Consider the following 91,130-nt stretch of genomic DNA (forward strand, 5'->3'; position numbering starts at 1 on the left):
GCTATGGATTCCTCGCCGAGCAGGCGCGCTTCGGCGCGGCCTGCGAAGCGGCGGGGCTGACTTTTGTCGGGCCAACGCCGACCCAGCTCGCGCTGTTCGGCAACAAGCTCGCGGCCCACGATCTCGCGCGCCAGTGCAAGGTGCCGACCTTGCCTGCCTCCAGTGCGCTGGCGTCGGCGCCGGCCTTGGCGGATTTCCGCGCCGGCCAGGGCGCCGCGGTGGCGGTGGTGATCAAGGCCGCCGCCGGCGGCGGCGGGCGCGGCATGCGCGTGGTGGCGCCGGGCGCCGACGGCGCGGCGCTGTGGGCGGCCTGCACCTCCGAGGCGCTGGCGGCTTTCGGTGACGGCAGCGTCTACGCCGAGCGCTATATCGCCAACGCGCGTCACATCGAAGTGCAGGTGCTGGGCGACGGCCGTGGCGCCGTGACCCACCTGTGGGAACGCGACTGCTCGACCCAGCGCCGTCATCAGAAGCTGATCGAGATTGCCCCGGCGCCGCATCTCGACGCCGAGACCCGCGATGCGCTGCTCGACGCCGCGCTGCGCATGGCGCGCCACGCCAACTATCGTGGCCTCGGCACCTTCGAATTCCTGCTCGACGCCGACAACGGCGAGTGGTTCTTCATCGAGGCCAATGCGCGCCTGCAGGTCGAGCACACGGTGACGGAAGAAGTGCTGGGCCTCGATCTCGTGGCGCTGCAATTGCGCATTGCCAATGGCGCGAGCCTGGCCGAGCTCGGCATGGATCAGCCACCCGCCGCGCCGCGCGGTTACGCGGTGCAACTGCGCATCAACGCCGAAGTGCTCGGTGACGACGGCACGCCGCGTCCGGCCAGCGGCCGCATCACGCGCTTCGAAGCGGCCACCGGCCCTGGCATACGCGTCGACAGCGCCGCGCGCCGCGGCTACGCGCCGAGCCCGGCCTTCGATTCATTGCTGGCCAAGCTCATCGTGCACACTGGCGGCGACTTCAGCCAGCTGCTGGCGCGCGCGCGCCGTGCCGCCTCTGAATTCGTGATTGAAGGCATCGCCACCAACCTGCCGCTGCTGCAGGCGGTGCTGGCCGAGCCGGCGCTCGCCAGCGGCGCGCTCAACACCACCTACGTCGAACAGCACGGCGCGGCGCTGATGCGCGCGGCCAGTGCCTTTGAACGTGACGAAGGCGAGGTGACGGAAGTGGCGGGCGCCGCGCGCAGCGCGGTGACGGCGCCGCCGGGCTCGACGCTGGTGGTGGCGCCGATGCGTGCCAGCGTCATCAGCATCGACGTGGCGCCCGGTGCGACGGTCAGGCGCGGCCAGCAACTCGCGGTGTTGGAAGCGATGAAGATGCATCACGTGGTGGCGGCCAGCGCCAGCGGCACCATCACCGGCATCGTGGTGGGCGTCGGCGACGTGCTCGACGAAGGCGAAGCGCTGGCGTTTCTCGCCATCGATGCCCATGCCGACGATCGCGAGGAAGTGACGCAGGACATCGATCTCGATGCCACGCGCGGCGACCTCGAGGAAGTGCGCGCCGCGCACGCCTTGACGCTCGACGCCGCGCGCCCCGAGGCGGTGGCCAAGCGCCGCAAGCTCGATGCGCGCACCGCGCGCGAGAACGTTGCCGACCTGTGCGACCCCGACAGCTTCATCGAGTACGGTGCACTCGCCATCGCCGCGCAGCGTCGCCGTCGCAGCGTCGAGGATCTCATGAAGAACACGCCGGCCGACGGCATGATTGCCGGCTTCGGCACCGTCAATGCCGCGCTGTTCGGCGCCGACCACACGCGCTGCGCGGTGATGGCCTACGACTACACGGTGCTGGCCGGCACCCAGGGCCATCACAACCACAAGAAGAAAGACCGCCTGTTCGAGATCGCGGCGGAGTGGAAGACGCCCATCGTGTTCTTCACCGAGGGCGGTGGTGGCCGGCCCGGCGATGTCGACACCGACGAGCTGTGCATGAGCTGGCTGGATCTGAAAACCTTCGCGACCTGGCCCAAGCTGTCGGGCGTGGCGCCGCGCATCGCTGTCAACGCCGGCCGCTGTTACGCCGGCAACGCCGTGATCTTCGGCTGCGCCGACGTCACCATCGCCACCGCCAATTCGAACATCGGCCTGGCCGGCCCGGCCATGATCGAAGGCGGTGGCCTGGGTAAGTTCAAGCCCGAGGACATCGGTCCCATCGACGTGCAGACCGCCAATGGCGTGGTCGACATCGCCTGCGCCGATGAACGCGAAGCGACCGCCGCCGCGCGCCAGCTGCTGGGCTATTTCCAGGGTGTGTCACCGCAGTGGACGGCGGTCGATCAGCGTCGCCTGCGGCATTTGATCCCGGAGAATCGACTGCGCGTGTACGACGTGCGCACCGTCATCCACGCACTGGCCGACGAAGGCTCGGTGCTGGAGCTCAGGCCGCATTACGGCGTTGGTCTTTTGACCTGTTTCATTCGCATCGAAGGCCAGCCGTTCGGCCTCATCGCCAACGATCCGCGCCATCTCGGCGGCGCCATCGACGGTGACGGCGGCGAGAAGGGCGGGCGCTTCCTGCAGCTGTGCGATGCCTACAACGTGCCGGTGATCTCGCTGTGCGACACGCCCGGCTTCATGGTCGGCCCGGACAGCGAGAAGACCGCCGCGGTGCGGCGCGGCTCGCGTCTCATCATCGCCAGCGCCAACCTGCGCGTGCCCTTGTTCTGCATCGTGTTGCGCAAGGGCTATGGTCTCGGCGCACAGGCGATGTGCGGCGGCAGCACCCACCAGTCCTTCTTCACCATCGCCTGGCCGACCGCCGAGATGGGCCCCATGGGCCTCGAAGGCGCGGTGGAACTCGGCTTCCGCAAAGAACTCGAGGCGACGCCCGATGCCGCCAGCCGCAAGGCGCTGTTCGATGAACTCGTGGCGCACATGTACACCAAGGGCAAGGGGGTGTCGGTCGCGTCGGTGTGCGAGATCGACGCGGTTATCGATCCCGCCGAGTCGCGCGCCTGGCTGCTGCGCGGCCTGCGCGCCGCCGGCCGGGAACGACGCGAGCCGCGACGCTTCGTGGATGTGTGGTAGGTCGAAGACCGACCGGACAGGAATTTGTGGGTCAGGCTTCAGCCTGACATTCGCCCGTTCCGACCCTGCGCCTCGTCAGGCTGAAGCCTGACCCACAAAACACATGAGCGCCGATCACAACGACAGGCGCTTGAATACGCGCTCCGGTATGGCACGGATGATCATCATGATCATGCGCCAGAACCACGGCAGGTAGACGACATCGCGTTGCGCATCGATGGCCTCGACGATGCCGGCGGCGATGGTGTCGGGCTGCGCCCATAGCGGGCCTTTCTTGAACGCCGCCGTCATCGGCGTATCGACGAAGCCCGGTTTGATGGTCAGCACCGTCACGCCGTGTTTGTACAGGCGATTGCGCAAGCCCGACAGGAACACTTCCAGCGCGGCCTTGCTCGCGCCATACACGTAATTGCTCTGGCGACCGCGATCGCCCGCCACCGAACCTATCACCGCAATCGCGCCGCGGCCGGCGGCCTGCATGACATTGGCGAGCACGGTCAACAGCGCGAGCATCGACAGAGTGTTGATCTCGAACGCGCCGCGCAGCGCGGCAAGATCGTGTTCACAGGCGTCTTGATCGGGCAGCACGCCGTGCGCGAGCAGGGCGACGTCGAGACCCTCCAGCGCCGCGCGCGCGCCCTCGACCAGCGCCGTAGGGTCGAAGTCCTGCGCGAAGTCGCAGTGCGCCGTGTGCACCGATGTGGCGCCGCGAATTTCCAGGTCGCGCGCCAACGTCGCCAGCCGTTCGGCATCGCGCGCCACCAGGTACAGGTGCGCTCCGCGCGCGGCATAGCGCCGCGCCGCGGCTTGCGCGATCGCCGAGGTGGCGCCGATGAGCAGCACTTTGGTCATGGCTTCAGAGCCCCAGTCTTTGTGATTGCAGTGAAGCGAAGCGACCCAGCGCGCCGTAGCGTTCGCGGATCTCCTGGAAGCGTTGCCACTGCGGGTAGCCGTGGCGGAAGGTGGCGGTCGACATGGCGGCGTCCTTGGCCAGGTACAGGCGACCACCGTGGGCGACGACGATGGCATCGAGACGCGCGCACAGCGCAAGCGCCGCGTCGCTGCGCGCGAAGTCCATGGTCAAGGTCAGGCCGCTGCGTGGAAACGACAACAGGTTGTCGTTGCCGGCGCCGAAGCCCTTCAGCACCGCGAGCGGCGATACCAGGCCGCTGGCGGTCACGCATTGCAACAGTTCGCGCAGCGCCACGCGCGCGCTGTCCGGTGGCAGTACGCATTGATGCTGCAGGAAGCCGCGCCGGCCGTAGAGCCGGTTCCAGTCGCCGAGCGCATCGAGCGGAAAGAAGTAGCGCGCGTAGTGCACGCGATGGCTGGCGGTGTTGCGCGCGCCGCGCGCGTGGTAGAGCGCATTGAAGGCGCGCGTGAGCGGCCTGCCGAGCAGGCCGGCGGGCATGTCCAGCGGCACCGACAGCGCGCGGCGCGTGTCCGGCGCAAGCTCGCCGTCGCGCGCGTGTTCGCCCAGCATCACGATGCCGCGCCCGCGTCGCGCGCCGCCTTGATTGACGTCCAGCCACGCCACCACGTAGGTGCTGCCTTCATGCTGTTCGAGTAGCGCCAGGGTGGTGTCGAGATCGGGCGTCGCCAGCAGGCGTTGGTCGATATGGCTGCTGCTGACGGCACGCAGGCGCAGACGCGCGGCGAGGATGATGCCGGTCAGACCCATGCCGCCGGCGCTGGCGTGGAACAGGTCGGCGTGGCTGTCGCGTGAACAGCGCAGCACCGAACCATCGGCAAGCATCACGCTGATCTCGTCGACGAACTGGCTGAAGCTGCCGTCATGATGATGATTCTTGCCATGCACGTCGGCGGCGATGGCGCCACCCAGGGTCACGTAACCCGTACCCGGCAGCACCGGCAGGAACCAGCCGCGTGGCACCACCACCGCGAGGATGTCGGCGAGCGTGACCCCGGCGCTGCATTCGAGCGTGCCTGCCGCGCTGTCGAAGGCGATGAAGTGATCGAGGCGCGTCATCAGCACGCTGCGGGCTGCGAGGCTGGCATCGCCATAGCTGCGACCCATGCCGCGTGCGATGAGGGGCGCCTGCACGCTTTGCAGCAAGCGCGCCACCGCCGTGCGCGTGGCCGGCGCATGCACCGAGCTTTCGATGGAGGGGTAGCGTCCCCATCCGCTGACCGGCTTGGATATCATCATGACGATTGGCGAGCGTGCTGCACACGGTTCCTGGCTTTTGCCGCTGGCCGCGACGACGGTACGTGCGGCGCGGCTATAATAGCGGCCTGCCGCGCCATGCATGCATGTCACCGCGCCTGGACGGGCGCGGCGGAGGATGGCGCACCCCAGCCAAGGACCCGAGCCATGAGCCCAGTGGACAGCCCCGTCGCGACGCCAGCCGGCGGCGTCAATCGTCGCCTCGTTGTGCTGGCGGTGGGGGTGGTGGCCATCGCCTGCGTGGCGCGCGCCATGCAGCTTGCGTGGCTGTCCGACGACGGCTTCATTTCGTTTCGCTACGCGCAGAACCTCGCTGAAGGTCGCGGCCTGGTCTACAACGCCGGCGAGTACGTCGAAGGCTATACCAATCTCCTGTGGACCTTGGCCCTGGCGGCCTGCATGCGCCTCGGCGCCGGGCCCGAGATCATGTCCCACGTGCTCGGCATCGCCTGCTGGCTGGCGCAGGTGGCGCTGCTGGCCTGGTGGTCGTGGCGCCGCGCCGCCATCGAGGGCACGCGCTACCTGCCGCTTGCCGCGGCGCTGACCCTGGTGCTGGAAGATCAGCAGCGCTGGGCGACCGGCGGCCTCGAAACCAGCATGTTCGGGCTGTTCTCGAGCTGGGGCCTGTTGCTGCTGGCGGTCGAGGTGCCGGACCGGCGTCGCCAGTTGCTGGCGGCGCTGCTGCTGGGACTCGCCACGCTCACGCGGCCGGATGGCGTGCTGTTCTGCGCGCTCGGCGTGGCCTACGCGTTCGTCGCCAGGCCCGGCGCAAGCGTGGCGCAACGCTGCGCCGACAGTGCGACCGTGGCCGTGCCGCTGGCGCTGATCGGCGCCGCTCTCGTCGCGTTCAAGCTGAGTTACTACGGCGATATCTTTCCCACCGCCTTCTACGCCAAGTCGGCGCTCGACGAATATTCCAGCCAGGGCCTGTATTACGTTGGCCTGTTCGTCGAGCGCAACTGGTTCATGCTGCCGTTCCTCGCGCTCGTGCTGTGGCCGGCGCGGCGCGGCTTGCGGCGCCTGTGGTCGCCGGTGTACGGCCTGCTGCTGGTGGCCTTCGTCATGTTCACTTTCTACGTCATCCACAGCGGCGGCGATTTCATGTACGCGCGGCGCCTGATGCCGGCCTTGCCCTTCCTGTGGCTGCTGTTCGAAGCGCTGCTGAACGGCATCGAGCGACAGGCCGTGGCGCTCGCGCTGTTTCTCGCGACGCTGGTGGCGAGCGCCTTGCCGAGCAACCCGTTTGGCGACACACCGCGGACGCTGTTGCGCGGCATCGCCGCCGAGTGGACCTTCTACCCGCGGGACTACGTCGCGTTCTGCCGCAACCGCGGCGAGTTCCTGCATCGCGTGCTGGGCCAGCGCCCGGTGCGCGCGGTCTACAGCAATTCGCTGGCGATGCTCGCCTACTACAGCCGCCTGCCTTACCTCGTCGAGTATTCCGGCCTCACGCAGTACTCGGTGGCGAAGAAGCAGGTCGGCGAACGCGGGCGCGTCGGTCACGAAAAGGCGGTCGACAAGGCGTGGATGACGGCGCACGGCGTAGAGATGTATTTGTTCATGGACAAGGAGCCGCTGGTCAAGAACGGCGCGCGCCGCTACGACTATGCGCGGCTCGGCGGACGCCTGACCGCGCTAATCTGGATCTACCGCGACGAAGTGGTGGATGCGTTTCGTGACCAGCCGGACGTCGATTTCGTGCCCATCGAAGCGGTGATGCCGGGCATCGAAGCGAGTCTCGCCCGGCAGCCCTATGCGCAGGCGCGCGCCACGCTCGACCTGTTCGAATCCTATTACCTCGATCACGCGGCGCCGAAATGGGCCGATACGGCCGCGCGCATGCGGCGCATCGTCGCCGACAAGGCCGGCGCGCAACCATGACGGACTCGCGCCGTGCCGGCGCACAAGGGACAAGCGTGCCATGAACGATACGCCCAACGTGACCGCCCGCTCGCCGCTGGCCGCCATCTTCGCGCTGCTGCGCCCGCGCGAATGGACCAAGAACATCTTCGTGTTGGCGCCGCTGGTGTTCGCCGGGGCATTCAGTCATCGCGTCGCGCTGTACCACGCCGGCCTCGCCTTCCTGCTGTTCTGCGTGGCGGCGTCGGCGGTGTACATCGTCAACGATCTGCATGACGTGGCCGAGGATCGCGCCCATCCCGTCAAGCGTCGCAAGCGGCCCCTGGCCGCCGGTGAATTGAGCCCGCGCGCGGCGTTGCTGCTGTTGCTGGCGTTGTACGGCGTGCTGGCCGTCGGTTACTGGCTGATGCCGCGCGCCGGCATGATCGTGATTGGCTACGTGCTGCTCAACATCGCCCACACCTACTTGCTCAAGCTGCAGCCGGTCATCGACATCTTTTCCATCGCCATCGGCTTCATGCTGCGCGTGTATGCCGGCGCCGAGGCGATCGCGGTGCCGGTGTCGTCGTGGATGTTCGTCACCACCTTGTGCCTGGCGCTGTACCTCGCTTCGATCAAACGCCGCCAGGAATTGAACTGGGCGGGCGGCACGGGGCGTGCGGTGCTGGCGCACTACACCGCGCCGCTGCTGGATCGCTTCGCGCAGACCGCCGCCACCGGCGCCCTGATCTTCTACAGCCTGTTCGTGATGTCGACGCGCCCGGAACTGGTGGCCACCATTCCGTTCGTGCTGTTCGGCCTGTTCCGCTATCAATGGCTGGTGGAGGTACGCGAACTCGGCGAGTCGCCGGCCGATGCGCTGCTCGGCGACTGGCAGCTGATTCTGACGGTGCTGTTCTGGCTGGGGATGTGCGCCTACGCGGTCGGTCATCGCCTGACCTGAGCGCGGGCGCGCGCCCAGGCTTCATACACGGGGCCGCGCTGGTGTATGGTCGCCCCTCTGTCACACCCTGCTTCACAGCTTCAGGAAGGCCTCGATGAAATACTGCCCGCAATGTGGAAAACCGTTGATGCGTCTGCCGCTCGGCGGACGCGAACGTCCGGCCTGCCCCGATGCGCGCTGCGGCTTCGTGCACTGGAACAATCCCATTCCGGTGGTGGCCGCCATCGTCGAGCATGACGACCACGTGGCGCTGGTGCGCAATGTCGGCTGGCCCGAGCATTGGTACGGCTTGGTGACGGGCTTCCTGGAATCGGGCGAGATGCCCGAGGAAGCAGTGCTGCGCGAGGTGCAGGAAGAACTGGGACTGACCGCCGAGTTGAAATCCTACATCGGCATGTACGAGTTCTACCGCAGCAACCAGCTTTTGATCTGTTACCACGTCAGCGTGCCGAGCAAGGACGTCAAGCTCGACCGTCACGAAATAGCCGACAGCAAATGGGTGCACGTCGAGGAAGTCAAACCGTGGACCGCCGGCACCGGCAAGGCGCTGCGCGACTGGCTGCGCCAGCGCGGTATCGAACGTGAACTGGTGGACTTCGACCGCGTGCGTTATTGAACGAACCCGCGCAGGTGCGAATGAATTCGCCCCTATGGCTTGCGCGGCGGCACCGGGTCGATACCGGAGCCACCCCAGGGATGACAGCGCGCGAGGCGCGCCAGTGCCAGGCGGCCGCCACGCAGCACGCCGTGCACCGTGACGGCCTCGGCGGCATATTCGGAGCAGCTCGGCAGATAGCGGCAGCGCGGGCCTAGCAGCGGCGACAGCGCGACCTGGTAGGCCCGGATCAGCAGCAGCACGGCACGCACGGACCAGCGCCGTGTCGCGCCATCACCCTCAGGCGTGTTGGGCATCCGTGGATTCGTAGCCCGGCTTGGCGAAGCGCTGACCGCAGTAATAGCAGTCGACGTGGCGACGCCCTTCGAAAGGCAGGTAGACCTTGGGATGACCGAGGGCGCCGCCCCCTCCATCGCAGCCGATCTCCTCGGCATTGTCATCGACGATCTTTATTTCGCGGGGCCGGGTAGTCACGAATGCACGGAGCCTCAAGGACCGGTGGAAAGATAGTACCGCTTCGAGCGGCGCCGATTCGTATTCTATAGTATCTGTCAGCCGCGCATGGAAGCCATGCCCGGCACCGGCCATGGCTGCCGGCACAATACATTCCGGAGGTCGAATCATGGCGAAGGTCTCGATGAATTCAGCGGTCAACATGAGCGCTGACGAAGTTTGGAAAATGATCGGACAGTTCAATGCGCTGCCGGACTGGCACCCGGCGGTGTCGAGCAGCAAGCTCGAGGACGGCGGCCGGGTGCGGCGCCTGTCGCTGCTGGGCGGCGCGGAAATCGTCGAGCGCCTGGAGAAGATCGACGACAACGACCGCTTGTATCGCTACAGCATCGTCAGCGGCCCGCTGCCGGTCGCCAATTACACCGCCACCATCCGCGTCAAGGACGACGGCAAGGGCAAGGCCACCATCGAATGGTCGAGCGAATTCGACCCGGCCGGCGCCACCGAGAGCGATGCCACCAGCGCCATCCAGGACGTCTACAAGATGGGTCTCGACAACCTGCGCAAAATGTTTGGCGGCTGAGGCCGCTAACGCGGGATTGTCCTTTCCTGACGAGTGAATGCCTGTGAACGATCTTCGATATTCCAGTGACCATGTGTGGGTGCGCCTCGACGACGACGGCGTGGCGACGGTGGGTGTGACCGATTACGCCCAGGCCGAACTGGGCGACGTGATCGCCGTCGAGGCCCCCGAGGTCGAACGCGATATCGTCGTCAACGAAGAGATTGGCATGCTCGAGGCCGACGACGGCAACTTCGAACTGAAGGCGCCGACCAGCGGCAGCGTGGTCGAAGTCAACGAAGCGGTGCTGGAAAAGCCGGAACTCATCAACGAATCGCCGTTCGACGATGGCTGGCTGTTCCGCATGAGCGTCGACGACGAAGAGGCGCTGGATGACCTCATGGACGAGGAAGACTACGCCGACTACCTCGACTCGCTCGGCTGAGGCGGCGGCGCGACGGACGGCTGCCAGTCCTGCAGGTGGCGGGCGATATTGTCGCCCACCCACATCTGCGGCCTCGACGGTTCCTTTAATTCGCGTTTCTCGCGCGCGGCAATCGCGGCGGCAGCCTGCTCGAAGGCCGTCACGAAATTGGTGGTGTGCATGAGCGCGTCGGCGAAGTAGGCCTGGCCGAAATAGGTCCAGTCGCGCTCGGCGCCGCAGCCGAAAGACGAGCGATCACGCGCCGAGGCGGTGATGACGATGCTGTCCGGCGATTTCAAGCCTTCGATGAATCCGCCGGAATAGCACGCGGAAATGATGATCACCCGGTAGCGGATGCCGGCCTGGTCGAAACTCGCGCGAATGTCCTCGGCGTAGAGGTCATTGAGGCCGAGCGGGCCGAATTCCACCGCCAGCGATGAATCCTCGTAGCCGTGGGAGGTGAGGAACAGCACCGCCACGTCGTCATCGACATCCATGATGCGGCCGAGGCCGGCCGCCACGCGCGCGAGATTGTGACGGTTGGCGAGCGGGTAGCTGTCGACGGTGCGGCGGTGGTTGATGAGGGTGAGCGTGCGGCCCGCGAGACCGAGCCGTCGCACCACGATATCGCGCACCGCCAGCACTTCGCGCATGAACACGTCCTGCTCGGCATAGGCCGCCATGCCGACGAAATACAGGTCGGTGGTGAAGGGCGTCTGCGGCCGCATCTCGACCAGCGCCGCGTCGAGCATGTGCTGCTGCTGGTAGTAGACCGATTCGACATCCACGCCCGGCTCGTCGCTTTCAGCCCGGTAGAAGATCGGAGAGTCCGGCAGCCATTGATGCATGGCTGCCAGCAGCGCGCCGTAACACAGCACCGCCAAGGCGCGGCGCCAGCGCGGGCTGTGCAGCGGCGGCAGCGCGAGCGCACGCCACAGCAGCGTGCAGTACCACAGCAGCAGGCTGCCGTAGAAAACCAGGGTGTAGGGCGTGTCGACGTCGAGCGCGAAGGCCTTGGCGAGATACTCGATGGCGCGACCCAGCGCCCACACCGGCAGGCCGGCGCTGCAGGTGACCACCACCAGGTAGCTCATGCCGCCGCGGCCGATGCACAGCCACGCCGCCACGGCCAGCGCCGCCAGCCACAGGTACATGCGCGTCGCTTCGGCCATCGCGCCCCAGATCCAGAATGTCGCGCCGTCACCGGCGGCCAGCCATTCGACCGCCAGCGTCGCGCACCATGCCAACAGCATCATCAGCAGCGCCTGGCCGAGGCTGGCGTCGAAGGCATCGGCGTCGGGCGTATGGCCGCGCGCCACGCGCGCGCCGGCGATGATGTTGCGCGCGAGGGCGGTCAGCACACCATGGCGCAGCGGGGCGGACTCGCGCGCGGAGGAAAGATCGCTCATGCGGATGAAAGGGAACCTCGATGAAGGGCACACGTCGCGGCGGGCCGTCGCGCATGCCGATGTCGTGCAGGCGCGCGGGAGCGCGCGCTGCCTGCCGCGCATTGCCCGGCAATTTGTGGAATCATGCGCGCTCACCTCGACTCACGGAATTGCACCATGTTGACCGCCGAAGGTAAACGCAGTCTGCGCGCCCAAGCGCACCATTTGAAACCGGTGGTACTGATTGGCCAGCACGGCGTGACCGACGCCGTGATCGCCGAGATCGGCATCGCGCTCGATGCCCACGAGTTGATCAAAATTCGCTTTCGCGGTGCCGAGCGCGATGCGCGCGAGGCGGACATCGCACGCATCTGCGAACAGCTCGGCGCCGACTTCGTGTCCAGCATCGGCGGCACAGCGGTGCTGTTCCGCCATCGACCCGAGCCCAAACCCAAGGCCAAGGCGCGCGCCAAGAAGCCGGCGAAACCGTTCGCGCGCCGGCGCGGTGGTCAATCGCAGCAGGGGGCGTGATCGCGATGAACTGTGATCTCGTGGTGCTCGGCTCCGGGCCGGGCGGCTACTCGGCGGCTTTCCGCGCCGCCGACTTAGGCCTGAACGTGGTGCTGGTGGAACGCGAGGCGAGTCTCGGCGGCGTGTGCCTCAATGTCGGCTGCATTCCGTCCAAGGCCTTGCTGCATGCGGCCAAGGTCATCGCCGATGCCCGCGACATGGCGGTCCACGGCGTGCATTTCGGCGAACCGCGCATCGAACTCGACGCCTTGCGCAATTGGAAAGGCAAGGTGGTCGGGCAGTTGACCAAGGGTCTCGAGGGTCTCGCCAAGCAGCGCAAGGTGCAGGTGCTGCGCGGTACCGGCAGCTTCGCCTCGCCGCACACCCTGAAAGTCACGGGCGCCGACGGCGACACCGTGGTCGAATTCAAACAGGCCATCATCGCCGCCGGCTCCGAGCCGGTGCGTTTGCCGGGCCTGCCGGACGACCCGCGCGTCATCGATTCGACCGGCGCGCTGGCGCTGGCCGACATCCCGGCGCGCCTGCTGGTGATCGGTGGCGGCATCATCGGCCTCGAGATGGCGACCGTGTACATGGAGCTCGGCGCCGACGTGACGGTGGTCGAACTGACAGCGGATCTCATGGCGGGCGCTGATCGCGACCTGGTCAAACCGCTGGAGAAGCGCTTGAAAGGGGGGCTCGCCGCGATCATGACCGCGACCAAGGTGGTGAAGGTCGAAGCGGCCGAAAAAGCGCTGACGGTGCATTTCGAAGGCAAGGGCGCGCCGTCGACGGCGGACTTCGAACGCGTGCTGGTGGCGGTCGGTCGGCGCCCCAACGGCGACCGCATCGGCGCCGACGCGGCCGGTGTGGCGGTCGATGCGCGCGGCTTCATCGCTGTCGACAAGCAGATGCGCACCAACGTGCCGCACATCTTCGCCATCGGCGATATCGTCGGGCAGCCCATGCTCGCGCACAAGGCGGTGCACGAGGGCAAGGTGGCGGCCGAGGTGGCGGCCGGCCACAAGGCGGCCTTCGATGCGCGCGTCATTCCGTCCGTGGCCTATACCGACCCCGAAGTCGCGTGGGTCGGCGTCACCGAAACCGAGGCCAAGGCGCGCGGGCAGGCGATAGAGAAGGGCGCCTTCCCGTGGGCCGCGAGCGGTCGCGCGCTGTCGCTGGGCCGCAGCGAAGGCATGACCAAGCTCATCATCGACCCCGACGACGGCCGCGTGATCGGCGCGGGCATCGTCGGGCCGGGCGCCGGCGACCTCATCGCCGAGGTCGCACTCGCCATCGAGATGGGCTGCGACGCCGAGGACATCGGCCTGACCATCCACGCCCACCCAACCCTGTCGGAAACCGTGGCGATGGCGGCCGAGATGTGGAGCGGCACCATCACCGATCTCTACGTGCCGAAGAAGCGCTGAACGATGCCCGGCGGCGCGTGGCTTGACAGCCCCGTGCCCCCTCCTTAGAGTTCGTGGCAACTTGCTGCGTCGCAACAAAATCCTTGCCGACGGGTTTTTGTGCTTCCATTGCAGCGATGAGTACGCACGCGGGGAGCCCCATCATGACTGCCAATTCACCGTTCGCCGATCTGCCGAGCCCACTCGATCTCGCCGAAGCGGTCGGCAATATCAGCGCCCAGTCCCAGGCGATGCTGCAGAAATTCTTCGAGGGCCACAGCCAGAAGGAATTGGTCGACATCGACCCGGCCGGCATCCTGCCGGCATTCGCGGCCTTCACCGAGAGCCTGACGCGCGATCCTTCGCGCCTGCTCGAAGCGCAGTTCAATGCCTGGAACACCTACATGCAGATCTGGCAGTCGACGGCCCAGCGCATGTTCGGCCTGGAAGCCGAGACCGTGGTGGCGACGCCCAAGGAGGACAAGCGTTTCAAGTCCGAGGACTGGGAAAAGAATCCGCTGTTCGATTACATCAAGCAGACCTATCTCGCCACCGCCGGCCTCATGCAGGGCCTGGTGGCGGGCGCCGAAGGCATGGATGACAAGACCGCCAGGAAACTCGAGTTCTACACCAAGCAATACCTGGACGCGATCGCGCCGACCAACTTTGCCTTGACCAATCCGCAGGTGCTGCACGCGACGGTCGAGACCGGCGGGCGCAACCTGCTCGACGGTTTGAAGAACTTCCTGGCCGACATCGATCCCAAGGACGGCAAGCTCAAGACCCGCATGGTCGATTCGAGCGCCTTCGAACTCGGCAGGAACGTCGCCATCTCCCCCGGCAAGATAGTCTTCCAGAACGAGCTCATGCAGCTCATTCAATACAGCCCCAGCACCGCCGAGGTCTATCGTCGGCCGCTGCTGATCATTCCGCCGTGGATCAACAAGTACTACATCCTCGATCTGCAGCCGAAGAATTCCTTCATCAAGTGGGCGGTGGACCAGGGCCTGACGGTGTTCGTGATCTCGTGGGTCAATCCCGACGAAAGCCTGGCCGAGATGGATTTCGACGACTACGTGCGCCAGGGGCCGATGGCGGCGCTCGACGCCATCGAGGCGGCGACCGGCGAACGGTCGGTCAACGTGATCGGTTATTGCCTGGGCGGCACCTTGCTCGGCGCCACGCTGGCGCTCATGCAGGCGCGCGGCGACGAGCGCATCAACGCCGCGACCTTCTTCACCGCCATGCTGGACTTCGCCGAACCGGGCGATCTCGGCGTGTTCATCGACGAGGGCCAGCTCAAGGGCATCGAGCAGACCATGCAGGAAAAGGGCTATCTCGACGGCGCCGAGATGGCCACCACCTTCAACATGCTGCGCGCGAACGATCTCATCTGGTCATTCGTGGTGAACAACTACCTGCTCGGCAAACAGCCGATGGCGTTCGACCTCCTGTACTGGAATTCGGACTCGACGCGCATGCCGGCGAAGATGCACAGCACCTATTTGCGCAAGATGTACCTCGAGAACCAGTTCTGCAAACCGCAGGGCATGACGGTCGATGGCACGCCGATAGACCTGCGACAGGTGCGCATTCCCACCTGCTTCGTGTCGGCGGTGGAAGATCACATCGCGCCGTGGAAATCGACCTATGCCGGCGCGCGCCTGTTCCAGGGGCCGGTGAAATTCATACTCGGCAAGGCCGGCCACGTGGCCGGCATCATCAATCCGCCCGGGCCGCGCCAGTACGGCTATTTCACCGGGCCCACGCCCAGTGAAATGACCGCCGACGAATGGCTGACCAAGGCCGAGGCGCATGACGCCTCGTGGTGGAATGAATGGACGCAGTGGGTGACGAACCTCGCCGGCGAGAAAGTGCCTGCACGCGTGCCGGGCGCCGGCAAACTCAGCGTCATCGAAGACGCGCCGGGCAGTTACGTCGCGCGTCGTCTTGCGACCTGAAGAGGGTTCTGTCTCAGGCGTTGGGCATCAGGATGGCGATGAACTCCGACACCTCGGTGTCGACCTGTTGCATCAATTCCTCGATGGTTTGCTCGGTGGTGCCGGTCAGGGCCACGGCGGTCGCGTCGTAGTCCGGTACTGGTTCGCTGTCGGCGTCTTGCCATACGGCCGCGCGCGCGGTGGTCGCGGCGATGTGCATCACGGCCGCGAACGGCTGATCGGCGCTCGCCACGTTGTTGATGACATGGGTATGCAGCGCCACCGGTTGCACCAGCGCCGGCGGCAGGTTCCATTGGCGCAGCAGTTCCGCGCCGACATCGGCATAGTCGAAGCCCAGCGTTTCCTGCTGCACCAGGCAATAGGGCCGCTCCGTCGCGCGCGCGGTCACCACGCATTCCGTATAGGCCTGCGGCAGCTGGTGCGCGATGATCAGGTTGCCGATGTTGTGCATGAGGCCGGCGATGAACAGACGCTGCGGCGCCGGCAGTGAACAGCTCACCGCCAGGTGCCGCGCGCAGACCGCGGTGTAGACGCTCATGCGCCAGAAATCGAAGATGTCGAACAATTCGTTCTTGAGCCGCGTCAGCGAGCCGACCGCCGAAGTCGCCAGCGCGATGTCGTGGATCTGCGAAAGACCGAGCACGCGCACCGCGTGATCGATCGAATCCACGCGTGACGCGAGCGCCAGGTAGGCGCTGTTGGCAAGGCGCAGCACGCGGCCGGTAAGGGCCGGGTCGCTGGTCACCACTTCACTGATGGCCCGCAGCGAGGCGCCGGGGTCATCGACGATTTCACGGATACGTACGTAAGCCTGTGGCAGGGGCACGAGGTCGAGCATGCCGTCGACCAGGGTCGCTACCGGTGACATCGTCTGCGCTTGTAAGGATGTAGCCATGAGGCGGCTATCGGCAGCGATTATGCGGGCTTGAATGCCACCCCGGGGGTGGCGCGACGGGAATGTGAGCGATGCCGCAGTCCGGCGCGCGGCCGGGCGGTTGCCGGCCCGCGGCAATGCGTGTGAAATGCGGTACAGATATCAGCGGCCCCGGCCGCCGCATCGTGAGCCGCCATGACCGAGGAACGTTCTCGCCTAGCCATGCCATCGGCCGCACTGGCGCGTCTGCGCCAGGCGGCGCTGGACGGCGACCTGGAGGCCTGCTGCCAGCTGGGGCGCTGTTTCGCCCATGGCTGGGGTGGCCCGCGCGACGAGCGCGAAGCCTTCACCTGGTTCCTGCGCGCCGCGCGCGGCGGCCACGACGAAGCAGCGCTACGCGCTGCTCGCCTGCTGCTCAAGCGGGTCGATGCGCGCGAGCATGAAGCGGACGTGCGTTACGCCCTGCAGCGCGCCGCCCATGGTGGTCACGCCGAAGCCCAGGCCTTGCTTGGCTGGTGTTACCAGCGTGGACGCCTCGTGGAGGTCGAGGATCGGGCGGTAGCCATCGAGTGGTTGCATCGCGCGGCCTTGGCGGGCAGCGCCAGCGGCCGTTACTTCCTCGCCCTCAATCTGCAACGCGGCCTCGGCATCGGTCGCGATGAACGCGCCGCCGCCGTGCTCCTGGAACTGGCCGCCGAGCAGGGCGACGTGCGCGCGCAACTCGCTTTCGGTCGCGCACTCAGCGAAGGACGGGGCGTGGCGCGCGATTGCGGTGCCGCGCTGGCCTGGTATCGCGCGGCGGCGACGCGCGGTCATGCACGGGCGCAGTACAGCCTCGCCCTACTGTTGGCCGGCGGCGCGGCGCCCGAGCAGGATGACGAAGAGGCGGCGTGCTGGATGCTGGCTGCGGCTCGCCAAGGCCTGCCCAGGGCCCAGTACATGCTCGCTTCCATGTTCGAGCGCGGTCTTGGTATCGCGCAGGATCTCGTCAGCGCGCAGCACTGGCTGGAACAGGCGGCGCGCCAGGGTCATGTCAAATCGCAGTGGCGTTTATATCGTTGGCTGAAGCGTGCCGGCCACGGCGCGGCCGCGCTACGTTGGCTGGAGGCGGCCGCCGAAGGCGGCGACCCGCACGCGCAATACAAGCTCGCACGGCATCATCTGAAGCTCGGCGCCGAGACTTCGAAGCTGCGCGCCTTCGTGCTGTTCGGACGTGCAGCCAAGGACGGCCATGCGCGGGCGGCCTATTGCCTGGGCGTTTGCCATTATCGAGGCGTAGGTACGCGGCCCGATCCGCTGGAAGCGTATCGCTGTTTCAAGCGTGCCGCGCAACTCGGTTCGCCGGCGGCGCTGACCGCCCTTCAATCCCTGTCCGGCCGGCTCGGGCCCGATCCCTTGACCCACGCCAGCGGACCGGCGAACTGAGGAGATATCGACCGCGCGATGCCCGTCGTCGTCTTGTTAAGGTGCGCGTTCGAAAATCATTGCCTGGAGCACCGTGCGTTCGAAGTCACGTGCAACGAAGAGTTGTTGCCCGGCGATGACCCAATGCGAAAGATGGCGATGAACGCTCCCCCGACCGGCCAACATCCGCTACAATCGGCGCCCCGGTCGCCAGCGACGGCTTCAGGAAGGCAGTGGCGGAGTGGTCGAATGCGGCTGACTCGACCACTTCGATAGTGAAGTGGGACGCACAGTGCGCCCCGCAGGGGTGAGCCCGCCACAAGGCGGGCGAATCCAATCAGTTGTCCAGCAGCGCGACGCGCTGCCGGTCACTGAAAGCAACCAGTCACGGAGAGGTGGCAGAGTGGTCGAATGCGGCTGACTCGACCACTTCACGATAGTGAAGTGGGACGCACGGAGTGCGCCCCGCAGGGGTGAGCCCGCCACGAGGCGGGCGAATCCAATCAGTTGTCCAGCAGCGCGACGCGCTGCCGGTCACTGAAAGCAACCAGTCACGGAGAGGTGGCAGAGTGGTCGAATGCGGCTGACTCGAAATCAGTTGTACGTTTGCGCGTACCGGGGGTTCGAATCCCTCCCTCTCCGCCAATTCCTTCAGACTCCTGATCCGTCCACCCCAAGAGTGACGCATTTCGCGTGCGCGCTGCTGGCCGGTCGCCCCTCGCTCGTGACAATCTGACCTAGGTTGCCAACGCGTGACCAGGCTACATCAACAGGGAGGTTCATCATGACCACGCCATTCTTCCGTGCTCTCGCCATCGTCACCGCGCTCGCCGCGCCGCTCGCCCATGGCGCCAACCTGCTCAGCAATGCGGGCTTCGAAGAGGGGCTCAATGACTGGCAGACCAGCGGCAGCGCCGCGCTTCGGAGCGCGAATCCGGCGGCTTTCGAGGGCGAGTCCTATGTATTCGGCAGCGCCACGCCGTTGTTCGCGGTGAGCCAGGTGGTGGACCTCGTGGCGGGTGGCCTGGTGAACCCGACCGATATCGACAGCGGTGCTCTCAAGCTCGTGTTCGGCGGCTACCAGGCGGGCTTCAGCGGACAGACCGACGCCGGGCAAATCACCGTGACCTTGCTCGATGTCGGTCTCAACCAGTTGAATGCGGTGTCATTGCCGTCGTTCTTCTCCAACGGCATCTGGGTGGAACAGCGCGGCGAGACCTTCCTCTTACCCGGCACGCGCAACGTGCGCTTCGACTTCATCGGCACGCGCAAACAGGGCTCGAATAACGACGCTTATCTGGACGCCGCCTTCCTCGAGGTGACGCCGGCGCCGGTGCCCTTGCCGGCGAGCCTGCCGCTGCTGGCGGCGGCCGTGGGCGGGCTCCTGTGGCGTCGCCGCGCGCGCTGAGTTCGCGCACCCACGCACCTGAGATTGAGTCACCTGTCAGGCGTCCTCATGGCGAGGGCGCCTGACGGTCTGCCGATTACACCACCAGGTCCGAAGCGCCGAGACTCGTGACGCCGGTCAGGTTGATGACGAACTCGACGGTGTTGAAGTCGAGGTCGGTATTACCCGACAACACGCCGTTTTCGAACTTGAGCTGACCGGCCGCGGTGAATGCCGAGACCAAGGTGGTGCTGAACGCCTCGTCACCGATGGTGGTGGTGTCGGCGTCAATCCCCGAGAGGTCCAGCAGATCGCCGGTGGTGAAGTCCGTGACGGTGTCGGTGGCCGCGACGTCGGTACCGAGGTCGGTCAGCGCATCGAAGTCGAATCTGTCATTGCTGGCGCCACCGGTCAGGAGATCGATGCCTTCGCCGCCGCGCAGGATGTCGCCGCCGCCGCCGCCCGACAGGGTGTCCGCGCCGTCGCCGCCGATCAGCAGGTCATTGTTGTCGCCGCCGACGAGTGTGTCGGCGCCGCCGGCACCGCTCAAGGTGTCGGCCCCCGCGCCGCCGTTCAGGACGTTGGCGTTGTCGTTGCCCGTCAGGTTGTCGGCGAACGCCGAGCCGGTGAGATTCTCGACGTTGAGCAAGGTGTCCGTGCGCGAGCCGCCGGTCACCTGCGCGGTGCTGATGGCGAGGCTGACGGTCACGCCTTGGGTGCCGCTCACGCCGGAGGCATAGCTCACGGTATCGGTGCCGTCACCGCCATTCAGCACGTTGTTGCCGACGCCCGCGATGAGGAGATTGCTCTGCGCGTTGCCGGTGAGGCTGGCGGAGGTGGTCAACATGATCTGGCCGCGCTCGACGAAGTTACCCAGCGTGTGCGCCGTGGCGAAGCTTTTGACCAGGTCGGTGCCGCCGCCGAGGAGCTCCCGTTCGATGTCGGTCGCGTCGCGCACGATATAGGTGTCGTTGCCCGCGCCGCCAATCATGAGGTCGCGGCCCGAGCCGCCGTCCATGAAGTCGTTGCCGTTGCCTGCGGTCATGGTGTCATTGCCGGCCAGGCCGTACATGCGGTCGTGGCCGCCGGTGCCCTTCATGGAATTGTTAGAGGCGTTGCCGAGTATGGCGGTACCGGCGAACATCACCACGCTTGCGCCGGTGTGGCCGACATTGCTGACATTGCCGGCCTTGTCCGTTGAACGGATGAGGATATCGTTGGCTTCGTAGGCGCCTTCGGCCAACTTGAAGCGGAAGGCGCTGGAACCGGTGGTCTTGCCGCGCGTCCAGTGCGCGCCCTTGTCGGTGCTGAACTCCCAGGTGGCGCCGGCTTCAATGCCGCCCACCGACACCACGCCGGTCTTGTTGTGAATGGTGCCGGTGGTGGTTTCCACCGCCGATTTGATCACCACGTTCTTGAGTGGCACGTCGCTCATGCCGGCGCGATCGCCGGTGGCGACCTTGCCAATCTTGTCGATCACCGACATGCCCGACACGACCTTGCCGAACACCGCGTAGCCGTCGTTGCTGGCGCTGTGGTTGAGTTCGGAATTGCCGACCAGATTGACGAAGAACTGGCTGGTCGCGGAATCGGGATCGGAAGTCCGCGCCATGGCGATGGTGCCGCGGGTGTTCTTCAGCCCATTGTCCGACTCGAGGCTGATGGGCAGGTAGAAGGGTACCTTCTGCGCCAGGCCCGTGGTGAAGCCGCCGCCTTGCACGACGAAGTCGGATATCACGCGATGAAACACCAGGTTCTTGTAGAAGCCGCTGTTCACGTAGGCGAGAAAGTTGACGACCGTGTACTGCGCATCGTTCGGCGCCAGTTGGAACACCACGTCGCCAAAGGTGGTGGTCATGGTCACCCGCGGGCTGGTGGTCCATTTGCCGGCGGGCCAGAGTTCGGGGGGCACGGGCTTGGTGGTATCGGTGGCCATGGTTGCGCTTCGTCCGGTTGGGTAAGGGGGACATGTCCGCGGCGGACACGTGCCAAGGGCTATGCTTTATACCAAACTCGGGCGCCGAATATGATGCAGAAACTGCGCTTCATCGCGGTAATTTGCGCAGGCACACAAAGTTCACATTCGACAGACGCGCCGCCAAGCGCCAGGCACCGCACGGTGACCACGCAGCGCCACGCGTGAGCGCACTGCCGCCCGGGTCTTACTCGACGACCTCCGCCACCATTAGTTCGAGCCGCGGCACGTCCACTATCTGCATGCCACGGCGCTGCAGCTTTTTAAGAAGGCCAATCTTGGTCAGCCGATTGAGTTCGTTGCACACCGCTTCGCGGTTGCAACTGATGCGGGACGCGAATTCGAGATGCGTCGGCATGCGCTCTATGGTGACCACGCCGGCCCCGCTGCCGGCGGCGCGCGCCAGTCGCAGCAATTCGGCATGGATGCGGTTGTTGACGCCTAGCGTGCTCATTTCCACCACGCGGTCGGACAGCAGGCGCACCAGCTTGGCGAGGCGCCGCAGGACATAGTTGGAAACCGATGGATATTCATGCAGCACGGTCAGGAAGTTGCCGGCGGTGAGCGACACGAGGAACGATGGGCTGCGGGCGATGACTTCCGCCGAGCGGAGGTCGCCGTCGAGCGCCGACAACTCTCCGAACATCTCGCCCGGTCCGGTATCGCGAAACGCCACCTGGCGGCCGCGCGCCGCGAAATAAGTGATCTTCACCACCCCGCTCATCACGAAATACACGCCGTGGCCATCGTCCCGTTGCGGAATGATGTGCTCGTCGGCGGCGTAACGGCGGCCGTGACAAAGGCGGGCAATCTTTTCGCGCGAGGCCTCGGGCAGTGACGCGAACGCGTCGAGCGCTGCCAGCGATTGCGCGGTGACGGTGATATTCCTCGTTTTGACCATGTCCCTGACCTCCCTCGAGTATCGATTGCGGATACCAGGCCCCCGCCTGGTGTGCGAGCTGCACGTCCACGCTGGAAAGGCTAGCCGCAAACGAGATGCGGAAGAACGAGAAATCCCACATTTGGGAGGCGACGGGGAGGGGCGGGGGAGCGGTAGCGGTGACCTGACCGGCAGGTCACCGCCGCGAACGCTCAGCTGACAACCGGGTTGGCGTCGCTCCAGGCCAGCGCCTCGTCACTGACTTCGAGTTTGACCTGCGACCATTTCAGGGACACGCGTTCGACCGTGCCTTCGACCGCCAGCTTGAAATTGCCGAGGTTCAACTCCTCGGCCGGGCGCGACAGCAGCTGGGTCACGGCATGGGCGGCTTCGAAAGGCTCGAGCATGCGTGGCTGCCAACGGCCGAAGACCTTGGCATTGTCGGCGTATTCCTCGGTCATGCCGGTGCGCACGAAGGGCAGCATGAGGCAGCAGGCGCTGGCCATGTTGGCGGCCTTGCCGAGATTGGTACGCAGCACTTCCGGCAGGCGCAGCACCGCCCAGTTGGCGACCACGTAACCCGGCACCGCCACGCCCGGTTCGATGGACTGCATGGACGAGATGTAGATGAACTGCACGGGACTGTTGTGATAGACCGCTTCGCCGGCCCACAGGTGGGTCATGTAGACGAAGCCGTCAATCTTGGTGTCCATCACCAGCTTGGACTCGGCGAGGTTCTCGATGAATTCGCGGCGCACCCGCGCGCGGCGTTCGGCGCGACTCTCGCCGTCGATTTCCGGCAGCGCGCGCCCGAAGCGATAGCCTTTTTCCGTCAGGCCGGAATTGCAGATCACGATGTCCGGGCCTTTGCCGCCCATCTGCTCGATGACGTAGCTGCGTGACGCCCACAGGTCGCGGGTGTTGGTGACATCGGCCTGCATGGCAAACGCCTTCACGCCATTGGCGCGCATGGCATCCACCATGTCGAATCCGTCGCGGTAGCTGGAATGGAAGTGCACGCCCACCACTTCGGCGCCGCTGGCCGCCGCCGCCAGCGCCAGGCCCTGGCCGATGCCGCCGTCCTTGCCCGAGCCGGTGATGAGAACGCGCTTGCCCTTGAAGGCGTTTTCCGGAAATTTGAATTTTTCGTAGTCAGCCGTAAACGCCATGGCGATGCTCCTTGGGGTTCTTCTTTGCTATGCGGTCAAGGTAATGGATAGTCCTGGGCGAATCCAGCGTGAAACCGTGTCACGCGGCGGCGCGTGCGTTACGGGCACGCGTTGGACGCCCGGCGCTCGTATGCGATGATTCCGACGAAGCATTTTGGGGCGTCCATGAACAACAATTCCGTACACGGCGCGGGGGAGATCCGCGTGGCCGTGATAGGTGCCGGCATGTCCGGCATTCTGACCGGCATCCGCCTGCTCGAGGCCGGCATTTCGAATTTCGTCATCTACGAGAAGGCCGCGAGTTGCGGCGGCACCTGGCGCGAGAACAGCTATCCGGGCCTGTCCTGCGATGTGCCTTCGCACCATTACGTGTACACCTTCGAGCCGAATCCCGAGTGGAGCCACATGTTCTCGCCGGGGCCGGAGATCCGCGCCTACTTCGAGCGTACGGCGGAAAAATACGGCGTCGCGTCCTACATCCGCTACAACACCGAGGTGGTGGCCGCCGAGTTCAACGACGACCGCTGGCATCTGCGCTTCGCCGATGGCGGCGGCGATGAGGCGACGGTGGTGATCGCGGCGACCGGCGTGCTGCATCACCCGGTCTACCCGGACATCGACGGTCTCGACACGTTTGCCGGGCCGTGCTTTCACAGCGCGCGCTGGGATCACGGCGTATCGCTCGCGGGCAAGCGCGTCGGCATCATCGCTACCGGCTCGACCGCCATCCAGATAGTCACCGGCATCGTCGACGAGGTGGCGTCGCTTGATCTGTTCCAACGCACGGCGCAGTGGGTGTTGCCCGTATCCCAACGAGCCTTACAGCGAGGAGCAGAAGGCGGAGTTTCGCGCCAATCCGGCCAAGATGAGCGAAATGTTCTGGCATATGTCCGATCAGTTCACCAACTCGTTCGCGCGCGCGGTGATCGGCGACGAGACGCAGATGGCGCGCATCGAGCAGCGTTGCCGCATGAACCTCGAACACAACATCCACGACCCCGAGCTTCGTGCCAGGTTGACGCCCGACTACAAGGTGGCATGCAAGCGCCTCATCATGTCCGACAGCTTCTACGCGGCGATTCAAAAGCCGAACGCGCACCTGGTGACCGACGGCATAGCGCGTATCGAAGCGCAGGGCGTGCGCACTCGCGACGGCGTACTGCACGAGCTCGACGTGCTGGTGCTGGCCACCGGCTTCGATGGTCATCGCTTCATGCGCGATATCGACATCCGTGGCCAGGGCGGCGTGAAACTCGACGACGCATGGTCGCAATCGCTCGAGGCCCATCGTTGCCTGGCGGTGCCCGGCTTCCCCAATTTCTTCATGCTGATCGGGCCCAACAGCCCGATAGGCAATTTCTCGCTGATCCTCATCGCCGAGATGCAGGTCGATTACATACTCAAGCTCATCGAGCGCATTCGCGCCGGCGCATGTCGTGCGCTGGCGCCGAGCGCCGAGGCGACCCGGCGCTTCAATGCCGAGATCCGCGATGCAATGAAGCACACGGTGTGGGTGTCGGGCTGCCGCAGCTGGTACCTGGACAAGAACGGCACGCCGGTCACCTGGCCGTGGTCCTTCGAGCGCTTCAAGGACGACATGCGCGAACCGCGCTGGGCGGAATACGAGCTCATGGCCTGACACGCGCGCGGCGCATCCAACAACATCCCAAGAGAGGCACGCAATGGACGGATTCAAGCACGGCTATGCCAGCGTCAACGACGCCCGGCTCCACTATGTCGAAGCCGGCCACGGGCCGCTGGTGGTACTGCTGCATGGCTTTCCCGAACTGTGGTATTCGTGGCGTCACCAGTTGAGCTTCCTGGCGCGCCACGGCTACCGCGCGGTGGCGGTAGACCAGCGCGGTTACGGTCGCTCCTCGAAATTCTGGCGCACAGAGGCCTATCGCATCGGACCCCTGATAGCCGACGTGGTGGGGCTGGTCAAGGCGCTGGGCGAAACGCAGGCGGTGGTGGTCGGCCATGACTGGGGCGCGCCGGTGGCTTGGACCTCCGCCTGGCTGCACCCGGAAGTGTTCCGCGGCGTGATGGGCATGAGCGTGCCGTTTGCCGGTCGCGCCTTGATCGGACTGCCGGGCAATCCTTTCGGTGAGCAGCGGCCCGATGAATACCATGCCGAACTGGCCGGCCCCGGCCAGGATTTCTACCAGACCTATTTCGGCACGCTCGGCCCCATCATCGATGAGTTCGAACAGGATGCGCGCGGCTGGCTGCGGGACATCGTCTACTCGGTGTCGGGCGAGGGCATGCTGGAGGCGGGCTTCGATATCAATGCCGCCGATCCCGTCACGCTCATCCGTGGCAGCGCGCTGTGCATTCCGCACGGTACGCGCATGCGCGAACGCTTCATGACGCCCAAGGTCATGCCACCCTGGTTCGACGAGGCCGATCTCGAATTCTTCGTGCGTGAATATGAGCGCAGCGGTTTGGCCGGCCCCTTGAGCTATTACCGCAACCTGGACGCCGATTGGCACGATCTTGCACCGCACGCCACGCGCAAGCTCACCGCGCCGTCGTTTTTCCTGGGCGCGGAGTTCGATGTCGCGACCTGGTGGGGCGCCGAATGTATCGAGCGGGTGAAGGAAGTGGCGACCGACTATCGCGGCACCGAGATCTTCCCGCGCTGCGGCCACTGGCTGCAGCAGGAACGTCCGGAAGACACCAACCGCGTGTTGTTGGAATTCCTGCGCGGCCTGGACTGAGATGCCGGAGGCGGCGCCGACACCAGCGCCGCCTCCTTCATCTGTCCCTTAGTGCGCCTGGCTGAGCATCCAGCCCCAGTAGGCGAAGATCAGCATCTGCACACTGAACAAGGTGGCGCGCGCCATCACCATCGGCGCCGAGGTCGACGCGATGTGCACCACGGACTGCGCGATGCGGGCATAGAGCACCACCATGGCGAGCTTGTCGGTGATGTCCGTATGGCCGGTGGCGATGGCGAGCAGCATGAGGCCCACCGCCAGGGCCAGGTTCTCCAGCGCGTTGGCATGGGAGCGCGTCATGCGCAGCCCGAACGCGTTCAGATCGCGGCCATCGGCCTGAAACGCGTTCAATTCCTTCTCGCCCCGCATGATCGCGCTGACGCGCGTGAATACCAGGGCGAAGGTCAGCGCCACTGACCACATGACCATTCCAATCAAGGCAATTGCCGTCGTGCTCATATCCCCTCCCAAATCATGGTGATACCGGGTCGTGGCATGGTGACGCCTGCCCGGCGTTGTTGTGGGGCCGGCAAGGCCGGCCACGGCACCGCGGCCATGCGGCCGCGGGTTCGCGGCAGGATAACAGACGCCTGTCACGGCGCAGCGCCCGATGCCGGCCCCGGCCCCGACGCGACGGCGCCTGAACTTTTTCCGGCGATGGTCGATATGCCTGATAACGAATCTCAATCCTTAGCCGGCGAGACCCTCCAACCACCGTGTCCAGAACACTTTCTATCAAGCAGAAGCTCGGCTTTGCCATTCTGCTGGCCATGGTGGTTGGCCTGGTGGTGGCCGGCGCGGCTTTCACCTGGCGTGACTACCACGCCACGCGTGCCGCCCTGGTCGCACGTGCCGAGGCCCATGCACGCATGGCGGCATTGGCCAGTGCCGCGAGCATCGCACGCGGCGACCGCGTCGGCACCGAGCGCGCATTGCACCTGCTCGACGGCGACAGCGCCATCGTCGCTGGCCGCATCGATACGCCCTCGGCGCCGGGTTTCGCGCGCTTCGAGACCTCCGCCTGGGAAGCCGCAAGTCAGCGACAGGATTTCGAAGCCAGCGCGGCGGTGGTCGCCGATGGACGCAGCCTCGGCCGCGCAACGGTGGGCGCGAGCTTTGCCGAAGTGCGCAAACGCCTGTGGCACGACGTGCAACTGGTGGCGGCCATGGCAGCCATCGCAATCGTGGCGGCACTGGCGCTCGCGACACGCCTGCTGCGCGGCATCTACCTGCCGGTGATGGGCCTGACCGCGATCGCCCGCCGGGTGCGCGAATCGCGCGATTACGCGCTGCGCGCACCGGTGCTGGCCACCGACGAACTCGGGCAGCTGTGCGCCGACTTCAATGGCATGCTCGCCGAGATCGAACAGCGCGATCGCGAACTCGAAACGCAGGTCGAACAACGCACCGAGGAACTCAAGCGGCGCAATCACGAACTGTCATCGCAGATCGCCGAGCGCAGCGCCACCGAGCGCGCCCTGGTGGCGAGCGAACAACGCTTCAAGAGTGCTTTCGACAGCGCCGCCATCGGCATGATCATCGTCAACGAGGCGCGCCAGATCCAGCACGCCAACCAGGCCTTCGAAGCCATGCTCGGTTATGCGCCCGATGTCATGACCGGCATGGCGCTGCGTGAGATATCCCACCCCGACGATCGCGAGACCGGTCTATACCAGTACCACGAACTGGTGGCGGGTCAGATCGAGCGCTACCAGATCGAGAAGCGCTACGTGCATCGAGACGGCCATCCGATCTGGGTCTTGTGCCACGTGTCGGCGGTGCGCGACGCGAGCGGCCGTTACCAATACGCGATTGGCCAGATCCAGGACATCACCGAGGCGCATCAGCTGTCCAAGGAGCTGTCCTACCAGGCCACCCACGACGCCCTGACCGGCCTCGTTAACCGTCGCGAGTTCGAGGCGCGCATCGAATACGCGCTGGAAGGCACCTGGCGTAACGGCAAGGAACACGCCATCTGCTATCTCGACCTCGACCAGTTCAAGGTCATCAACGACACCTGCGGCCACGTGGCCGGCGATGAACTGTTGCGCCAGGTGGCGAACGTGTTGCGCGCCAAGGTGCGCGCCAGCGATACCATCGCGCGCCTCGGCGGCGATGAATTCGGCCTGTTGATGGAGAACTGCCCGTTGGCGCAGAGCCAGCGCGTGGCCGAAAGCTTCCGCGCCGCCATCGAGGATTTCCAATTCGTGTGGGACGACAAGCGCTTCCGGGTGGGCGTGAGCATTGGCCTGGTGCCCATCAATCGCGATTCAGCGAGCGTCACCGAGGTCCTGCAACAGGCCGACACTGCTTGTTACGCGGCCAAGGATCTCGGCCGCAACCGCGTACACACCTACCTGCGCGACGATGAAGAGCTGGCCAAGCGTCACGGCGAGATGCAGTGGGTGACCAAGATCCAGGCGGCGCTCGAGTCGGATCAGTTCCGTCTCTACGTGCAGCCCATCGTGCCGGTGGTCGGTGCACGCAACCGCTACGAGCACTACGAAGTACTGATCCGCATGATCGATGGCGATGGCGCCGAGGTGCCGCCCGGCGCCTTCCTGCCGGCCGCCGAGCGCTACAATCTCGCCGCCCAGGTCGACCGTTGGGTGGTGTCGCACCTGCTGGAATGGGCGGCGCAGAATCCGCGCGAATTCGCGCGTTTCGACATGTGCTCGGTCAATCTCTCAGGCCTGACGCTGGCCGATGAATCCTTCCTCGGCTATGTCATCGACCTGCTGCGCGCGGCACGCGTGCCGAGCAGCAAGATCTGCTTCGAGATCACCGAGACCGCGGTGATCTCCAATCTTTCACAGGCCAGTCGTTTCATCTCGACCTTGAAGGCCCTGGGCTGCTTCTTTGCGCTGGACGATTTCGGCAGTGGCCTGTCGTCGTTCGCCTATCTCAAGAACCTGCCGGTCGACTACCTCAAGATCGACGGCATGTTCGTGCGCGATGTGCACAGCGACCCGCTCGATCGTGCGCTGGTGCGCTCCATCAACGACGTCGGCCAGGTGATGGGCAAGAAGACCATCGCCGAATTCGTCGAGAACGATGACATCATGCGCGTGCTGGCCGAGGTCGGCGTGGACTACGCGCAAGGCTATGGCGTCGGCAAACCGTTCCCGTTGTCGCGCCTCGATCACGTCGAACCCGAGGCGCGCCTGGCGGCGGTCAGTTGAGGACCGCGCGCCTCATTCCGGGAACAGCCCGAGCGCGCTGATGGCCTGACGGATGCGGCCGTGAAAGGCGCGCGTCGCGCAGATCACGCCGCGATTGGCGGCGAGGCCCGCGCCCTTGGAAAAATCCAGCGGCTTGCCGAGCACGTCGGTGACCACCGCGCCCGCCTCTTCGGCGATGATCATGCCGGCGGCGTGATCCCAGATCTTCTCCACGTAATCGCGGCGCGTCGGCAAGCGCAGGTAGGCCTCGGCCTGGCCGCGGGCCACCACGGCGTACTTGCACTGGCTATCGAGCCGCGCCGGCGCGCCACGCGCGGCGAGGTAGTCGACGATGCGGCCGGTGTCGTCGATGCGCGAATGCGCCGCTTCGACTGATTCGCACACGCGCATGGCGCTGATATCTTCCTCGCGACTCGCATCCAGGCGACGCGGCGACAGGTTCGGACGGTCCGCTGGCACCGCCCAACTGCCGCCGCCGCGCACCGCATGGAACAGACAGCCGCGCGTGTCCGGGTCGTCGAAGGAACGGTTGAAATCCTGGGACAGGTTGGGGCAGCCCAGCACGCCGAGCACCACCTTGCCCTGTTCGATGAGGGCCAGGGAAACCGCGTACTGACCGCCGCGCAGAAAGCCCTTGGTGCCGTCTATCGGGTCCAAGGTCCAGTAGCGCGCGCCGCTCGCGTCGTGATTGCCGAGGTCGATCGCGTCCAGCACATCGTCGATGCCGGCGCCCGGCCAGGCCACGCGCGCGGCGGCGGCGACTTCTTCGCGCAGGGCCGTGCGACCCGCTTCGCGCAAGGTCTCGGCGTCTTCTTCGCCGACCATGGTCAGGGTGCCGAACGCGTCGGCGAGCCGGCGGGCAATGACGGCCTGTGCGGCGTAATCAGCCACCGTCACCGGGCTCATGTCGTCCTTGCTGTGACGTTCGATGTGCTGTTGACGGCTCTGCACGTGACGGGTCACGCGACAGGCGGCAGCGACCGCCGCGATGGCAACGGGCAAGATGTCCTGGTAAGTGGCCGAGTGCGTCACGACTGTCCTTTCTCTGTGGTTGACGTGGCGCCGGGCGGCGCCCACGGTGTTAAACTCCGAGCCCTGTTTTCCCAGCGCCGTCGGGTTTCCGTAGCGCCTGGCGCGCATGCCGATGGCTGCCGTCGGCGCCGTGCCTCGAACTTGCGCGCAATGCCCCAATCGAGGAGGAGAGCCGTCCATGTCCGAGAGCAAAGTCCGTCCGATCCCGGCCGCCATCGCCGCGTCGGCGCACATCAACGAGCAACAATACGTCGACATGTATCGACGCTCGATTGAGACACCCGATGCGTTCTGGGCCGAGCAGGCCGACAAGTTCGTGAGCTGGGATGCGCGTTGGCACACGGTCTCCAACTGCGACTTTAACACGGCCACCATCCGCTGGTTCGAGGGCGCGCGGCTGAACGTGTCCTACAACTGCCTGGACCGCCATCTCGCCACCCGTGGCGAGCAGACCGCCATCATCTGGGAAGGCGACGACCCGGCCGCGCACAAGCACATCACCTATCGTGAACTGCATGGCGAGGTGTGCCGTTTCGCCAATGTGTTGAAGGCGCGCGGCGTCAACAAGGGTGACCGCGTCTCGATCTACATGCCGATGATCCCCGAGGCGCTGGTCGCGATGCTGGCCTGCGCGCGTATCGGCGCGGTGCACTCGGTGGTGTTCGGCGGGTTCTCGCCCGACGCCCTCAAGGATCGCATCCTGGATTCCGAATGCGTGGCCTTGATCACCGCCGACGAAGGTCTGCGCGGCGGTCGCGGCGTGCCCTTGAAGGCCAACGCCGACAAGGCGCTGGAAGGCTGCGAGTGCGTGAAGTCGATGATCGTGGTGCGCCATACCGGCGCCGCCATCGCCTGGACCGCTGGCCGTGATCACTGGTACCACGAGTGCATGGCGAGCGCTTCCGAGGACTGCCCGCCCACCTCGATGGACGCCGAAGACCCGCTATTCATCCTCTACACCTCGGGTTCGACCGGCAAACCCAAGGGCGTGCTGCATACCACCGGCGGTTACCTGCTGCACGTGGCCATGACCCACAAGTACGTGTTCGATTACCACGAGGGCGACGTGTACTGGTGCACGGCCGACGTCGGCTGGGTGACCGGTCATTCCTACATCGTCTACGGGCCGCTCGCCAACGGCGCAACCTCGGTGATGTTCGAAGGCGTGCCGACCTATCCCGACGCGGGCCGCTTCTGGCAGGTCATCGACAAGCACCAGGTCAACATCTTCTACACCGCGCCGACCGCGTTGCGGGCCTTGATGGGCCAGGGCGATGCCTTCGTCACCAAGTACAGCCGCTCGAGTCTGCGCATACTCGGCAGCGTCGGCGAGCCCATCAATCCCGAAGCCTGGGAGTGGTATTACAACGTGGTCGGCGACGGGCGCTGCCCGATAGTCGATACCTGGTGGCAGACGGAAACGGGCGGCATCCTCATCACGCCGCTGCCCGGCGCGCGACGCCTGAAGCCGGGCTCGGCAACCTTGCCGTTCTTCGGTGTCGAGCCGGCGCTGGTCGATGATCAGGGCCGTGAGCTGGATGGCGCGACTTCGGGTTCGCTGGTCATCAATCGTTCATGGCCCGGCCAGATGCGCACCGTGTATGGCGATCACGAGCGCTTCAAGGAAACCTATTTCAAGATGTTTCCGGGGCGCTATTTCACCGGTGACGGCGCGCGTCGCGACGAGGACGGCTATTACTGGATCACGGGCCGCGTCGACGACGTGATCAACGTCTCCGGTCATCGCCTCGGCACCGCCGAAGTGGAGAGCGCGCTGGTCCTGCATCCGGCGGTGTCGGAAGCCGCGGTGGTGGGTTATCCGCACGCCATCAAAGGTCAGGGCATCTATGCCTACGTGACGCTCATGCACAACGTCACGCCCAGCGAGGAATTGCGCAAGGAACTCGTGCAGCACGTGCGCACCGAGATTGGCGCCATCGCCACGCCCGACGTCATTCAATGGGCGCCGGGTCTGCCGAAGACGCGCTCCGGCAAGATCATGCGGCGCATCCTGCGCAAGGTCGCGGCCAATGAACTGGACAACCTGGGTGACACCACCACGCTGGCCGATCCGTCGGTGGTGGACGACCTCGTCAGCCATCGTGCCAACCAGTAGCCGACGTCGACGGGCAAGCGCAGCGCGCGCGTCGCGAGGCGCGCCGTGAGTGGCGATGACGAAGCGCCGTGGCTGAAGTCGTGGCGCGCGTGGACCGAGACCGCGAGCAAGGGCTTCCAACCCGGCATGGGACAGCCCTTCTCAGCGGATTCGATAGCGGGGCTCGCCGACTCGTTCCGGCATTTCGCGCGCGCGATCCAGGGCATGATGAACAAGGGCGGAGGCGAGGACTTCGCCAATCGCTTCATCGCAATGCTGCAGCGGGCCGCGTGCGCGGGCGACTCCGCCAATCACGACGACTTCATCAATGCGCTGCTGGCCAGTGCGCCGCGCGCCTTGCTGGGTGTATTTCCCGACGCCGGCGCCGGCCGGGCGTGGTTGCAGTGGTCAGCCACCACCCAAGCCTGGGCGCACGAGCTGCTGGCGCTGCCGTCCATCGGCCCGTTGCGCGAATGGCAGGAGATGCTGAAGACCGTGCAGGCCGCGGCGCTGCACGAAGATCGCATACGCGCCGCTGTCGATGAACACTACCGGCTGGTGACGCGCGCGGCCTTGTCGCGCCTGGCGTTGGCGCTGGAAGATCATGACGGTCCGCCCATCCGCAGCGTGCGCGCCCTGTACGACCTGTGGATAGACCAGGCGGAAGCGGCTTACGCCGAACGCGTCATGAGCCACGAGTTCGCGCGCGATTTCGCTGCCTGGGTCAATGCCGGCAGCGCCTTACGCCTGGCGATACGCAAGCTTGGTGGACGTTTGACCGCGCTCATCGACGCGCCGGGCCGCGATGAGATCGATGTCTTGCTGGCGCGTCAGCGCGACATGCAGCGTGAACTGTCGGCGCTGCGCGCCGAGCGGGAGGCGGCGCACGCCAACCAGCCGCCTGTCATTCCCGTGACAAATGCAGCGGCCGACACCGTGATGCGCGCAGCGGCGCCGCAGGCTGTGCCCGCGGCCAAGCGCGGCGCACCGCGCGCGATTGGCGCCGCGGCTCCGCGCCCCAAACGTCGTGCGTCGAACGGCGGCAAAAGCCCCGCGACCAAGCGCGCGGATGCCACGCCGCCCCGCGCCAAGAAGGCGCCGCGCGGTGAGTTCGACATCGGCCACATTCTCGACGCCAACAAGTAGCCGCCATGCCTCGCCTTGAATTGCACGAGGACGCGGTCCGCCAGGAAATGGCGGCGTTCGCGCATGGTCTGCAGCAGGGGTTGGGCGTGTTGAGACGCACCGGCAAGGTCACGGTTGGCGTGACACCGCGCACCTGCATCTTCGAGATCGAAGGCGTGCGTCTGTATCGCTATGGCTCGAGCGATGAGCCCTGTGATCGCGTGCCGCTGCTGATTGTCTACGCCTTGGTCAACCGTCCCGAGATGGCGGATCTGCAGGCGGGGCGTTCCTTGATTGCCGCGCTGATGGAACGCGGTTTCGACGTCCATCTCATCGACTGGGGCTATCCCGGTGGCGCCGATCGACTTCTGGGGCTGGACGATTACGTCAATCGTTACATCGACGCCTGTGTCGACCATCTGAGGACGCGCTTGTCGCGGGCCGCGCTGCCGGTGCTCGGCATCTGTCAGGGCGGTACTTTGAGCACGTGCTACGCGGCGCTTAATCCGCACAAGGTGGAACGCCTGATCACCACGGTCACGCCCATCGATTTCCATACGCCGCGCGACATGCTTAGTCACCTCGTTCGCCATATCGATGTCGATATGCTGCTCGCGGGTTCGGGCAACATCAATGGCGATTTTCTCAACGCCTTGTTTCTTTCGCTCAAGCCTTACCGCCTGATGCAACAGAAATATCTGCGCTTCATCGAACAACTGGGTGACGCCGAGGCGGTTGCGATGTTCCTGCGCATGGAACAGTGGATCTTCGACAGCCCGTCCCTGGCGGCGCGCGCCTGCGGCGAGTTCGCACGCGACTTCTACCAGGGCAACAGGCTCGTCAAAGGCGAAGTGTTCCTCGGTGGGCGGCGTGTCGACCTGGCGGCCGTCACCATGCCGGTGCTCAACATCTATGCGCGGGACGATCACCTGGTACCGCCCGCGGCATCGCAGGCCTTGCGCGCCGTGGTCGGCGCCAGCGATTACTCGGAGGTCGAACTGCCGGGCGGGCACATCGGTGTCTACGTCGGGCTCAAATCGCCACGCTCGGTGCCGACGGCGGTTGCCGAATGGATGAGCGCGCGACGCTGAAGCGGAAAAAGAGGTCCCCCCCGAGCTCCGCGGGGAGACGGAGTCCGGAGGGGCGAGGGGAGGTCAATCAGAGATGAGGACGGCGCCTCGATAATTCAAGTTCAGGCGGCCTTCTTGGCGGCCTTCAGCGGAAAGAAGCTCGGGATGGTGAAGTCGGCGTTGCCGCTGACTGCCTTGAAACCCTTCTCGATCCACGCCTGGTAGGCTTCGCGAGTCTCGGTCAGGATGTCGGCGGTGGTGCGCGCGGCTTCCAGCACCTTTTCGTTCAACTCGGTGGCGAGCTTGGTCTGCTCGGAGAACAGCTCCTGCACGCCCTTCACTTCGCCCAGCGAGCTCACGTACTTGGTGCTGGCTTCGAAAGCGGCATTGGCCAGCTCCATCTGCTTGCCGGTCAGCTTTTCGATGACCTGGGTGTTGATGGCTTCGAGTTCCTTGGCGGCCTCGATGGCGTTCTTGCCGTATTCCTGCCAGTTTTCGATGAATTTGTTTTCCATGTGCGGGCTCCTGGGATTGGGTTATGGCGCCGTGCGCCGATGTTCGAACGGGGGCGGCGCATTTGGTGCGACGCAACATTATTGCGTTGCAGCATAGGCCGCCGAAAACGTCAAGTCAAGGCCGGCGAGCGATCTTTTTCGGCGCCGCCGGGCACGCATTTCGATGGCTTGGTGGCCAGCGTCGGCGCGTGCCGAAACCGGTGTGGCAGTGCGTGCCAAGTTGGCAAATCGTTACAAGTTTTCGTCAACATGCCGCCTGCGGTCGGCTACACTTGCGGCCAATTTTGAGCGGTCATCATCGGCGCGCTTTCCCCGAACCCATGATTCGCAGCCCCACCAATGCATCGCAGCGGGGCGCCACCGCCATCCAGCTTTTCCTTGAATTTGCAATTCGGAGTTTCGTCAATGACTAACAGTGCCGATTTGGCGGCATGGGTCGATTCAGTCGCCAAACTGACCCAGCCAGACCGTATTCACTGGTGCGACGGTTCGGAGGCCGAGAACGCCAGCCTCATCGAACTCATGCTGGGCACCGGTGACCTCGTCCGCCTGAACGAAGGCAGCCACCCCAACTGCTTCCTGCATCGCTCCAACCCGCAGGACGTCGCGCGCGTCGAACATCTCACCTTCGTCTGCACGCCCGATGCCGACGATGCCGGCCCGAACAACAACTGGATGGCGCCCGCCGACGGCCATGCCAAGATCGACCCCTTGTTCGAAGGCTGCATGCGCGGTCGCACCATGTACGTTATCCCCTATCTCATGGGGCCCTACGGTTCGCCCTATGCGCGTGCCGGCGTGGAGATCACGGACAGCCCCTACGTGGTGGTCAACATGCGTGTCATGGCGCGCATCGGCAGCCAGGCGCTGGCGCATCTCGAGCAGGCGCCACGTTTCGTCAAGGGTCTGCATTCGATTGGCGACCTCGATCCCGACAAGCGCTTCATCATGCATTTCCCCGATGAACTGCTGATCAAGAGCGTCGGCTCCGGCTATGGCGGTAATGCCTTGCTCGGCAAGAAATGCCATGCCTTGCGCATCGCCAGCGCCCAGGCGCGCACCGAAGGGTGGCTGGCCGAGCACATGCTGATCCTGGGTATCGAGAATCCGCAGGGCGAGACCACCTACGTCGCCGCCGCGTTTCCGTCCGCCTGCGGCAAGACCAACCTGGCCATGCTGGTGCCGCCGTCGACTTATCAAGGCTGGAAGGTGTGGACCGTCGGTGATGACATTGCGTGGATGCACATGGCGGAGGATGGTCGCCTGTGGGCCATCAACCCGGAAGCCGGTTTCTTCGGCGTGGCGCCCGGCACCAGCTCCAAGACCAATCCCAACTGCATGCACATGCTCGACCGCGACACGATTTTCACCAACGTCGCGGTGACGCCCGAGCTCGAGCCCTGGTGGGAAGGCATCGACGGTGCCAAGCCCGCCGAGCTCATCGACTGGCAGGGTCGCAGGCACGAGCTCGAAAAGACCGGGCCGGCCGCGCATCCCAATTCGCGTTTCACGGTGTCAGCCAAGCAGTGCCCGAGCTTTTCACCGCAGGGTGAAGCGCCGCAGGGCGTGCCGATCTCGGCCATCATCTTCGGTGGCCGTCGCTCGACGGTTGCGCCGCTGGTGTTCGAAGCGACCGACTGGAACCACGGCGTTTTCGCCGGCGCCGCGATGGCTTCGGAGACCACCGCCGCCGCCACCGGCGCGGTCGGCCAGGTGCGTCGCGATCCGATGGCGATGAAGCCGTTCTGCGGCTACAACTTCGGCGACTACTGGGCGCACTGGCTGAGTTTCGGCGCCAGGTCCGACAAGCTGCCTCGAGTGTTCCACGTCAACTGGTTCCGCAAGGACGCCGACGGCAAGTTCATGTGGCCCGGTTACGGCGACAACATGCGCGTGCTCGAATGGATCCTGGAGCGTTGCGCAGGTCGCGGCGCGGCGGTCGAAACCCCCATCGGTTTCGTGCCGGACGCCGCCACGTTGCGCCTGGACGGACTCGACCTGGACCGCAACACCATGCATGCGCTGCTGTCCATCGACCCCCGGATCTGGCAGAAGGAAATCGAGGAAATCGAAGCCTATTTCGATACCTTCGGCAACCGCATGCCGCAGGGCCTGCGTGAGCAGGCGCGCCGCATCAAGCGTGCGCTGGACGCGCAGCTCGCGGCCTGAGATTCGAGGAATGCGGATACGCGGCGGGCGCCATGCCCGCCGCGCGGGACGGGATTATTCGGGCTCGTCGGATTTCTTGCGGGGCGTCAGCAAAGCGTTCTTGAAGAACGTGTCCTGCATCTGCTTCCACATGTCGAGATTCTGCTTGGCCATTTCGCCGAAGGCGGAGGACATCGGCAGGTTCTGCATCGCTTCGCGCATCTGGGTCTGGAAGCGCGCCTGCTGGTCGCGGAACATGTTCAGGCTCTGACTGATGAAGTCGCCGGCCATGCCCTGCACCGAATTACCGTAGAAGCCGATCAGTTGTTCCAACACGTCGGTGGAGAACAGCGGCTCGCCTTCTTCCTCCTGCTCGATGATGATCTGCAGAAGAATATTGCGCGTGATGTCCTCGCCGCTCTTCTTGTCGATGACACAGAAGCCGATGCCTTCCAACACCAGCTTGCGCACGTCATTCAAGGTGACGTACTTGCTTTCGGCGGTGTCGTATAGACGGCGATTGGGATATTTCTTGATGACCCGTTTGGCTTCGTCGTTCATGCGGTCTTTCCCGTTACAGACTTTGAGTGCGACGAGCTGCTGCGCACCGTAGCGATTGCCCTGAATACGCGCGGCACATCTGTGTGTGCGTCACGCCTTGTTGCGTTCGACCGCCAGGGCCACGCCCTGGCCGCCGCCGATGCACAGCGTGGCGAGGCCACGACGCGCATCGCGTCGCGCCATCTCGTGCAGCAGGGTGACGAGGATACGCGCACCCGAGGCGCCGATAGGATGGCCAAGGGCAATGGCGCCGCCATTGACGTTGACCTTGGCCGGGTCCCAGCCCAGGCCGCGATTGACTGAAATGGCTTGCGCCGCGAAAGCTTCGTTGGCTTCGATGAGATCGAGATCCGCGACCTGCCAGCCGGCCTTGGCCAGGCATTTCTGCGATGCCGGGATCGGGCCGGTGCCCATGATGGCCGGATCGACGCCGGCGCTGCTGCCGGCCTTGATGGTGGCGAGCACCGGCAGGTTGAGGCTGGCGGCCTTGCTGGCCGACATCACCACCACCATCGCCGCGCCGTCATTGATGCCGGACGCGTTGCCGGCGGTGACGGAACCATCCTTCTTGAAGGCCGCGCGCAGATTGGCGAGGCTCTCTTGCGTGGTCGCGGCGCGCGGGTATTCGTCGCGCGCGAAAAGCAGCGGCTCGCCCTTACGTTGCGGAATCGAGACCGGCACGATTTCATCGGCGAAACGGTCGGCGGCCTGGGCGGCGGCGGTCTTGGCCTGGGTGGCGGCCGCGAACTTGTCCTGCTCGTCGCGCGCGATGTCGAACTGCGCGGCGATGTTCTCGGCGGTGACGCCCATGTGGTAGCTGTTGAAGGCATCCCACAGGCCATCGACGATCATCGAATCCTGCAGCGTCCAATCGCCCATCTTCTGCCCGTTGCGGGAACGCGGCAGCAGGTGCGGTGCGAGGCTCATGTTTTCCTGGCCACCGGCGATGACGATTTCCGCATCGCCGCAGCGTACGGCCTGGGCAGCCAGTTGCACGGCCTTGAGGCCGCTGCCGCACACCTTGTTGATGGTGAGGGAAGGTACGCTGTGGGGAAGGCCGGCGGCGATGGCGGCCTGGCGGGCGGGATTCTGGCCGGCGCCGGCGGTCAGCACCTGGCCCAGGATGACTTCGTCGATGCTGGCCGGATCGAGCGCCAGTTTTTCCAGCAGGCCGCGGATGACCTGCGCACCGAGCTGATGTGCCGGGATGTCGGCGAGCGCTCCTCCAAAGGAGCCGATGGCGGTGCGCAATGCGCCTACGATGACGGCCTCAGGCATCGGGATTTCCTTCCATATGGAGCAGCGGCTGGTGCCCGTAATCTACGCTGCACCGCACCATCATGCAAGGGCGCGCCGCCCTGATGCGGTGCGCGCGCGAAGCTAGAAATGGATCGCCCGCTTATCGACCGCCAGGGCCGCTTCATGCATGGCCTCGGCGAGGGTTGGATGGCCATGCACGGTGCGGGCGATGTCCTCGGCGCTGCCGCCGAATTCCATCACCGTCACCGCTTCGGCGATGAGTTCCGAGGCGTTGGGGCCGATGATGTGGACACCGAGCACGCGATCGGAGTCCGCGTCGGCGATGACCTTCACGAAGCCGTCGGCATCACCCATCGCGCGTGCCCGGCCGCTGGCCATGAACGGGAACGTACCCGCGCGCAGGCCGTGGCCGGCAGCCTTGGCTTGCTGTTCGGTCAGTCCAGCCCAGGCGATCTCGGGCCAGGTGTAGATGATCCAGGGAATGACGTTGAAGTCGATGTGCGGTTGCTGGCCGGCGATGCGCTCCGCGACCGCCACGCCTTCTTCGCTGGCTTTATGCGCCAGCATCGGGCCACGCACGCAGTCACCGATGGCGTAAATATTGCCGACGCCGGTATGGCAATGCGCGTCGACTTCGATGAAACCGCGCGCGTCGCAACGAATGCCCGCGTTGGCAAGCCCCAGGTCAGTCGTATTCGGTTTGCGACCGACCGCCACGATGAGTCGGTCGAAGACCGTGCTTTCGGATTTCTCGCCGATGCTGAACTGTACCTCGACCGCGCCGGCGGCCACCTTGCTGCCGGTAACCTTGGCGCCGAGGCGAATGTCGAGTCCTTGCTTGGTAAGGATCTTGAGCGCCTTTTTGCTGACCGCCGCATCGGCCGCCGCCAGGAAATCGGGCAGGGCTTCGAGCACCGTGACCTTGGCCCCGAGTCGACGCCACACGCTGCCGAGTTCCAGGCCGATGACGCCGGCGCCGATCACGCCGAGCCGCGCCGGCACTTCGCCAAACGCCAAGGCGCCCGTCGAATCGACAATGAATTGCTCATCGACCACCGCCGACGGAATGCTCGCCGGCAGCGAGCCGACCGCGATGATCACGTGTTTCGCGCCGACCACGGACTTGCCGCCGTCGACGGCCGTGATCTCGACGCTGTCGACACTCGCCAGGCGGCCGTGGCCGTTGAGCGTCGTGACCTTGTTCTTCTTGAGCAGACCACCGATACCCTGCGTCAGGCCTTGCACAATCTTGCTCTTGCGCGCCTGCATGCGCGCGACATCGATGCTGGCCTTGGCATCGATGCCATGCTCCTTGGCGTGGGCCTGGATGAATTCGAAGTGGTGGGAGGAATCGAGCAAGGCCTTGGACGGAATGCACCCGACGTTGAGACAGGTGCCGCCCAGCACCAGCTTGCCGGCATTGTCCGTCCAGCGCTCGACGCAGGCGGTCTTGAAACCGAGCTGCGCCGCGCGGATGGCCGCGACATAGCCACCCGGGCCGCCACCGATGACGACGACATCGTAGTTGTCCATGGCCACCTCTAAATCTCGAGCAGCATGCGGGTCGGGTCTTCGAGCATGCGGCGCATGCTGTCGAGACATTGCACCGCCTCGCGGCCGTCGATGATGCGATGGTCATAGGACAGGGCGAGATACATCATCGGACGGATCACCACCTGGCCGTTCTCGGCCACCGGGCGGTCTTGAATCTTGTGCATGCCGAGAATGGCACTCTGCGGCGGATTGATGATCGGCGTCGAGACCAAGGAGCCGTACACGCCGCCGTTGCTGATGGTGAAAGTACCGCCGGTCAGTTCGTCGATGGTGAGCTTGCCGTCGCGCGCGCGCTCGCCAAAGTCGCGAATGCGGCGCTCGATCTCGGCGAAAGTCATGCGCTCGACATCGCGCAGGATCGGCACCACCAGTCCGCGCTCGCTGCCGACCGCCACTCCGATGTCGAAAAAGCCGTGGTAGATGATGTCGTCGCCATCGACCGAGGCATTGACCACCGGGAATTTCTTCAGCGCCTCGACGGCGGCCTTGACGAAGAACGACATGAAGCCGAGCTTCACGCCGTAGCGATCCTCGAAGTCGCCCTTGAAGCGATTACGCAGATCCATCACCGGCTGCATGTTCACTTCGTTGAAGGTTGTCAGCAGGGCGTTTTCGCGCTGCGCGGACAGGAGGCGCTCGGCGGTGCGCTTGCGCAGGCGCGTCATCGGTACGCGCTCCTCGACACGGCCCGTGACCGGCGCGGCCTGCGGCTGTACGTCGCGCACCGGCGGCGGCGGCGCGGGCGCAGCGGCGGGCGCCTGCGCAGCCCGGCTGGTATGGGCCAGCACGTCGCCCTTGGTCACGCGTCCGTCCTTGCCACTGCCGGCGATGCTGGCGGTGTCGACACCGGCTTCGGCGGCGAGCTTGCGTGCCGCCGGGCCGGCTTGCGCCGCACTGCCGGCGGGCGTGGCGGGCGCTGCGGCGACGGCGGGCGCGGTGCCTGCGCTGGTGGCCGCGCCCTCGGTGTCGATGACGGCGAGGATGTCGTCGGTCAGCACCACGTCACCGGTCTGGTAACGGATCTCCTTCAGCACGCCGCCATCCGGCGCCGCGACTTCCAGGGTCACCTTGTCGGTTTCGAGATCGATGAGATTATCGCCGCGCTCAACGCGCTCACCGACCTTCTTATACCAATTGAGCAAGGTCGCGTCGGGTACGGATTCCGCCAGCGCGGGTACTTTTACTTCAATCAGCACGATGTTTTATCTCCCGGTTGCCGGATGTCGAGCGGTCAAGGCTCAAGCGGTTTTCTTTTGTCGTGTTTTGAGTGCGTCGAGGCTCAGCGCTTCGTCGATGATGGCTTGCTGCTGTTCGAGATGCAGCGAGGCATAGCCTACCGCCGGCGACGCCGAGTAGGGGCGCGCGACGCAGGTCAATTCCTTGTGTTCGCCGATGCAGCCACGCAGGTGGCGCGCCGACAGCAGCATCGACCACGCGCCCTGGTTGCGGGGCTCTTCCTGCACCCAGACCAGTTCGGACGCGTTGGGATATTGCGCGAGCGTGGTCTGCATCTCGTCCTTGGGGAACGGGTAGAGCTGTTCCAGGCGGATGATCGCGACGTTGTCGATGTCGTGCTCGCGACGCGCCTCCAGGAGATCGAAATAGACCTTGCCACTGCAGGCCAGGATGCGCGTGACCTTGGACTTGTCGAGGCGGTCGACTTCATCGATGACGGGTTGGAATTGACCGTGAATGATCTCTTCCAGCGGCGACACCGACAGGCGATGACGCAGCAGGCTCTTGGGGCTCATCACCACCAGCGGCTTGCGATAGGGCCGCACCTGCTGACGCCGCAGCATGTGGAACATCTGCGCCGGCGTGGTCGGATAGCAGACCTGCATGTTGTCCTCGGCGCACAACTGCAGGTAACGCTCGAGGCGCGCCGAGGAGTGTTCCGGGCCCTGGCCGTCATAGCCATGGGGCAGCAGCATCACCAGGCCGCAATAGCGCCCCCACTTCTCTTCGCTGGAAGCAATGAACTGGTCGATCACCACCTGCGCGCCATTGGCGAAGTCGCCGAATTGCGCTTCCCAGATCACGAGCGAATTGGGCTCGGCGCTGGCATAGCCGTATTCGAAGCCCAGCACCGCTTCTTCCGAAAGGGTCGAATTGATGACCAGGAAATCGGCCTGGTCGGCGCTGAGGTTCTGCAGCGGCAAGTAGGTTTCACCGGTCTTCTGATCGTGGATCACGGCGTGACGATGGAAGAACGTGCCGCGGCCGCTGTCCTGGCCCGAGATACGCACCGGGCAGGCGTCCGTGACCAGGCTCGCGTAGGCGAGCGTCTCGGCGAAACCCCAGTCACAGGGTTTCTCGCCATGGGCCATGGCCAGCCTGTCGGCCAGCACCCGCGTCACGGCGCGATGCAGCGCGAAGTTTTCAGGCACCGTCGTGAACCGCTCGCCGAGGCGCTTGACGCGTTCCGCGCTGATGGCGGTGGCGGCGGTCTGTCGCCAGTGGGTGCCGCGGAACGGGTCGAAGTTGATGGCGTAACGCGTATCGGGCGCCGGCGCATGGGGGCGCGACACCACCTCGTTGTTTTCCAGCGCGTCGATGTAACGCGACGCCATGGCTTCGGCGTCACCGGGCTTGATCACGCCGGCATTCACCAGTTTCTCGGTGTAGATCTTGCGCACGCCCGGATGGTTGCGGATGTGCTGGTACATGATCGGCTGCGTCGCCGCCGGCTCGTCCGCTTCGCTGTGGCCGTGCTTGCGATAGCAGATCATGTCCACCACCACGTCCTTGTTGAACTCCATGCGGAAGTCGAGTGCGATACGCGCCGCCATCGCCACCGCTTCCGGGTCGTCGCCGTTGACGTGGAAGATCGGCGCCTGGACCATTTTCGCGACGTCCGTGCAGTACAGGGTCGAACGTGAATCCAGCGGGTCGCTGGTGGTGAAGCCGATTTGGTTGTTGATGATGATGTGGACGGTGCCGCCGGTCATGTAGCCGCGCGTCTGCGACAGGTTGAGCGTCTCCATCACCACGCCCTGGCCGGCGAAAGCCGCATCGCCATGGATGAGCAAGGGCAACACCTGGTTGCGCTCGTTGTCCTGGCGGCGATCCTGGCGCGCGCGCACCGAACCTTCCACCACCGGGTCGATGATCTCGAGATGCGAGGGGTTGAAGGCCAGCGTCACGTGCACCGGACCGCCGCCGGTCTGGATGTCGGACGAAAAGCCCATGTGGTATTTGACGTCGCCCGAGCGGGTTTCCTTGGGGCCCTTGCCTTCGAATTCGGCGAACAGCTTCGAGGGGTGCTTGCCGACGATGTTGACCAGCACGTTGAGGCGGCCGCGGTGCGCCATGCCGATCACGCACTCCTTCAGACCATGGCGGCCGGCGTCGTCGACCAGCTGGTCCATCAGCGCGATGGCCGATTCGCCACCTTCGAGCGAGAATCGCTTCTGTCCGACGTACTTGGTGTGCAGGTATTCCTCGAGTGCGCCGGCGGCGATGACACGTTCGAGCAGGGTGCGGCGCTTGTCGGCATCGAAGTCGGGCTTGGCGCGGCATACTTCGAGGCGCTGCTGAATCCAGCGCTTCTGACTGGTTTCGACGATGTGCATGTACTCGGCGCCGATGGTGCCGCAGTAGGTGGTGCGCACGATCTCGAGGATCTCGCGCAGCGTGGCGCGGTCCGGGCCCTGCAGGGAGCCGGTGTTGAACACCGTGTCCAGGTCGGCGTCGGTGAGGCCGTGGAAGGCCGGGTCGAGTTCCGCCACCACCGGACGTTCGTACTGGTTCAGAGGGTCGAGATTGGCCTGGCGGTGGCCACGGAAACGATAGGCATTGATCAACTGCAGGACCGCGACCTGCTTGGCGGCGTTCTGCACGTCGTCGCGCACCACGGTGACGGTCGCGCTCCTGGGTGCCGTGGCCACCGTCAACATACGGTTGCGAACGTCCGAATGGCGGACGTCGCGGCGTTCCTCGCTGTGGTCATCCTGCAGCGTGTCGAAATAGGCGCGCCATTCGTCGCTGACCTTGCCGGGGTCGGCGAGATAGGTTTCGTACAGCTCTTCCAAAAACGGCGCATTGGCGCTGAAGAGACATGAAGGAGGCTGGGTCATCGGGGTTCCTTCAAGATGGTCCGAGGAGGTCTTCGATATGACTGGGTCGCGAGAAACAGTTCCAGGCGTTGCGGCGGCTTATCGGCACAAGGTTTAACGATCTTTGATCATCGGCCCTGCAAAGTCATTAACGAAGCCTGCTCCGAAACGGGCGCGAACGCGCCAATTCAGTGCCTGTGGCGGTTGCCCGCGGCGTGCGGCGCGCGACGCTGCGCCTTGCCCGTGCAACAAACGGGACGGTATGCTAGTCCGCTGTCGCCGCGGAGCGGCGGCGTCCAGCGCGTGACGTTGCCGCGAGCCAGGGCCTCGTGCAGGCCTCGGCCCTTCATCCCTGCGTGCCGTGACTGCGCGACGCATCAGCGTTTTTCGTGCGGGCCGCGACCACCGTCGGCCCGCGACGCCGAGGCGCAACCGAAAACCCCGTTTGAATAACACGTGATTGATAAGGACGTGACTGCCATGAAGTCCCCCGTAAGAGTTACCGTGACCGGCGCCGCTGGTCAGATTTCCTATGCCCTGCTGTTCCGTATTGCCGCTGGTGAAATGCTGGGTCGCGACCAGCCGGTGATCCTGCAGCTTCTGGAAGTGACGCCGGCGATGAAGGCCCTGAACGGCGTGGCCATGGAACTGGACGATTGCGCGTTCCCGCTGCTGAAGAGCATCGAGATGAGCGACGACCCGAACGTCGCGTTCAAGAATTCCCAGGTGGCCCTGCTGGTCGGCGCGCGTCCGCGCGGCCCGGGCATGGAGCGCAGCGATCTGCTGGCCGCCAACGGCGGCATCTTCAAGGTGCAGGGCAAGGCGATCAACGATCACGCCGCGCGTGACATCAAGGTCATCGTGGTCGGCAACCCGGCCAACACCAACGCCTGGACCTGCATGAAGAGCGCGCCGGACATCGCGCCCACCCAGTTCACCGCCATGACCCGTCTTGATCACAACCGTGCCAAGGCCCAGCTCGCGGCCAAGACCGGCACCGCGGTCGCCGACATCAAGAAGGTCACCATCTGGGGCAACCATTCCACCACCCAGTATCCGGATCTCAGCCAGGCCACCGTCGCCGGCAAGGCCGCACTGTCCTGCGTGGAGCGCCCCTGGTACGAGAACGAATACATCCCGCGCGTCGCCAAGCGCGGCGCCGAGATCATCGACGCCCGTGGCGCATCCAGCGCCGCGTCGGCCGCCAATGCCGCGCTCGAACACATGCGTGACTGGGTGCTGGGCACCGCCGAAGGCGATTGGGTCAGCATGGGCATCGCCAGCGATGGCAGCTACGGCATCGAGAAAGGCATGATGTATTCCTTCCCGGTCACCTGCAGCGGCGGCAAGTACAGCATCGTGCAGGGGCTGCCGGTCGACGAGTTCAGCCGCAAGCGCATGGACGCCACGGCCGCCGAGCTGAAGGAGGAGAGCGTCGCCATCGAGCAGCTGCTGGGCTGAGCGAGACTGCGCAATCGCAACGAAAAAGGCGCCCTCGGCGCCTTTTTTGTGGGGCCCGCCGCCGTGGTTGAACAACGTCGGCGCATTGTACAAAATCGGCCCGCTATCCCCGGCAAGGCCTGAACGTCCTGTAAGCGCGAGACCATGATCGACAAGTACGGATTTCGATCGAATGTCGGCATCGTTCTGCTGAACGATCGCGGACAGGTCTTCTGTGGGCGGCGCATCGGCATGTCCGCCTGGCAGTTCCCGCAGGGCGGCATCAATCGCAACGAAAGCCCCGAAGCGGCCATGTACCGCGAACTGAAGGAAGAGGTCGGGCTGGACCGCGAACACGTCGAGTTGCTGGGCTCGACCAAGGGCTGGCTGCGCTACCGCCTGCCCAAGCGTTACATCCGCTACAACCAGCAGCCGCTGTGCATCGGGCAGAAGCAGATCTGGTTCCTGCTGAAATTCTGCGCCGACGAAGCGCTGCTGCGACTGGACAGCGCCGAGGACCCGGAATTCGACGCCTGGCGCTGGGTTGATTACTGGGATCCGCTGGGTTTCGTGGTGCCCTTCAAGCGCAATGTCTACGAGCGGGCACTGCACGAATTCTCGGAATTCGTGGCGGGTCTCGCCGGTTTCGAATCCGCTCCCACCGCGCCCGATCTGCCCGGCTCATCCTGAGCACGGCGCGTTCCGGCGCCGACCTTTCGCTCGCTAGCCGCCTTTGCGTGAGGCCAGTTCCGGCAGGATGCTGCGTGCCGCGCGGTCACGCACGGTGCGCGCGAAGCCGGTGGCGAAATATTCGGGGAATTTCCACGATCTGATCTGGCTGGAGAGGGCCTCGAGCTGTGGCTGGCAGGCGCCGAGCGCATTGTCGGCGACGCGCCGGATGTCCGGGTCACTGTCGATTTTATTGGTGGCCTGCTCGTAAACGCAGCTGTTGTAGGCGTTTGCCGACTGCATCATCTGGCCGCGCTCCTCGACGGTCATGTCGCCCGGCGAACGTTCGCCCGGCGCTTCGGTCGGACTTTCGGCGTGGCCCCCCACGGGCAGCAGGGCGAGGGCAAACAGCGCGTGAGCAAGATTCGGTCGCATGCAAACTCCTAGGGGCTGAAGGTGGCGCGTTCCAACTGCCAGTCCTGGGGACGACCATCGACGCGCGTGCAACCCAGTGGCACCCGTTCGCCGCCGGCGGGCGCGGTGCCGACCACCCATCCCTGGCGATGGCCGTCGCCGAAAACCCGCATGAGCCGATAGTCGATGGCGCGGCTGTCGTGGCGGTTGTAGAGCACCCGCAGCTTGCCACCCTCGCTCAGAATCTGGCAACGGCCATCGGCCTCGGATTGAAATTCAATGAAGCCGGCCGCGGCCGCTTGCGCGATCGCGGGCGACGTCTCGGCACGCACGCCGGCGGCCATCGCGAGCAAGACAATTCCGGCGCAATGCCTGTGAGCTGAACCGACCATGGGCAGCGAGTGTAAGGCGGCCGACGACAACGGCCAATAGCGCCGATAGCTCGCGGTCCGCATCTCAAAATCATGCCTTGTCGTTGATTTCCGAAATCATTTTCGGTTACTCACAGATGTTGTGGATAACTTTGTTGATGAAAGGCCAGGAGCGCTCCGATCGCGCCGCTGCGCGAGCGCTTTTTGTCAGATTGGCGAAAATTTCGCCGATTCGCCCAAGCGTATCTGATTCAATGACTTAGGAGATTCGGCGAGGTTTCGCGCCGATCCGCGGATTAACATTTTCACGATTCTGTCAAGTCCGCGCGGTGGTGTGTATAAGCGCCTCGCGCAAGGCTTGAATTCGCCGGGTTTTCATGATTCGTGCAGCGTTTCAGGCGATTGCGCCGGGGCGCGGCGAGGGGCGGCAAACGCGTCCCGGGGCGGGCTTGAAAAAACCATGGAATCGAGACGGATTCGTGATGCCGTCGAGGCGGCGGCAAAGGGCGCAAAGCGCGTCGATTTCCAGGGCTGCCGCTGTGCCGGCAGCCCTGGTGTTCAAGCTCAGGCCTTGCCCGTAACGCGATGGCGCCGCGCGAACAAGCCGCCCAGGGCGCTGGCGAGCAACAGAACCGGCGCCGGCACCGGCACCGGTTGCGTGCCACGCAGTTCCGACAGGAACACCGCGCTGTCCCACAGGGGGTCATTGGAGTCGGCGATCACGGCCTTGATGTCGTGGACGGTACGGGTCGGGTCGAGCAGCCCGGCGGCGGTCAGCACCGCGGTGTAGCCGTCGAATTCGAACGGCGCCGCCGTGGCGCCGCCGTTGACGTTGGGCGTGAAGAAACCGTTGTCGTTCTGGGTGGTATCGGTGCACGGAAACACGCCATTCGAAGTGCAGTTGTCCAGCACCACGAAATTACCGGGATCCAGGCGGGCGACGTTGACGCCGTCGATCAGCAGCGCGAAGCCGTCGCGGAAAATGCCGGTCCATTCCGGGTATTCCTCGGACGCGAACACGAACTTGGTGGTCACACCGGTGACGCCCGGCGCGACGGTGAAGGAGAAGCTCAACTGGTCACGGTCGTAGGTCCACTGCTTGCTGAGCGAGGAGACCTCGAAACTCGCGCCGGTGCCGGTGACATTGGTATAGCCCGACGAGGTGTTGGTGGTGGGGAAATTCGCCGAGCCGGTGGTCAGCACGATGCCGCCGCTATTGATGACGGTGCCGAACTCGCTCGCGCCGTAGACGCGCCCCTGGTTATTGGCTCCGATGTAATTGATGGAGCCGGCGGTGACGGTGATGCCGCTGTCCGGCGCCAGCCATGCGTCGACCAGTTGATTGCCGGTCGCCGAAGGCGGCGTGACGACCGGCGGTGTGACCGGCAGGGGCGGCGATGACGGGCTCTCGGTTTCCAGCGACTCGAGCTCCGCTTCGGTCATTTCGGCGATATCGGCATCGTCGGCTTTTTCAGCGCCGTATTGCAGCACGTAGAGGTCGTCCGCCGAGGGGTTGTCGTCGACACCGTCGCCGCCGCCGCCGCCGCCGCCGCTGTTGCCGCCACCGCCGCCGGAGCCGCCGGCGGCGAAGCTGGCGCCGCTGGCGACCAGGGTCAGGACAAAAACGAGATCACGAAGCTGGCGGGTGGTCATGTCGAGTGTTCCGATGATTGATGGGGCCGTGGCGTCGCACGCGTGCGGCGCCTTTGGCGCAACACGAACGACAGGTTTGTGCTTTCATCGTGCGAGGGCGGTTGCGCGTTCAAGTGCGACGCCACTCGAGCGCCCTGTGTTGCAGTTGTTGACAATTGCGCGGCGCCTGGGCGCGGCCCGACCGCGCGATTGACGCCCCCGCGGCGCGGCGGGAGCATAGAGCCCGACGGGCGAAGTCAGACGAGGAATTCCCGACATGGCAGGTGGATGGTCGCGCGACGGCGCGGTACAGGATCAAATCGACCAGAGCGTCGCCGACGCCGTCGAGCATGCGCGCCTGGCCCTGGCCGGCGGCGTGAGCCGGCCCGATTGCGAGGACTGCGGCGAGCCCATTCCCGAGGCGCGCCGCCAGGCGGTGCCGGGCGTTCGCCGCTGCGTTGCCTGCCAGGAGCAGCACGATGCCGACGCGCGCTTCCAAAGCACCTTCAACCGTCGCGGCAGCAAGGACAGCCAACTGCGCTGAGCGTCGCGATCGCGACGCCAGCTCGCGGCGCGGCGCGCATAACCCTACCGGGGACTGGCAATCCTCGGCGCATTCGTCAGGATAGGGCGTTCGACTGAACTCTTGAGGAGCAAGACATGTTTTCCCACATCATGGTCGGCAGCAGCGACATCCCGCGTTCCAAGGCTTTCTACGATGCGGTGCTCGGCGCGCTGGGCGCGAAGCCGGCGATCACCGACGACAAGGGCCGCCTGATCTACATGCATAACGGTGGCGTGTTCCTGGTGACCCCGCCCATCAATGGTCAGGCGGCCACTGGCGCCAACGGCGGCACCATCGGCTTTGCCTGTGATTCGCAGGCCAAGGTCGACGCCTGGCATGCGGCGGGCGTGGCCAATGGCGGCACCAGCATCGAAGATCCGCCGGGCGTGCGCCAGGGCGCATCGGGCAAGATGTACCTCGCTTACCTGCGTGATCCGGCCGGCAACAAGCTGTGCGGTCTGTATCGCATGCCGTAACGGCGCTCTCGCACTGACGCGAGCGGGCCGCGCACCTCGCGCGGTGTCGCCCGCGACGCCGACGCGGCGTACTTTGCGCCGCGCCTGGCGCCCGTTCAGGGACAGGTCTCGCGTGCTGTCCCTTTCATTTTCCGGACACCGATCTTGAACACCGACGCGCAGCCCCTGCTCACCCCACCGTTCCTGCTGATGTTGCTGACCAGTCTCATCGTCGGCATGTCGTTCTCCACCTACTTCCTGCTGCCGAAGTTCTTCGCCGTCGAGCTCGATGCGGACGCGGCCACCATCGGCGGCTTGAGCGCCGTGTCGCTGCTCGCCTCGGTGTTCTGCATGCCCTATGCCGGCGTGCAGATCGATCGCCATGGGCGCCGCCTGTTCGTGATCGTGGGCGCGGTGCTGTTCGCGATCGCGTGCGCGGGCTTCCTGTTCGTGGACCGTGTCGGCCCGTTGTTGTGGATGCTGCGCCTGGCGCAGGGCATTGGCTGGCCGCTGTACTACCTCGCCTTGTCCACCCTCGCCACCGATATCGCGCCCAAGGCGCGCATGGGCCAGGCCATCGGCATGTTCGGCGGCGTGATGATCTCGACCAACGCGCTCGGCCCGGCCCTGGCGGAGTGGGGGGCGCATCACTTCGGTTGGCAGGCGGTGTTCGCGGCCACCGTGGTGGCGGCCTTGCTGGCGGCGGTGCTTGCCTACTGGCTACCCGACACGCATCGGCCGCAGGCCCATGACGAGACCACCACCATGGCCGAACTCATGCGCCGGCCGGGCCTCAAGCGTGTGCTGGTGGTGACGGCCATGGTCGGCTGGACCTTCGGCGCGATGTTCACCTTCTACCAGCCGTGGGCACTGGCCAGCGGTTTCAAACAGGTCTCGGCCTTCCTGGTGGCGTTCGCGGGCTGCGCGATGGTGATGCGGCTCGGCCTCGGCGGCGTGGCCGACAGGCTAGGCCGCCTGCGCGTGGCCAAGGTCACGCTGGTGCTGTACATCATCGCGCCCTTGACCCTCATCGGGCTGCCGACGCTGGGCCTGTTCGTGACCGGCGCCTTGCTCGGTCTCGCCCACGGCATGTTCTTTCCGGCCTTCAATGCCGTCGCCATCGAGTACGCGCACGAGAGCGAGCGCGGCAAGGTCATGGGCGCCTACAACGGCGCGTTCAACATCGGCTTCGCGGCGGGCAGTTACCTGTTGGGCTACGTCGCCATCGCCACCAGCTATCCGACCATCTTCGTGATCGCGGCACTGACCTGCACGGTCGCGTTCGTATTGCTCATCCGCTCGCCGGAACGGGCCCTGCCGGGAGCAAGGCCCACATAGCATTGCAGGGCGGGGTGCTCAGAAATCGACGTCGCGCGTCTCCGGCCCCATCGCCGCACCGACGGTGGCGATGACGGCGCCCAGGCACAACAGCAGCGCCGGCGCCGTGGTGGCGCCTACCCACTGCCCAAGCCACTGCAGGTAGAAGGCGTAGAACGACGGCACGATGACCGACAGGCTGAAGCCGACACCGAAACCGGTGGCGCGTACGTCCGTCACGAAGCGTTCGTTGATGTAGGTGACGATGATGCCCCACGGCGCCGTGACCAGCACCGCGAGCACGGCAACCAGCGCCATGATGGCCGGCAGCGGCAAACCTTCGCCGTGGGCGAGCAGGTAGAGCAGGCCACTGCCGACAGTCGCAATCAGCGGGCCGAGAATGAGAAAGCTGCGGCGCCGTCCAATCTTCTGGCCGAGCATGCCGGCGCCGATGTAGGTGAAAAAAAGAATTGAATAGGTGACCAGCAGCGTGATGCTGATGTCGACCTTGCTCATGTGCAGCATGGTGGGCAACAAGGTCGATGGCAGGAAGATGGTGATGATGTTCTGCGTCGTCCAGAAGCCGGTCATCATCAACAACACCTGCAGCAGTTGGCGTCCGGCGTGGCCGCGCATGAGCGTCGCGAGCGGTTGCCGCGCCTGGCTGCCACGGGTTTCCTGCGTCCAGATCTCCGATTCGGAGACATGGTAGATGTAATACAGCGCCAGCACGCCGCCGAGCACGGCGCCGATCATGAAGGGAATGCGCCAGCCCCACTCGGCATAGGGCGAATCCAGCCCGTCCAGCGGGAACACCGCGAAGGTGGCGATGGCAACGAGATTGATGGCGACGTAGGCGAGGCAGAAGCCCGACATCAGGAACCCGCCCACCAGCCCGCGATGTTCCTTGTTCGATGATTCCAGCGCCAGCGGATGGGCGCCGGTGTAGCCGCCGCCGAGACAGATGCCGTCGAGAAAACGCAGCACCACCAGCAGCAGGTAGGAAGCGATACCGATCTGCGCATAGCCGGGGATGAGACCGATCAAGAGCGTGATGACGCTGAAGCCGGCCACCGAATAGATGGACGCCATGCGCCGCCCGATGCGGTCGGCAATCATGCCGAACAGCACCGCGCCCAGCGGTCGTCCGAGCAGGGTGGTGATGAACACCAGCGAGCCGAGCAGCGCGGCGCTCGCGGGGTCGACCCCGGCGCCCTGGAAGTAGCCCATCACCGGTGACAGCACCACCACCGGCAGGTAGATATCGAACATGTCGATGACTTCCGAGAAGAACGCGCCCTTGATGGCCGAGCGTCGACGCTGGGTGCGCGCATCGACATCGTCCATGGACGGCGGCGCCAAGGGCGCGGCGTGCTTCGCTTCAGCCACCGAGCAGCTCCAGCTCGAAATCATCGGGCAGGCACACGAACATGAGACGCACCGGCCCGTCCAGCACCCGCGTCAGATGCCCTTGCCCTCCTGTGTCGTCCGCCATGAACACCTCACCCGCGCCCCATTCGCGTCGCGCGCCGCCGGCCACTTCCACCTCGAGGCGGCCGCTCAACACGATCACGAACTGGCGATTGGGCGCCGGATGCCAGTCCTGGTCCAGCCCCACCGGCAACTCGACGAACAACACGTTCACCGCGCCCAGCGCGCGCGACAAGTGAAAGGTCCAGCCGGCATCGCTGCGCGTGTCGGGCAGCGCCACCTCGATGTCGCTGAATACCGAAACCCCGTGTTCGTTCTCGTGAAAGCGCGTCAGCTTCATGAAATGCTCCTGTCGATTTGATATGAGCCCATGGTGATTACGTGGGAGGTCATTGCGGCGTGCTACCCGCTTGCCTAGCATCGCCCGTCACTGCATCCATCCTCGAGAGACATCGCCATGCACCGTTCCCCGCTCGACACCACCCGTTTCATCTTCAATGCCTTCGCCCAAGGCGATATTCCGGCCTTGCTCGCCTGCCTCGCCGACGACGTCGAATGGGAATACGGGCCATGTTCGCAGGATGTGCCCTGGTACCAGAACCGCACGGGCATCGCCGGCGCGATGGAATTCTTCCACAGCCTGGCGGCGGTCGAATTCCACAAGTTCGAAACCACCGCGTTCCTGGCCGAAGGCAACACCGTGGTGGTGCTGCTCGACTCCGACTACAGCGTCCGGAGCAACGGCAATCGCGTGGTGTACGAAGACGCCGTGTTCGTGGTGCGATTCAACGATGAAGGCAAGATTCGTCGCTTCGCCCATCGCGTCGATCTGCACCAGGCGTGGCTGGCCTGGCATGGCGAGCAGCGCGCCTGACGCCGCGCAGCGACGCGACCTCATCACTTCGTCACGTACCAGACCGCGAGACTCGATGCCGCGCCCGTCGACAGGCCGATGAAGAGTCCTTCGACAATGCCACGAATGCGCGCCTTGGAATTGGCGCGCGCCAGCATCCTGCTGAAGGACTCTTCCGGCACCTGCAACAGCGTTTCCGCCGTCACCTTGTCCTGCTCCAGTTGCTTGAGGGACTGGCGCAGGCTCTCGGCTTCCTGCTTGTTGTCGAAGGCCTCGCGCCGCAGTTCACCCACCGCTTCGGCGGCTGCCTCCAGTTCCTTGCGGATCTGATCGAGCCGCGCAATCCGTTCATCGACCGTGGCCGGGTCCAGCGCCTGGGTCAGATCGAGTTCGTAACGCAGGAATGGCAGGCTGACCGAGACCTTGGAGTTTTTCTTGATGGCCGCGATGACGGACTGGAGCTGTGACACGCTGGCCTCCCCTCGAATGATGTCGCAGTCAGGCGCGCCGCCGGCGACCGCCGGCGTGGCGCGCGCACCTCGCCTCAGCGCGCCAGCTGGCCGCGCGCGTACAGATCGCGCAGCACGCGATGTTGAATCTTGCCGGTGGCGGTGCGCGGCATCGCCGCGTCGCTGATGAAGCTCATGCTGCCCGGGCACTTGAAGCCGGCCAGGCGTTCGCGACACCAGCGTGCAAGCTCTTCTTCCGAGGCGCTCATGCCTTCATGCAGCACCACCACCGCGTGCACGGCTTCGCCCCATTTCTCATGGGCCACGCCGATGGCTGCCACGTCGCGCACCGCGGGGTGCTGGCCGAGTGCGTTCTCGACTTCGGTGGGATACACGTTCTCGCCGCCGCTGATGATCATGTTGCTCTTGCGATCGACCAGCCAGATGTAGCCGTCGGCATCGCGTCGCGCCATGTCACCGACCGAACACCATGCGCCATCGAAGGCCTCGGCGCTCTTCTCGTCATTCTTCCAGTAGCCATCGAACGCGTAGGCGGTGCGGGAATAGAGTTCGCCCACCTCGCCGTCGGCGACTTCGCGGCGTGCCTCGTCGAGCAGGCGAATGGCGCCGCTGCCCGCCCATTCGCGTCCCACCGAGCCCAGCTTGGCGAGCTGTTCCTCGGGCCGCAGTATCGTCACCCAGCCGGCTTCGGTCGAGCCGTAGAGTTCGTAGAGCTTGCCGTTGGGGAAGAGCTCCATGATGCCGCGCTTGGTTTCCTGGCGCGCCGGCGCCGACGAGATCATGAGTTTGCCCACCGCGCTGAGATCGTGGCGACGTTTCACCGCCTCGGGCAGGGCCAGCAACATGATGTAGTGGGTGGGCACCAGGGAGGTGAAGGTCACGCGCTCTTCGGCGAGCGTGCGCAGCAGCGCCTCGGCGTCGAAGCTGCGCCGGTCCTCGATATGACAGGTGCCGCCGAGATGCGCGAAGGCGGTGCCGAAGTAGAGCGAATTGGCGTGACACAGGGGCATCACCAGCAGCGCGGTATCGTCGGCGCTGAAACCCATTTCCATGGCCGTCGCCCACGCGATGAGCGCATTCGCGCCGTGGCTGCGGATTGCGCCCTTGGGCCGGCCGGTGGTGCCCGAGGTATACATCAGCGCGGCCATGTCGTCGGCGTCGACGTTTTCGAGTCGCGGTTCGCGTTCGCCGCGTGCGACGAGATCCTCGTAACTCAACCAGCCCGTGGGCGGCGTCGCGCCCAGCGTGATATAGCTGCCCTGCTTGACCGGCACTTCATCGCGCAGGGCGTCGAGCGTCGCCGTGAACTCCTCGCCCGCGATCACCGCGCTCACCTCGGCATGCTGCAGGATGTAGGCGAGTTCGGCGCCGCTCAGGCGGAAGTTGAGCGGCACCACCACCAGTCCGGCGCGCGCCATGGCCGCGTAGATCTCCATCCACTCCAGGCGGTTGTAGGCCAGCACGCCCACCCGCTCGCCTTTCTCGAGGCCCAGTCCGCGCAGCGCCGATGCCAGTTGGTTGCTGCGAACATGCCACTGGCCGTAGTCGAGTCGGCGGCGCGAGTCACGCACCGCGAGCTTGCGCGGGCGCAGCCGCGCATGGGTGGCGACGGCATCGGCGAGAGTGAGCGTGCGGGTCATCGTGGATTACGCGTCTTGCGGGCGACTTGCCTGCGCTGGATTCTGAATTCAGACTTCCGATACGGTCAATGCCGCCAGCGGGTGGGCCGCACGCGGCGTGTCCGCCGGGGAGACGGGCAGTGACGTGGTCTCGTGGGTGTGACGCCGCCGGCGTCGATATCGATATGGTCTCCCAGGCTTCGACCCATCGAGGAGTACCAGCATGACCACTTCGACCGCGCGCCGCATCAGCATCGGCAACCGCAACGACAACCCCGCCGAATGGACCGATTTTGCCTGGGACGATCCACTCCATGGCGCCCAGACCAAGGACGTGGTGGCGGTCATTCGCCAGCAAGGCAGCTCGGGCAGTCTCATGGCCGGCCTGTGGCGCACCGGCTACGAGGTAGCCGGCTGCGAGAAAGACGGCTCGTGCCGCGTGCAGTATTCCGCGCCGCTCGGCGACGAAACCATGGTGCTGGCCGCGTACGCATCACCGAAACCGCCACCGGCAAGCAGCATCATGTCGGCGCCGGCAGCATCCTCAGCCATCCCAAGGGCGTGGACCTGCTAGGGAACAGGGCCGTTCCGAAGATGGGGATTCGGGGGGGGGGGGGCAGCGCGACCGCAGCATCACCTGTTTCGCCAACACACCGCGCCCCCGGCACCGGGCGCGGGCGCGCGCGGACGGTTCAGCGACCACGCGCTACACGGCGCCGCTCGGCGACGAAACCATCCTGCTGCTGGAAGGCGAAGTCGATGTCGTCAACGAGGAGAGCGGCGAGGAATATCACCTGCGCGCCGGCGACGTCATCGGCCTGCCCAGCGGCGTGCCGGTGCGCTGGACTTCGCGCGCGCCTTTCGTCAAGTAATTCTCGGTGATCACCAAGGCCAGCCTGCCCGGCAAGTAACCGCGTGTCGGCTGCGAGCGTGGGTACGCCGCAGTGGAGCGCGCGGTCGAGCTGGATGCGCTGCTCGGCGCGAACGGCGAGTGATCTCTGAAGCGGGCGACGCAGCCCGTCGCCCGCTTCAGAGGACGGCGGCTACCGCTTGTTGCTGAAATCCACCGTGCAGGCTTCGCCGACGCTTTCCAGGCCCACCGCATACACCAGGCGTCCGTAGCCGGTGAATATCGCCATGCGCCAGCCCAGCGCCATGATCTGTCGGTCGGTGTAGTACTGCCGAAGTTCATCGAACAGTTCCTGGCTCACCGAGAAGTGGTTGCCAGCAATGACGTCCGCGAACTTGAGCGCGGCCTTCTCGGCCGGTGTGAACATGTCGCTGTCCATGAAGTTCGGCAGCGCGCGGATGTGATCTTCCGTCAAGCCCTGATCCCTCGCCGAGGCATACAGTGCTTTCATTCACAGACTACATTGATTGTGCAGCGCGACCTTGTGACGCACGAGCTCGGTCAGGCGAATGCTGACGCCGTCGTTGTCCGCCATGATGAACTCGTAGTACCACTTGACGAAATTCCGGTACAGGTCCGGCGTGTGCGCGAAGTACTGGATCCATTCGGATCCGCCGAGCGCCGCATCGCTCTCGGCCATGGCCTTTTGCAGGTCCGGGTGGACCTGGTCATAAGGCAGTTTGGGCATGCGTATCATGCCGGTCACCTCCGTTCTTGAATTGGAACCACGCAGGGCGCGCGCCCTGTCGAAGGAAGTATCGGGCACGGCCGACGCTGACGTCCAACCCACGAAAAGGGAGGCCGGCGCGCGGTGCGCGCGGCTTAAGTCGACGCCAGCAGGGAAGCCAAGGACGGCAGTTCGGCGCGCTCCGGATCGAGACCATTGCCCGCGAAGCTGACGCGCTCCAGGCGGCCGTCGCCGAGTGCATGTTCGACGATGAGGTCGTGCGCGCGCTGACGCGCCGTGTCTTCGCCGTCCACCGCGAGCGCATCCATGAAGCCATCGATGGCGGCGGCGATATGCGCGCGACGCAGGCCGGGCGTGGCCGCATCGCCGGCATCCGCGCATTCGTTCAATGCGCTCGCCGCCGCCTGCGTGCACGGGCCGCCCGTCGCGTGGGCGGCGAGGGCGAGCGCCAGCGCCGCCGTGCCGCGCGCGAGCGCTGCGTCGATGCGCGGCGCATCATCGAGTTGTCGCGCCAGCAGCTCCAGGTGCGCCGCCACCAGCTGCGCCTGTTCACGCGCCAGCGCATTGTCGGGCGCGATGGCCGGCAGGATCACTTCGTTGACGGCGCGGCGCAGGGTCGCCAGCCGCAGGCCGATGCTCGGCATCATGGTCAGTATCTCCCGCGCAGTTTGCTGGCGATGTCGGCCAGGATCAGGTGACCGACCGGCGCGAGCCAGCTCAACAGCGCATCCTGGTGATTGTTGCCGGCGGCGGCCACCGTGAGGCAGGTGGCGAAAGTGTGCACCACGGATTTCCACGCGTTCAGCACTTCGTAGTAGTGCAAGGTGTCAGGGTCGATGGTGCGCCCCGACAGCGTTTCGTAGCGATGCAGAAATTCCTCGCGGGTAAACAGGCCGCAGCACAGGAAACGCTTGTCCGCATCGACCAGTCCGAACAGCTTCTGCGTCACGTAGCCGACGTCTTCATGGAAATCGCCGATATGCGCGAGCTCCCAATCGAGCACCGCGGTCATCGCCAGGCTTTGTTCGTCGAACAGGAAATTGCCCATGCGGTAGTCGCCGTGCACGAACACCGGCGCCGCGCAGACGGGCGCGTGGCTCCGCAACCAGCGTCGCACCAGGCTCGCAAGCGGAATCTGTTCCAAGGCATCCTGCAGCCAGATGCGCTCATACCACTCAACCTGCCACAGCGCGGCCTCGCGACTGCCGGCGCGCGGCGCGCTGAAGCTTGGCAGATGCGCGTGTTGCCAGTCGAAGGCGTGGATGGCGACCAGGTTGTCGAGAAACCGTGGCGCGATGTGCGCGGCCGCCGCGCCGTAATCGGTGCCTATGCCACTGACGCCGCCGTCGGTCTGCGTGCTCGGACGCGTCACGCCCGGCACGAAACTGGTGATGAGCCCCGACTGGCCGAGAAACTCGCCCTCCTGGTCGACGAAGCGCACCGCCGGCACCGGCACCGTGCCGCGCAGCGCCGCGATGGCTTCGGCTTCACGCTGGCGGCTGGTCTCGATGATGCTTTCCAAAGGGTCGAGGCGCAGCACCAGGCGTTCGGGCGTGGCGTTGGCGTCGTGCCGCAGGGTGAAGGAAAACATTTCCTTCGAGGCGCCGCCCGCGAGGCGCTGCACGTCGTCGACATGCACCGCGTGACCGCTACGCGCGCCGCACAGCCGTTCGAGCTTGTCGCGCACGTCCTGTTCGCGCAATGCGCGGTAAGGCCCCTGGGCACGCTTGCGGAGCGTGCGCGCGAGGACGGCCGCGATGGCGGGTTCGAGCTGCGCGCCGGGCGCGTGCGCGGGAGGGCAGGGGTGGGGCGCCGTCATGGGCACGCGCCCGCGTCGTTCCTCGCGTGAGTATCGCCAGTCAGCATCGTGTCCGTCCCCTGCAAGCGTGGCGGCAATATGACGGGCGCCGGTGGGCGGCGCAAGGCATGCGCCTTGCGGTCGGCATGCCTGGCGCTGTCGGTATGAAGACCGAATGATGAATACCGGCCCGTCGCGGCATCTGCTATAGATGGCGCCGGGCACGAGACCATGCCTGTGCATGGCCGCCCGATGCATGAGGGGAGACCATGACGACACCTGTTCGCAGAATGAGTGCGGCGCCGGCCACGGTCGCGACGCTGCTATGGAGCGCGATGGCGCTGGCCGCCGGCCCGGCCGACACCGACTGGCCGAGTTACAACAACACCGTCGATGGCCAGCGCTTCTCGATGCTGGAGCAGATCAACACCGCCAACGTCGCGAGCCTCAGCGAGGTGTGCCGACTCAAGGTCGATGATTCCGGCACCTTCCAGCCAGGCATCCTCGCCATCGACGGTACGCTCTATCTCACCAATGCCCATGACACCCTGGCGGTCGATGCCACCAATTGCGCGGTGCGCTGGCGGCACAGCTATCGCGCCGAACAGCAGGAAGTCTTCCAGGTCAATCGCGGCGTGGCCTATGCCGACGGCAAGCTGTTCCGCGGCACGCCCGACGCACGACTGCTGGCACTGGACGCGGCGACCGGCAAGCTCTTATGGAAACACCAGGCCGGCGATCCCAAGCAGGGCGAGTTCTTCAGTTCAGTGCCCGCGGTGTGGCAAGGCACGCTCATCACCGGCACGGCCGGCAGCGACTGGGGCATACGCGGCCGCGTGATGGGCTACGAGCAGGACAGCGGTCGCGAACTGTGGCGCTTCTACACCATCCCGCGCGGCAAGGAGACCGGCGCCGAGACCTGGACGCAACGCGATGCCGCGCGCTACGGCGGCGGCGGCAGTTGGAGCACCTATGCACTCGACATGTCGGCCGGCGAGATCTTCGTGCCGGTCGGCAACCCCGCGCCGGACTTCATGCCCGATCACCGGCCGGGCGCGAACCTCTTCACCAACAGCGTGGTGGTGCTCGATGCGCGCACCGGCGCCTTGAAGTGGTGGCACCAGATGGCGCCCAACGATGGCCTCGATCTCGATATCGGTTCGTCGCCGATGCTGTACTGGAACAGCAAGGGCGAACCGATGATGGCGGCGGGCAGCAAGGACGGCCACGTCTACGGCGTGAATCGCGAAACCCATCAACGGGTCTTCATGAGCGCCGTCACCACCATCGAGAAACCGACCCAGGCGCCCAACCAGGCTGGCGTGTACACCTGCCCTGGCGCGCTCGGCGGCGTGGAATGGAACGGGCCGGCCTACGATGCCAAGACCAAGCAGCTGGTGGTGGGCTCGGTCGATCGCTGTTCGATAGTGAAGTCGGGCGAGGTGAAGTTCGTGCCGGGACAGTTCCTGTTCGGCGGCAGCTATGAATTCGAGGGCGCCGGTACCGGCTGGATCCATGCACTCGATCCGGACAACGGCAAGGTGCGTTGGAAATACCACGCCGACGCACCGGTGGTGGCCGGCATGACGCCGACCGCCGGCGGCGTGACCTTGACCGGCGACATGTCCGGCAACCTGCTGGCGCTCGATTCCGCGAGCGGCGCGGTGCTGCTCAAGCACGCGACCGGCGGCGCGCTGGCCGGCGGTGTCATCACCTACGCCAAGGACGGACGCCAGTACGTCGCGATTGCGTCGGGCAATACCTCCTCGCGCCTGTCCTTCGGTGAGAACGGTCAGCCGACGCTCATCGTCTACGCCTTGCCCAAGGGCGGCGAACAGCCGCTGGCGGCCGCGCCCGCCGCTGCGGCCGGCGCCGAGCTCGATCCGAAATCCGTCAGTCGCGAGCATGCCGACGCGGGCAACGGCCGCGAGGTCTATGCCAAGAACTGCGCCGCCTGTCACGGCGCGCAGGGCGAGGGCGGCGTCGGGCCGAAGCTGCAGGGCTTGAAGGAGCGCCGCGACTTCACCGCGACCGTGACCTGGATAGTGCAGCCCTCGGTCAAGATGCCGAAGCTCTATCCGTCGGCCTTGAATGCGCAGCAGGTGGCCGACGTCGCGGCCTTCGCGCAGGGCCTGTAACGCGAAACTACCCCTGTAGGTGCGAATTCATTCGCACACTGAAACCGCAAGTCAGGCGGGCGCCCGCCCCCCGGGGGGGGGGGGGCCCCCGGGGGGGGGTGGGGCCCGCCCTGGCCGCGGCCCGCGCCCGCCCCCGTCCCGCAAAGGAATCTCATACCGCGGCGGTGCGCGCCTCGAGCCACGCGCGAGCATCGCCGGCGAGACGCGGCAGCAAACGCTCGCGCACCATGGCGTGATAACCGTTCAACCACGCGCGTTCATCTTCACGCAATAAACGTAGATCGATGCAGCGCGTGTCTATCGGGCACAGCGTCAGGGTTTCGAATTCCAACATGTCGGCGAAGGTGTCGCCTTCCGGCGTCAGCGCCGGCACGTTCAGTACCAGGTTCTCGATGCGCACGCCCCACTGTCCGGCGCGATACACGCCGGGCTCGATGGAGGTGATCATGCCGCTTTCCATGGCCATGGTCGCGTCGGGGATGGCCTTGCTGATGGTCTGCGGGCCTTCGTGCACGTTGAGGAAGTAACCGACGCCATGACCGGTGCCGTGGCCGAAGTCGATGCCTTCCGCCCACAGCGGCGCGCGCGCGATGGCATCGAGCATGGGGCCGAGCGTGCCGCGCGGAAAGCGCGTGCGTGACAAGGCCAGGGTGCCCTTCAGCACCAGCGTGTAGTCGCGCTTCATGGCCGCGCTCAGCGTGCCGATGGGCCACACGCGCGTGATGTCGGTGGTGCCGCCCAGGTACTGGCCGCCGGAATCGATCAGCAACAGGCCGTTGCCTTCGATGACGGCGTGCGATTGTTCGCTGGCGCGGTAGTGGGGCATGGCGCCATTGGCGTTGAAGCCCGCGATCACGGGAAAGCTCAAACCGACGAAACCCGGGCGGCGCGCGCGCGCCGCCGAGAGTTTCTCGTCGATGGTCAGTTCGGTGACACGCTCACGCCCCACCGCCTGTTCGAACCACGCATAGAACTCGCACATCGCCACGCCGTCTTCGATCATGGCGGCGCGAACATGCGCGGCCTCGTCCGCGGTCTTGCGGCTCTTGGCGCGCGTGCTCGGGTTCAGCGCCTCGACCATGGGCAGACCTGGCGGTACGTTGGCGATGAGCCCGTGAGTGACGCGCCGTGGGTCGATGAGCAGCACCGCATCGGCCGGCAGCCTGGCCAGCGCCGCGCCGGCCTCGGCGTAGGGCGCGAGCGCGATGCCGTCGACGGCCAAGCTCGCGGCGAGCGTTGCATCGACCTTGCCCTTGGCGATGAAGAGTGTCGCGTGCTCGGCATCGACCAGCAGGTGCGCGAGGAACACCGGGTTGTATTCGACGTCGGCGCCGCGCAGGTTGGTCAGCCACGCGATGTCATCGACGCTGGACACGAAGTGATGGGTGGCGCCCAGCGAGTCCATCACGGCGCGCAACTGCGCCAGCTTGGCGCCGCGCGGCATGCTGGCGTGGGGCGGCAGGTGCGGGTAGACGGGCATGTCCGGCAGCGCCGGCCTGTCCGGCCACACCAAGTCCACCACGTCGCGGCTCGTATCGAGGCGGATGTTCTTCGCCGACAGCGCCGCTTCGACGGCGCGCGCGGCAGCCACGCCCAGTACCGCGCCGTCGACTGCCACCACGCCGCCCGGCGCCACCTGATCGAGCAACCAATCGATGTGTGAGTTGGCGTTGCCGGCCGCAATCTTCACGAGCTCGATGCCGCTGCCCGCGAGTTCGGCCTCGGCCTGTACCCAGTAGCGGCTGTCGGCGAACAGCGCCGCATGGCGGACGGTCACGGCCAGCGTGCCCATCGAGCCGGTGAAGCCCGACAGCCATTGCCGTGCCTGCCAGCGCGCCGGCAGGTATTCGCTCAGATGCGGATCGGCGCTCGGCACCAGCAAGGCGTCGAGCCGCGCTTCGCGCAGCACCTCGCGCACGCGTTCGATGCGTCGGTGAAATACGGAGTCAGGATTGGCCACGGAGATTGGAGTTCGCTGTTCGCCTGGTCGGGCGTCGACATTGCGGCGCGGCGTCGTCCCGTGTCAACCGCCCGCTGCGCGACGCTGGCGGGCTACAGCGGGCAGACGGGAATCTGCCAGGCCAGGCTGCGATTCGCGGTGCCGGCCGGATACCATCCGTCACTGGTCAGCGAGGAGCAGCGTGATGGAACTGGGCTTGTGCGCGGCGTCGAAGATCGACGACATCGATTACCTGGTGCGTGCCGAGCAACTCGGCTACACCCACGCATGGATAGCCGACAGTCACATGCTGTGGAGCGACCCCTACGCGGTGCTGGCGCTGGCCGCGACGCGTACCCGCACGCTGCGCCTCGGCACCGGCGTCGCGGTTGCGCCCACGCGTCCGGCGCCGGTCACCGCCGCCAGCATCGCGACCATCAACCGCTTGGCGCCGGGGCGCGTGTTCCTCGGCGTCGGTACCGGCAACACCGCGATGCGCGTGATGGGCCACAAGCCCATGCCGATCGCCGAGTTCGACACCTGGCTCACGACCGTCAAGCCGCTGCTGCGTGGCGAGGAGGCGTCGTTTCACTGGCGCGGCAAGGACATGCCGATACGGCATCTCATGCCCGACGCGGGCTTCGTCAACTTCGTCGATCCGATCCCGCTCTACGTGTCGGGCTTCGGGCCGCGCGCGCTCGGCCTGGTCGGCAAGCATGGCGACGGCGCGGTGTTGTCCATTCCGCCGGACGCGCGCTACATGACAGGCGTGTGGCGTCACATCGAGGCGGGCGCGGCGGCGGCGGGCCGCGACTTCGACCGTGCACGGTTTCGCGCCGCAAGTCTCACCACCATGGTGGTGTTGAACGATGGCGAAGCGCGCGATTCAGCGCGGGTGCGACGGCTGTGTGGCGCGTTCGCGATGGCGTCCCTGCATTACACCTACGACCGCTGGCGCCAGACCGGGCAGCCACCGGGCCGCGCCGTGGCGTCGATCTGGTCCGACTACTGCGCCTACATGGCGGGCTTTGCCGAGGCGCGCCGCCACCAGCACGTCCATCGTGGTCACAACTGCTGGGTGGAAGCGCAGGAGCAGCGCTTTCTCACCGCCGACCTCATGGAGTCGACCTGCATGATAGGCACGGCGTCGGAACTCATCGACCGGCTCGGCGCGCTCGGCGCAGCGGGCCTCGATGAGATCACCTTGCTGCCGCCGTTCGAACCGCGCTACGAGGTCATCGAACAGGTGGCGGCGGAGGTGTTGCGGCAGCTATGAGGCAAACGCTGGAAGATACCGCCCGTCGATGTTCGACGACATCCGGCATCGTCATGCGCTGACCGCCGCACTACCGCGTGCCTTTCAGCCCAGGTTCCCGAACGCCGGCTTGCCATTGTTGTATTCCCAGCCGAGCAGCCGGAACACCAGCGCTTCCGATTCAGCGTACTTCGGCGAGTGCGACATCATCAGCATGTTCTTGATCGGATCGCCCGAGTAGTGGCGTTCATAGAGTGCCTGCCGCGCGCCGAACTGCTCGCCGGTGATGTCCCAGATGAGCTTCATTGCCTGCAGTCGCTCCCTGGCCGGGATGCCGGGTCCGATCATCAGGCGCTCGAGCAGCGGCTTGAGCGTCGGGTCGTCGAAATCTTGTTCGGTGAAGGTGATCGGGCCCGAGCCGCCGATGACGCGGATGGCGTCATAGGCGGCCTTGTTGACCATCGGGAAAAATGCGATGACCGCGCTGCTGCCGACCCTGGGCTGGCTGCGACCCGCACACTGCAGCGTGTCGACGCCGAGTGGCCGCCCGTCCGCATAGGCCGCCAGCCGTTCGGCGATGTCGTAGGTGGTCGCTCGTTCTATGCCTTCGGCAACGTTCAGGTGGCACACGAGTTCGCCGAGGATCTCGCGGTAGCGTGGCAGCTTGTCGCGGCCGGTGACGCGCGCGGCGAGTGCCGCGACGCCGGTCAGGAAGCGCAGCTTGGCGGTCGAGCGCGCCACCGCCTGCATGGTGGTATAGCCGGGATAGAACGGGATGAGATTGTTGAACGCCTCGAGATCGCCCGCCAGGATCACGCGCTCGTCGGGCACGAACACATCGTCGAACAACAGCACCGCGTCGCCCTCGTCGAAGCGCGAGGTGAGCGGCCGGTCGAACACGCTGCGGTTCGCGTGGTAAGGCTCGCGGCACAGGATGGTCAATCCCTTGGCATTCATGGGTAGCGAAAACAGCAGGCACTTGTCTTCTTCGCCCGGCATGCGTGGTTGGTAGGGGCCGACAATCAATTCATTGGCGACCGGCGCCAGCGTCGACAGCAGGCGTGCGCCGCGCACCACGATGCCATCGCTGCGTCTTGCCACGACGCGTACCGTTTCATCCGGCGCCGCGTCGTTGCCGCGGTCGGTCTGCGGGTCGATGAGCGTATGGGTGATGGCGAGATCGTTGTCGCGCACGTGGTCGCGATACCAGCGCGCCTTGGCGGCCGCTTCACCACGCCCCAGGAAGGTCAGCGACTCGATCTGGTCCATGCACCATGCGCTCATGAAGTCCGACAGCCGGCCCATGAGTCCGTAGGTCAGATCGGCACGCGCGCGAAAGCAGGCCAGCAGGCGCTCGGCCTGCGCCTGGGTGCGTGCCGGGAAGTAGGTGGCGCTGACCGCTGCCGTGGCTCCGTCCGGGGTGAAGGTCAGCACCTCGCGGTGCGGGGCTTGATGCTGGGCATCGTAGAGCGCGGCGATGGTATCGATGACGCCACGAAAGGCCGGCGTGGCGGTGACGTCCGTCACGCGCTCGCCGCCGGCGTGGATCACGCGGCCATCGCGCAAACTGTCGATGTACTGCTGGCCGGTACGAATACCCATGGTGTGCTCTCCGATGTGCGGTTGATGGCTGTCAGTGCGCGCAAGTATCGGCAGCGCGATGTCGGGCGGGGAGTATGCGAGTGGTCAAAAATCTAATATTTTCGGACAGTGAAAGACGAACACGTTTTGCTGCTGCCGATGACCGCGGACTACGTGCGTCTGGCCCTGCGGCTCGGCGCCGCGCGCGGTCATCCGGCGAGCGTGGTGCTGGCCGGCACCGCGCTCAGCGCAAAGGACCTCGGCCTGCCCGCCGCGCGTCTGTCGCAACGCGACACCTTTACGGTGCTCGACAATCTCGATCGCCTGCTCGGGCCAGGCTGGCCATTCGACGTGCGTTTTGGCGCCGAGACTTCGGGGCCGCTGGGCCAGGCGGTTACGTCCGCGCCGACCGTTGGCCTCGCCATCGAAACCTTGGCCGACTTCGGCCAAAGTCGCTCGCCGCGTTACGCATTGCGGCTCGGCGCGCCGGGCCGGCGCATGGGGGTGTTGAACATCGTCGAGACCGTCGAGGTCAGTGCCAGTCGGCGCCTGACCGGTGACGAGATCATCATGCAGAGTCTGCACAACATGCTGGAGACGCTGGTCGGCGGCGAGGTGGCGGCGGCGCGTTTTGCGTTCCGTTCAGCGCCGCCCGCGCACAGCCCACGCTACTTGCAGGCGTTCCGCGGCGCGGTGCGTTTCTCGGCGCCAGCCACCGCCATCGAGTTTCCGCTGGCATGGCTCGCGCGTCCGGCGCCGTTCGCCAATCCATCCCTGTTCGGCGCCGCACTCAATACGCTCGAGATCGAGCGTGGCGCGCTGCGCGCCGGCGGCTTGTTGCTGGCTCAGGTCCAATATGCCTTGAATTGCGCGGCCGGCATGACGCCGCCGAATCAGGCCTCAATGGCGCTGGAACTCGGCGTATCGTCACGCACGCTGGCGCGTCGCCTGCGTGTGGCCGGCACCAATTTTCGAACCCTGCGCGACGACGTATTGCAGCGTCGTGCGCGGCAGCTCCTGAGCGAAACCGACCGCTCGGTGGAGTCGATCAGCGCCGAACTCGGCTACGCCGATGCGGTCGCCTTCAATCTGGCCTGCCACCGCTGGTTCGGCGTCGGGCCGCGCGCCTGGCGTCAAGCGCAGCGCGATGTGACGTGAGCGCCGTCCACGGGCAATGCCCCTGCCCGCCCAGCGTCAATCAGACTGCGCGCGTAAATTCTTCCACAGCCCGAGCAAGGCCAGCGCCAGCATGATGTGCACGCCGAGCACCGGCGGCCAGCCCGCGAGGTAGATGACGTCATTGGCGAGCCCGGGCTTGAACGGACCGCCGCCGAAAGCAAGGCCGCGCGTGCCGCACACGGCGTTGGCGGCGGCACCGAGGGTGAACAGCCAGGTCGTGACCAGCGCCGACCAGAACAAGCAGGAGAACTGGCGCGGCGACAGGCGCATGTAACGTCCGCCGAAGGCAAACCCCATCAGCAGCAGGCCCTGGGTGATCGCTTCCATGTGCGCCATGCGCCAGGCGCGGCCGTCGTCCGGGATCGAGACCGGGATGTCGATGGGCAACGGCCATAGGGCAATCTTGCCGATGAGGGCGAAGAACCATACCCAGCCGAGCAGCAGGGCGAGCGCGATGAGGCCGGTGCCATTGAAGAACAGCGCGGCGCGCATGCGTTCACTCATGGCGGCAGACGAAGTGTCAGTCATGATGGTGTCCAGGTGTCAGGCAAGGGGCACGGGCGTGGGCTCGGCCAGGCGTGTGGTATCGAGTCGCGCGGCGGCCTGCGGTGTGGCGTCGAACAGTGCGGCCCAGGCCCGCGCCCACGGCGGGTCGGCCACCTGGCGCGGGTTGTAGCCCGGCACCAGGATGCGCAACAGTCTCGGCGTCAGCTGCGCGAAGATGCGCGCGAGCAGACGCGCCAGCGCCAGCCGCGATCGCCAATCGCGCCACAGGCCGTCCTCCTGCAGCAGCGCGTGGTAACCGTCGCGCGTCAGTTTGAAAATGTGCGCCGTCGCATACAGAAAGCCGTGCACGCGACGGAAGTAGCCGCCCGCCACGTGCTCGAACACGTCGAAGGCGACGTTCTTGTGTTCAATCTCCTCGACGAAATGCCACAGCACCAGGGTGGCGACGCCGCTTTCGCTGGCGCCGAACAGGTGTTCGCGATCTTCGATGAGCATCTCGCCGATGGCGAGCGCCATGGACTCGAAGCCTTCGGCATAGGCAAGGTTGAATTCGAGACTGCGCTTGGCGCCGAGCTCGGCGTAATCGGCGGCCATGCGCGCCTGCAGCGCCTCGATGCAGCGGTAGCCGCGCGCCTGCAAGGTATCGTTGAAGCGCCGATGCTGGCTGAAATGCATCGACTCCTGCGCGACGTAGTCGTCGAGGGCCTTCTTGAGCTCGGGGTCGCGGATGCGCTCGCGTGCCGCGCGCATGCTCTTGATGAGATAAGGCTCGAGGTAGGGCATGGCCAGCGAAGCGGCATTGACGATGTGCGAGAACTCCGGCCGTCGCGCGTTCCAATGGCCGGGCATGGGCGAGGGGTAGCTGAAGGCCGGTCGCCGGACTGTCATGCGTGCGCTGTTCATGCCCTGTCTCCTTGGCTGGGATTGGCAGCATGCCTGCTCGCCGGCGAAGAGAAAAGGCGCGCGGCGTCGGCCCCTATTCCTGACCGTCAAGCTAGGAGGACGGCCAGCGTCGCGCGATACTGCGGCGCTGGCTGCGCGTGCCCGGCATTACGCGGCCTCGACACGGCACAATTCGAGAGCATGAACCATGAATGAGATTTCCCTCGCAAGCCCCGCGCCGGACTGCGACGTGGTGGTGGTGGGAGCCGGCTTCGCCGGCATCTATGCGCTGTACCAGGCGCGGCAACGGGGCTATACCGTCAAGGGCATCGAGCGCGGCAGCGATGTGGGGGGCACCTGGTACTGGAATGCCTACCCTGGCGCGCGCTGCGACGTCGAGAGCTATAACTACGCCTATTTCTTCGATAACGACATCGTGCGCGACTGGAGCTGGTCCGATGCCTGCGCGGGCCAGGCCGAGATCCAACGCTACCTGCGCTTCGTCGCCGAGCGTTGCGATGTACTGAAGGACATCACGTTCAATACCAAGGTGCTGGCGGCGCGCTACGACGAGGCGCGTGGCCTGTGGTCGATAGAGACCTCGAGCGGCGAGACCCTGGTATGCCGCTACGCGGTGCTCGCCATCGGCGCGCTGTCGGATCCGAAGGCGCCCGACATCGAAGGCGTGGCGGATTTTGCCGGCCAGGCCTATTTCACTTCGAGCTGGCCCAAGGATGGCCGTGTCGAGCTTGCCGGCAAGCGCGTGGGCGTGATCGGCACCGGCTCGTCGGGCGTGCAGGTGGTGCCGGAAGTGGCGAAGCTCGCGGCCGAGGTGCACGTGTTCCAGCGCACCGCCAATTACGTCACGCCCACCGCCGGCGGGCCGATGGACCCGCGCTTGGTCGCGCGCCTGCGCGACGATCCGCAGGCCGTGCGCCGCGCGTTCCGTGAGTCCTACGGCGGCCAGACGCCGCTCGGCATCGGTGAAGAGCGCTTCCATGACCTGGACGACGCCGGACGCGAGCGCGCGCTATGGGCCGCGTGGCAGGGCAAGTACATCGCGCTAGCGTTTCGCGATGCGCACCTGCCCGAGGCCAATGCCGCGATCTCGGACTTCATCCGCGCGCGCATGCAGGAGCAGGTGCAAGACCCTTGGACGGCCCAGCGTCTCGTGCCCTGGGATCATCCCTACGGTGGCAAGCGTCCGTGCATGAGCGATGTCTACCTCGAGACCTTCAACCTGCCGCACGTGCACCTGGTGCATCTGCCCGACACGCCCATCGAGCGCATCGTGCCGGAAGGCATCAAGACCAGCGCCGCCACCATCGCGCTCGATGTCATCGTCTACGCCACCGGCTTCGACGCGATCTCGGGGCCGGTGTTCGCCATCGACATTCGCGGCATGGCAGGACGCTCGATGAAGGACGCGTGGGTGGATGGCCCCATGAACTACCTCGGCACCATGGTGCACGGCTTTCCCAACCTGTTCCTGCCGTCGAGCGCGATGTCGCCGTCGGTGCTGTCGAACATGGCGACGCTCGCCGAGCAGCAGGTCGACTTCATTTTCGACAGCATCGACTGGCTCGAAGCGCATGGGCGTCCGCGCCTGCACCCGCGCGCCGATGCCGAGCTGCGCTGGCGCGCCGAGACCTTGCGCTATGCCGAACGTCGGCCGGGCGCGCTGACCACCAAGAGCTGGTATTCGGGCGCCAACGTGCCGGGCAAGGCGCGTATGTTCATGGTCTATTGCGGCGGCTTCAAGCGCTACAACGACATCTGTTATGACGAACTCGAGAGCGGTTTTCCCGGTTACGAGTTGTTGCCGGCGGCGCGCCACGGCGTGCAGGGCTGAAGACGCCGCGCGCAGGCCGCGGCATCGTCTTCGTTGGAGAGGTAATTCAACCCGCCGCGGCGGATCGCGGCGCCACGCCCCAGCGCTTCAACTCCGGCAGTACCTTGGCCGCGAACAGGCGCAGGCTCGCTTCGGTCTCGGCATAGGGAATGCCACCGAAGCGGAACGCCGGCGCCGCTTCGAACGGCCCCAGCAGTTCATACCGCGCGCGGTATTTCTCGATGACCTGCTCGGGCGTGCCGCTGGCGGTGGCTTCCAGGAAGCCGTTCAGGAAGCCGGTCGCGCCCATGCGCTTCAGCGCTCCCGAAGCACCGGCATAGGACTCGTAACCGCGCATGCCCTTGAAGTGATCGCCCATGATCTCGTAGTGCTCGAGCACCGATTCGAGATAGGTCGCGATGTAGTGCTGGCCGCGCTCGGCGGCAAGCGCGGGGTCTTCGTGGCAATACACGAAGTCGCAAATCAGCGGCGGTGGCGGTTCGGCATGGTGATATTCGCGATAGAGCTCACGCCAACGTTGGATGGAAGGCAGACGCGCCGTCCATGACCGATCGGCGAACAACACCATCGCCGCCTTGAGGCGCGCGGCCGCGTCGACCGAATCATCGGAGGTCGCCACCGCGTAGGTGCGGCCTTCGAAAGAGCGCTCCGGTCGCGGCCGGATCTCGGTACGCGGCTGCGGATAGTACGGCCCCTGGCCCTCGATGAAGCCGCTGCGCAGCGCTTCCACCACCATCGCCGCGCCTTCGTCGAAGCGCCCACGCGATTCGTCCATCTCGATGCCACGGAAGTGGCTGTACTCACGCTTGCTCAGGCCGCGCCCCATGCCAAATCGCACGCGGCCCTCGGTCATGTGATCGAGCAGGGCAATCTTCTCGGCCACGCGCAACGGTTCGTTCCACGGCATGATGACCGCGGCCGTGCCGACCTCGACATTCTTCGCCTGCGCGGCGATGCCGGCCAGCCACTGCACGTTGTCGGGGCAGAACGAGTAGTTGTAGAAGTGGTGCTCGGCGGCCCACACCACGTCGAAACCGAGTTCCGCGGCGAGCAACGCGAGCTGCGTGTCCTCGCGCACCACCTGGCCGTCGGTGATGTCCGCCCAGCCGTGACTCGAGAATATGGTTTGAATGCCGACGTCCATCGAGGGTCCTCGTGTGCCTGGGGCTCATGGTGATGACTAACACTCGCAGGCGCGCGGTGGCCTGTCCAGTCCACGATTCGGGAGGGGTGGAAAGCGATGCTTGCGCCCTCGCCAGGCGCAACGGTCGCCGCCAGCGGCGCTCGGCCGCTTGCTTTCCGCCATGCTCGCGCTACGCTCGCCCCCTGTGTCCATGGCGATGAGGTGAACATGGAAGACTCCTATACGGGCACGTGCGCCTGCGGTGCCATCCGCTATTCGTGCGCGGCCGAGCCCGCGTTCTCATGGAACTGCCATTGTCGCGATTGTCAGCGCGCGAGCGGCAGTGCGTTCTGCGCCGTGCTCTACGTGCCGCGCACGGCATTGACCGTGCACGGCGAGGCCAACTGGTACGAGGTGCTCGCCGAAAGCGGGCGCCGCGTGAGCCGCGGCTTCTGCCCACGCTGCGGTTCACCGATGTTCATCCAGGCGGAGTTGGTGCCTGAACTGCAGGGGCTGTGGGCCGCGAGCCTCGATGTACCCGCGCGCTTCCAGCCGCAGGTGGACGTGTGGGTCTCGCGCAAGCAGCCGTGGGACTGCACGAGCACGGCGCTGCCGAAGATCGGTGAAGCGCCGAATGAGGACCAGTTTCATGCCTTGCTGGCGCAGGCGGCGGGCAGGCACTGAGTCGCACTGCACGCGCATGACTCGCCGGCGGTGGCAGGCGCCGTTGCGGGTGAAGGCGAGATCTTCTCCACGGGTGTGCCGGTGCCCACTTCCAGAGTTAGCCGCCCCACCGATCAGGGGGGCGCTGTTACCTTCCTTCCACGCCTTATTCCGCATCTGATTGACCCAGCGCAAGGACGGCGCGGCTAGCCATTGCTGGCTGTCGATGCCGCTGCCTAGATTCGAGCCGTCGGTACTACCCGACCGGATCACAAGCCTGTCAGGAGGGCAACATGGCAAGCACACAAGCGCAGCGCTACGACGTCATCATCATCGGCGCCGGCCTGTCCGGCATGTATCAACTCCATCTCTTGCGCCAACTCGGTCTGTCGGTACGCGTGGTCGACGCCGCCAGCGATGTCGGCGGCGTGTGGTACTGGAATCGCTACCCGGGCTGCCGCGTGGATTCCGAGAGCTTCACCTACGGCTATTCCTTTTCCGACGACATCGTCGATGGCTGGGACTGGAGCGAGATGTACGCGTCGCAACCCGAGAACCATCGCTACCTGCGCTACTGCGCCGACAAGCTCGACGTGCGCAAGGACATCACCTTTAATGCGCGCGTCACGCGCATGACGTTCGATGAAGATGCACACGCCTGGACACTGGACTTCGCCGACGGCAGCGCGCTCAGTGCAACGTTCGTGATCGCCGCCACCGGCCCCTTGTCGGCGCCGCAATGGCCGGGCGTGGAAGGCGTGGGCAGCTTCGCCGGCGAGACCTATCACACCGCCACCTGGCCGCGCGATGAAACCACTTCCGATCCGGCGCCGGTGCGTTTCGACGGCAAGCGCATCGGCATCATCGGCACCGGCGCCAGCGGCGTGCAGACCATCCAGGAACTCGCCAAGTCGACCGCCGAGGTCTACGTCTTCCAGCGCACGCCCAACTGGTGCATGCCGCTCGGCAACAAGCCGCTGACGCCGGCCGAGCAGAAGGACATCCACGCACGGCAAAAAGAGATCTTCGCTGCCTGCATGAAGACCTTCAGCGGTTTCGATTACGGCTTCCTCGACCAGTCGGCGCTGGCGGCGACGGCCGCCGAGCGTGAGGCGCTGTTCGAAAAACTCTACTGGGGCGCGGGCTTCGGCCTGTGGCTCGGCAATTACAGCGACGTGCTGACCGACCCGCATGCCAATGCGCTGGTGTCGGACTTCGTCGCGCGCAAGGTGCGCGAGCGCGTCAAGGACCCGCTGACGGCGGAAAAACTCATTCCCAAGGATCACGGCTTCGGCACGCGCCGCGTGCCGCTCGAGACCCGCTACTACGAAGCCTACAACCAGCCCAACATTCACCTGGTCGACGTCAAGGAAGATCCGATCAAGCGCATCAACAGCGCCGGCGTCGAGACCGGCACGCGCCAATACGATCTCGACATGCTCATCTACGCCACCGGCTTCGACGCGGTGCGCGGCGCGCTGGATCGCATCGAGATCCGGGGCCGCGGCGGCCGCACCTTGAAAGAGAAGTGGAAGGACGGCCCGGTCACCTACCTCGGTCTGCAGTATGCGGGCTTTCCCAACCTGCTGGCGCTGGTCGGCCCGCAGAGCGGCGCGACGTTCTGCAACATTCCGCGCTGCGTGGAGCCGCAGATCCGCTGGGTGACCGATCTGTTGCAGCACATGAAGTCACGCGGCCTCGATTACGTCGAAGCGACGCCCGAGGCCGAGACCGAATGGACCGACCATGTCGCCGACATGGTTTCGCAGACGCTGTTTGCGACCGCCCAGCGCGGTTGGTTCTTCGGCGGCAACACGCCGGGGCGCCAGACCAGCGCACGCACCTTCCTCGCCTACACCGGCGGCTCGCCGGCCTATCGTGAGCGCTGCGACGAAGTGGCGAAGGCCGGCTATCGAGGCTTCGTGTTGAGATAGCGGCTTTGAGCGCGCAGCGCCCTGCGCTGCGCGCGGCCCTGGGCGGCGTGGTGTTTGTACGAAATCAGCGGCCGTCGCCGGCGATCAAATTCGTAACGTACGAGTAACCTTGGCGCTGCGAACCGAAATCTTCGCGTGACACGCGCGCCCTACAGTTCTTCCCACGCATCGGCGCGGATGTCCCCGCCCCGATACACATACCGTTCCACTCGATGGGGAGAAATGTCATGCACCAGTCCACTCTTGATTTCAGCACGCCCGCCATCCTGTTGGCCGCCGCGCTCGCGGTCGGCAACCAGGCCCAGGCCGAGGTCGTGTTTCCGCCGCCGCACCTCGCGACCGCGGCGAATGTCGTGACCGGCGTTGCCCAGCCCGGGCGCGCGGTCAAGGTACCGTGGTACTTCGGCGCGCAACCACAGCTCGCCGCCAACCTCGCCGAAACGCTGAGCCGCGCGCCGGCGGTGGCCTCCAACGCCACGGTCGGACCCTGGTACAGGGCCGCGAACTGAACGGGGGCCGCGCCGGGCGCCTGGCCGCCCGACGCGGCAAGGCTGGCAGGCGGCGTCGTACGCCGCCAGTGAAGTCACCGCGTGTATCGTTACTCCGGCGCGAGGACCAAGCGCCTCGCTGCCGGCGCTTCAGCACGGGCCGTCGACGAGGGCATGCAAGGCCGCGGGATTGCTAAAGCGCGACGGAGAATTTCCGCTAACGTCATCGATTCACTTCTCATCGGCACCGGACTGCCTGGCTGGATGGCGGTTATGGCGGACATGTCCCGGTACGGTGTGGCAAAACTCCTCGAGCCCTTCGGGCTTCGCAACACGCTGGTCGTCATGCAGGAGCGCGACGGCTACACCGTCAACCGCTTGAAGAGCCTGGGGCGATTACCCGAGCTCATCTGTATCGGCCGACTCAGCTCCAGCGAGGTGACCCGCATCGGCCGCATCGGGCCGCCCGACGCGAGCCTTCCAATATCCTGGGCCAACAGCCTTTCGTTCTACGGGCAATGGTTCGACCGCCGCGCATCCGACGAGATTCGCGCGCGCCTCTGCGCGCTTCCGCGAGAAACAATGATGAAGCAGGCGGGGCGCGACGATCAGTACGCCATGGTCGGCAGCTACTACTCGTGTTTTCTGACCATCATGGATGTCAAGCAGCGCGTGCCGCTGGTGTTGATCGACGACCATTACCTCGCGGCCCTGAGCTTCCCTGTCGTATTCTCCAACGCAGGCGACGCCAAGCTGGAACGAGAACTCATGTTCACGCTTCGCACGATGCTGCGAAGGTATGAAGAGGCGGCGCCGTTGAGCGGCGGCATCATCGTCGAAGAGCAATAGCGGGCGACGACGTGCCGGGGCCTCACGCCAGTGCCTTCTTTGAATTCGGTGCGGCATAGGGCGAGGACATTGGCGGGGACCGCGCGCGCACGCGATGAACCAATCAGAAGGTTTTCAAGGATCGGCTGCGTGTGCCGCCAATTGACCTCGGATTCCGTGGGCCGATACCATCGCCGCATGCGCCGAACCAACATGCAACACGTAGCCGCGGCTTTATTGGCCGTGCTCGTGCTGTCCTGGACGGGGTCGGCTTTCGGTGTCGGGGCGACCGCCGCCGCGGGCCATGGGGTGGCGTACGACTTTCCCCCTTCGCTCGCGGACAGCGGTGGCGCCGGTCACGACCACGACCACGACGACCATCATCATCCTGGCCACGCGCTGGATGAGCATGCCAATCTCGGTCACATGCTCGATCATCTCTCGGGCTCGATACTTGACGTCACGTTCGTGACCTTGGCGCCGGTGAAGTCCGGCTCCGTGGGCTGTCCGCCGCTCATGTCCTTGCTCACCGCGACTCTTTCCCCACTTTATCGTCCGCCTATCAACGCTGCTTCCGCATGACTTTTTGAACCGCGGATGACCGGTTTGCCCGGCATCCCGCGTGCAGGTGTCTGTCGGTAAGGAGCGTTCCCAATGGGAGTCTTTCCAGGTCCGGCGCTGGCCGCATGGGGCATGTCCGCCCGTGCCGGCTGTCGCCGGCTATTATTCATTTCCTTATGTTGTGGTGTGTTGTCGCCGGCTGTTGCCCGCGAACTGAGCGAAGCAGAGGCCATCGCCGCGATGCTTGCGCGCGATGACTTCGTCGCGCTCGAACAAGCGCGGCGCGGAGCCGCGCAGGCGGAGCTCGAGCAGGCCGCATTGCGGACCAATCCAACGCTGTCGATCGGACGCGAAGGCGTGACCAGCGGCGGCGCTCGGGAGGCGGAAACGCGCCTGGAAGCGACGCAGCAGTTGGACCTTGCCGGTCGCCGGCGTTTCGCCCGCGAGGCCGCGAGCCACCGTTTGGCGGCCACCGACTCGGAGCTCGCCGGGGCCCGTACCGACGCGGTCGCCGATTTGCGTCGAGTATTTGCCCGCGTGCTGTTTGGCGTGCGTGTGGTGGACGCCCTGGATGCCGCGCTCGTCAGTCTTGCGCACAGCGCGCAGGTCGTGGAGCGCCTCGCCGAAAGTGGTGAGGCATCGGGCTATGACAGGCATCGGGTCAAGCGCGAGCTGTCCGCATTGCGCGTCAAGCGCGACACCGCCGCTGCTGAGCTGGCGCGCGACCGTGCCTTGCTCGCTGCCTTTGTCGATGACGGCGCTTCGCAACAACTCGTGCCGCTCGGCGCCTCGCTGCCCGCGCCGCCGCCAGCGCTGGACGAGATGCGCGCTCAGCTGCGTGAACGTGCGCAACTCCTTGCCCTGATGGGACACGCGAAAGCCGCGGACAGCGAAGTGCAGGTGTCGCGGCGCGGCTGGGTCCCCGATGTCACCGTGGGGCTTGGCACCAAGGTGGTGGAGACCGGGCATGGAGACCGCGGCGATCTGACCTTGTCGCTGGGCATCCCGGTGCCGCTGTTCGACCGCGGTCAGGCGCGCACCAAGCGCGCGGTGGCCGAACGCGAAGCCTACCGCGCCGAGCACGCGCTGCAGTTCACGCGCTTGAGCGGCGAATTGGACGGTGCATGGCAACAGGCGACTCGCCTGTTCAGCGCCGCGCTCGACTACCGACGTGATGTTCTCATCAGTGCGCATGAACTCGGCCGGATTGCGCAGACCGCCTACGCGGCCGGTGAGGGCGGCGTGCTCGAACTGATAGACGCGTCGCGCACTGAACTCGAAACCGAACTGACGAGCTTCGAATTGGATCACCAGGCGCGCATGGCGCGCATCGAGCTCGACCAAATCGCCGGGGTGGACAGCCATGAATAAGTTTCTTTCCTGTGTGTCGATGGTGGCCCTGCTGTTGACGGGCTGTGCGGACGATCACACCTCCACCCACCGACGCGGGCGGGCACGCGGCCGATACTCACGAGGGCGGCGAGCACGGCCACGGCCATGCGCACGGCGGCGGTATCTCGGTGACGAGTTTCGAACAAGCCACGGAGCTGTTCGTTGAGTATGCGCCGCTGGTGCGAGGCGAGGAGGCGGCGTTTGCCGCGCACCTCACCTGGACCGGCGAGCGCTTCAGCGCCGTCAATGAAGGCACGCTGGTGGTGACTGTCGACAAGGGCCAGGAAAGCGCGCGCGCCGAAGCGGCGGTCAGCTCGACGCCCGGCATCTTCAGACCGGTACTCAAACCGAGCGCGGCGGGCCGCCACCGCCTGCGCCTGACGCTGACCGTGGGTGAGCGCAGCCATGTGCACGATCTGGGCGAAGTCGAGATCTACGCCAGTGCCGCGCAAGCCGCCAAGGCTCACCCCAAGGAAGACGAGGAAGACGGCAGCATCTCCTTCACCAAGGAACAACAATGGAAACTCGACTTCGCCCACGCGCCGGTGATTGAACGCGAACTGCGCGAGAGCGTCGCGGCGTCGGCGACGCTGCGCCCCATCGCTTCGCGCGAGGCGCTGGTGAGCAGTCCGGCCGCGGGTGTGCTGGAGGGCGGCGCATCAGCGTTTCCTTACCTCGGCATGGCGGTAGAGCGCGGCCAGGTCTTGATGACGCTGGTGCCGCGACTCGCAAGCGGTGTCGATCTTGCGACCCTGGAAGCCGATCTGCAGCGCGCGCGCGCGCATCTCGATCACACCACGCAGGTCGCCCGACGGCTGCGCGCGCTGGCCGACGCACAGGCCATCGCGCCATCGCGAGCAGCGGAAGCCGAACATGAGGCCGACATCGCCAGGACCGATCTGCGCGCCGCCGAGCGGCGGTTGGGCTCGGCCGCGGCGCTGGCGGCGGCGTGCCGTTGCGCGCGCCGCTGGCCGGCACGGTGGTCGAAGTGCGCACGGCGCGCGGCGCGGCCGTGGACGAGGGGCAGGCGCTGGTGCATATCGCGGATCTCGGCCAGCTGTGGCTGCAGGCGGATATCCCGGAGTCGGACCTGGGACGCGTCACGCAACCGGTGGGCGCCTATTTTCAGGTCGATGGCGCTGCCGCAACGATACTGACGGCGGGGCACAACGCGCGCCTGGTGGCTTTCGGTGGCTTGGTGGACGCGCAGACGCGCACCGCGCCCGCGGTCTTCGAGTTCGACAACGCCGACCGCGCCTTGCGCGCGGGCATGCGGGTCGCGGCACGCGTATTCACGGGCAAGGTGCAGCGCATGCCTGCGGTGCCGGCGTCAGCCGTGATCGATGACAACGGCCAGAGCGTGGTGTTCGTGATGAAGGACGGCGAGGCCTTTGAGCGGCGCATCGTGCGTACCGGCACACGCGACGGCGATTGGCTGGGTATCGAAGGGGGGCTGACCGTCGGCGAGCGCGTCGTGACCGTCGGCGCCTACCAGGTGCGCCTGGCCGCCACCGCGCCGGCGGCCATGGGCCACGGCCACGCGCATTGAGGAGCACGCCATGATCGCATCAATCATTCGCGGCGCGCTGCGCAACCGCCTGCCCGTTCTCGCTTTGTCGGTGCTGTTGCTGCTGTGGGGCGGATACCGGGCGAGCCAGATGGACGTCGACGTGTTCCCCGATCTCACCGCGCCCGCCGTGGTGGTGGTGAGCGAAGCCCATGGCATGTCGCCGCTCGAGGTCGAGAACCAGGTGAGCTTTCACATCGAGACCGCGCTCAACGGTGCGCCGGGCGTGCGACGGGTGCGCTCGATCTCGAGCGTCGGTCTGTCCGTGGTCACCGTCGAATTCGAGTGGGGGACGCCCGTGCCGGTGGCGCGCCAGATCGTCGCCGAGAAATTGCAGGTGGCGCGCAACGCCTTGCCGGGCGAGCTGCCGCCACCGCAGATGGCGCCGGCCGCCTCGGTGATGGGCGAAATCATGTTCATCGCGCTGGCCTCCGACCAGGCCAGCGGGACAGAACTCAAGACCACCGCCGATACCGTCGTGCGCAAGCGCCTGCTGTCGGTTCCCGGCGTGGCCGAGGTGCTGACCATCGGTGGCGACGAGAAACAGTACCAGGTCACCCTGGACCCGCAGCGGCTGGCGGCTTACGACCTGCCGGTCGGTGATGTCATCGACGCCTTGCGCGCATCGAACGCCAACATGCCGGCGGGCTTCTACCGGGAGAACGGGCAGGAATATCTCATTCAAGGCATAGGACGCATTGCCACGCTCGATGACATTGCCGAAACCCAGGTGGGCATGCGCGGCGGCCAGCCGGTGCTGGTCAAGCATGTGGGTGAGGTGGCGATCGGCGTGGGGCCGGTGCGCGGCACCGGCGCGCACAATGGCAAGACCGCGGTGATCTTCGCCATTCAGAAGCAGCCTGGCGTCAATACACTCGACCTGACCGCACGTCTCGATGCGACGTTTGCCAGCCTCGCGCCTTCGCTGCCGAGCGGCATGCGTATCGAGTCGCATATTTTCCGGCAGGCGGATTTCATCGAACGGGCCATCGACAATCTCCTGCACGCCCTGCGTGACGGCGCGGTGCTGGTGGTCGCCATCGTGTTCGTGTTCCTGCTGTCGCCGCGCGCCACGCTGGTGACCTTGATGGCGCTGCCGCTGTCGCTCATCACCGCGCTGGTCACGCTTGCCGCATTCGGCGGCACGCTCAACACCATGACCTTGTGTGGTCTCAGCATCGCGCTCGGCGCGCTGGTGGACGACGCCATCATCGTGGTCGAGAACATCACGCGCCGCCTGCGTCAAAACGCGCAGCAGCTGCAGCCACGCGCAAGGCCGTGACCCAGGTGGTGTTCGATGCGACGGTCGAAATCCAGGGCTCGATCGTATTCGCCACGCTCATCATCATGCTGGTATTCGTGCCGGTGTTTTTCCTGGCGGGTGTCGAAGGGCGTCTGCTCGCACCGCTCGGCTTCGCCTACGTCGTGGCGCTCGGCGCATCGCTCGCGGTGGCGGTCACGGTCACGCCCGTACTGGCCCTGACGGTACTGGCCGGCCCCAGCGCCGAGCATGCGCACGAGCCGCGGATGTTGGCCACGCTGCAGGGCGCCTACGAGTCGGTGTTGCGGCCCTTGCTCAGGCATTGGTGGCTGTTGAGCGGTCTCGCGCTGGCTGCTCTTGCGCTCGCGGGCCTGGTCTTCCTGCAGGCGGGCCGCTCGTTTCTGCCTGACTTCAATGAAGGCAGCTTGACGGTCAACGTTACGACCCTGCCCGGCACCGAACTCGCCGAGTCGGACCGCATGGGCAAGCGCGTGGAGGACATCCTGCTGTCCCTTCCGGAAGTGGTGGCGACAGCGCGCCGCACCGGCCGCGCGCCCGCCGATCCCCATGCCCAGGAGATTTATGCATCGGAGATCGAGGCGAGCCTCGAGATGGGCAACACCAGCAAGGCGGCGCTCTTGAAGCAACTGCGCGAGGAGTTCGCGACCCTGTCGGGCATGAGCGTCGTGATAGGCCAACCCATTTCCCATCGCATCGACCACATGCTGTCGGGCACGCGCGCCAACATCGCCATCAAGGTGCTGGGGCCGGACCTCTACGACCTGCGCCAACTGGGCGAACGCATCAAGTCGATCGCGGCCAGCGTGCCGGGCGCGGTCGACGTGGCGGTCGAGACCCAGGCCGATATTCCGTTCGTGATGGTCCACTTCCGGCGTGAGGCCATCGCGCGCCACGGTCTGCATATCGAGGAGGTCGGCGCCGCGGTGCAGGCAGCGCTGGCCGGTGTCGAAGTCACCCGTGTGCTGGAAGGGCAGGCCAGTTTCGACCTGGTGGTGCGCTACGACCCGGCGGTGCGTGATTCGCTGGAAAACATCGCTGCAACGCTGCTGGTGACTCCGAGCGGCGCACATCTACCCCTGTCGGCGCTCGCCGACGTGCGCCGCGAGCGCGGTCCCAACCTCGTCAGTCGCGAGAACGTGCAGCGCAAGATTGTCGTCATGGCGAACGTCGCGGAGCGCGATCTGGCAAGTGTGGTCGAGGACATCCAGGCGCGCGTCAGCGCGGAGGTCCAAATGCCCACCGGCTACCACGTCGAGTACGGCGGTCAGCTCGAGAGCGCGACCGAAGCTGCGCGCACCCTCGGTGTGCTGGGGGCGGTCGTCATCGCCGGCGTGTTCGTGTTGCTGTACATGGCGTTTCGCTCCGCCGTCGATGCGCTGCTGGTCATGATCAACTTGCCGCTCGCGCTGATCGGCGGCGTGGTCGGCATGGTGCTGGCGGGCAACGTGGTGTCGGTGGCGACGCTGATCGGCTTCATCACCCTGTTTGGGATCGCGACGCGTAACGGTGTGATGCTCGTCGCCCACATCCGACAGCTGCGCGAAGTCGAGGGCGTCGCCGATGCCGAGCAGGCGGTGCTGCGCGGAGCGCGTGAACGCCGCGTGCCGACACTCATGACCGCGTTGGCCGCCGGCTTGGCGCTGGTGCCCTTGGCGCGGGCGCTGGGCGAGCCGGGCAGCGAGATCCAGGCGCCGATGGCGATCGTCATCCTGTTCGGGCTGCTGTCGTCGACCGCACTGAACATGTTCGTGGTGCCGAGCCTGTATCTGCGCTTCGGCGCGCTGGGACGCACGGCGACGGCAGCACGCGCATCATCGCCAGCCGCGCTGGCGCGATAAGCGCTGCCGCTGAAATCGGCGAGACGGCTTGACCGGCGGGTGAAACACGGCCGCGCGCACGGCGTTCCTCATCCGCCGGTCAAAGATCGATGCCCAGCGCGCCCAGCACTTTGATCATCGCGAAATACGCGGCGGTGGTTGCCGCGGCCGACGCCGCGAGACTCGCCAAAGCCAAGCCGCGCGCAGCAAGGCCGGCAACAGCAGGAAACAACACCAGCGACGGCAGCACCAGCCAGAAAATGCTGCCCGACAGTGACGAGATGCGCTCGACGTCGCCGGTCTCGACATAGAGCCACACGAATGCAAGCAAGGAGGTCAGCGGCAAGGAGGCAAGCAGCGCGCCTAAAAAGTTGAGCGGCGCGCGATTTCCAGAAACGCCGACGATGATGCCCGCCGACAGCACGAGCTTGATGGCCATATGAAGACTGGGCATGTTCACTTCCGCCTTGCGGGCGCGCCCGACATGCTGTGGCGTGGACGCAAAGCGGCCACGGCGTTAATCTGATCAGCCGCGTTGTGGTTGTCGCCATCCATCGTTCCATCAAGGACGGTCGCAGACACCAAGTCGTCGCGACCATGCAGCAGGGATGCCGGCGCGGTCGGCTTCGTAGTCCGTGAAAGACCGGTGCTCATAGTCCGACCGTCCTTGATGCCGGCCGCCGATGAAACTACGGATCTCCTGGGGCCCCGCCTGCGGTGTTTGATTTCGGCCTCGATCCGGGTTGCTCAAATCCGAAGCCGTCGGGAGGCGCTGAAGTCGTGCTGGTCCGCCCGCGAAGTCATCCCTGCCCGTAACCCATGGCGCGACGACGTCCCGCGCAACCAGGGGACTCCATGTCGTCCCACGGCAGCATCAAGCGGTCTTTGATGATCTCGCCGCCTTGGCGGCATGGAGATCGTTCAGCAGAACCCTCTTCCGCGTCGGCGGCCTCGGGTGCTCGGGGGGCGGATGCGGGGGGGCGGCCCGAGACTGTCGATCTCGAACCGTCACTCATCCGGCATCGAACAAGGTCTGAATTGCGCCCACCGAGTCCGTGACGCCGCCGACAGGCTGTCCGCTGTACTGAAGCGTCCCAGGTGACGCGCCGTTCGATGGGCAAATCCATCACCAGCGGGGTCGAAATATCGGTTCGCTCGTCAGCGCCATAGGTATTCGCGACGTTCGGGGTCAGAACCCAAGACGCGGATTGCAAGAATCCGATTCTGAAGGGTCATGTTGGCTTGCCGCATTGAGCCGTTGCTTGGGAGAGAGGTCCGGACGAGATTCCGCAATAGCTTTTTCGATAGCTTCACGATTCACGAAATCGTTCAGTGGGCGGAGCTGTCCCCAACCGACGGCGACCACGCCCTTTTCGCGGAACTCGCTGATGGCATGCGCGTCGCGCCCGGCGCGTACCATCCACGTTCTTTTTGTAGTCATCGTTTCCCCCGATGCCCTCTCGCACCACCGGACCTTCGGCATGCCGCGTCAGATGTATCCAAGCTGAGTCGATTTGCGCATCAGATTCATCCACCTTCCGGAAATAAAAGGGACACGCCTCGCCGCGAATTCTCGACGTCCGCGGATTACTCGGGTCGACAATTGGGTTGTCGAAAGCAAAAAGCGACGGACGGATTACATCATGGGGGTAAATCGGGGGTCGGGAAGAATTTACCAGCTACAGGCGGCTGCCGCCCGACGGGGAGGGCCAGCGCAGAAGGCAATGGGCGCGGCGGCAGGGAGATACGCGCCGCGCCCACCGCTTCACAGCAGCTCGGGGCGAGCCAGGCCAAAGCCTCCCTTGATCGACAACAGTTCGTTGCAGCCGTCCTCGATGAGGCCGGCGCGGGTGTCGCGCAGCAGCTTCTCCAGCGGGTACTCACGCGTCATGCCGTTGCCGCCGAACATCTGCAGGGCCTCGTGGGCGATCTCGTACGCGGACTGGGTGCAATGCACCTTGGCGGCCATCGCCGCCGACAGCGAGGGCAGCGCCGCAGTGGCGTTGTACTCCACCACGCGCCGCGCCAGCGCGCGGCTCGCCTCGAGCTTGCGATACATCTGGAACAGGCGATAGGCGACGTGCTGGTGCTTGATCAGCGCCATGCCGCCCTGGCGCCGCTGGTGGGCGTACTCGAACGCCAGTTCATAGGCGGCGCGTCCGACGCCGGTCAGGCCGACCGCCATCAGGCCATTGGCCTCCTGGTGGATGGTGTAGACCGCGCGCTGGTAGAACTCCGGCCCGGCCAGCAGGTTCTCGCGCGGCACTTCGACATTGTCGAAGAAGATCTCGCCCTGGTTCAGCGCGCGCTGGCCCATCTTGTCGAGCGGCTTGCCCTTGCTGACACCACGCGCGTCCAGCGGTACGATGACCACGCAGCCATGCTGGGGGTCAGGTCCGGCGCCGCTGTCGCAGGCGCAGAACAGCACGCATAGCTGGGCGATGGTGCCGTTGGACACCCACGCGGATTTCTGCCCGTTGACGACGATGCGGTCGGTTTTCAGCGTGGCGATGCAGTTCGGCCGCCCGTATTCGCCACGCGCGTGCCGCGCCTCACCCTCGGGGTCGAGATTGTCGCTGCCGTGGTCGGGCTCGGTGATCCCCCAGCAGCCGATAGTGGTCTCCGGCCAGCGCTCGGCCAGGTAGTCGTTGCCGAAACTGCGCGCCATGAAACGCGGAAAGGTCGCCGCGCCGACCGTGAACGCAAGCCCGACATCACCCCAGCACAGCTCCTCGTTGACCAGGCACTGGATGCGCGCGCGCTGCAAGGGCGGCATGTTGAACAGCGCATCGGTGCTGAAGCCCAGTTCGTGGTAGCGGGCAATGAACGGCCACAGCGGCGAGTCGGCGGCGATCACTTGTTCCGGGCGCAGGCGGTCGAGCTGGCGACCGAGCGGGCGCATTTCGTGCTCGGCGAACCGATGCACGACATTCCAGATCGCCTGCTCCTCTTCGCCGAGCGCCATCTCGGCGCCAAGCGGGCCAAGTGTCGTGTGCGGTGTCTCGGGCCAGCCGGCAATGCGCGTATGCGGCGCGGCTTCGCCCAGGGGCAGGAAGTTCTCGACGGGTACGGCCATGATGCTACTCCTTCGCGTCGCCTGTTCAGCGCCCGCTGTTGAGATCGGCGACGCTGAACACGCGCTCCAGGAACGCGGTCTTGGGCGGCGCATAGTCGGTCGGTTCGAGCACCCGCGCGACGTTGGCGGTCTGCTCACGCAGGTTCAGCACCAATGAAGAACGCATGCGCGAGGTGGTAAGACTGGGGTCACCGTCGAGGGCGCCGTCGCCGTGTGCGTAGGTGCCGTTGATCACCTTGTACAGGCGCTCGTCACGGTCGTAGACCAGGGTCAGCGCCACGCTGAAGGTTTCGGCGTCGATGAACAGCACGCGCCGGCCATAGGGATGACCTTTCCAGCGCGGCACCGCTTCCACTACGTAACACGGGCGTAGCTGCCAGCGATCGACGCGGAATGGCGCTGAGCGGCCCCTGGGTCAGCACGTGTTCGTGGCGCGTATTGGCGACATAGGGCACGACCTTGCGCCCGAGGTAGCGCCAGGTGTTGTCCATCACCAGCCCGGCGTAGCCGCCGAAGTCGTCCAGCGTCCAGTTGGTGCCCATCCAGCTGTCGGCACGCTCGCGGGCCGACAAGCGGCGTACGCGGCGCTCGGTCGGCAGGTAGGAATTGACCTGGTCACCCAGCGTCTGGTCCAGAGGCCGTTCGAGGATGATGGTGGTGCCGGCGACATCGAACGGGGCCAGCACTTCGATGCGTTCCTTGAACAGCAGCCCGGCGCCGCCGCGCACCGGCAGGCGGTAATCCTGCGCCGCGAGCGGCGCGAGCCCCGACAGGTAGGTGCGACGATAGGACATGTGCATCTGGCGCTCGATGACACCTTCGCCGAGCAGGCCATCCGTTGCAGCCAGCGGTGCAGCGCCGCCGGCGCGGATGTAGCTGATCAGCGTGTCGGGCGCATTGAAGCCGAGATGCTCCCAGCGATGCACGTGATCCCAGGCAACCATGTAACCGGCCGTCACGGCGTCGGCGCTCTCGATCTGCGCGGCCGTGAACGGCTGCCGGCCTGATGGCCGGCCAGGCTGCCATCGTCGGCGATGCGCGCCTGGCCGGCGAAGCGACGGCTCGCGTCCTCGTAGCTGACGTGCGGAGCGTAGTGCTGCGTCGGCTCGAGCTCGAACTCGAGCCCGGCGAAATCGAACTCGGCGTGGTAGCCGGGCGGCAGATAGGGGGCAAGTTCGGCCAGCCGTGAGCGGTCGTAGCTGCCGGGGGCGAGACCGTCGACCGGCGCCGTGGCGGCGTCCGCCAGCCAGGCTTGCAGGGCGGCGTGGTCGTTCGCCACGGCGATGGCCGGCGAGGCCAGCAGCATGACCGAGATCAAGGCGTCACACAGTCCGAACATGCGATTGAGCAAAGGCGAAGCGGTCATGGCGGCAGCGGTACTCCCGGGGTCTTCGACGGCAGATGACGGTAGGCCGTGGTCGAAGTGTGCGGGGCGCGCTCTGTCGCGCGGAATGTCCGATCGCGAAAAAATCATGTCGAAACGCGCCACGCGCAGTGCGTGGGGGGAGTGGTGATGATGAACGGACGAGCAGCGCGGCCGGAGCGCACCCATTTCGTGGTCGGCAACGACCTCGCCACGCCGGTGCGATTCGCCTACGGCCTGGGACCGTTGATCCTGGTCCTCGAGGCCGCGGGGCACGACATCGAGCCGCTGCTGCTTGCGGCCGATATCCCGCCTTTCGCGCTGGAAGAACCGAGCTACCGCGTGCGCGTGGCGCAGGAGACGCTCTTCACCAGCGAGGCGCTCGCGCGCCTCGCACGGCCTGACGCCGGCCTGCTGGTCGGTCAGCGCTACCACATGGTGACTTTCGGCGTGCTCGGTCTGGCCGCGGCGAGCGCGCCGACGGTGCGCGAACTGCTGCGCACCCTGTTGTTCTACCCGCTGCTGTCGTGGGGAATGTGTCATTGCTCGCTGTGGAGCGACGGCGCCCACGCCAACCTGCAGTTCGAGCCCCACGCGGCGGTCGGTGAGGCGCTGCGCTTCTATGTCGGGCAACGACATCACCTGCACCGTGACCCTGCTGCGCGACATGCTCGGCGTGCGCTGTCCGCCGCTGCGGGTGCGCTTCCGTCACGCCGCGCCGGAGGACCTGCGCCTTACCAGCGCTACTTCGATTGCCCACTGGAGTTTGGCGCGGCGGTCAACGAGGTGTGCTTCAAGGCCAGCGACTGGAACGTGGTGCCACCGCAGGCCGACAGGCTGTCATTTCGTTTCTACGACAGCCAGTGTCGGCGCATGAGCGAAGCATTGCTGATGTCCTTGGACTATGCCGACGTGGTTCGCAGCCGCCTGCGCGCGATGGTGCCGATGCCGTCACTGTCGGTGCTGGCCGCGAACCTGCGACTCACCGAGCGCACTTTGCAACGCCGCCTCGCGAGCGCCTCGACGTCCTACAGCGAGCTGCTGCGTGAAGTGCGCCTGGAGCAGGCGCGGCGCCTGATGCGGCGCGAGCGCGTACACATCGATGAGATCGCCTACCGCCTGGGATTCGAAGACGCCATCGCCTTCTCCCACGCGTTCAAGGAATGGACTGGCCAGGCGCCGCGCGACTACCGCCGCGCGCTACGCGCGGCGGGCACGACCTGAGCCGGGTTCAGGCGTCTTGCCTTGCGTCTTCGCTGCGTGGCCGCTATACCGCGCACGACATCGATGAATGCGCGCAGCAAGGGTGATTCGTCATCGCGACGAAAAATCATGCACAGATCAAAACTCAGGTTGTCGCTCTTGGCCAAGGGCCGATAGCTCACGCCCGGCAACTCTTCCAGTTGCTGGATCTGGCGCGTCGGCGGCGGTTGCGACACGTAAGCCCGCTGCGCCGTGCCACCAGCAACTTGATGCTCGACCACGCCACGAAAGTGTGTGCTCGGCGTGGGTCGGATTCCGGTGCTGAGCAGCACGCTGCGGTCCCCCCCGCGCTCGCCTTCGGCGCTCAACCGGATCGCGCGCGGCGGGTGATTCGGCCTTGTTGCAGTAAGGAGGATGCCGCTCAGCCCACCCAGTAACATGGGCAAAGGTCTGGGATCAGTACGGCCTGCAACACGACGTTATCGAGACCGACGGTATCGAAGTTCTCACCATCGTTGATAGAACTCACCAGTGATCGAGAAGTGCGTAAGATTGGCCATGACGAGGTCGGGGAGTCGGCTTGCCGCCTGCGCTGGCGGGCTGACAGCGGGTCGCCCGCCCGCAGATGCCGCTACAGCCTGTCGAAAGTACCGTCGGCGCGACAGGTGCAGGAGATCGAATAGCTGGTCCAGGCGCCGACACTCGGAACGGGGAGCCGATGAATAACGGCGATGCCCCCGCTGGAGCAACAGGAGGGCGGCGGATCTGGTCGACGGGTCCGCTGGAAGATCGATGGTCAGGTCCGAAGGACACGCTGCCGCCGAGAAAGTCGACTGATTGCCGAGAACTTGTCCGGCGCGCGGGCGCGCAGCTAAGGTCGGCCCCGGGTCCGGCGTCGGTCGGCCGCAGGTTGCCCCCGGCGGCAGGCGTTCGAAGCCTCCGGGCAGGGTGCGGCGTTCACGAACACGCCCTGGTTGGTAAACGTCATCGCCGGTCCAGCCGTCTGCGTCGCTGTCGAATGTACTGGTAATCGCGGCGTGCGCTTGCTGTACCGATAACGCGATGGAACGGCTAACGGCAATGTCGCGTGAAGGAAGATACGTAGGATCCGAGATTCTATCGGTGGGTCCATGGCGCGCGTGCTCCTCCTATTAAAGCTGAGTTACAGCCAGACCGAACAACACCGTCAATTCGGAACTTCAAACGCCGACGTTTGAACAAGCCCATGAGCCCCACCGCGCCGGACCCCCCACCGGTGCAGACTCGCCGGCAGCTGGCACAGGTGCCATGTGCACGCCGACCAGCACGGCCGTGATCGCGCCAGCCGGGAGGCGCCACCCCGAGCCGCCGCTGGAAGCAGGCTGCGCCGCTGTTGCGGCAAAGAAAGGCGAAGTCAGCGCCGAGCGGAACAGCCAGCAGGCAACAGGACCGCGTCGAGATGAAGGCGATTCCGGTGGGCGAAGCGAAATCCGCAAGCTATCAGTGCGCCGATGCCCGACAGATGAAAGCGAAGCCGCGTTCGCGGTGCCTCCCGGCACTGAAGCCGTGAAGTCGATATCGAGTACGACATCGCATGGGTGGGGGTCGTAACCGCCTGCACGGTGGTGATGGTGGCCGCAGGGACCGTGACCGGGAAATGGCTCCGGAGCCGGAGACCGTGAAGCCGGTCACCAGCGGCCCGCCGCCATGGGCGGCAACGTCGGTGTCCACTTGCACCGTGCCGGAGAGGAACGTCACGGCGTCATAGCTCGCCGGTAGCGCTGCGCTGGGCGGAAGCGCCCAAAGTCGAATCCGTTGAAGCTCAAACTGCCGCCGAGATTCGGGCCGAGCTTACAGGCGCCAGGCGTCGCCGTGAGCACGTCGTCACTCGTGCCAACCAGTCCGTCCGCGCCGGGCGCGTGCGCCACGGCCGCCGGATGGGTGAAAGTACGAGTTCGAGCGTGGCCGCTTGCGCGCCTTGTGCCAGCGCGAATAGCGCCGCGACGGCCAGGATGCGAAGCCACATGACTTCCCATTGTTCCCCAGAGCGATGATGCGTCGGTCTGAGCATAGTTGGGATTGGGTAGATATTCCGGCAGCCTGTGAAGTGGGTCACGCTTTTCGCATGGATTCGTGGCACCTGCTTCAACACGCGCCACCGCCCGGCGCGCACCCGCCGTTAAGAAATCGACAAGGGTATCGGGCGGCGCTCAAGGCGCTCCCGGCGGCGCAGGGCTGTGCCTTGCCCGGACATGCTGAGCGAATTCCGGACCGCTCCCCTGAGCGCGAAGCAGCGAGTCAAAAGACACCCGGCAGGTCACGCGGCCACTGCGGCGAACGGCTCAGCAGAAAGTCGCGCCCGGGTGCGAAAGGCGCCTATGGCACCGCCAAAGCCGGCCGGTCGACATTGCTTACGCTAAATGCGGTGTCGATTGTGGGGAATCAACGTTCGCGCGGCTATGGGTTTGCCAGGCTGAAAACAAATCGACGTGATGTATCCAGCTTGTTTACCGACGATATTGCATGCCGGGTTGGTGAACAGTCCGCCCGAGCTTGAGGCGGGCGCCACGCCCATGAAAGAGCCGCAGGAACAGCGAGACCTTTCCTCAGTGGACAGCCTGGACGGTTCGGGTGGTGGCTCTGGCCGTGACGATAAGCGCCATTCAACTCCTCGCGCGTTCCGAGCAACGCGATGAGGCGCGCGTTCTCGCTTGCAGGGCAGCCAGTTCATCCTGACTGGCCATCAGATCCGTACTCGAGGGAATCGTCCATGTCGTCGCCGACGCCATAGCCAAAGTTATGGCTGATGTGACGCACGGCATCCAGACGCGCCACCAGTGCGGGACGGCAAGCTGCAGGCAACGCATGGAACTAGCCTTCAACGCTTGCCCGAACATCCGCACGAGGCGTCAAAGTATCCTTCGTACTGCAAGCCGACATCATTGCTGAAACCGGCTGCACGTTCGCGGTAAAGAACACCATCAACTCCCGGCCAGGCCCTCCGGCTGGCCGATGGCCTTGTAGTCCGGGATGGCTTTTTCTTGGCCTTGGCCACTGGAGGTGTCCTGGTTTGAACCCATATCCGGCCAGAGCCAGCGGTCTATGGTGGCCTTGTACGGATTCAACACATCGCCGCCCAGCGCGAAGCGTTGCATGAAGGCTTGGTTATCGCCCGCTGGCCGCGTACGGATCCTGCACCAGGCCGACCAGGCCGGTACGGTCAATTCGGCCAGTTTCGTTTTGCCGTCGCTCAACTGGGCGTGGATTTCTTCATCAGCCATTCTGTCATTCCGCGTCATCGGGCTTGCGGCAGGCCTCGGTTCTTGACCACCCGATCAAAGTCGCTCTCGAACAGCCGGTCCTGAACGATGCGGTACTTCTCAAACTCGCTCTCGGCATGGGCGCCCGGCGATTTCCGCCGTGACCTTGCCGGCGTCCTGCAACACTTCCCGGTCAGTAGCCGCGATGAAGCGGTTGAGGGCGCGTTTCCCAATCCTGCATGAGTCATGGGATCTTGCGCTGCGCCATGTC

77 protein-coding genes, 1 tRNA gene and 3 pseudogenes (1 of these 81 only partly in view) are annotated in these 91,130 nt (G+C 65.8%); 40 read left to right on the forward strand and 41 right to left on the reverse strand.

Features of this window, described 5'->3' with window-relative positions; genetic code table 11:
• A protein-coding gene (locus tag IPM80_23710) for a carbamoyl-phosphate synthase large subunit (protein MBK8961351.1) crosses the window boundary here: on the forward strand, window positions 1-3,038 show its 3' portion. Its footprint begins 241 nt before the window's first position; the window shows 3,038 of its 3,279 coding nt (coding positions 242-3,279); its start codon lies beyond the left edge, outside the window; its stop codon occupies window positions 3,036-3,038.
• A gap of 114 nt (window positions 3,039-3,152) precedes the next feature.
• Here IPM80_23710 and IPM80_23715 read toward each other — a convergent pair whose 3' ends face one another.
• Both IPM80_23715 and IPM80_23720 read right to left on the reverse strand, forming a co-directional pair.
• The gene (locus IPM80_23715) at window positions 3,153-3,890 is read right to left on the reverse strand and encodes an SDR family oxidoreductase (protein ID MBK8961352.1); all 738 of its coding nucleotides are present in this window, start codon (window positions 3,888-3,890) and stop codon (window positions 3,153-3,155) included.
• Between the two features lie 4 nt (window positions 3,891-3,894).
• Window positions 3,895-5,205, reverse strand: a complete 1,311-nt coding sequence (locus tag IPM80_23720) for an FAD-binding oxidoreductase (GenBank protein MBK8961353.1) — start codon at window positions 5,203-5,205, stop codon at window positions 3,895-3,897.
• Window positions 5,206-5,373: 168 nt separating this feature from the next.
• Between IPM80_23720 and IPM80_23725 the strand changes: the two genes are divergently transcribed.
• From IPM80_23725 to IPM80_23735, 3 genes are all read left to right on the forward strand, one after another.
• Entirely contained in the window at window positions 5,374-7,107 is a 1,734-nt protein-coding gene (locus tag IPM80_23725) for a hypothetical protein (GenBank protein ID MBK8961354.1), read from the forward strand.
• 40 nt (window positions 7,108-7,147) lie between these two features.
• Window positions 7,148-8,029 (forward strand): decaprenyl-phosphate phosphoribosyltransferase, encoded by an 882-nt coding sequence (locus IPM80_23730; protein ID MBK8961355.1) that lies wholly within the window; start codon window positions 7,148-7,150, stop codon window positions 8,027-8,029.
• 94 nt (window positions 8,030-8,123) lie between these two features.
• Entirely contained in the window at window positions 8,124-8,645 is a 522-nt protein-coding gene (locus IPM80_23735; GenBank protein ID MBK8961356.1) for an NUDIX hydrolase, read from the forward strand.
• Window positions 8,646-8,677: 32 nt separating this feature from the next.
• On the opposite strand, the gene yidD is transcribed toward IPM80_23735, so the two are convergent.
• Both yidD and IPM80_23745 read right to left on the reverse strand, forming a co-directional pair.
• Window positions 8,678-8,941 carry a membrane protein insertion efficiency factor YidD gene (gene yidD / locus IPM80_23740; GenBank protein MBK8961357.1) on the reverse strand — a complete coding sequence of 88 codons (264 nt, stop codon included), beginning with the start codon at window positions 8,939-8,941 and terminating at the stop codon, window positions 8,678-8,680.
• Window positions 8,925-9,233 (reverse strand): zinc-finger domain-containing protein, encoded by a 309-nt coding sequence (locus IPM80_23745; protein ID MBK8961358.1) that lies wholly within the window; start codon window positions 9,231-9,233, stop codon window positions 8,925-8,927. The genes yidD and IPM80_23745 overlap by 17 nt, the downstream gene beginning before the upstream one ends.
• 49 nt (window positions 9,234-9,282) lie before the next feature.
• Between IPM80_23745 and IPM80_23750 the strand changes: the two genes are divergently transcribed.
• Complete coding sequence (locus tag IPM80_23750) at window positions 9,283-9,681, forward strand: SRPBCC family protein (protein ID MBK8961359.1); 399 nt, start codon at window positions 9,283-9,285, stop codon at window positions 9,679-9,681.
• A 43-nt stretch (window positions 9,682-9,724) separates the two neighbouring features.
• The gene (gene gcvH, locus IPM80_23755) at window positions 9,725-10,105 is read left to right on the forward strand and encodes a glycine cleavage system protein GcvH (protein MBK8961360.1); all 381 of its coding nucleotides are present in this window, start codon (window positions 9,725-9,727) and stop codon (window positions 10,103-10,105) included.
• Here the strand turns inward: gcvH and IPM80_23760 are convergent.
• Window positions 10,084-11,493, reverse strand: a complete 1,410-nt coding sequence (locus IPM80_23760; protein MBK8961361.1) for a hypothetical protein — start codon at window positions 11,491-11,493, stop codon at window positions 10,084-10,086. The genes gcvH and IPM80_23760 overlap by 22 nt on opposite strands.
• A gap of 156 nt (window positions 11,494-11,649) precedes the next feature.
• On the opposite strand from IPM80_23760, the gene IPM80_23765 reads away from it, so the two are divergent.
• From IPM80_23765 to phaC (IPM80_23775), 3 genes are all read left to right on the forward strand, one after another.
• Entirely contained in the window at window positions 11,650-12,003 is a 354-nt protein-coding gene (locus IPM80_23765) for a YhbY family RNA-binding protein (protein MBK8961362.1), read from the forward strand.
• 5 nt (window positions 12,004-12,008) lie between these two features.
• Window positions 12,009-13,412 (forward strand): dihydrolipoyl dehydrogenase, encoded by a 1,404-nt coding sequence (lpdA, locus tag IPM80_23770; GenBank protein ID MBK8961363.1) that lies wholly within the window; start codon window positions 12,009-12,011, stop codon window positions 13,410-13,412.
• A gap of 143 nt (window positions 13,413-13,555) precedes the next feature.
• Window positions 13,556-15,352 carry a class I poly(R)-hydroxyalkanoic acid synthase gene (gene phaC / locus IPM80_23775; GenBank protein MBK8961364.1) on the forward strand — a complete coding sequence of 599 codons (1,797 nt, stop codon included), beginning with the start codon at window positions 13,556-13,558 and terminating at the stop codon, window positions 15,350-15,352.
• Between the two features lie 13 nt (window positions 15,353-15,365).
• On the opposite strand, the gene IPM80_23780 is transcribed toward phaC (IPM80_23775), so the two are convergent.
• Window positions 15,366-16,220, reverse strand: a complete 855-nt coding sequence (locus IPM80_23780) for an HDOD domain-containing protein (GenBank protein MBK8961365.1) — start codon at window positions 16,218-16,220, stop codon at window positions 15,366-15,368.
• 228 nt (window positions 16,221-16,448) lie between these two features.
• On the opposite strand from IPM80_23780, the gene IPM80_23785 reads away from it, so the two are divergent.
• The 3 genes from IPM80_23785 (at window position 16,449) to IPM80_23795 (ending at window position 19,038) form a co-directional block, all read left to right on the forward strand.
• Complete coding sequence (locus tag IPM80_23785) at window positions 16,449-17,651, forward strand: SEL1-like repeat protein (protein MBK8961366.1); 1,203 nt, start codon at window positions 16,449-16,451, stop codon at window positions 17,649-17,651.
• 534 nt (window positions 17,652-18,185) lie between these two features.
• A tRNA-Ser gene (locus IPM80_23790) sits at window positions 18,186-18,275 on the forward strand.
• Window positions 18,276-18,414: 139 nt separating this feature from the next.
• Window positions 18,415-19,038 (forward strand): hypothetical protein, encoded by a 624-nt coding sequence (locus IPM80_23795; protein ID MBK8961367.1) that lies wholly within the window; start codon window positions 18,415-18,417, stop codon window positions 19,036-19,038.
• A gap of 76 nt (window positions 19,039-19,114) precedes the next feature.
• On the opposite strand, the gene IPM80_23800 is transcribed toward IPM80_23795, so the two are convergent.
• The 3 genes from IPM80_23800 to IPM80_23810 form a co-directional block, all read right to left on the reverse strand.
• The gene (locus tag IPM80_23800) at window positions 19,115-20,953 is read right to left on the reverse strand and encodes a peptidylprolyl isomerase (protein ID MBK8961368.1); all 1,839 of its coding nucleotides are present in this window, start codon (window positions 20,951-20,953) and stop codon (window positions 19,115-19,117) included.
• Between the two features lie 226 nt (window positions 20,954-21,179).
• Window positions 21,180-21,893: a Crp/Fnr family transcriptional regulator gene (locus tag IPM80_23805; protein MBK8961369.1), complete on the reverse strand. Its 714-nt coding sequence runs from the start codon at window positions 21,891-21,893 to the stop codon at window positions 21,180-21,182.
• Window positions 21,894-22,084: 191 nt separating this feature from the next.
• Entirely contained in the window at window positions 22,085-23,041 is a 957-nt protein-coding gene (locus IPM80_23810; protein ID MBK8961370.1) for an SDR family NAD(P)-dependent oxidoreductase, read from the reverse strand.
• Between the two features lie 165 nt (window positions 23,042-23,206).
• Between IPM80_23810 and IPM80_23815 the strand changes: the two are divergent.
• Together IPM80_23815 and IPM80_23820 are read left to right on the forward strand one after the other, a co-directional pair.
• Window positions 23,207-24,680, forward strand: a pseudogene (locus IPM80_23815) (NAD(P)/FAD-dependent oxidoreductase).
• Between the two features lie 43 nt (window positions 24,681-24,723).
• Entirely contained in the window at window positions 24,724-25,761 is a 1,038-nt protein-coding gene (locus IPM80_23820) for an alpha/beta hydrolase (protein MBK8961371.1), read from the forward strand.
• Between the two features lie 48 nt (window positions 25,762-25,809).
• On the opposite strand, the gene IPM80_23825 is transcribed toward IPM80_23820, so the two are convergent.
• The gene (locus IPM80_23825; GenBank protein ID MBK8961372.1) at window positions 25,810-26,220 is read right to left on the reverse strand and encodes an MAPEG family protein; all 411 of its coding nucleotides are present in this window, start codon (window positions 26,218-26,220) and stop codon (window positions 25,810-25,812) included.
• Between the two features lie 257 nt (window positions 26,221-26,477).
• On the opposite strand from IPM80_23825, the gene IPM80_23830 reads away from it, so the two are divergent.
• Window positions 26,478-28,943, forward strand: coding sequence for an EAL domain-containing protein (locus IPM80_23830; GenBank protein MBK8961373.1), 2,466 nt, complete (start codon window positions 26,478-26,480; stop codon window positions 28,941-28,943).
• Between the two features lie 12 nt (window positions 28,944-28,955).
• Here the strand turns inward: IPM80_23830 and IPM80_23835 are convergent, their stop codons facing one another.
• Window positions 28,956-29,975 carry a 3'(2'),5'-bisphosphate nucleotidase gene (locus IPM80_23835; protein ID MBK8961374.1) on the reverse strand — a complete coding sequence of 340 codons (1,020 nt, stop codon included), beginning with the start codon at window positions 29,973-29,975 and terminating at the stop codon, window positions 28,956-28,958.
• Window positions 29,976-30,153: 178 nt separating this feature from the next.
• Here IPM80_23835 and acs point away from each other — a divergent pair, with 178 nt between their 5' ends.
• The 3 genes from acs to phaC (IPM80_23850) are packed head-to-tail and all read left to right on the forward strand — an operon-like array spanning window position 30,154 to window position 34,286.
• Window positions 30,154-32,091: an acetate--CoA ligase gene (acs, locus tag IPM80_23840; protein MBK8961375.1), complete on the forward strand. Its 1,938-nt coding sequence runs from the start codon at window positions 30,154-30,156 to the stop codon at window positions 32,089-32,091.
• Window positions 32,092-32,136: 45 nt separating this feature from the next.
• Window positions 32,137-33,216, forward strand: a complete 1,080-nt coding sequence (locus IPM80_23845) for a hypothetical protein (GenBank protein MBK8961376.1) — start codon at window positions 32,137-32,139, stop codon at window positions 33,214-33,216.
• Window positions 33,217-33,221: 5 nt separating this feature from the next.
• Window positions 33,222-34,286 (forward strand): class III poly(R)-hydroxyalkanoic acid synthase subunit PhaC, encoded by a 1,065-nt coding sequence (gene phaC / locus IPM80_23850; GenBank protein ID MBK8961377.1) that lies wholly within the window; start codon window positions 33,222-33,224, stop codon window positions 34,284-34,286.
• A gap of 101 nt (window positions 34,287-34,387) precedes the next feature.
• Here phaC (IPM80_23850) and IPM80_23855 read toward each other — a convergent pair whose 3' ends face one another.
• Window positions 34,388-34,780: a phasin family protein gene (locus tag IPM80_23855; GenBank protein ID MBK8961378.1), complete on the reverse strand. Its 393-nt coding sequence runs from the start codon at window positions 34,778-34,780 to the stop codon at window positions 34,388-34,390.
• Window positions 34,781-35,185: 405 nt separating this feature from the next.
• On the opposite strand from IPM80_23855, the gene IPM80_23860 reads away from it, so the two are divergent.
• Window positions 35,186-36,949 (forward strand): phosphoenolpyruvate carboxykinase (GTP), encoded by a 1,764-nt coding sequence (locus IPM80_23860; GenBank protein ID MBK8961379.1) that lies wholly within the window; start codon window positions 35,186-35,188, stop codon window positions 36,947-36,949.
• A gap of 54 nt (window positions 36,950-37,003) precedes the next feature.
• Here IPM80_23860 and phaR read toward each other — a convergent pair whose 3' ends face one another.
• From phaR to IPM80_23885, 5 genes are all read right to left on the reverse strand, one after another.
• Window positions 37,004-37,489 carry a polyhydroxyalkanoate synthesis repressor PhaR gene (gene phaR, locus IPM80_23865; protein MBK8961380.1) on the reverse strand — a complete coding sequence of 162 codons (486 nt, stop codon included), beginning with the start codon at window positions 37,487-37,489 and terminating at the stop codon, window positions 37,004-37,006.
• Window positions 37,490-37,579: 90 nt separating this feature from the next.
• The gene (locus IPM80_23870) at window positions 37,580-38,767 is read right to left on the reverse strand and encodes an acetyl-CoA C-acetyltransferase (protein ID MBK8961381.1); all 1,188 of its coding nucleotides are present in this window, start codon (window positions 38,765-38,767) and stop codon (window positions 37,580-37,582) included.
• A gap of 102 nt (window positions 38,768-38,869) precedes the next feature.
• Entirely contained in the window at window positions 38,870-40,282 is a 1,413-nt protein-coding gene (lpdA, locus tag IPM80_23875) for a dihydrolipoyl dehydrogenase (GenBank protein MBK8961382.1), read from the reverse strand.
• An 8-nt stretch (window positions 40,283-40,290) separates the two neighbouring features.
• Window positions 40,291-41,502 carry a 2-oxoglutarate dehydrogenase complex dihydrolipoyllysine-residue succinyltransferase gene (gene odhB / locus IPM80_23880; GenBank protein MBK8961383.1) on the reverse strand — a complete coding sequence of 404 codons (1,212 nt, stop codon included), beginning with the start codon at window positions 41,500-41,502 and terminating at the stop codon, window positions 40,291-40,293.
• A 39-nt stretch (window positions 41,503-41,541) separates the two neighbouring features.
• The gene (locus tag IPM80_23885; GenBank protein MBK8961384.1) at window positions 41,542-44,379 is read right to left on the reverse strand and encodes a 2-oxoglutarate dehydrogenase E1 component; all 2,838 of its coding nucleotides are present in this window, start codon (window positions 44,377-44,379) and stop codon (window positions 41,542-41,544) included.
• Between the two features lie 459 nt (window positions 44,380-44,838).
• Between IPM80_23885 and IPM80_23890 the strand changes: the two genes are divergently transcribed.
• Together IPM80_23890 and IPM80_23895 are read left to right on the forward strand one after the other, a co-directional pair.
• Window positions 44,839-45,819 carry a malate dehydrogenase gene (locus IPM80_23890; protein MBK8961385.1) on the forward strand — a complete coding sequence of 327 codons (981 nt, stop codon included), beginning with the start codon at window positions 44,839-44,841 and terminating at the stop codon, window positions 45,817-45,819.
• 144 nt (window positions 45,820-45,963) lie between these two features.
• Window positions 45,964-46,488: an RNA pyrophosphohydrolase gene (locus IPM80_23895; protein MBK8961386.1), complete on the forward strand. Its 525-nt coding sequence runs from the start codon at window positions 45,964-45,966 to the stop codon at window positions 46,486-46,488.
• A 33-nt stretch (window positions 46,489-46,521) separates the two neighbouring features.
• On the opposite strand, the gene IPM80_23900 is transcribed toward IPM80_23895, so the two are convergent.
• The 3 genes from IPM80_23900 to IPM80_23910 form a co-directional block, all read right to left on the reverse strand.
• A complete protein-coding gene (locus IPM80_23900) occupies window positions 46,522-46,902 on the reverse strand; it encodes a hypothetical protein (protein MBK8961387.1) in 381 nt (126 codons plus the stop codon).
• Between the two features lie 8 nt (window positions 46,903-46,910).
• Entirely contained in the window at window positions 46,911-47,234 is a 324-nt protein-coding gene (locus tag IPM80_23905) for a hypothetical protein (GenBank protein ID MBK8961388.1), read from the reverse strand.
• A 582-nt stretch (window positions 47,235-47,816) separates the two neighbouring features.
• Window positions 47,817-48,905, reverse strand: coding sequence for a choice-of-anchor L domain-containing protein (locus IPM80_23910; GenBank protein ID MBK8961389.1), 1,089 nt, complete (start codon window positions 48,903-48,905; stop codon window positions 47,817-47,819).
• Window positions 48,906-49,161: 256 nt separating this feature from the next.
• On the opposite strand from IPM80_23910, the gene IPM80_23915 reads away from it, so the two are divergent.
• The 3 genes from IPM80_23915 to IPM80_23925 all read left to right on the forward strand — a co-directional run bounded on the left by IPM80_23915 (window position 49,162) and on the right by IPM80_23925 (window position 51,242).
• Window positions 49,162-49,428, forward strand: a complete 267-nt coding sequence (locus tag IPM80_23915) for a DksA/TraR family C4-type zinc finger protein (protein ID MBK8961390.1) — start codon at window positions 49,162-49,164, stop codon at window positions 49,426-49,428.
• Between the two features lie 116 nt (window positions 49,429-49,544).
• Window positions 49,545-49,925, forward strand: coding sequence for a VOC family protein (locus tag IPM80_23920; protein ID MBK8961391.1), 381 nt, complete (start codon window positions 49,545-49,547; stop codon window positions 49,923-49,925).
• Window positions 49,926-50,069: 144 nt separating this feature from the next.
• The gene (locus tag IPM80_23925) at window positions 50,070-51,242 is read left to right on the forward strand and encodes an MFS transporter (GenBank protein ID MBK8961392.1); all 1,173 of its coding nucleotides are present in this window, start codon (window positions 50,070-50,072) and stop codon (window positions 51,240-51,242) included.
• Window positions 51,243-51,260: 18 nt separating this feature from the next.
• Here IPM80_23925 and IPM80_23930 read toward each other — a convergent pair whose 3' ends face one another.
• Together IPM80_23930 and IPM80_23935 are read right to left on the reverse strand one after the other, a co-directional pair.
• Window positions 51,261-52,568: an MFS transporter gene (locus IPM80_23930; protein MBK8961393.1), complete on the reverse strand. Its 1,308-nt coding sequence runs from the start codon at window positions 52,566-52,568 to the stop codon at window positions 51,261-51,263.
• Between the two features lie 34 nt (window positions 52,569-52,602).
• Window positions 52,603-52,992, reverse strand: a complete 390-nt coding sequence (locus tag IPM80_23935; protein ID MBK8961394.1) for a hypothetical protein — start codon at window positions 52,990-52,992, stop codon at window positions 52,603-52,605.
• Window positions 52,993-53,109: 117 nt separating this feature from the next.
• On the opposite strand from IPM80_23935, the gene IPM80_23940 reads away from it, so the two are divergent.
• Entirely contained in the window at window positions 53,110-53,526 is a 417-nt protein-coding gene (locus tag IPM80_23940; GenBank protein MBK8961395.1) for a nuclear transport factor 2 family protein, read from the forward strand.
• A gap of 23 nt (window positions 53,527-53,549) precedes the next feature.
• Here IPM80_23940 and IPM80_23945 read toward each other — a convergent pair whose 3' ends face one another.
• Together IPM80_23945 and IPM80_23950 are read right to left on the reverse strand one after the other, a co-directional pair.
• Window positions 53,550-53,975 (reverse strand): hypothetical protein, encoded by a 426-nt coding sequence (locus IPM80_23945; protein ID MBK8961396.1) that lies wholly within the window; start codon window positions 53,973-53,975, stop codon window positions 53,550-53,552.
• 74 nt (window positions 53,976-54,049) lie between these two features.
• Window positions 54,050-55,615, reverse strand: a complete 1,566-nt coding sequence (locus IPM80_23950; GenBank protein MBK8961397.1) for an AMP-binding protein — start codon at window positions 55,613-55,615, stop codon at window positions 54,050-54,052.
• Window positions 55,616-55,817: 202 nt separating this feature from the next.
• On the opposite strand from IPM80_23950, the gene IPM80_23955 reads away from it, so the two are divergent.
• The gene (locus IPM80_23955) at window positions 55,818-56,168 is read left to right on the forward strand and encodes a hypothetical protein (GenBank protein ID MBK8961398.1); all 351 of its coding nucleotides are present in this window, start codon (window positions 55,818-55,820) and stop codon (window positions 56,166-56,168) included.
• 58 nt (window positions 56,169-56,226) lie between these two features.
• A complete protein-coding gene (locus tag IPM80_23960; protein MBK8961399.1) occupies window positions 56,227-56,466 on the forward strand; it encodes a DUF861 domain-containing protein in 240 nt (79 codons plus the stop codon).
• 171 nt (window positions 56,467-56,637) lie between these two features.
• On the opposite strand, the gene IPM80_23965 is transcribed toward IPM80_23960, so the two are convergent.
• The 4 genes from IPM80_23965 to IPM80_23980 all read right to left on the reverse strand — a co-directional run bounded on the left by IPM80_23965 (window position 56,638) and on the right by IPM80_23980 (window position 59,011).
• Entirely contained in the window at window positions 56,638-56,919 is a 282-nt protein-coding gene (locus tag IPM80_23965) for a hypothetical protein (GenBank protein ID MBK8961400.1), read from the reverse strand.
• A 36-nt stretch (window positions 56,920-56,955) separates the two neighbouring features.
• Window positions 56,956-57,192, reverse strand: a complete 237-nt coding sequence (locus tag IPM80_23970) for a hypothetical protein (protein MBK8961401.1) — start codon at window positions 57,190-57,192, stop codon at window positions 56,956-56,958.
• A 134-nt stretch (window positions 57,193-57,326) separates the two neighbouring features.
• Window positions 57,327-57,839 (reverse strand): hypothetical protein, encoded by a 513-nt coding sequence (locus tag IPM80_23975; protein ID MBK8961402.1) that lies wholly within the window; start codon window positions 57,837-57,839, stop codon window positions 57,327-57,329.
• Window positions 57,840-57,841: 2 nt separating this feature from the next.
• On the reverse strand, window positions 57,842-59,011 hold the full coding sequence (locus tag IPM80_23980) for a phosphotransferase family protein (protein ID MBK8961403.1): 1,170 nt from the start codon (window positions 59,009-59,011) through the stop codon (window positions 57,842-57,844).
• 248 nt (window positions 59,012-59,259) lie between these two features.
• Here IPM80_23980 and IPM80_23985 point away from each other — a divergent pair, with 248 nt between their 5' ends.
• Complete coding sequence (locus IPM80_23985; protein ID MBK8961404.1) at window positions 59,260-61,128, forward strand: PQQ-binding-like beta-propeller repeat protein; 1,869 nt, start codon at window positions 59,260-59,262, stop codon at window positions 61,126-61,128.
• Window positions 61,129-61,279: 151 nt separating this feature from the next.
• Here IPM80_23985 and IPM80_23990 read toward each other — a convergent pair whose 3' ends face one another.
• Complete coding sequence (locus IPM80_23990; GenBank protein MBK8961405.1) at window positions 61,280-63,088, reverse strand: aminopeptidase P family protein; 1,809 nt, start codon at window positions 63,086-63,088, stop codon at window positions 61,280-61,282.
• Window positions 63,089-63,272: 184 nt separating this feature from the next.
• Between IPM80_23990 and IPM80_23995 the strand changes: the two genes are divergently transcribed.
• Window positions 63,273-64,343 carry an LLM class flavin-dependent oxidoreductase gene (locus tag IPM80_23995; GenBank protein ID MBK8961406.1) on the forward strand — a complete coding sequence of 357 codons (1,071 nt, stop codon included), beginning with the start codon at window positions 63,273-63,275 and terminating at the stop codon, window positions 64,341-64,343.
• An 84-nt stretch (window positions 64,344-64,427) separates the two neighbouring features.
• Here the strand turns inward: IPM80_23995 and IPM80_24000 are convergent, their stop codons facing one another.
• Window positions 64,428-65,924, reverse strand: a complete 1,497-nt coding sequence (locus tag IPM80_24000) for a 4-hydroxyphenylacetate 3-hydroxylase (GenBank protein MBK8961407.1) — start codon at window positions 65,922-65,924, stop codon at window positions 64,428-64,430.
• Between the two features lie 126 nt (window positions 65,925-66,050).
• On the opposite strand from IPM80_24000, the gene IPM80_24005 reads away from it, so the two are divergent.
• Complete coding sequence (locus tag IPM80_24005; GenBank protein ID MBK8961408.1) at window positions 66,051-67,061, forward strand: AraC family transcriptional regulator ligand-binding domain-containing protein; 1,011 nt, start codon at window positions 66,051-66,053, stop codon at window positions 67,059-67,061.
• A gap of 36 nt (window positions 67,062-67,097) precedes the next feature.
• Here the strand turns inward: IPM80_24005 and IPM80_24010 are convergent, their stop codons facing one another.
• Together IPM80_24010 and IPM80_24015 are read right to left on the reverse strand one after the other, a co-directional pair.
• Window positions 67,098-67,586: a hypothetical protein gene (locus tag IPM80_24010; protein ID MBK8961409.1), complete on the reverse strand. Its 489-nt coding sequence runs from the start codon at window positions 67,584-67,586 to the stop codon at window positions 67,098-67,100.
• A 39-nt stretch (window positions 67,587-67,625) separates the two neighbouring features.
• Window positions 67,626-68,492: a metal-dependent hydrolase gene (locus IPM80_24015; protein MBK8961410.1), complete on the reverse strand. Its 867-nt coding sequence runs from the start codon at window positions 68,490-68,492 to the stop codon at window positions 67,626-67,628.
• 187 nt (window positions 68,493-68,679) lie between these two features.
• Here IPM80_24015 and IPM80_24020 point away from each other — a divergent pair, with 187 nt between their 5' ends.
• Window positions 68,680-70,323 carry an NAD(P)/FAD-dependent oxidoreductase gene (locus IPM80_24020; protein ID MBK8961411.1) on the forward strand — a complete coding sequence of 548 codons (1,644 nt, stop codon included), beginning with the start codon at window positions 68,680-68,682 and terminating at the stop codon, window positions 70,321-70,323.
• Between the two features lie 46 nt (window positions 70,324-70,369).
• On the opposite strand, the gene IPM80_24025 is transcribed toward IPM80_24020, so the two are convergent.
• On the reverse strand, window positions 70,370-71,467 hold the full coding sequence (locus IPM80_24025) for an LLM class flavin-dependent oxidoreductase (protein MBK8961412.1): 1,098 nt from the start codon (window positions 71,465-71,467) through the stop codon (window positions 70,370-70,372).
• Window positions 71,468-71,674: 207 nt separating this feature from the next.
• Here IPM80_24025 and IPM80_24030 point away from each other — a divergent pair, with 207 nt between their 5' ends.
• The 8 genes and pseudogenes from IPM80_24030 to IPM80_24065 all read left to right on the forward strand — a co-directional run bounded on the left by IPM80_24030 (window position 71,675) and on the right by IPM80_24065 (window position 81,999).
• Window positions 71,675-72,130: a GFA family protein gene (locus IPM80_24030; GenBank protein ID MBK8961413.1), complete on the forward strand. Its 456-nt coding sequence runs from the start codon at window positions 71,675-71,677 to the stop codon at window positions 72,128-72,130.
• A gap of 272 nt (window positions 72,131-72,402) precedes the next feature.
• Window positions 72,403-74,043, forward strand: coding sequence for an NAD(P)/FAD-dependent oxidoreductase (locus tag IPM80_24035; GenBank protein MBK8961414.1), 1,641 nt, complete (start codon window positions 72,403-72,405; stop codon window positions 74,041-74,043).
• A 227-nt stretch (window positions 74,044-74,270) separates the two neighbouring features.
• The gene (locus tag IPM80_24040; protein MBK8961415.1) at window positions 74,271-74,552 is read left to right on the forward strand and encodes a hypothetical protein; all 282 of its coding nucleotides are present in this window, start codon (window positions 74,271-74,273) and stop codon (window positions 74,550-74,552) included.
• Between the two features lie 81 nt (window positions 74,553-74,633).
• The gene (locus IPM80_24045) at window positions 74,634-75,380 is read left to right on the forward strand and encodes a hypothetical protein (GenBank protein ID MBK8961416.1); all 747 of its coding nucleotides are present in this window, start codon (window positions 74,634-74,636) and stop codon (window positions 75,378-75,380) included.
• A 192-nt stretch (window positions 75,381-75,572) separates the two neighbouring features.
• Entirely contained in the window at window positions 75,573-75,941 is a 369-nt protein-coding gene (locus IPM80_24050) for a hypothetical protein (protein MBK8961417.1), read from the forward strand.
• A gap of 72 nt (window positions 75,942-76,013) precedes the next feature.
• Entirely contained in the window at window positions 76,014-77,291 is a 1,278-nt protein-coding gene (locus tag IPM80_24055) for a TolC family protein (GenBank protein ID MBK8961418.1), read from the forward strand.
• A 1,009-nt stretch (window positions 77,292-78,300) separates the two neighbouring features.
• Window positions 78,301-78,861 (forward strand): efflux RND transporter periplasmic adaptor subunit, encoded by a 561-nt coding sequence (locus tag IPM80_24060; protein ID MBK8961419.1) that lies wholly within the window; start codon window positions 78,301-78,303, stop codon window positions 78,859-78,861.
• A 10-nt stretch (window positions 78,862-78,871) separates the two neighbouring features.
• Window positions 78,872-81,999, forward strand: a pseudogene (locus IPM80_24065) (efflux RND transporter permease subunit).
• 79 nt (window positions 82,000-82,078) lie between these two features.
• Here the strand turns inward: IPM80_24065 and IPM80_24070 are convergent.
• The 6 genes from IPM80_24070 to IPM80_24095 all read right to left on the reverse strand — a co-directional run bounded on the left by IPM80_24070 (window position 82,079) and on the right by IPM80_24095 (window position 86,420).
• Window positions 82,079-82,432 carry a hypothetical protein gene (locus IPM80_24070; GenBank protein ID MBK8961420.1) on the reverse strand — a complete coding sequence of 118 codons (354 nt, stop codon included), beginning with the start codon at window positions 82,430-82,432 and terminating at the stop codon, window positions 82,079-82,081.
• A gap of 735 nt (window positions 82,433-83,167) precedes the next feature.
• On the reverse strand, window positions 83,168-83,419 hold the full coding sequence (locus IPM80_24075) for a hypothetical protein (GenBank protein MBK8961421.1): 252 nt from the start codon (window positions 83,417-83,419) through the stop codon (window positions 83,168-83,170).
• Between the two features lie 324 nt (window positions 83,420-83,743).
• Window positions 83,744-85,054 carry an acyl-CoA dehydrogenase gene (locus IPM80_24080; GenBank protein ID MBK8961422.1) on the reverse strand — a complete coding sequence of 437 codons (1,311 nt, stop codon included), beginning with the start codon at window positions 85,052-85,054 and terminating at the stop codon, window positions 83,744-83,746.
• A 25-nt stretch (window positions 85,055-85,079) separates the two neighbouring features.
• A complete protein-coding gene (locus IPM80_24085; GenBank protein MBK8961423.1) occupies window positions 85,080-85,409 on the reverse strand; it encodes a DUF1329 domain-containing protein in 330 nt (109 codons plus the stop codon).
• Entirely contained in the window at window positions 85,306-86,013 is a 708-nt protein-coding gene (locus tag IPM80_24090) for a DUF1329 domain-containing protein (GenBank protein ID MBK8961424.1), read from the reverse strand. Before IPM80_24090 ends, IPM80_24085 begins: the two co-directional genes overlap by 104 nt.
• Window positions 86,010-86,420, reverse strand: a complete 411-nt coding sequence (locus IPM80_24095) for a hypothetical protein (GenBank protein ID MBK8961425.1) — start codon at window positions 86,418-86,420, stop codon at window positions 86,010-86,012. The genes IPM80_24090 and IPM80_24095 overlap by 4 nt, the downstream gene beginning before the upstream one ends.
• Before the next feature lie 150 nt (window positions 86,421-86,570).
• Here IPM80_24095 and IPM80_24100 point away from each other — a divergent pair, with 150 nt between their 5' ends.
• Window positions 86,571-87,641: an AraC family transcriptional regulator ligand-binding domain-containing protein gene (locus IPM80_24100; GenBank protein MBK8961426.1), complete on the forward strand. Its 1,071-nt coding sequence runs from the start codon at window positions 86,571-86,573 to the stop codon at window positions 87,639-87,641.
• On the opposite strand, the gene IPM80_24105 is transcribed toward IPM80_24100, so the two are convergent.
• Together IPM80_24105 and IPM80_24110 are read right to left on the reverse strand one after the other, a co-directional pair.
• Window positions 87,605-87,952 (reverse strand): hypothetical protein, encoded by a 348-nt coding sequence (locus tag IPM80_24105; GenBank protein ID MBK8961427.1) that lies wholly within the window; start codon window positions 87,950-87,952, stop codon window positions 87,605-87,607. The two genes, IPM80_24100 and IPM80_24105, sit on opposite strands and share 37 nt — an antisense overlap.
• 2,374 nt (window positions 87,953-90,326) lie before the next feature.
• Window positions 90,327-90,824: pseudogene (locus tag IPM80_24110) on the reverse strand (hypothetical protein).
• Window positions 90,825-91,130: the final 306 nt, after the last annotated feature.

The organism is Pseudomonadota bacterium (assembly GCA_016719885.1).
In the GTDB taxonomy this organism is placed as follows: domain Bacteria; phylum Pseudomonadota; class Gammaproteobacteria.

What these genes read in the sequence shown, in the direction of transcription:
- IPM80_23715 (MBK8961352.1), bottom strand. Translation starts at nt 3,890, where the DNA reads ATGACCAAAGTGCTGCTCATCGGCGCCACCTCGGCGATCGCGCAAGCC.
- IPM80_23720 (MBK8961353.1), bottom strand. Translation starts at nt 5,205, where the DNA reads ATGATATCCAAGCCGGTCAGCGGATGGGGACGCTACCCCTCCATCGAA.
- IPM80_23725 (MBK8961354.1), top strand. Translation starts at nt 5,374, where the DNA reads ATGAGCCCAGTGGACAGCCCCGTCGCGACGCCAGCCGGCGGCGTCAAT.
- IPM80_23730 (MBK8961355.1), top strand. Translation starts at nt 7,148, where the DNA reads ATGAACGATACGCCCAACGTGACCGCCCGCTCGCCGCTGGCCGCCATC.
- IPM80_23735 (MBK8961356.1), top strand. Translation starts at nt 8,124, where the DNA reads ATGAAATACTGCCCGCAATGTGGAAAACCGTTGATGCGTCTGCCGCTC.
- yidD (MBK8961357.1), bottom strand. Translation starts at nt 8,941, where the DNA reads ATGCCCAACACGCCTGAGGGTGATGGCGCGACACGGCGCTGGTCCGTG.
- IPM80_23745 (MBK8961358.1), bottom strand. Translation starts at nt 9,233, where the DNA reads ATGGCCGGTGCCGGGCATGGCTTCCATGCGCGGCTGACAGATACTATA.
- IPM80_23750 (MBK8961359.1), top strand. Translation starts at nt 9,283, where the DNA reads ATGAATTCAGCGGTCAACATGAGCGCTGACGAAGTTTGGAAAATGATC.
- IPM80_23760 (MBK8961361.1), bottom strand. Translation starts at nt 11,493, where the DNA reads ATGAGCGATCTTTCCTCCGCGCGCGAGTCCGCCCCGCTGCGCCATGGT.
- IPM80_23765 (MBK8961362.1), top strand. Translation starts at nt 11,650, where the DNA reads ATGTTGACCGCCGAAGGTAAACGCAGTCTGCGCGCCCAAGCGCACCAT.
- lpdA (MBK8961363.1), top strand. Translation starts at nt 12,009, where the DNA reads ATGAACTGTGATCTCGTGGTGCTCGGCTCCGGGCCGGGCGGCTACTCG.
- phaC (MBK8961364.1), top strand. Translation starts at nt 13,556, where the DNA reads ATGACTGCCAATTCACCGTTCGCCGATCTGCCGAGCCCACTCGATCTC.
- IPM80_23780 (MBK8961365.1), bottom strand. Translation starts at nt 16,220, where the DNA reads ATGTCACCGGTAGCGACCCTGGTCGACGGCATGCTCGACCTCGTGCCC.
- IPM80_23785 (MBK8961366.1), top strand. Translation starts at nt 16,449, where the DNA reads ATGCCATCGGCCGCACTGGCGCGTCTGCGCCAGGCGGCGCTGGACGGC.
- IPM80_23795 (MBK8961367.1), top strand. Translation starts at nt 18,415, where the DNA reads ATGACCACGCCATTCTTCCGTGCTCTCGCCATCGTCACCGCGCTCGCC.
- IPM80_23800 (MBK8961368.1), bottom strand. Translation starts at nt 20,953, where the DNA reads ATGGCCACCGATACCACCAAGCCCGTGCCCCCCGAACTCTGGCCCGCC.
- IPM80_23805 (MBK8961369.1), bottom strand. Translation starts at nt 21,893, where the DNA reads ATGGTCAAAACGAGGAATATCACCGTCACCGCGCAATCGCTGGCAGCG.
- IPM80_23810 (MBK8961370.1), bottom strand. Translation starts at nt 23,041, where the DNA reads ATGGCGTTTACGGCTGACTACGAAAAATTCAAATTTCCGGAAAACGCC.
- IPM80_23820 (MBK8961371.1), top strand. Translation starts at nt 24,724, where the DNA reads ATGGACGGATTCAAGCACGGCTATGCCAGCGTCAACGACGCCCGGCTC.
- IPM80_23825 (MBK8961372.1), bottom strand. Translation starts at nt 26,220, where the DNA reads ATGAGCACGACGGCAATTGCCTTGATTGGAATGGTCATGTGGTCAGTG.
- acs (MBK8961375.1), top strand. Translation starts at nt 30,154, where the DNA reads ATGTCCGAGAGCAAAGTCCGTCCGATCCCGGCCGCCATCGCCGCGTCG.
- phaC (MBK8961377.1), top strand. Translation starts at nt 33,222, where the DNA reads ATGCCTCGCCTTGAATTGCACGAGGACGCGGTCCGCCAGGAAATGGCG.
- IPM80_23855 (MBK8961378.1), bottom strand. Translation starts at nt 34,780, where the DNA reads ATGGAAAACAAATTCATCGAAAACTGGCAGGAATACGGCAAGAACGCC.
- IPM80_23860 (MBK8961379.1), top strand. Translation starts at nt 35,186, where the DNA reads ATGACTAACAGTGCCGATTTGGCGGCATGGGTCGATTCAGTCGCCAAA.
- phaR (MBK8961380.1), bottom strand. Translation starts at nt 37,489, where the DNA reads ATGAACGACGAAGCCAAACGGGTCATCAAGAAATATCCCAATCGCCGT.
- IPM80_23870 (MBK8961381.1), bottom strand. Translation starts at nt 38,767, where the DNA reads ATGCCTGAGGCCGTCATCGTAGGCGCATTGCGCACCGCCATCGGCTCC.
- lpdA (MBK8961382.1), bottom strand. Translation starts at nt 40,282, where the DNA reads ATGGACAACTACGATGTCGTCGTCATCGGTGGCGGCCCGGGTGGCTAT.
- IPM80_23885 (MBK8961384.1), bottom strand. Translation starts at nt 44,379, where the DNA reads ATGACCCAGCCTCCTTCATGTCTCTTCAGCGCCAATGCGCCGTTTTTG.
- IPM80_23890 (MBK8961385.1), top strand. Translation starts at nt 44,839, where the DNA reads ATGAAGTCCCCCGTAAGAGTTACCGTGACCGGCGCCGCTGGTCAGATT.
- IPM80_23895 (MBK8961386.1), top strand. Translation starts at nt 45,964, where the DNA reads ATGATCGACAAGTACGGATTTCGATCGAATGTCGGCATCGTTCTGCTG.
- IPM80_23900 (MBK8961387.1), bottom strand. Translation starts at nt 46,902, where the DNA reads ATGCGACCGAATCTTGCTCACGCGCTGTTTGCCCTCGCCCTGCTGCCC.
- IPM80_23910 (MBK8961389.1), bottom strand. Translation starts at nt 48,905, where the DNA reads ATGACCACCCGCCAGCTTCGTGATCTCGTTTTTGTCCTGACCCTGGTC.
- IPM80_23915 (MBK8961390.1), top strand. Translation starts at nt 49,162, where the DNA reads ATGGCAGGTGGATGGTCGCGCGACGGCGCGGTACAGGATCAAATCGAC.
- IPM80_23920 (MBK8961391.1), top strand. Translation starts at nt 49,545, where the DNA reads ATGTTTTCCCACATCATGGTCGGCAGCAGCGACATCCCGCGTTCCAAG.
- IPM80_23930 (MBK8961393.1), bottom strand. Translation starts at nt 52,568, where the DNA reads ATGGACGATGTCGATGCGCGCACCCAGCGTCGACGCTCGGCCATCAAG.
- IPM80_23935 (MBK8961394.1), bottom strand. Translation starts at nt 52,992, where the DNA reads ATGAAGCTGACGCGCTTTCACGAGAACGAACACGGGGTTTCGGTATTC.
- IPM80_23940 (MBK8961395.1), top strand. Translation starts at nt 53,110, where the DNA reads ATGCACCGTTCCCCGCTCGACACCACCCGTTTCATCTTCAATGCCTTC.
- IPM80_23950 (MBK8961397.1), bottom strand. Translation starts at nt 55,615, where the DNA reads ATGACCCGCACGCTCACTCTCGCCGATGCCGTCGCCACCCATGCGCGG.
- IPM80_23955 (MBK8961398.1), top strand. Translation starts at nt 55,818, where the DNA reads ATGACCACTTCGACCGCGCGCCGCATCAGCATCGGCAACCGCAACGAC.
- IPM80_23970 (MBK8961401.1), bottom strand. Translation starts at nt 57,192, where the DNA reads ATGCCCAAACTGCCTTATGACCAGGTCCACCCGGACCTGCAAAAGGCC.
- IPM80_23975 (MBK8961402.1), bottom strand. Translation starts at nt 57,839, where the DNA reads ATGATGCCGAGCATCGGCCTGCGGCTGGCGACCCTGCGCCGCGCCGTC.
- IPM80_23980 (MBK8961403.1), bottom strand. Translation starts at nt 59,011, where the DNA reads ATGACGGCGCCCCACCCCTGCCCTCCCGCGCACGCGCCCGGCGCGCAG.
- IPM80_23985 (MBK8961404.1), top strand. Translation starts at nt 59,260, where the DNA reads ATGACGACACCTGTTCGCAGAATGAGTGCGGCGCCGGCCACGGTCGCG.
- IPM80_23995 (MBK8961406.1), top strand. Translation starts at nt 63,273, where the DNA reads ATGGAACTGGGCTTGTGCGCGGCGTCGAAGATCGACGACATCGATTAC.
- IPM80_24000 (MBK8961407.1), bottom strand. Translation starts at nt 65,924, where the DNA reads ATGGGTATTCGTACCGGCCAGCAGTACATCGACAGTTTGCGCGATGGC.
- IPM80_24010 (MBK8961409.1), bottom strand. Translation starts at nt 67,586, where the DNA reads ATGAGTGAACGCATGCGCGCCGCGCTGTTCTTCAATGGCACCGGCCTC.
- IPM80_24015 (MBK8961410.1), bottom strand. Translation starts at nt 68,492, where the DNA reads ATGAACAGCGCACGCATGACAGTCCGGCGACCGGCCTTCAGCTACCCC.
- IPM80_24020 (MBK8961411.1), top strand. Translation starts at nt 68,680, where the DNA reads ATGAATGAGATTTCCCTCGCAAGCCCCGCGCCGGACTGCGACGTGGTG.
- IPM80_24025 (MBK8961412.1), bottom strand. Translation starts at nt 71,467, where the DNA reads ATGGACGTCGGCATTCAAACCATATTCTCGAGTCACGGCTGGGCGGAC.
- IPM80_24030 (MBK8961413.1), top strand. Translation starts at nt 71,675, where the DNA reads ATGGAAGACTCCTATACGGGCACGTGCGCCTGCGGTGCCATCCGCTAT.
- IPM80_24035 (MBK8961414.1), top strand. Translation starts at nt 72,403, where the DNA reads ATGGCAAGCACACAAGCGCAGCGCTACGACGTCATCATCATCGGCGCC.
- IPM80_24040 (MBK8961415.1), top strand. Translation starts at nt 74,271, where the DNA reads ATGCACCAGTCCACTCTTGATTTCAGCACGCCCGCCATCCTGTTGGCC.
- IPM80_24050 (MBK8961417.1), top strand. Translation starts at nt 75,573, where the DNA reads ATGCAACACGTAGCCGCGGCTTTATTGGCCGTGCTCGTGCTGTCCTGG.
- IPM80_24055 (MBK8961418.1), top strand. Translation starts at nt 76,014, where the DNA reads ATGGGAGTCTTTCCAGGTCCGGCGCTGGCCGCATGGGGCATGTCCGCC.
- IPM80_24070 (MBK8961420.1), bottom strand. Translation starts at nt 82,432, where the DNA reads ATGCCCAGTCTTCATATGGCCATCAAGCTCGTGCTGTCGGCGGGCATC.
- IPM80_24075 (MBK8961421.1), bottom strand. Translation starts at nt 83,419, where the DNA reads ATGACTACAAAAAGAACGTGGATGGTACGCGCCGGGCGCGACGCGCAT.
- IPM80_24080 (MBK8961422.1), bottom strand. Translation starts at nt 85,054, where the DNA reads ATGGCCGTACCCGTCGAGAACTTCCTGCCCCTGGGCGAAGCCGCGCCG.
- IPM80_24095 (MBK8961425.1), bottom strand. Translation starts at nt 86,420, where the DNA reads ATGACCGCTTCGCCTTTGCTCAATCGCATGTTCGGACTGTGTGACGCC.
- IPM80_24100 (MBK8961426.1), top strand. Translation starts at nt 86,571, where the DNA reads ATGAACGGACGAGCAGCGCGGCCGGAGCGCACCCATTTCGTGGTCGGC.